Source organism: Patulibacter minatonensis DSM 18081 (genome assembly GCF_000519325.1).
GTDB lineage: Bacteria > Actinomycetota > Thermoleophilia > Solirubrobacterales > Solirubrobacteraceae > Patulibacter > Patulibacter minatonensis.
Map to the genome: position 1 here is coordinate 457,805 of NZ_KI912613.1, position 93,218 is coordinate 551,022.

Annotated in this window: 79 protein-coding genes and 1 pseudogene; 37 read left to right on the forward strand and 43 right to left on the reverse strand. The window is 74.2% G+C overall.

Going from position 1 to position 93,218, the window contains the following annotated elements; translation table 11 throughout:
• The first annotated feature begins 425 nt into the window (after positions 1–425).
• Positions 426–1,025, forward strand: coding sequence for a hypothetical protein (locus PATMI_RS0102265; protein ID WP_157260574.1), 600 nt, complete (start codon positions 426–428; stop codon positions 1,023–1,025).
• Between the two features lie 145 nt (positions 1,026–1,170).
• Positions 1,171–3,183 (forward strand): glycosyltransferase, encoded by a 2,013-nt coding sequence (locus tag PATMI_RS33700; RefSeq protein WP_051470955.1) that lies wholly within the window; start codon positions 1,171–1,173, stop codon positions 3,181–3,183.
• Positions 3,184–3,193: 10 nt separating this feature from the next.
• On the opposite strand, the gene PATMI_RS0102275 is transcribed toward PATMI_RS33700, so the two are convergent.
• Together PATMI_RS0102275 and PATMI_RS26740 are read right to left on the reverse strand one after the other, a co-directional pair.
• Positions 3,194–5,599, reverse strand: a complete 2,406-nt coding sequence (locus tag PATMI_RS0102275) for a hypothetical protein (RefSeq protein WP_026909691.1) — start codon at positions 5,597–5,599, stop codon at positions 3,194–3,196.
• Positions 5,600–5,602: 3 nt separating this feature from the next.
• The gene (locus PATMI_RS26740) at positions 5,603–6,781 is read right to left on the reverse strand and encodes a glycosyltransferase family 2 protein (protein ID WP_036726706.1); all 1,179 of its coding nucleotides are present in this window, start codon (positions 6,779–6,781) and stop codon (positions 5,603–5,605) included.
• A 165-nt stretch (positions 6,782–6,946) separates the two neighbouring features.
• On the opposite strand from PATMI_RS26740, the gene PATMI_RS38480 reads away from it, so the two are divergent.
• The gene (locus PATMI_RS38480) at positions 6,947–7,078 is read left to right on the forward strand and encodes a hypothetical protein (protein ID WP_281171291.1); all 132 of its coding nucleotides are present in this window, start codon (positions 6,947–6,949) and stop codon (positions 7,076–7,078) included.
• 12 nt (positions 7,079–7,090) lie between these two features.
• Here PATMI_RS38480 and PATMI_RS38660 read toward each other — a convergent pair whose 3' ends face one another.
• Positions 7,091–7,312: a hypothetical protein gene (locus PATMI_RS38660; RefSeq protein ID WP_342673035.1), complete on the reverse strand. Its 222-nt coding sequence runs from the start codon at positions 7,310–7,312 to the stop codon at positions 7,091–7,093.
• A 327-nt stretch (positions 7,313–7,639) separates the two neighbouring features.
• On the opposite strand from PATMI_RS38660, the gene PATMI_RS0102295 reads away from it, so the two are divergent.
• The 3 genes from PATMI_RS0102295 to PATMI_RS0102305 all read left to right on the forward strand — a co-directional run bounded on the left by PATMI_RS0102295 (position 7,640) and on the right by PATMI_RS0102305 (position 10,381).
• Positions 7,640–7,921 carry a hypothetical protein gene (locus tag PATMI_RS0102295; RefSeq protein ID WP_026909692.1) on the forward strand — a complete coding sequence of 94 codons (282 nt, stop codon included), beginning with the start codon at positions 7,640–7,642 and terminating at the stop codon, positions 7,919–7,921.
• Positions 7,922–7,936: 15 nt separating this feature from the next.
• Positions 7,937–9,760: a glutamine--fructose-6-phosphate transaminase (isomerizing) gene (gene glmS, locus PATMI_RS0102300; RefSeq protein WP_026909693.1), complete on the forward strand. Its 1,824-nt coding sequence runs from the start codon at positions 7,937–7,939 to the stop codon at positions 9,758–9,760.
• A gap of 66 nt (positions 9,761–9,826) precedes the next feature.
• Positions 9,827–10,381, forward strand: coding sequence for a hypothetical protein (locus PATMI_RS0102305; RefSeq protein ID WP_026909694.1), 555 nt, complete (start codon positions 9,827–9,829; stop codon positions 10,379–10,381).
• A 38-nt stretch (positions 10,382–10,419) separates the two neighbouring features.
• Here the strand turns inward: PATMI_RS0102305 and PATMI_RS0102310 are convergent, their stop codons facing one another.
• From PATMI_RS0102310 to PATMI_RS26750, 7 genes are all read right to left on the reverse strand, one after another.
• Positions 10,420–11,436 carry an NAD-dependent epimerase/dehydratase family protein gene (locus tag PATMI_RS0102310; protein ID WP_084269522.1) on the reverse strand — a complete coding sequence of 339 codons (1,017 nt, stop codon included), beginning with the start codon at positions 11,434–11,436 and terminating at the stop codon, positions 10,420–10,422.
• 81 nt (positions 11,437–11,517) lie between these two features.
• Positions 11,518–11,955, reverse strand: coding sequence for an SRPBCC family protein (locus PATMI_RS0102315; RefSeq protein ID WP_026909696.1), 438 nt, complete (start codon positions 11,953–11,955; stop codon positions 11,518–11,520).
• A 77-nt stretch (positions 11,956–12,032) separates the two neighbouring features.
• Entirely contained in the window at positions 12,033–12,773 is a 741-nt protein-coding gene (locus PATMI_RS0102320; RefSeq protein ID WP_211241683.1) for a sugar phosphate nucleotidyltransferase, read from the reverse strand.
• A gap of 107 nt (positions 12,774–12,880) precedes the next feature.
• Positions 12,881–13,909, reverse strand: coding sequence for a COX15/CtaA family protein (locus tag PATMI_RS0102325; protein ID WP_026909698.1), 1,029 nt, complete (start codon positions 13,907–13,909; stop codon positions 12,881–12,883).
• A gap of 68 nt (positions 13,910–13,977) precedes the next feature.
• Positions 13,978–15,054, reverse strand: coding sequence for an Ig-like domain-containing protein (locus PATMI_RS33705; RefSeq protein ID WP_026909699.1), 1,077 nt, complete (start codon positions 15,052–15,054; stop codon positions 13,978–13,980).
• Between the two features lie 663 nt (positions 15,055–15,717).
• Positions 15,718–16,275: a dTDP-4-dehydrorhamnose 3,5-epimerase gene (gene rfbC / locus PATMI_RS0102335; RefSeq protein WP_026909700.1), complete on the reverse strand. Its 558-nt coding sequence runs from the start codon at positions 16,273–16,275 to the stop codon at positions 15,718–15,720.
• 18 nt (positions 16,276–16,293) lie between these two features.
• Positions 16,294–17,454 (reverse strand): glycosyltransferase family 4 protein, encoded by a 1,161-nt coding sequence (locus tag PATMI_RS26750; protein WP_036725097.1) that lies wholly within the window; start codon positions 17,452–17,454, stop codon positions 16,294–16,296.
• A 188-nt stretch (positions 17,455–17,642) separates the two neighbouring features.
• On the opposite strand from PATMI_RS26750, the gene PATMI_RS0102345 reads away from it, so the two are divergent.
• From PATMI_RS0102345 to PATMI_RS0102370, 6 genes are all read left to right on the forward strand, one after another.
• Entirely contained in the window at positions 17,643–19,163 is a 1,521-nt protein-coding gene (locus PATMI_RS0102345; protein ID WP_026909701.1) for an oligosaccharide flippase family protein, read from the forward strand.
• Positions 19,160–20,077, forward strand: coding sequence for a glycosyltransferase family 2 protein (locus PATMI_RS37155; RefSeq protein WP_026909702.1), 918 nt, complete (start codon positions 19,160–19,162; stop codon positions 20,075–20,077). The genes PATMI_RS0102345 and PATMI_RS37155 overlap by 4 nt, the downstream gene beginning before the upstream one ends.
• 46 nt (positions 20,078–20,123) lie before the next feature.
• Positions 20,124–20,801, forward strand: a complete 678-nt coding sequence (locus tag PATMI_RS0102355) for a class I SAM-dependent methyltransferase (RefSeq protein WP_157260575.1) — start codon at positions 20,124–20,126, stop codon at positions 20,799–20,801.
• Between the two features lie 101 nt (positions 20,802–20,902).
• A complete protein-coding gene (gmd, locus tag PATMI_RS0102360) occupies positions 20,903–21,868 on the forward strand; it encodes a GDP-mannose 4,6-dehydratase (RefSeq protein WP_026909704.1) in 966 nt (321 codons plus the stop codon).
• Entirely contained in the window at positions 21,865–22,635 is a 771-nt protein-coding gene (locus PATMI_RS33715) for a class I SAM-dependent methyltransferase (protein ID WP_051470957.1), read from the forward strand. Before gmd ends, PATMI_RS33715 begins: the two co-directional genes overlap by 4 nt.
• A gap of 3 nt (positions 22,636–22,638) precedes the next feature.
• Positions 22,639–23,793, forward strand: a complete 1,155-nt coding sequence (locus PATMI_RS0102370) for a glycosyltransferase family 4 protein (RefSeq protein ID WP_026909705.1) — start codon at positions 22,639–22,641, stop codon at positions 23,791–23,793.
• A gap of 12 nt (positions 23,794–23,805) precedes the next feature.
• Here the strand turns inward: PATMI_RS0102370 and PATMI_RS0102375 are convergent, their stop codons facing one another.
• On the reverse strand, positions 23,806–24,945 hold the full coding sequence (locus tag PATMI_RS0102375; protein WP_026909706.1) for a glycosyltransferase family 4 protein: 1,140 nt from the start codon (positions 24,943–24,945) through the stop codon (positions 23,806–23,808).
• A 43-nt stretch (positions 24,946–24,988) separates the two neighbouring features.
• Positions 24,989–25,984 (reverse strand): GDP-mannose 4,6-dehydratase, encoded by a 996-nt coding sequence (locus PATMI_RS0102380; RefSeq protein WP_026909707.1) that lies wholly within the window; start codon positions 25,982–25,984, stop codon positions 24,989–24,991.
• A 282-nt stretch (positions 25,985–26,266) separates the two neighbouring features.
• Here PATMI_RS0102380 and PATMI_RS0102385 point away from each other — a divergent pair, with 282 nt between their 5' ends.
• From PATMI_RS0102385 to PATMI_RS0102395, 3 genes are all read left to right on the forward strand, one after another.
• Entirely contained in the window at positions 26,267–27,166 is a 900-nt protein-coding gene (locus PATMI_RS0102385) for a WecB/TagA/CpsF family glycosyltransferase (protein ID WP_026909708.1), read from the forward strand.
• Between the two features lie 10 nt (positions 27,167–27,176).
• Positions 27,177–28,466 (forward strand): nucleotide sugar dehydrogenase, encoded by a 1,290-nt coding sequence (locus PATMI_RS0102390; protein ID WP_026909709.1) that lies wholly within the window; start codon positions 27,177–27,179, stop codon positions 28,464–28,466.
• Between the two features lie 99 nt (positions 28,467–28,565).
• A complete protein-coding gene (locus PATMI_RS0102395) occupies positions 28,566–29,519 on the forward strand; it encodes an NAD-dependent epimerase/dehydratase family protein (RefSeq protein WP_026909710.1) in 954 nt (317 codons plus the stop codon).
• A 12-nt stretch (positions 29,520–29,531) separates the two neighbouring features.
• On the opposite strand, the gene PATMI_RS0102400 is transcribed toward PATMI_RS0102395, so the two are convergent.
• The 5 genes from PATMI_RS0102400 to PATMI_RS26765 form a co-directional block, all read right to left on the reverse strand.
• Positions 29,532–30,281, reverse strand: a complete 750-nt coding sequence (locus tag PATMI_RS0102400; RefSeq protein ID WP_036725101.1) for an FkbM family methyltransferase — start codon at positions 30,279–30,281, stop codon at positions 29,532–29,534.
• 88 nt (positions 30,282–30,369) lie between these two features.
• Positions 30,370–31,785, reverse strand: a complete 1,416-nt coding sequence (locus PATMI_RS0102405) for an FAD-binding oxidoreductase (protein ID WP_084269533.1) — start codon at positions 31,783–31,785, stop codon at positions 30,370–30,372.
• Between the two features lie 34 nt (positions 31,786–31,819).
• On the reverse strand, positions 31,820–32,860 hold the full coding sequence (gene galE / locus PATMI_RS0102410) for a UDP-glucose 4-epimerase GalE (protein WP_026909713.1): 1,041 nt from the start codon (positions 32,858–32,860) through the stop codon (positions 31,820–31,822).
• A gap of 59 nt (positions 32,861–32,919) precedes the next feature.
• Positions 32,920–34,041 (reverse strand): glycosyltransferase family 4 protein, encoded by a 1,122-nt coding sequence (locus tag PATMI_RS0102415; RefSeq protein WP_026909714.1) that lies wholly within the window; start codon positions 34,039–34,041, stop codon positions 32,920–32,922.
• Positions 34,042–34,054: 13 nt separating this feature from the next.
• Entirely contained in the window at positions 34,055–34,501 is a 447-nt protein-coding gene (locus PATMI_RS26765; RefSeq protein ID WP_026909715.1) for a DUF6314 family protein, read from the reverse strand.
• Between the two features lie 25 nt (positions 34,502–34,526).
• Between PATMI_RS26765 and PATMI_RS0102425 the strand changes: the two genes are divergently transcribed.
• From PATMI_RS0102425 to PATMI_RS0102450, 6 genes are all read left to right on the forward strand, one after another.
• Positions 34,527–36,233: a glycosyltransferase gene (locus tag PATMI_RS0102425; RefSeq protein WP_169738315.1), complete on the forward strand. Its 1,707-nt coding sequence runs from the start codon at positions 34,527–34,529 to the stop codon at positions 36,231–36,233.
• 74 nt (positions 36,234–36,307) lie between these two features.
• Positions 36,308–37,768 carry a glycosyltransferase gene (locus tag PATMI_RS26770; protein ID WP_245604063.1) on the forward strand — a complete coding sequence of 487 codons (1,461 nt, stop codon included), beginning with the start codon at positions 36,308–36,310 and terminating at the stop codon, positions 37,766–37,768.
• Between the two features lie 7 nt (positions 37,769–37,775).
• Positions 37,776–38,849 carry a glycosyltransferase family 4 protein gene (locus PATMI_RS33720; protein ID WP_026909717.1) on the forward strand — a complete coding sequence of 358 codons (1,074 nt, stop codon included), beginning with the start codon at positions 37,776–37,778 and terminating at the stop codon, positions 38,847–38,849.
• 156 nt (positions 38,850–39,005) lie between these two features.
• Positions 39,006–39,683: a hypothetical protein gene (locus tag PATMI_RS33725; RefSeq protein ID WP_157260577.1), complete on the forward strand. Its 678-nt coding sequence runs from the start codon at positions 39,006–39,008 to the stop codon at positions 39,681–39,683.
• Complete coding sequence (locus PATMI_RS0102445; RefSeq protein WP_026909718.1) at positions 39,673–42,012, forward strand: O-antigen ligase family protein; 2,340 nt, start codon at positions 39,673–39,675, stop codon at positions 42,010–42,012. The genes PATMI_RS33725 and PATMI_RS0102445 overlap by 11 nt, the downstream gene beginning before the upstream one ends.
• A gap of 47 nt (positions 42,013–42,059) precedes the next feature.
• On the forward strand, positions 42,060–43,646 hold the full coding sequence (locus PATMI_RS0102450; RefSeq protein WP_026909719.1) for a hypothetical protein: 1,587 nt from the start codon (positions 42,060–42,062) through the stop codon (positions 43,644–43,646).
• A gap of 158 nt (positions 43,647–43,804) precedes the next feature.
• Here PATMI_RS0102450 and PATMI_RS26785 read toward each other — a convergent pair whose 3' ends face one another.
• On the reverse strand, positions 43,805–44,992 hold the full coding sequence (locus tag PATMI_RS26785; RefSeq protein WP_051470959.1) for a glycosyltransferase: 1,188 nt from the start codon (positions 44,990–44,992) through the stop codon (positions 43,805–43,807).
• Positions 44,989–46,248 carry a glycosyltransferase family 4 protein gene (locus PATMI_RS0102460; RefSeq protein ID WP_026909720.1) on the reverse strand — a complete coding sequence of 420 codons (1,260 nt, stop codon included), beginning with the start codon at positions 46,246–46,248 and terminating at the stop codon, positions 44,989–44,991. Before PATMI_RS0102460 ends, PATMI_RS26785 begins: the two co-directional genes overlap by 4 nt.
• 113 nt (positions 46,249–46,361) lie before the next feature.
• On the opposite strand from PATMI_RS0102460, the gene PATMI_RS33730 reads away from it, so the two are divergent.
• Positions 46,362–47,534 carry a glycosyltransferase gene (locus PATMI_RS33730; protein WP_026909721.1) on the forward strand — a complete coding sequence of 391 codons (1,173 nt, stop codon included), beginning with the start codon at positions 46,362–46,364 and terminating at the stop codon, positions 47,532–47,534.
• Positions 47,535–47,646: 112 nt separating this feature from the next.
• On the forward strand, positions 47,647–48,570 hold the full coding sequence (locus PATMI_RS33735) for a glycosyltransferase family 4 protein (RefSeq protein ID WP_051470960.1): 924 nt from the start codon (positions 47,647–47,649) through the stop codon (positions 48,568–48,570).
• A gap of 478 nt (positions 48,571–49,048) precedes the next feature.
• On the opposite strand, the gene PATMI_RS0102475 is transcribed toward PATMI_RS33735, so the two are convergent.
• On the reverse strand, positions 49,049–49,495 hold the full coding sequence (locus tag PATMI_RS0102475) for a hypothetical protein (protein WP_026909722.1): 447 nt from the start codon (positions 49,493–49,495) through the stop codon (positions 49,049–49,051).
• Between the two features lie 430 nt (positions 49,496–49,925).
• Positions 49,926–50,207 (reverse strand): annotated as a pseudogene (locus PATMI_RS38750) (type IV toxin-antitoxin system AbiEi family antitoxin domain-containing protein); the annotation flags it as partial.
• A gap of 272 nt (positions 50,208–50,479) precedes the next feature.
• Here PATMI_RS38750 and PATMI_RS33740 point away from each other — a divergent pair.
• Entirely contained in the window at positions 50,480–51,121 is a 642-nt protein-coding gene (locus tag PATMI_RS33740) for a ComEA family DNA-binding protein (RefSeq protein WP_157260578.1), read from the forward strand.
• Positions 51,122–51,255: 134 nt separating this feature from the next.
• Here the strand turns inward: PATMI_RS33740 and PATMI_RS0102490 are convergent, their stop codons facing one another.
• Positions 51,256–52,827, reverse strand: coding sequence for an MFS transporter (locus PATMI_RS0102490; RefSeq protein WP_084269537.1), 1,572 nt, complete (start codon positions 52,825–52,827; stop codon positions 51,256–51,258).
• A gap of 78 nt (positions 52,828–52,905) precedes the next feature.
• Between PATMI_RS0102490 and PATMI_RS0102495 the strand changes: the two genes are divergently transcribed.
• Both PATMI_RS0102495 and PATMI_RS26805 read left to right on the forward strand, forming a co-directional pair.
• The gene (locus PATMI_RS0102495) at positions 52,906–53,955 is read left to right on the forward strand and encodes an Lrp/AsnC family transcriptional regulator (protein WP_026909726.1); all 1,050 of its coding nucleotides are present in this window, start codon (positions 52,906–52,908) and stop codon (positions 53,953–53,955) included.
• Positions 53,956–54,220: 265 nt separating this feature from the next.
• Positions 54,221–54,904 (forward strand): acetoacetate decarboxylase family protein, encoded by a 684-nt coding sequence (locus tag PATMI_RS26805; RefSeq protein ID WP_051470963.1) that lies wholly within the window; start codon positions 54,221–54,223, stop codon positions 54,902–54,904.
• Positions 54,905–55,061: 157 nt separating this feature from the next.
• On the opposite strand, the gene PATMI_RS0102505 is transcribed toward PATMI_RS26805, so the two are convergent.
• Both PATMI_RS0102505 and PATMI_RS0102510 read right to left on the reverse strand, forming a co-directional pair.
• Complete coding sequence (locus PATMI_RS0102505; RefSeq protein ID WP_026909727.1) at positions 55,062–56,966, reverse strand: choline/carnitine O-acyltransferase; 1,905 nt, start codon at positions 56,964–56,966, stop codon at positions 55,062–55,064.
• 62 nt (positions 56,967–57,028) lie between these two features.
• Positions 57,029–57,898 (reverse strand): HalD/BesD family halogenase, encoded by an 870-nt coding sequence (locus PATMI_RS0102510; RefSeq protein ID WP_026909728.1) that lies wholly within the window; start codon positions 57,896–57,898, stop codon positions 57,029–57,031.
• Between the two features lie 131 nt (positions 57,899–58,029).
• Here PATMI_RS0102510 and PATMI_RS0102515 point away from each other — a divergent pair, with 131 nt between their 5' ends.
• Positions 58,030–58,380: a hypothetical protein gene (locus tag PATMI_RS0102515; RefSeq protein WP_026909729.1), complete on the forward strand. Its 351-nt coding sequence runs from the start codon at positions 58,030–58,032 to the stop codon at positions 58,378–58,380.
• Between the two features lie 29 nt (positions 58,381–58,409).
• Here the strand turns inward: PATMI_RS0102515 and PATMI_RS26810 are convergent, their stop codons facing one another.
• Positions 58,410–59,318, reverse strand: coding sequence for an oxygenase MpaB family protein (locus PATMI_RS26810; protein WP_051470964.1), 909 nt, complete (start codon positions 59,316–59,318; stop codon positions 58,410–58,412).
• Positions 59,315–60,832 (reverse strand): flavin-containing monooxygenase, encoded by a 1,518-nt coding sequence (locus tag PATMI_RS26815; RefSeq protein WP_051470965.1) that lies wholly within the window; start codon positions 60,830–60,832, stop codon positions 59,315–59,317. Before PATMI_RS26815 ends, PATMI_RS26810 begins: the two co-directional genes overlap by 4 nt.
• 63 nt (positions 60,833–60,895) lie before the next feature.
• Here PATMI_RS26815 and PATMI_RS0102530 point away from each other — a divergent pair, with 63 nt between their 5' ends.
• Positions 60,896–61,513 (forward strand): TetR/AcrR family transcriptional regulator, encoded by a 618-nt coding sequence (locus PATMI_RS0102530; protein ID WP_026909731.1) that lies wholly within the window; start codon positions 60,896–60,898, stop codon positions 61,511–61,513.
• A gap of 46 nt (positions 61,514–61,559) precedes the next feature.
• Here the strand turns inward: PATMI_RS0102530 and PATMI_RS0102535 are convergent, their stop codons facing one another.
• From PATMI_RS0102535 to PATMI_RS26830, 11 genes are all read right to left on the reverse strand, one after another.
• Entirely contained in the window at positions 61,560–61,949 is a 390-nt protein-coding gene (locus PATMI_RS0102535; protein ID WP_026909732.1) for a hypothetical protein, read from the reverse strand.
• A gap of 59 nt (positions 61,950–62,008) precedes the next feature.
• Positions 62,009–63,130 (reverse strand): hypothetical protein, encoded by a 1,122-nt coding sequence (locus PATMI_RS0102540; protein WP_157260579.1) that lies wholly within the window; start codon positions 63,128–63,130, stop codon positions 62,009–62,011.
• A gap of 115 nt (positions 63,131–63,245) precedes the next feature.
• On the reverse strand, positions 63,246–64,145 hold the full coding sequence (locus tag PATMI_RS26820; protein WP_051470966.1) for a 5'-3' exonuclease: 900 nt from the start codon (positions 64,143–64,145) through the stop codon (positions 63,246–63,248).
• A gap of 110 nt (positions 64,146–64,255) precedes the next feature.
• Positions 64,256–65,008 carry an HD domain-containing protein gene (locus tag PATMI_RS0102550; RefSeq protein ID WP_026909734.1) on the reverse strand — a complete coding sequence of 251 codons (753 nt, stop codon included), beginning with the start codon at positions 65,006–65,008 and terminating at the stop codon, positions 64,256–64,258.
• A gap of 349 nt (positions 65,009–65,357) precedes the next feature.
• Positions 65,358–67,025: a phosphoenolpyruvate--protein phosphotransferase gene (gene ptsP, locus PATMI_RS0102555; protein ID WP_026909735.1), complete on the reverse strand. Its 1,668-nt coding sequence runs from the start codon at positions 67,023–67,025 to the stop codon at positions 65,358–65,360.
• A 241-nt stretch (positions 67,026–67,266) separates the two neighbouring features.
• Positions 67,267–67,545, reverse strand: coding sequence for an HPr family phosphocarrier protein (locus PATMI_RS0102560; RefSeq protein WP_026909736.1), 279 nt, complete (start codon positions 67,543–67,545; stop codon positions 67,267–67,269).
• Positions 67,546–67,598: 53 nt separating this feature from the next.
• Positions 67,599–69,140 carry a PTS fructose transporter subunit IIC gene (locus PATMI_RS38085; RefSeq protein WP_026909737.1) on the reverse strand — a complete coding sequence of 514 codons (1,542 nt, stop codon included), beginning with the start codon at positions 69,138–69,140 and terminating at the stop codon, positions 67,599–67,601.
• Positions 69,140–69,589, reverse strand: coding sequence for a PTS sugar transporter subunit IIA (locus PATMI_RS0102570; RefSeq protein ID WP_026909738.1), 450 nt, complete (start codon positions 69,587–69,589; stop codon positions 69,140–69,142). Before PATMI_RS0102570 ends, PATMI_RS38085 begins: the two co-directional genes overlap by 1 nt.
• Positions 69,586–70,656, reverse strand: a complete 1,071-nt coding sequence (locus PATMI_RS26825; protein ID WP_051470967.1) for a 1-phosphofructokinase family hexose kinase — start codon at positions 70,654–70,656, stop codon at positions 69,586–69,588. The genes PATMI_RS0102570 and PATMI_RS26825 overlap by 4 nt, the downstream gene beginning before the upstream one ends.
• Positions 70,653–71,414 (reverse strand): DeoR/GlpR family DNA-binding transcription regulator, encoded by a 762-nt coding sequence (locus PATMI_RS0102580; protein ID WP_026909739.1) that lies wholly within the window; start codon positions 71,412–71,414, stop codon positions 70,653–70,655. Before PATMI_RS0102580 ends, PATMI_RS26825 begins: the two co-directional genes overlap by 4 nt.
• 187 nt (positions 71,415–71,601) lie before the next feature.
• Positions 71,602–72,774, reverse strand: a complete 1,173-nt coding sequence (locus tag PATMI_RS26830) for a hypothetical protein (protein WP_157260580.1) — start codon at positions 72,772–72,774, stop codon at positions 71,602–71,604.
• A gap of 144 nt (positions 72,775–72,918) precedes the next feature.
• Between PATMI_RS26830 and PATMI_RS0102590 the strand changes: the two genes are divergently transcribed.
• On the forward strand, positions 72,919–73,269 hold the full coding sequence (locus PATMI_RS0102590; protein WP_026909740.1) for a VOC family protein: 351 nt from the start codon (positions 72,919–72,921) through the stop codon (positions 73,267–73,269).
• 67 nt (positions 73,270–73,336) lie between these two features.
• On the opposite strand, the gene PATMI_RS0102595 is transcribed toward PATMI_RS0102590, so the two are convergent.
• The 3 genes from PATMI_RS0102595 to PATMI_RS36365 form a co-directional block, all read right to left on the reverse strand.
• The gene (locus PATMI_RS0102595) at positions 73,337–74,908 is read right to left on the reverse strand and encodes an LCP family protein (RefSeq protein ID WP_026909741.1); all 1,572 of its coding nucleotides are present in this window, start codon (positions 74,906–74,908) and stop codon (positions 73,337–73,339) included.
• Between the two features lie 132 nt (positions 74,909–75,040).
• Positions 75,041–76,093, reverse strand: coding sequence for a glycosyltransferase family 2 protein (locus PATMI_RS0102600; RefSeq protein WP_026909742.1), 1,053 nt, complete (start codon positions 76,091–76,093; stop codon positions 75,041–75,043).
• Positions 76,090–77,187, reverse strand: a complete 1,098-nt coding sequence (locus tag PATMI_RS36365; protein WP_169738316.1) for a glycosyltransferase family 4 protein — start codon at positions 77,185–77,187, stop codon at positions 76,090–76,092. Before PATMI_RS36365 ends, PATMI_RS0102600 begins: the two co-directional genes overlap by 4 nt.
• Before the next feature lie 49 nt (positions 77,188–77,236).
• Here PATMI_RS36365 and PATMI_RS26840 point away from each other — a divergent pair, with 49 nt between their 5' ends.
• Both PATMI_RS26840 and PATMI_RS0102620 read left to right on the forward strand, forming a co-directional pair.
• Positions 77,237–78,067, forward strand: coding sequence for a WecB/TagA/CpsF family glycosyltransferase (locus tag PATMI_RS26840; protein WP_084269549.1), 831 nt, complete (start codon positions 77,237–77,239; stop codon positions 78,065–78,067).
• Between the two features lie 111 nt (positions 78,068–78,178).
• Positions 78,179–79,135, forward strand: coding sequence for a DUF389 domain-containing protein (locus PATMI_RS0102620; protein ID WP_026909743.1), 957 nt, complete (start codon positions 78,179–78,181; stop codon positions 79,133–79,135).
• A 389-nt stretch (positions 79,136–79,524) separates the two neighbouring features.
• Here the strand turns inward: PATMI_RS0102620 and PATMI_RS0102625 are convergent, their stop codons facing one another.
• Positions 79,525–81,807, reverse strand: coding sequence for a hypothetical protein (locus PATMI_RS0102625; RefSeq protein ID WP_026909744.1), 2,283 nt, complete (start codon positions 81,805–81,807; stop codon positions 79,525–79,527).
• A gap of 87 nt (positions 81,808–81,894) precedes the next feature.
• Here PATMI_RS0102625 and PATMI_RS0102630 point away from each other — a divergent pair, with 87 nt between their 5' ends.
• A complete protein-coding gene (locus tag PATMI_RS0102630; protein ID WP_157260582.1) occupies positions 81,895–82,407 on the forward strand; it encodes a DUF4878 domain-containing protein in 513 nt (170 codons plus the stop codon).
• Between the two features lie 79 nt (positions 82,408–82,486).
• On the opposite strand, the gene PATMI_RS26845 is transcribed toward PATMI_RS0102630, so the two are convergent.
• Both PATMI_RS26845 and PATMI_RS0102640 read right to left on the reverse strand, forming a co-directional pair.
• Positions 82,487–85,459 carry an ABC transporter substrate-binding protein gene (locus tag PATMI_RS26845; RefSeq protein ID WP_084269551.1) on the reverse strand — a complete coding sequence of 991 codons (2,973 nt, stop codon included), beginning with the start codon at positions 85,457–85,459 and terminating at the stop codon, positions 82,487–82,489.
• 11 nt (positions 85,460–85,470) lie between these two features.
• Positions 85,471–87,855: a hypothetical protein gene (locus PATMI_RS0102640; RefSeq protein WP_026909746.1), complete on the reverse strand. Its 2,385-nt coding sequence runs from the start codon at positions 87,853–87,855 to the stop codon at positions 85,471–85,473.
• Between the two features lie 435 nt (positions 87,856–88,290).
• Between PATMI_RS0102640 and PATMI_RS0102645 the strand changes: the two genes are divergently transcribed.
• From PATMI_RS0102645 to PATMI_RS37165, 5 genes are all read left to right on the forward strand, one after another.
• Positions 88,291–89,034: an MlaE family ABC transporter permease gene (locus PATMI_RS0102645; RefSeq protein WP_026909747.1), complete on the forward strand. Its 744-nt coding sequence runs from the start codon at positions 88,291–88,293 to the stop codon at positions 89,032–89,034.
• The gene (locus tag PATMI_RS0102650; RefSeq protein WP_245604064.1) at positions 89,031–89,948 is read left to right on the forward strand and encodes an MlaE family ABC transporter permease; all 918 of its coding nucleotides are present in this window, start codon (positions 89,031–89,033) and stop codon (positions 89,946–89,948) included. The genes PATMI_RS0102645 and PATMI_RS0102650 overlap by 4 nt, the downstream gene beginning before the upstream one ends.
• Positions 89,945–91,222 carry an MlaD family protein gene (locus PATMI_RS38485; RefSeq protein WP_026909749.1) on the forward strand — a complete coding sequence of 426 codons (1,278 nt, stop codon included), beginning with the start codon at positions 89,945–89,947 and terminating at the stop codon, positions 91,220–91,222. The genes PATMI_RS0102650 and PATMI_RS38485 overlap by 4 nt, the downstream gene beginning before the upstream one ends.
• Positions 91,219–92,466, forward strand: a complete 1,248-nt coding sequence (locus PATMI_RS37160) for an MlaD family protein (RefSeq protein WP_026909750.1) — start codon at positions 91,219–91,221, stop codon at positions 92,464–92,466. The genes PATMI_RS38485 and PATMI_RS37160 overlap by 4 nt, the downstream gene beginning before the upstream one ends.
• On the forward strand, positions 92,466–93,218 hold a 753-nt coding region (locus tag PATMI_RS37165; RefSeq protein ID WP_026909751.1), incomplete at its 3' end, for a hypothetical protein. The genes PATMI_RS37160 and PATMI_RS37165, both read left to right, overlap by 1 nt.

Consider the following 93,218-nt stretch of genomic DNA (forward strand, 5'->3'; position numbering starts at 1 on the left):
GGCTCGCGCGCGGCGGTCGACCGCGCCACGGTCCTGGCCTTCGTCCACCACACGGAGCGGGCCGCGGCGGCGCTCGTGGGCACGCGGGCGGACCGCCTCCCGGCGGCGGTGCGCCGCCGGTGCTCGAGGGACGGCATCGCGACGCTGGACCCGGTCGACCTCGACGGGTGAGGGGGCGTCCCTGAAGGGATCGGCTTGAGAGACGCTCTCGGCTTGAGAGACGCTCTCGGCTTGAGAGACGCTCTCCGTCCTCACCCGCGGTACGCGTCGGTGTGCGGGGCGCCGGCGAGCGCCGGGGGTTTGCAGAGACGCGTTCTGCAGCTCCGAGACTGCAGAGGCCTACGAACTGATCGGGCGCAACGGATACCGTCGTGGCCGGTCCCACGTCCCACGGGTCGCAGTTCCCCGAACCAGGAGTTCCCCACATGCGTCACACACGCGAGCGCGGCGACGCTGAGGCAGATCAGGTCGGCAAGCAGACTTCGATCGTGATCGGTCGTCGTGCACCGTGGGTGGCCCTGACCGTTGTGGTCGCGGTCGCCGTGGCGGTCGTGTTGCTGGTCAGTGGGGATCGTGAGCATCGGTTCGATCTGCCGAATGGCTCGAAGTTCGACAGTCGGATGCCCCGGTCGGTGACGGTCTCCGTCGTGGACGACCACACCGTCCGGGTGACGTTCGGGTCTGACCAGATCACCACGAAGGCCCCCAGGATCGAGGACGCGTTGTTGTCGGTCAGTGTTCTCCGGACCTGCAACTCGGAGGCATCCAACACGGGGTTTGCGGGGCTTACCAGGAAGTGGGGCATCAACGCGACCAGCCCGGCGGATCGCCCGATCGACGTGATCGAACAGAACGACGGTCGAGTCAGGAGATTCAGTGAGGCACGTCCGACCTCGACGAAGAAGGGTTCCCACGTCGACTTGAAGTTCAAGAGGCCTCTTGCCGGCAAGGTGTGCGCGAACGTCGTGACGCTCGTCGGTGGCGCGAAGAATCTCGCTCACGACACGGTCGAGGGGTCGCTCTGAGACCGACACTGCTCCAGTGGCGCTGTTCTCGCCCCACCGCACAACAGCGCGCCGGTCGAGCCGGCCGCCTCGTGTCGTCCGGTCGGCGACCGCCACCACTCCGCCACGGACCGCCCGCGCGCCGTTCACGGGAGAATGAGGGGCGATGGCCGCGCCGCTGTACCTCCGCCACCTCCGCCGGCTCCTGACCGGGCTGCCGCGCCGTGCGGCCCTGACGGTGCAGCACCTCGGGTGGGCCGAGCTTGGGCGGCGGGTCGCGACCGCGCCCGTCCGCCTGCTGCCGGGCAGTGCCGTAGGCGGGGTCGGCGACGCCAGCGGACCCGCCCGCGCCTGGTACAAGCGCCACGGCCGGCCGGTCGCGATCGTCATCCCGTCGTACGGCTCGCCGGACCTCGTCGCGACCGCGGTGAAGAGCGTCCGGAAGACCACCGACGCTGCCAAGGTCCGGATCGTCGTGACCGACGACGGCTCCGCGCCCGAGCACGTCACGGCACTGGAGGCGCTGGCGAAGGAGCAGGGCTTCGAGGTCGTCCTCGGCGCCGAGCAGGCCGGGTTCGCGGCGAACTGCAACCGCGGCCTGCGGACGGTCCGTCGCGACGAGGACGCCGTCCTCCTGAACTCCGACGTCGTCGCCCAGCGTGGCTGGCTCGCGGCGCTGCAGTACGCGGCGCACCGGCGCGACTACGACCTCGTGGGCTCGCGGCTGCTCTACCCCGACACGTCGATCCAGCACGGCGGCGTCCTGCGCAACCGCGACCAGCCGCAGTGGTTCGACCACCGGTTCCGGTTCCAGGCGGCCGACTTCCCGCCCGCCAACGTCGAGGGCCCGACGCTCGCCGCGACCGGTGCGGCGCTCTACGTCACCCGCGGCGCGCTCGACGAGCTGGGCGAGCTCGACGAGGGCTTCGGCATGGCCTACGAGGACGTCGACTACGCCCTGCGCGCCTGGGCGCACGGCCTGCGGGTCGGCTACGCGCCGGCGTCGGTCCTGATCCACCACGAGAGCAAGACCCGCGGAACCGTCCAGGGCGACCGCGAGATCGCCTCGCAGCAGCGCTTCTGGGACCGCTGGGGCGACCGCCTGGACCACCGGCCCGTCCGCGCGGAGGACGGCGGCCTGCGCGTGATCTACGTGACGCAGGACACCGGCATCGGCGGCGGCCACCGCGTGATCTTCACGCACCTCAACGGCCTGCTCGCGAAGGGCCACCACCCCGAGCTCTGGACCCTCGACGAGGACGGCGGCCCCGACTGGTTCGACCTCGACGTCCCCGTCCGCCAGTTCGCGAGCTACGCGGAGCTCGCCCACGAGCTCGGGCCGATCGACGCGATCAAGGTCGCCACCTGGTGGGAGACCTCGTCCTGGGTGTGGGAGGCCTCGGTGCTCCACGGCATCCCCGTCTACCTCGTGCAGGACGTCGAGAGCTCGTACTACGCCTCGCCGAACGACCACGCGAAGGTGCACGCCAGCTACCGCCCGGAGTTCGCGTACCTCGCCGGGTCGATCTGGGTGGCCGAGGAGCTCAAGAAGCTCGGCGTCGCCGACCCGCTCCCGTTCACCCCGGGCCTCGACGTCGACACCTACAAGACCCTCCCCGGCGTCACGCGCACCGACGGCACGATCCTCTCGACGGCCCGCTCCAACCCGCTGAAGGACTTCCCGCTGACCCGGGAGGCCTACGGTCGCCTGCCGGACCCCAAGCCGCACCTGACGCTCTTCGGCTCCGAGCCCGAGCTCGCCGAGGGCCTGGGCGACGCGGTGACGTTCCTGAAATTCCCCTCCGACGAGGAGGTGAACGTCCTCCTCAACGAGACGAGCGTCCTCGTGCAGACCTCGAAGCACGAGGGCTTCTGCCTCCCGCCGCTCGAGGCCATGGCCGCCGGCGCCGCCGTCGTCTGCACGGACTCCAACGGCAACCGGGACTTCTGCGTCGACGGCGAGAACTGCCTGATGCCGGGCCGCGACCCGCAGGACGTCGCCGACGCGCTCCGGCGCCTGCTCACCGACGCCGACCTCCGCGCCCGCCTGATCGCCGCGGGCCACGAGACCGCGGCGAGCTACGCGTGGCCGAGGAAGATCGACGCGCTCGAGGCGTTCTACACCGAGCTGGCCGACACCCGCGCGGATTCGAGCGCGGCGCGCACGCCGGCGGGGTAGCCGCGCACTCCTACCAGCGCCCGTACCAGTCGACCGAGACCCGGCCGCCGGTGCACCGCAGGTCCTTCGCCGCGACGAGCTTCGGGGCGCTCTCCACCGGCTCGAACCACACCCGGCCGACCGCCCCGGCCGACCGCGCGCTGCCGGGTGCGATGCCGGAGCCCGGCCACGTGACCCGGAGGGTGCGTGCCCCGGCCTGCAGCTCGACGCCGTCCTCGCCGGTCGCCCGCTCGGGCTGGACGAACTGGTTCGTCGCGCCGCGGCCCACGGCGGCGACCGGGCGGCCGTCGACGCTGATCGTCATCCGGCGGTTGAACGTCCCCTCGACCCACACGCGGTAGCGCCCGGTGGCCGGGACCGCGACGGGCTGGTCGGCGTGCCCGGCCCCGCGCAGGTCGAAGACGATGCCGTCGGGCTGGCGCGGGATCCAGAACTTTGGCTGCGTGGTCAGGCGGACGGCCACGGACGGCGCGCGGACGAGCGCGAACGCCGTCGGACCGAGCTCCCGGATCGTCCGGCAGGACACCGTGCCGGCGGCGTCGTCCTGTGCGGCGGCGGCGGTCCAGACGGCGGGGACGCGCGTCGTGGTGCGGCGGAACAGCTGGTAGTGCGCGGTCGTCCGCACGAGGCGGAAGCTCGGCGACGGCCACGCGGAGACCGGACCGCGACGCACGACGATCCACCCGAACCGCGCGAGGTCGGCCGGGGAGATCGTGTCCTCCGGCGGGGTCTGGACGGCGGTCAGCGGCGCGCCCTCGGCGTCGTGGAGCGGCACGTCGGCGAACGAGGTCTCGCCCAGCACCTGCGGCCGGTCGCGCTCGAACGCGACCTTCGCGAACTCGTCGAACTCGGAGACCAGGACGCGGTCGCGGTCGCCGGTCACCGCCGCGAGGTCGCGCAACTCGTCGAAGCGCTCCGTCGGGCTCAGGCGGACGCCGCGGTAGGCGGAGCCGGCGGTGACGAGCACGATCGCGACGAGGGCGAGCGCCCCGAGGCCGCCCGCGATCCGCAGCCGCCGGTCGCCATCCGACGCCAGCGCGGCGACGCCGGTCGCCGCGACCGCCCAGAACGCCATCGCGGCGATGGCCAGCGCCTTGCCGCCCGCCCACGGCGAGCCGATCCGGACGATGTAGGCGGCGGTCACCGCCGAGGCCACCCCGACGACGACGAAGACCCAGGCACGACGCCGGACCGCGTGCGCGAGGGTCCCGAGGACGAGCACCCCGACGAGCACCGCGGTCAGCTTGCTGATCCCCGGGTGGCCGAACTCGCCGAGCAGCCGGAAGTCCGGGGTGTCCCAGCCCGCCAGCGACCGCCACCACGGCAGCGCCCCGGGCAGGTTCCCGAGCTCCTGCTTGGCGGTGAGGACGGAGCCCGCGACGCCCGAGACCTCGACCGCGGCGAGGATCGCCGGGATCGCCACGAGGACCGCGACGCCGGCGGTCACCGCCGCGCCCTTCCACACCCCGCGGTCGACGACGCCGCGGACGACGAGCACGAGGAGCGTCAGCGCGACGAGGCCGCCGAACGCGAGCAGCAGCGGCCCGAGCCCGGGCCCGACGACCCCGATCCCGGCGGCGACCGCCAGGCCGGTCGGGATCCCCGCTCGGACGTCGCCGTTCAGCAGGGGCTTCCACGCCCAGGCGGCGGTCGCGGCGACCACGAGGAAGATCGCCGCGCCCCCGGCCTCCTTGATGCTGCCCTGCAGCGCGAACGCGGCGGTCAGCGGCGCGGCGCCGGCGGCGAACGCCACGAGCGCCGTCCACCGCCCGCGGACGAGGCCGCTCTGCACGGCCAATCCGGCGGCCCCGATGCCGCCGACCGCGAGCAGCACGGCCTGGAACGGCTGGAACGTCTGCAGCGACCACGCGCCCAGCCACTGCGTCGGGTAGCCGAGGGCGAGGACGGCACCGGCGGGGTAGCCGTCCTCGAAGTACTGGTGCATAAGGCGCGACACCGACGACGGCTCCAGCCCGTGCGTCGTCGCGCCGATCTCCGGCAGCAGGGTCGCACCGACCATCTGGAAGCCGCCGTCGCCGAGGCTGCCGTAGCCGCCGAAGACCGCGTGCCCCGTGAGGACGAACGGGAGCGCCGCCAGCGTGGAGGCCGCCAGCGCGCCGAGGATGAGCGGGACCTCGCCCGGTTCCGGGCGGACCGGACGCCACGACGTGCGTCTCAGGGCGAGGACGAGGCCGGCGACGGTCAGGAGGATCGCGCCGACCCCCACGGTCTTCGCGACCAGGGGAGCGACGGTGCCGAGGGACGCCCACGCGACGTACGCGCAGAAGCCGGCGGCGAGCCGGAGGGACAGGCCCATCGGCCGGCCGGCGAGTCGGGCGACGAGCTCCCCGAACCCCAGCGCGACCAGCGCCAGGACGGCCGGGAACACCGCCCAGGCGAGCACGACCGTGGCCAAGCGTCAGCTCCGGCGCAGGCCGATGATGGAGAGCAGGAAGCTCGAGAAGAAGATCTGGACGCCGATGACGATCGCCGTGACGCAGGAGATCGCGAGGTTGATCTGGCTGAGCGCGCCGAAGTCGTCCATCGCCCAGCGGATGCCGACGACCGCGCCCGCGGCCACGCCGGCGAGGATCACGAGGCCGCCGATCAGCAGCCCGTGCTCGAGCCGGAAGCGACTGCGCATGCGGTCGAACCACGGGTCGACGTCGCCCATGAAGTACATCCCGTAGGCGTGGGCGCAGAGGCCGAGCGACACGATCTGCGTGCCGATGATCGTCAGGAGCGACCCGCCCATCAGGGTGTGGACGCTCCAGTCGCGCCCGAGCGCGTTGACGCCGAAGAGCACCATCGCCATGACGAGCAGCCCGACCGACGCCATGAAGAGCCCGGGGAGGAGGAACAGGTGCGTCGGGCTGTGGGCGAGCAGGAACCGGAGGTGCCGCCAGCCGTCGCGCCAGGTCGAGAGCTTCGACTCGCCGCCGCGCGGGTGGTACTCGATGTCGAACTCGCTGATCACGAGGTTCGCCTTGCTCGCCCGGATCACCATCTCGGACGCGAACTCCATGCCCGGGGTGCGGAGGTCCATCGCGGGCAGGGCACCGCGGCGGACGGCCCGCATGCCGCAGTGCGCGTCGCGGATTCCGGTGCGGAAGAGCAGGTTGAGGAACCCCGACAGCAGCGGGTTGCCGACGTACTGGTGCAGCCACGGCATCGCGCCGGGCCGGATGTTGTTCATCCGGTTGCCCATCACGAGGTCCGCGCCGGCGTCGAGCTCGCGCACGAAGTTCGGGATCTCGTGGAAGTCGTACGTCAGGTCGGCATCGCCCATGACGATGTACTTGCCGGTCGCCGCCGAGAAGCCGCCCATGTAGGCGGCGCCGTAGCCGCGGGCGGGGACGTGGACGACGCGCGCGCCAGCGTCCTTCGCGAGCTCGGCTGAGCGGTCCGTCGAGTTGTTGTCCGCGACGACGACCTCGCCCTCGATCTCCGCGTCGCTGATCGCCTGCCGCGCCTGGGTGACGACGGCGACGATGTTCTCCTCCTCGTTGAGGCACGGGATGACGACCGAGACGAGTGGGCCGTGGTCCGGGTCCGTCGAGGGGGAGTGTGGGGTGTCCGGGGTGAAGGTGGTGCGCATCACGACCCGGCGGACCGGGGAGAGGGGCGGACCGCGGAGGGCACGGTCCGGGACGGCTCGTCCACGCTTCGCGGGGCGCGACGACGGGGACCTCTCAGAGGGTAGGGCACGTTCTTCGAAACACGCCGGGCGTCCGAAAGGAGCGGGGTGCGTACGATCGGCCACATGGCCATTGCGTCGACGGCGTCCGATCTGATCACCGGCGTCTGCATGGCCATCGTGATCGGCATGGCCGGGGTGCTCGTCTTCCGGGCCACGCGCACTCGTTCGGAGGACGAAGACCCCGAGCAGCACTAGGGTTGTATGGCGTCAGCAGGCACGGCGCGCCGGTCGTGCACCGCGCTCGCCCGGGTCGACACCGATGCACGACGACATCGCCGCGGCGAGCGCCGCTCCGCGTCCCGCGGCGACCTCGACCACCCCTCCGTGCGCCGCAAGGCATGTGCGAAGGCTCACACGACGGACCCCCTCGTCCAGGCGGATCGCTGCGCCGCCGGCGTCGAGCCACACCAGATCGAGCGCGAAGCGCATGCCGATCGTGTGCACCGAGCGGACCGGGAGCCAGAGCCCCTCGAGGTCACCCAGGCCGTCGCGACCGAGCAGCCCGCGGCCCCGGGCGCTGTGCGTCGTCGCCGACGCGATCGACCAGCCCGGCGGCCACCACGCCGGCGTCGCCCGCCCTGCTCGCCGAAGCACCATGTGGCGATGCTCGCACCGTCCGACGGACTCGCCGGAGCCCGGTCGATGTCGACGCGAAATCACGACGCCGGGAACACGATTGCGCCAGGTTCTCCACGATCCTGCCCGATTTCGGGCACAACGGTTGCGTTCGGGCGCCGTGTCCGTCACGATGCCCCGGTGACCGCCCCCCGGCCGTCCGCGTCGTTCGTCGAGCTGCGGAGTCATCTCGCGGGGACCACGTCGCTCAGCCCGTCCGAGGCCGAGCGCGTGATCCACGAGGTGCTCGCGTACTTCGACGAGGACGTCCCGGGGTTCGTGCGGCGCCGGCACGGGGAGCTGCAGTCCCGGGGGATCCGCAACGACGAGTCGTTCGCACGGATCTCCCAGGAGCTCGCGGGCCGGCGGTTCAGTCCACCTGCGTTGTCGCTCCGGCAGCTGCGCAGGATCGTCTACACGTAGGAGGAAGCCCCCGACATGTGCGGAATCGTTGGCTACGTCGGATCCCGTGACGGGGTCCCCATCGTCCTCGAGGGCCTGCAGCGCCTGGAGTACCGGGGGTACGACTCGGGCGGCATCGCCGTCGCCGGCGCCAGCGCGCTGCGCGTCCACAAGGCCAAGGGCCGCATCGCGGACCTCAAGTCGTCGCTGCCCAAGCGCATCAAGGGCTCGCCGGCGATCGGCCACACCCGCTGGGCGACCCACGGTGCGCCGACGGACGTCAACGCCCATCCGCACGTCGACTTCAGCGAGCGCTTCGCCGTCGTCCACAACGGGATCATCGAGAACGCGCCGCAGATCAAGGCCCGCCTCGAGGCCGACGGCATCACCCCGGTCTCCGAGACGGACACCGAGCTCGTCGCGCACCTGATCGGCCAGGCCGCCGCGGACCACGAGGACCCGGTCGAGGCCCTGCGCTCCGCGCTCTCGCACGTCGAGGGCGCCTACGGGCTCGCCGTCGTCGACGCCCAGCACCCGGACCGCATCATGGTCGCCCGCCTGGGCAGCCCGATCGTCCTCGGCCTCGGTGACCGCGAGATGTACGTCGCCTCCGACGTCGGCGCGATCGTCCGCCACACGAAGCAGGTCGTCCACCTCGAGGACGGCGAGATCGCGCTGCTCGAGGCCGACGGCTTCACGACGTCCACGCTCGACGCCCGCCCCGTCCAGAAGATCTCCGAGCGCGTCGACTTCGACGCCGAGGACTTCGACATGGGCGAGCACCAGCACTTCCTCCGCAAGGAGATCGGCGAGCAGCCCGAGGCCGTCGAGCGGACGATCTCCGGCCGCCTCGACGAGCGCTTCTCGACGATCAAGCTCGGGGGCCTGAACCTGCACCCGAACGAGCTGCGGTCCTTCAAGCGCGTCTACATCCTCGGCTGCGGCTCCGCGTACTACTCCGGTGAGGTCGGCGCGCAGCTGATCGAGGAGCTCGCCCGCATCCCCGCCACGGCCGAGGCCGCGTCGGAGTTCCGGTACCGCAACCCGGTGATCGACCCCGACGGCCTCTACATCGCGGTCAGCCAGTCCGGCGAGACGGCCGACACCCTGGCCGCCGTCGAGGAGCTGACCCGCAAGGGCGCCCGCGTGCTCGGCGTCGTCAACCAGGTCGGCTCGGCGATCGCCCGCGCCACCGACGGCGGCATCTACATCCACGCCGGCCCGGAGGTCTCGGTCGCCTCCAGCAAGAGCTTCACGTCGACGTGCGTGGCGTTCGCGATGCTCGCCGTGCACCTCGGGCGGATCCGCGACCTCTCCCCCGCCGACGGCGACCGCCTGATCACCGCGTTGCGCGAGCTGCCCGCGAAGATCGCCGCGGTCCTCGAGCAGGAGGAGAAGATCATCGAGGCCGCGGGCTGGCTCTCGCAGTTCGAGAACGCGATGTTCATCGGCCGCGTGCGCGGCTGGCCGATCGCGCGCGAGGCGGCGCAGAAGATCAAGGAGGTCGCCTACATGCACGCGGAGGCGTACCAGTCGGCCGAGCTCAAGCACGGCCCGCTCGCCCTGATCGACGCGCAGATGCCCGTCGTCGCGGTCGTGCCCGACGACGAGCTGCACGAGAAGCAGCGGTCGACCCTGCACGAGATCCGCGCCCGGAGCGGCCCGATCCTCGCGATCTCGCACCACGAGCTGCCGACCGAGCTGGCCGAGCGCACGATCGTCGTGCCGCGCACGGAGCCCGAGCTCGAGCCGATCCTGCTGAACATCCCGCTGCAGCTCCTCGCCTACCACGCCGCCAAGGCGCTGGACCGCGACATCGACAAGCCGCGGAACCTCGCCAAGAGCGTCACGGTCGAGTAACCGGGCGATACGGGACGGACACCGTCCCGTCACCGGGGCGATCGGGCGAGCCGCGATGCTCGCTCGGTGCGCACCGTTCCCTCCCCCACCGGCGCCCCGACGGCCCGCAGGACCGCCGTCGCCGTCGGCCCGGCGGCCCCGACCGGCCGCCGTCCGCGCACCGCGCGCCCCTCGTTCTCGGCCCTGACCGCGACCCGGCCGTCGGCACCGGACGACCACTCCCGACGCTCTTCGCGGGACGACCGCCCCCGGAGCGCCCCCGGTGGCGACCGTCCGCGACGGGCCGCGGCCCCGAAGGGCCCCGCTCCGCGCCGCACCCACGTGGCCGAGCACCAGCGCTCGGCGCTCGGGGACATCACCGCGGGCCTCGCCGCGTTCACCGTCGTCTGCGTCGCGCTCGCCCTCCTCGCGCTGCCGTCCGTCCCGACCGGGGTCGCCGTCGCCGCCGGCGTCGTGGTTTCCGGCGCCCTCGGCTGGGTGGCCGTGGCGCTCTGGGCCCGCTGGGCGATCGCCGACGGCGCGCCGGAGCAGGCCGCCCGTCGCCGTGCGGTGGCGGCGCTCGTCGTGGCGCACGGGCTGGCCGCGGTGCCCGTGACGCTCGCCGTGCTGCTGGCCGGCTGAGCTCCTCTGAGCGCCGTCGACCCGCCGCGTGGCGGCCGTCAGACCGGCAACGCGTCCAGGTGCGCGCGGTACCAGGCGAGGGTGCGGGCGATACCCTCGTCGAGGTCGACCTGCGGCGACCACCCGGTCCGTCCGGCCAGCTTCGTGGAGTCGACGAACTGCCGGTCGATCTCCCCCGACGGCGTGCCGGAGCCGCGGACGTCGGGCTGCAGGTCGTGGCCGGAGACGCGGACGACCGCGTCGATCACGGAGCGCACGCTGTGCGGCCGCCCGCCACCGGCGTTGAACGCCTCGCCACGGGCCTTCGTCGTGCCCGGTGCCGCGCCCTCGTCGGCGTCGAGCGCATCGCAGATCGCGAGGTACGCGTCGGCGGCGTCCTCGACGTAAAGGAAGTCGCGCTCGGGGGAGCCGTCGGACCGGATCACCGGCGCGCGGCCGCGGAGGACCGCGGCGATCGCCTCGGGCAGCAGCCGGGAGCGGTTGAGGTCGCCGCCGCCGTAGATGTTCGCCAGCCGCGTGACGGCCACCGGGACGCCGTAGGTGTGCCAGTAGGACCGGGCGATCAGGTCGGTCGCGGCCTTCGAGACGTCGTACGGGAACGTCGGCTGCAGCGCGAACTCCTCGCGGTAGGGCAGTTCGTCGTGCGCACCGTAGGCCTTGTCGGACGCGGCGACGACGACCCGCCGGACGTCCTGGGTGCGGCATGCGTCCATGAGGAGCCAGGTGCCGCGGATGTTCGCCTCGAACGTCGGGACCGGCGAGCGGTTCGCGGTGCCGACGATCGTCTGCGCGGCGAGGTGGAAGACGGTGTCGCACTCGTGCTCGCCGATCACGCGCTCGAGCAGGCCGGGCGTCAGGAGATCACCACGGACGACGGTGCAGCGGGCCTCGAGGCCGTCGAGCGCGAGCATCGACGCGGGGACCTCGTCACGCCGGAGCACCGTGACGGCGGCGCCGCGGTCCAGGAGCGCGCGCACCAGCCAGGCGCCGAGCATCCCGTACGCGCCGGTGACGAACACGGACCGGCCGCGCATGGACTTCCCGAAGCTCTCCATCGCGGGCCATCCTTCCAGACCGGCCCGCCCGCGCTCGTCGCGGTGCACCCCGGGGCCCCGGCCACCGTCGGGCGCCGTCGTTCAGCCGTTCTCGAGCCGTTCGCGGAGGTCCTCGTCCATGCCCCGCGCGAGCGCCTTCACGGCGAGTGCGCCGATCGGGGTCGAGAGCTTGTTCAGGCCCGTGTAGGTGAAGTCCGAGTCGTACTCGACGAACGTGCCCCCGTCCCGGTCCGAGAGCCGGTACGTGTCGGCGCCGGTCAGCTTGGGGTGCTTGACCTCGAAGCGCAGGGACGCGTCGGCCTCGACCTCGGCGGTCGCGTAGTCGACGACGATGTCGTCGAGGATCCCGCGCTCGTTCGTGACCAGGAAGCGGGCCCCGACCTCACCGGGCGTCCCGCCCACGAGCTCGACGGTGTCGACGATCGACATCCACGACGTGGCGTTGCGGAGGTCGGCGAGGAACGCGAACACCTCGGACCGGGGACGGGCGATCTGGACGGAGAACGACGCGGTCGGCATGCGTACCGCGTACCCGACGGTGGGTCGCGGAACCCGGCCGGCCCGGATCGGCGGGCGGCGCGGCCCTGCGGCGCGAGTCAGCGCGCGACGCCGGGCGCCACGACCCATGGTGCGGCGCCGGACTCCCACAGCTCGTTCAGCGCGCGGGCGTCCTTGTACGTGTCCATGCACGCCCAGAAGCCCTCGTGCCGGTGGCTGTGCAGCCGCCCGTCGGTGGCGAGGCGCTGCAAGGGCTCGCGCTCGAGGGTGCACTCGGCGTCGAGCACGTCGAAGACCTCGGGCTCCATCCGCATGAAGCCGCCGTTGATCCAGTGCGTGCTCCGCGGCTTCTCGCGGAACCCGGTGATCGCGTCGTCGTCGGCCAGCTCGACGATGCCGAACTGCAGCTCGGGACGGACGACGGTGAGCGTCACGGTGCGGCCGCCGGCGCGGTGCGTGGCCTCGAGCGCGTCGAGGCGGACGTCGGCGACGCCGTCGCCGTAGGTCAGGTGGAACGACGCGCCGTCCAGCCGGTCCTTCAGGCGGTGCAGCCTGCCGCCGGTCTCGGTGTCGACCCCGGTGTCGACGCACTCCACCGTGACGCCCTCGGGCCACGTGATCGCATCGACCGCGGCGCCGAGGAGCTCGGCCTGCCAGCCCGCGGCGAGCAGGAACCGCCGCGCGCCCTGGGCGGCGTAGAGCTCGACGATGTGCTGCACGATCGGGCGTCCGCCGATCTCGACGAGCGGCTTGGGGACCGTCTGTCCGGCGCCAAGCCGGGTGCCCCGGCCGCCGCAGAGGACGACGACCGGCAGGTTCTCGGGGTGCGCTTCGGCCACGACGCCAGTGTAGGGCGCACCCGTCGGCGGGCGGCCCGGGGCGTGGATGCCGGTCCGCCGGGCCCCGCGCCGGGACGCCCGGCGGGGTCGACGACTCGAGCGGTCGGTCAGTCCGCGGCGACCGGCGACGACGCGCCGGTGCCGGCGAGGTGCCGCTTGGCGGGGCCCGCGATCAGCCACGCCCAGACGACGGAGGTCCAGGTCAGCGTCGCGAGGGTCACGTGGACCCAGACGAGCCCGCCCGGCAGCTCCAGGCCGTACTGGATCAGCCCGAGCATCCCCTGCACGGCGACGAGCATGCCCGAGAGCGTCAGGGCGAGCGTGAGGCGCTCGCCGGCCTTCCGCCACTTGGCGACGGCCCACGCGACGATGATCCCGATGCCGAAGATCGCGGCGATCGCCCCGTGGCGCTGGACGATCCACTCCAGCGTGCCGGTCCCGTGGACGTCGAAGCGCTTGACGACGTCGTTGGTCGCCGACCCGCCCGAGTTGGGGCCCGCGGCGGTGGCCAGCGTGCCGGCCCACAGCGCGAGCGCGCCGATCGGCAGCAGCGCGAACACCACCCTGGCGGTCAGGACGTCCTTCGCGAGGTTCTTCCGCGGCGCCTTCGTGCCGATGCCGGAGCGCCAGGTGAGGATCGCGGCCGGGACGACGAGCAGCAGCAGCGACACCATGTAGTGCGCGCTGATCCAGATCCAGTCGAGGTCGTAGAGGACGCTCATGCCGCCGATGACGGCCTGCGCGAACACGCCGCCGAGCAGCCCGACCGACAGCCACAGCAGGTCGCGGCGGTAGACGGCGAGCGTCAGGGCGCTGAAGATCGCGAAGAGCGCGGTCGCGCTGACGGCGAAGGTCAGCATCCGGTTGCCGAACTCGATGAAGGTCGGCGCGTGGGCCTGGGTCGGCAGCACCCGGGTGTCGCACTTCGGCCAGTTCGAGCAGCCGAGGCCGGATCCGGTGACGCGCACGAGGGCGCCGCTGAGCATGATCCCGACGTTGGCGATCAGCGCCAGGCGGGCGGCGAGCAGCATCCGTTCGGGGCTGCTCGTCCACCGGCGCCGGAGGAACTGCGCGCGACGCGGACCGGGGTCGGGCGCGGTACCGGGGTCGGGCGCGGGAGCGACGGGGGTGGCCATCGCCCCACAGGATGCCGGATCGCGCGCCGGGACGACCCGCTCGGACGGGTGTCCCGACGGCGGGCCGGTCAGCGGATCCGGATGCTCCGGACCGGGGACGATCCGGTCGCGTAGGGGTAGTCGCCGGACTTCCGGGCGCGGGCGCGCATCTGGAAGCGCGCCGGACCGGCGTTGCGGAACCGGTACGTCGCGGAGAACTTCCCGCTCTTCTTGGCGCGGACGTTGCGGAAGGTGATCCACTTCCCGCCGGGGTTCCGGGCCTGCAGCTCGACGACCTTGCCGCCGCCGGGGACGGGCCGCCCGCGCAGCAGACCGGTCAACCGCACCGCCTGGCCCTTCCGGGCGGCCTTGCGGCTGAGGCTCAGGCGCACGCCCGCGCTGACGTTGAGCTGCAGCGACTTGCTGACGACGGGCTGGGGGTCGCGGACGCGACGCCGGTAGCTGAGGGTGATCTTCCGCGAGCTGCTGCCCTTGGGGATCTTCCAGCGGAAGCGTCCCTCGGAGTTGGTCTGGAGCGACTCGCGCTCGAACGGCGGCGAATTGCGCGACGACCGGGTGATCGTGACCCGGACGGCGGCGTCCTTGATCGGCTGCCCGGCTGCCGTCGTCAGCTGCCCGCGAAGCACGGGCTGCTGGTCGTACCGGATGCTCCGCGTCGGGGACTCGCGCCCCTCCCAGCTCGCCTTCAGCACCGCGTCGGAGCTGGCGGGCGACCCGTTCTCAGGGCCGGGGTCGGCCGGCGCCGCGGGCGGGGTCCTGCTCAGCGTCTTCGTCACCGGCCCGTAGGCGGTCGTCTGGTTGCCGGCGGCGTCCTCGACCACCACGCGCACCGTGTGCGCCCCTTCGGGCAGGTCGGCGGTGGAGATCGTCTGCACCCCACCGACCGTGGACGGGCAGGGCTTGGGCGAGAGGAACGTCCGCTCGGTCCCGGCCCACGCGCGACAGGGAGCCGGCGCCATGTTGATCCAGCTCCGGATCGTCCCGTCGACCTCGACCCCGAGCCGGTACACCCCGCCCCCGACATCGGTCGCGCCGACGGAGATCGCCGCCGACCCGGCCCAGAGGTCCCCGGTGACAGCGTCGCCGGAGACGGAGGTGATGGCGGGAGCGTCGCGATCGTCGAGGGTGAAGGTGGCGCGACTCACCGAGAACCGGGCTCCGCCGCCAGTGCTCGGGTCGTGACAACCAAGATTGACGGTCGGGCTAGGCGAACAACTCGCGATCGCCTTCACCCAAGCGGCGTTGCCGGGGTTGGCAACGATGACCGACGGCCCAAACGATCCGGTGGCCCTATGTCTGTCGTCGTAGGTCGGATCGAACTGCGTTGAGTTCTGCAGTCCCACATCACCGAACGGTTGATCGTCACCGTTCCCGCGCGCGAATCCAGACCACACCACGGTGTAGCTCGCGATTTTCGTACCGGTTGGAGCGTTGAATACCCACTCCACCCAAGAAGGCGCAGGCTGCGGACTGCCAGCGCCCAGATGGCCAACGATCCCTCCGCCCGTCGGACAGTCGTCGGCCATTGTGTTTCCGCCGACGGAAGTCTGGATCGTGCGTGGCGACCATCCGGCAGCGTCATCATGGGTCGCAGCCGGGCTCCCGTCCGGGGCCTGGCACGTCCAGACGTCATAGGTGGCCGCCGACGCACTGCTCGCGAACGCGGCCGAGCCGACGAGCACTGCGGCAACGACCGCGGCCCGGCCGATGATGGGGGTCATCTGTTCATCTCCCTGGGTTGGCATCGCAAGGAAGACCTGCGAGCGGGACGGGGTTCGCCCCCCGGATCTCAGGAAGACGCGCAGTACCTAGTACACGAACGGCAACGCGCCAGCAACTTCTTCGAGCGTCGGTCCGGTGGCGTCGCGTTGGGAGACCTGGATCTCGTCGGCCGTGAGCGGCCACTGCACCGCGACCTGTGGGTCGTCGTAGGCGATCCCGCGCTCGACGTCTGCGGAGTAGTAGCCGGTCTGCTTGTAGAGCACGTCCGCGATCTCGCTCTTGACGCAGAACCCGTGCGCGAACCCGACGGGGACGTAGAGCGCGTGCATGTTCTCGTCGGTCAGGTCGAAGCCCTCCCACTGCGCGTAGGTCGGAGACCCCTTCCGCAGATCGACGATCACGTCCCAGATGTGGCCGCGGCCGCAGCGCACGAGCTTCGCGCACCCCGCCCCGATCTGGAAGTGCAGACCACGCAGCACCCCGAACGACGACCGCGAGTGGTTGTCCTGGATCCACCGATCCTCGATCCCGACCTCCAAAAGCGAGCTCTCCCGGAACGTCTCCGCGAAGAACCCCCGATCGTCAGGGAACACCCGCGGCACCACCAGCTTGGCCCCGGGCAGGGACGTGTCTCGGACTTGCACGCCCGGGAGGGTACGAGGTCAGCCGAGGAGCCAGTCGCGAAGGACCGCGTCCATCCGTCCGCCGACGGCGGACCAGTCGTACCGCTCGGCCACAAGCGTGCGGCCACGTTCAGCGAGCGAGATGGCTGCGGGCCGGTCGTTGAGGAGGTCGACGACCGCGCGTGCAAAAGCAGGGGCATCCGCGGCCACGAGGAGATGTTCCCCGTGGGTCACTTCGATGCCTTCCGCACCCACGGGCGTCGCCACGAGCGGACGGCCGGCTGCCAACGCCTCGAGCACCTTCAGCTTCGTTCCGCCGCCGGAGAGGAGCGGGGCGACCGCGACTTCCGCGCGGGCGAGCACCGGCTCGAGCGCCGGAACGCGCCCGGTCACGTCGACGCCCTCGAGTGTGCCGAGCGCCTCGACCTCCGGTGGCGCTCCGCCCCCGACCAGTTGGAGCGTCGCGTCCGGGCGGCGGACCCTGACGAGCGGCAGGACCTCCCTGGCCATCCAGATGGCCGCCTGTGCGTTCGGCGGGTAGCTCATCGTGCCCGTGAACACGAGACGCCCCGTCAACTCGGCGTCATGTCGCACACCGGCGAGCCGCGCGGTCTCGGTCCCGTTCGGCACTACGCCAGAAGGAATCCCCCACCGCTCCTCGATGCGCTCGGCGTCGTCGCGTGAACAGGCGATGGCACGGGACAGCCGCGGAGCGTGGGCAGCGACCTCGCGTTCCGCGAGCCACGACTCACGTCGTGCCAGAACCCTTGCGACCCGGTGGTGCTCGGTCCCTGCGCGGCGACGATGGAGATCACCCGTGAGGTTCTGGAACACGAGCCCGATCGGGACGGTGTCCGGCACCATCCGCGCCCAGCGGACGGCCCAGTCGTGCTCGATGAGCACCGCGTCCCAGAACTCGGCGAACACGTCATCGAGCGTTGGGGCGAGTTCTGTTCGGTATACCTCGGCCTGCCACGACGCCCAGGAGCGTGTGAGCATCGCCCAGCCGACCGCCGGCGTGGCGAGCGTCGCCTCCATCGCCTCGCGTCCGCGCGAGGCGGGCCGCCGTACCGACCGGAGCGTTATGCCCGCTTCACGGAGCACGGCCCCTCGCTCGATCTTCGCGGGCGACGCGGGAGCCACGAGCGTGATCGGCCATCCCCGTGCACCGAGCTCGCGAAGCACGTGGAAGAGCCGCACCTCGCCACCGTTCCCTGTGGGGTCGGGGTGTTCCGGTGACAGGTAGAGGATCCGCGAAAGCGCCACGAGGGTGCGAGCGTTGCACGAGCGGTAGGCGTCACATCGCCCGACCCCCTGCGTCACATCGCCCGACCCCCTGCCGTAGGCGGCTGCGGCCTTCCCCTTTCCAGGTCTGGCACCCTGATGCGGTGCCCGCTCACGAGACGCCGGCCTCGCTGCCCGGCACGCCGGCGACGGAGCACGCCCTGGCCGCGCCGAACGCGGGGGCGCGGGCCGCGTCGGGTGGGTTGGTGCGGATCGTTCTCCAGGGCGTCTCCCTGCTGCTCGCGCTGGTCTCGACGGCAGTCATCACCCGGCACCTCGGCGCCACGGGCTTCGGGCAGTACGCGACGATCCTCGCCCTGACGACCCTGATCTCCGGGGTCACGGACTTCGGGCTCGCGAACGTCGGGGTCGGCGAGTGGCTCGTTCGCGACGCTCCCGGTCGCCGGACCCTGCTGGGAGACCTCCTGACCGCACGCGTCCTCGTCGTCGCGGTCGCTTCGATCTCGGCGCTGACGTACACCGTTGTCGCGGGGTACGACGGCACCGTCGTGACCGGGACGGCGATCGCCGTGTCGGCCGTGGCCGTCAACGCCTGCAGCTCCGTGTTGACCGTGCCGCTAATGGTCCAACTGCGTTGGGTGGCGATCGGCTTGGTCGAGGTCGCGGTGACGATCACGCAGGTGGCGATCCAGGTGCCCCTCGTGCTCGGTGGGTCAGGCGTGCTCCCGCTCGCTGCGGCGCTTGTCCCTGCAGCGATCACCGGAGCCGTCCTGACAGCACTCTTGGTCCGCGGTGACCTGCTGCGCCCAAGCGCGTCCGTCCGTGGCGCTTTCACGATTCTTCGACAGTCTGTGGCGTTCGGTGCGGCGAGCGCGACGAGCGTGGTGTACCTGCGTACGACAATGCTGATCGTCCCGCTCGCCGTATCGGCAGAGGCCACGGGGCACTTCGCGGTCGGCTTCCGCGCCGTCGAGTCGCTCACGATCGTCCCCCTGCTCCTCACCGGGGCGCTGTTCCCGGTCCTCACCCACGCCGCCGCCCACGACCGTGAGCGGCTGACCGGAGGGTTCGACGCGCTTTGGCGGTCCAGCGCCACGGTCGGCGCGTTCGTCGCGTCGTGCGTCATCGGTCTCGCCCCCCTGGCCGTCCTGGCAATCGGGGGAAGCTCGAACGCCGTCTCCGAACGTGCCCTCGTGGTCCTCTGCGTCGGGCTCGCCACGCTGTTCATGAGCGCTGCAAGCATGTGGATGCTGCTCGCCGAGCGGGCATATCGCGACGTGCTCCGCATCAACGCCGTCGCGCTGCCGCTCAACATCGCGCTCACGACGGTCGCGGTGCTCTGGCTAGGGGTGGAGTGGGCCGGCCTCGGACTCGTCGGGTGCGAGGTCCTGATCGCCACCGCCGCGAACCGCGCGGTCTGCCGCAGGCTCGAAGTTCGGTCGCTGGGACACGGTGGGCACGGTCTCCGTGTCCTCGTCGTCGTCCTGCTCGGCGCGACCGCGTTCTTCGGGCTCCAAGACGCCCCGCTGGTGCCGCGGGTCCTCGCGCCCCCGTTGGGAGCCGCTTTCCTCCTCGTCGCGCTCCGGACGATCCCGGACCCGCTGCGCGACATGGTGGTCGGGCGCTTCCGCGAGCGGCGTCCGAGGACCAGAGGAGGATCGTGACGTTGTCCGGAAGCCCACCGTCGGTCACCATCGGCATCCCGACGTTCAGACGACCGCAGCTCGTGGTCCGGGCCGTACGGTCCGCGCTCGCGCAGGTGCACACGAACGTCGAGGTCCTGGTCGCCGACGACGCGTCGGGGGACGAGACGGTGGAGGTGCTCGGAAGGATCGCGGCGGATGACCAGCGGCTCCGAGTCCATCGCCACGACGCGAACGTCGGCCACGCCGCGAACTACCGGTGGACGCTGGAGCACGCGACCGGTGAGTTCTTTATGTGGCTCTCCGACGACGATCATCTCGACCCGGGGTACGTCGCCGCATGCCTTGCGGTCCACGACCGGTTCCCGGGGACGTCCCTCGTGACCGGCAACACCGTCCACACGGGCGCCGGACGATCGTTTACCGAGCCCCCGACGGAGCTCCTTAGCGACCGCCCGGGAGCTCGGGTGCTCGCGTTCTACGCCGGCGTCGACCACAACAGCGGGCTCTTCGGCGTCGGCCGCACCTCACTCCTTCGACGGCACCGGTTCGACGACGTCTTCGGCGGGGATTGGTCGTTCGTCGCGGGCATCGCCGCCGCGGGCGTCATCCGGTGCGCACCCGATGCCGTGTTGCACCGATCCCTCGAGGGGCTGTCTTCCGACGCCCGGAGCCTCGCGCGGCAGGAGTTCTCGCTCCGGGGGTTGACGCAACGGTGGCCCCACGTCGCGCTCGCGGCTCGGATACGGCACGAGATCGCCGCCGGCAACGACTCCTACTCCAAGCTCGGTCCGTCCTGGCGACGCGCGGCCCTGGGTCGTCTGGCGCGATGCCTCATCCTCACGCGGTTCGTCGTGTTGGCCCTCCCGGTCAGGGTCGTCGGCTCGTTCCTGCACCGCGGTGGCGTGAGGAGCCGCCGCGGCTGCGGCGAATAGGCTCCCTGGAGTGACGCGCAGTTCCGGAACCCGCCCCTCGTCGACCGTGGAGCCGACGGGCGCGTCCGCGATGCCAGAGGGTTTGCGGGGACGGCGCACCAGCGGCTACGAGTCGGGACGCCCCGATGTCCTCGCCCATGTGCCGGACAGCGCCGGCACGGTCCTCGACATCGGGTGTTCCACCGGTTTGCTCGGCGCAGCCCTCGTCGCGCGGCAGGGGGCACGTGTCACAGGCGTGGAGCCCGTCTCGGAGTACGCCGCGGAGGCTCGCCAGCGGCTCGCCGCCGTTCACGCGATGACCGCCGAGCAGTACGTCGCCACGGGCTCGACCGACATGTTCGACTGCCTCATCGCCGCGGACGTGCTCGAGCACCTGGTGGACCCCTGGACGACGCTCCGCGACGCGTGCCGACAGGTGCGTCCGGGCGGGACCGTCGTCGTGAGCGTTCCCAACATCCTGTTCTGGAAGAACCTGGTCCGCGTGATCCGCGAGCGTCGCTGGCCTCGCGACCCGGAGCTCATGTTCGACGCCACCCATCTCCGCTGGTTCTCGCCCGACGACGCCGTCCAGCTCGTGGCCGGGGCCGGCCTCGAGGTCGTCGCGGTGGAGCCGCGTTACTGGGCCGACGGCTGGCGGCTGGCGGTCTATCGACGGCTCGCACGCACCGGACTCGGTCCGTTTCTCGGCGTCCAGACGATCGTGCGTGGTCGGAAGGTCGCGTAGCTGCGCGAGCCCGCTCCTGCTGCGCGCACCGCGGGAGGTGAGCGTCCGCGGACCACCGACGGCCGCGCTCATGTCGGGCCGGGTCCCTTAGGGTTCCGCGCATGCCGAAGCGCGCCCTCATCACCGGAATCACCGGCCAGGACGGCTCCTACCTCGCCGAGCTGTTGCTCGAGCAGGGGTACGAGGTGCACGGCATGGTCCGCCGGGCGTCGACGGAGAAGTTCGACCGCATCGAGCACCTTCGCGACAAGGTCACGCTGCACCAGGGCGACCTGCTGGACCAGCGGTCGCTGGTCGACACCATCCGCGCGTCGAACCCGGACGAGATCTACAACCTCGCGGCGATGAGCTTCGTCGGCCTGTCGTGGGTCCAGCCGACGCTGACCGCCGACTTCACGGGCGTCGGCGTCACGCGGGTGCTCGAGGCGATGCGCGAGGCCGCCCCGGAGGCCCGTTTCTACCAGGCGTCCTCGTCGGAGATGTTCGGCAAGGTCCGCGAGGTCCCGCAGAACGAGGACACCCCGCTCTACCCGCGCTCGCCGTACGGCGTCGCGAAGGTCTACGGCCACTTCATCACGGTCAACTACCGCGAGTCCTACGACCTGCACGCCACGTCGGGCATCCTCTTCAACCACGAGTCCCCCCGCCGCGGCCTCGAGTTCGTGACCCGCAAGATCACCTGGCACGCCGCCGCGATCAAGCACGGCCTGCGCGACAAGCTCGCGCTGGGCAACCTCGACGCCAAGCGCGACTGGGGCTACGCCAAGGACTACGTCCAGGCGATGTGGCTGATGCTGCAGCAGGACGTCGCGGAGGACTTCGTCATCGCGACGGGCGAGACCCACACCGTCCGCGAGTGCGTGCAGGTCGCGTTCGACGAGGCCGGCCTGGGCGATTTCGAGCCCTACGTCGAGATCGATCCGCAGTTCGTCAGGCCCGCCGAGGTCGACCTCCTGATCGGCGACCCGAAGAAGGCCAAGGACGTCCTCGGATGGGTGCCCGAGACGTCCTTCGAGGAACTCATCCGCCTCATGACCCGCGCCGACCTCGAGCTGCTCTCCAAGTGACGCGCCGCGGCCTCAAGCCGCGCATCGGGGCGTGGCTCGCGGACGTCTTCGCGCGAACAGAGGAAGAGAATCGTCGAGTCATCCTCGAGGTAATGGAGCGGCGTCCGGGAGCAACTCTCGTCGACCTGGGCTGCGGTGACGGTCAGTTCACGACGCGGGTCGCATCGGCGATCAGTGCCGGACGCACGGTCGGCGTCGATTTCTACGGACCTTGGATTGACGAGGCGCGTGCCCGAGGGGTCGACGTGAAGGTCGCCGACATGTCGACGGGGCTCCCGTTCGACGACGACTCCGTCGAGGTGATTCATTCGAACCAGGTGATCGAACATCTCGCGAAAACGGATCTTTTCCTCCAAGAGATTCAGCGTGTGCTGCGCCCGGACGGCTATGCGGTGGTCTCGACGAACAACCTCGCAAGCTGGCACAACGTTGCCTCGTTGATTGCCGGGTACCAGCCGTCCCCCGCCCACGTGTCTGACTACACGGTCACCGGCAACCGGCTGAACGCAGCATTCGACGGCTACGTCCAGGAGCAGGCAGGCCAACAACACCTGCGGATCTTCACCGGCGTCGGACTCGAGGACCTCGCGAAGTTCCACGGGTTGACGGTCCAGGAAAGCCGCACGGCCGGGTTCTACCCGTTCTCTCCGCGAGTGGCCCGCCGCCTCGCCCGAATGGATCGGAGGCACGGCGCGTTCCTCGTGCAACGCTTCGGCAAGGGTGTCGCTGCGAACCGCACCGCGCCGAAGGGGATCGTCGAGAACTGACGCATGCGCATCTGCATCGTCTACGACTGCCTCTTCCCCTGGACCGTCGGTGGTGCCGAGCGCTGGTACCGGAACCTCGCCGAGCGGCTCGCCGCCGAGGGGCACGAGGTCACCTATCTGACGCTCACGCAGTGGGACGAGGGGGATGCGCCGCAGCTCGAGGGCGTCGACGTGGTGCCCGTCGGGCCGCGGATGGAGCTCTACGTCGGCGATCGGCGGAAGATCGGGCCGCCGCTCCGGTTCGGTCTCGGGGTGTTCCTGCACCTGCTGCGGCGAGGCCGGCGGTACGACGTCGTCCACACCGCGTCGTTCCCGTACTTCTCGCTGCTCGCCGCGGCCGTGACGCGGCCGGTCGGGCGGTTCCGGATCACGTGCGACTGGCACGAGGTGTGGAGCCGGGAGTACTGGCTCGGATACCTCGGCGGTGCTGCGGGACGGATCGGGTGGATCGTCCAGCGGGTGTGCGCGCTCGTGCCCCAGACCGCCTACGCCTTCAGCCGGCTGCACGCCGGGCGCCTGCGCGAGCTCGGGCTCCGCGGGAACGTCACGGTGCTCACGGGCGAGTATGCCGGGAGCCTCGAGGCTCCGCCGGCCGATCCGGCCACCACGCCGCCGACCGTCGTCTACGCCGGCCGGATGATCCCGGAGAAGCGGGTCCCGCTCGTCGTCGACGCGATCGCCGCCGCGCGCGAGCAGGTGCCCGATCTGCGGGGCCGGATCTTCGGCGCGGGACCCGAGGCCGACCTCGTCCGGGCGCGCATCGCCGAGCTCGGGCTGGAGGGCGTCGTCGAGCTGCCCGGGTTCGTCGCGCCCGAGGTCGTCGACGAGGCGATGCGGACCGCGACCTGCATCGTGCAGCCGTCGTCGCGCGAGGGCTACGGGATGGTCGTCGTCGAGGCCTCGGCGCACGGTGCGCCCGCCGTCGTGGTGGCCGGCGAGGACAACGCCGCCGTCGAGCTCGTCGACGAGGGCGTCAACGGCTTCGTGGCACCCGAGGCGACCGGCGCGTCGATCGCCACGGCCGTCGTCGCCTGCCACGAACAGGGCGACGAGCTGCGGGCGTCGACCCGCGAGTGGTTCGTCGAGAACGCCGACCGGCTCTCGCTCGCCGGCTCGCTGCGGACCGTCGCCGCGGGCTACGTCGGCGCCCGTCGCTGACCGGCTCCCCGGTCAGCCCAGCGCCAGCTCGTACGTCCGCGTCGTCTCCGCCGCGGCCCGCTCCCACGAGAACGTCGCGGCGCGCTCCAGGCCACGGGCCCGCAGCTGCCCGCGGAGCTCCTCGTCGCCCGTCAGGCGCAGGATCGCCTCGCGGATCGACGCAGCATCGGACGGGTCGAAGAGGAGTGCTGCCTCGCCCGCGACCTCCGGCAGCGACGCGCGGTCCGAGCAGGCTCCCGGGACGCCGCGGGCCATCGCCTCGAGCACCGGCAGCCCGAAGCCCTCGTAGAACGACGGGAAGACGTGGGCGACGGCCAGGCCCCACAGTCCCTCGACGTCGGCCCCCGACAGCCAACCAGGGAACCGGACGTCGTCGGTGACGTTCCGGGCGGCGGCGTGCAGGCGCAGCGCCGGCTCGTGCTCGGTCGCGTAGCCGGGGACCACGAGCAGCGGACGACGTTCCGACGGGATCCCGGCGAGCGCGTCGATCAGGCCCTCGACATTCTTGTGCGGGCGCTTGGCGGCCATGCTCAGCAGCACCGGTCGCTCACCGAGGCCCAGGCTGCGACGCAGCGCGACCTCGGCCGTCGCGATCGACGGGTCCGGCAGGGTCGTCGCGAGGTGCACGACGTCGATCCGGTCCGCGGGCGTGCCGATGTGCGCCGCGACGTCGTCCTTCGTGGACTGCGAGTCCGCGATCACCCGCACCGACGCGCGGACCGCCGCCGGTACCAGCACGCGCATCCCCAGTCCCCGCAGCCCGAAGTGCGCCTCGGGGGCGACGGCGTAGTGCAGGTCGTGGACCGTCGTGACCCTCGGTGGCCCGCCCACGAGCCGGCCCGGCCCGGTCGACGCCAGGCTGTGGACGAGATCGGCGCCCGCCTCCGACGCGATCCGCGGGACGTGCCGCTGCTCGCCCCAGACCCACTGCCTCCGGTCGCGAGCGTCGACGGGAGCGACGACGGTGCCGTCGATCGCGTTCCACGGCGCGTCGCGGTCGGCGGCCGCGACCTCGTTGACGATCGACGTCACGCGGAGGCCCGGCGTGGCGGCCAGGCGCGGCAGCAGCTCGCGAGCGTAGACCTCCATACCGCCGGTCTCACCGGGAACGAGGAACACGAGGTTCAGGGCGACGTGGACCGGCCGTGACACGCGGCGGATGGTCGCAGGCCGGACGACCGGCTCAGGGCCCGCCCTACCCCTCCCCCCGCAGCCGGTCCACGTCCGTCGCCACCATCTGGGCGACGAGGCTCTCGAACGAGTGGTCCGGCGTCCAGTTGAGGACCTGGCGGGCCTTCGTCGGGTCGCCGACCGGGGGCCACTGCTCGGGAGGGCGGACGAAGCGCGGGTCGACGACGACGCGGTCGCGGATCCGGCCGTCGCGGGTGGGGACGAGGCGCTCGACGCCGGCGGCGAGGAACGCGGTGTCGACGAGGTCGCCGACGGTGTGCGGGATGCCCGAGGCGAAGACGTAGTCGTCGGCGACGGGGTGCCGGAGGGCGAGGACCATGCCGGCGACGATGTCCTGGGCGTGCGACCAGTCGCGGACCGCGGCGAGGTCCCCGAGGGTCAGCTCGTCGGCCTGGCCGGCGGCGATCGCCGCGACACCGGCGGTGACCTTGCGCGGGAGGAACCGCTCGGGCCGGCGCGGCGACTCGTGGTTGAAGGTCACCGCCGAGACCAGGTGCCGGTCCTGGTGCTCGCGCAGGGTGCGGACCAGGCCGTGTGCCGCGAGCTTCGCCACGCCGTAGGGGCTGCGCGGCCGGGTCGGCGCGTGCTCCCCCTGGGGCGACACGCCGGAGTCGCCGAAGATCTCGCTCGAGCTGGCGACCAGGACGCGGACGTCGTCCATCGTCGCGGTCTCCGCGAGGATCGCGGCGGTCCCGGTGACCACGGCGCGCGTGACCTCCGTGGGGTCCTTCCAGGAGTCGGGCACGAACGTCGGGGCGGCCAGGTGGTAGACCTCGTCCGGCCGGGCGGCGGCCACCGTCCTGCGCAGGCCCTCGGGGTCGAGCAGGTCGGCGGCGGCGAGCTCGACGTGCCCCTCCAGGTGCCCGAGGCCCGCGGCCTGCAGGGCGCCGTCGGTGCGCCGGACCGTCCCGATGACCTCGTCGCCGCCGGCCAGGAGCTGCTCCGCGAGGTAGCCCCCGTCCTGGCCCGTCACACCGGTGATCAGGACGCGGCGCGTCATGTGGTCCCCTGGTCCGGCCGGCAGCGCATCGGCGCCCAGTCTATGAGCCCCCATCCGTCGGGGATCGGCGGGCCCGGGACGATCGCCCGCGACGGCCGCGCACCCGGTCGCGCATGGCCGCGTCCCCCGATGGGTAGTCCCTGCACGCGGACGTGCGGCACACGGATCGGAAACCCGGACCGATAGGGTTTTGACCGACCGCGCAACTTCTGTAAGCACCACGGGTTTCACCCCGCGAGCGCCAGAAGCGGACGATCCCCGTCCTCACGGCCCACCCACACCATGCACAACCACGGGAACCCGGTCTCCAACGCGGACGTCCTCCGGTCGCTGGCGACCCCGCCGCCGCAGGTCGAGGTCGTCGGGATCCCGATGGCGCTGACGACCTACGAGCGCACCCTCTCCTGGATGGACGCGATGGTCGCCTCCCGCCGGCAAGGCTACGTCTGCGTCGCCGCGACCCACACGGTGATGGCCTGCCACGAGGACGAGGAGCTCCGCGCCGCCGTGCTCGGCAGCTCGCTGACGGTCCCCGACGGCCAGCCGCTGGTCTGGGCGATGAACCTGCTGGGCCACGAGCAGCCCAACCGCGTGTACGGCCCGACGCTGATGGAGCGCCACTGCGAGCACGCCGCCCGCAACGGCACCCGCGTCTACCTCTACGGCGGCCGCGACCGCGACGCGCTGGACACCCTGGCGCGCAACCTGCTCCGGCGCTTCCCCGGCCTGACGATCGTCGGGGGCTGGTCACCGCCCTTCCGCACGCTCACGGCCGCCGAGGAGGAGGACATCGTCGAGGAGATCAACCGCTCCGGCGCCGATGTCGTCTGGGTCGGGATCGGCGTGCCGAAGCAGGAGAAGTGGATGGCCGCGATGCGCCCCCGGCTCGAGGCCCCGGTCCTCGTCGGCGTCGGCGCCGCCTTCGACTTCCACGCCGGCCTCGTGCCCCAGGCCCCGGCCCGTGTGCAGTCCCTCGGGCTCGAGTGGCTCTTCCGGCTGATCCAGGAGCCCCGCCGTCTGTGGCGGCGCTACGCGCGCTACAACCCCCTCTTCGTCCTCCGGTTCGGGGGACAGCTCCTCCGCCAGCGCTCGTCCGGCCAGTCGGTCGCGCCGGTGCTGCTCGAGGGGCCTCCGCCGCGCCGCCGCCCCCTGCGGCGCAGGTCGGTTCCCGCCGGTCGATAGCCTTCCCTCGGTGGATCTGGACGTCGCAGTCGTCGGTATCGGTCGCGTAGGGCTCCCGCTGGCGCTCGCGTTCGCCGACAGTGGTCTCCGGACCATCGGGATCGACGCCAAGGAGGAGATCGTCTCGGCCGTCCAGGACGGCCGCATGCCGTTCGACGAGCCGGGTGCCGAGGAGATCCTGGGACGCGTCCAGGCGAACGGCACGCTCGAGGTCTCCGGCAGCGTCGCCGAGGCCGCGCGGGCGCGCCACATCGTCCTGACGCTCGGGACCCCGTCGTTCTCGCACATCGAGATCGACGTCGGCCAGATCCGCAGCGTGCTGGACGACCTCCTCCCGCACCTGCGCGAGGGCCACTGCATCGTCCTGCGCTCGACGATCGCCCCGGGGACGACCGAGTTCGTCGCCGGCTACCTCGAGATGCACCGCGGGTTCACCGTCGGGACGGACCTCTTCGTCGCGCACGTCCCCGAGCGGATCGCCGCCTCCCGGTTCTTCGCCGAGATCTCCACGCTGCCGTGCATCGTCGGCGGCGTCGGGGAGCGCTCGGGCGAGGTCGCGGCCGAGCCGTTCGCCGCGCTCGGCGCCCGCGTCGTGCACACGACCCCGGTCGAGGCCGAGCTCGCGAAGATCTGGACCAACATCCTGCGGTACACGATGTTCGCGCTGCCCAACCGGCTGATGATGGAGTGCGAGCAGTACGGCGCCAACGTCTTCGAGGTCATCGACCTCATCAACCGGGACTACCCGCGCGGCGGGATGAAGCTGCCCGGGATGACCGCCGGCACCTGTCTGCGGAAGGACTTCACGTTCTCCGAGGAGCGCTCGCCGGCGCCGGGGATGCTGCTGGCGGTCTCGCGCGTCAACGAGTCCGTACCGCTGTTCCTGCTGGACGGCGTCAAGCGTCGGCTGCCGGGTGGCAAGCTCCGCGGGCGCAAGGTCGCCGTCCTCGGCCTGGCGTTCAAGGGCGACACCGACGACGAGCGCGACTCCCTGAGCTTCAAGCTCATGCGCCTCCTGGAGCGCGAGCTCGCCCTCGTCGCCGCGCACGACCCGCACAGCCCCTCGTCGACGCTGACGCTGGCCGAAGCCGTCGCCGACGCCGACGCGATCGTCCTGGCGACGAACCACAGCGCGTGGAAGGACCCGGCCGTGCTCCGCCGGATCGCCGACCTCGCGTCCGACGGCGCCGTCCTGGCGGACCCGTGGAACTGCTTCGGGCAGGACGCGGTCTTCGGCGAGGCCGAGACGCTCGCCGGCCAGGTCGAGCGGCCCGAGGCGCCGGCGCCGACCGTCGCCTGACGACGGCCCCGGCCCGCCGGCCCCGCACGCGCCGGGCCGGACGACTCGTCACCCGACCGCCACGACCGCCGGGCCGGGCGCCGGATAGCCTCCGGCCCAATGTCTCGCGTTCTCGTCACCGGCGGTGCCGGCACCATCGGCGCCGCCGTCGTCCGTCGTCTCCTCCGCGATCCCCGCTTCGAGGTCCGGGTGTCCGACCAGCGCGACGCGCCGGACTGGATGCGCGAGGGCTGCGAGATCCACCGCGGCGACCTGCGCGACCGCGACGAGGCCAAGCGCGCGCTCGTCGGCTGCTCCCACGTCATCCACCTGGCCGCGATCGTCGGCGGGATCGGCAACTTCCACAAGCTGCCCTACACGCTGACCGACGTGAACTCGTCGCTCTACAACAGCGTCATGGGCGCCGCCGTCGAGATCGGCGTCGACCGGTTCACGTACGTGTCGAGCTCGATGGTGTTCGAGAACACCACGACGTTCCCGACCGCCGAGTCCGACGTCGACAAGGTCCCCGCGCCGACGTCGGCCTACGGCTTCTCGAAGCTGACCGGCGAGGTCCAGATCAAGGCCGCGCACGCCGAGCACGACCTGCGGTACACGATCGTCCGCCCGTTCAACGCCTACGGCCCCGGCGAGATGCCCGAGGACGAGCCCGGCATCGCGCACATGGTCCCCGACGTCATCAAGAAGGTCCTGGCGCTGCCCCAGGGCGCGCCGCTGCCGATCTTCGGCAAGGGCGACCAGACCCGCACGCTGACCCACGTGCAGGACATCGCCGACGGCATCGTCACCGCGACCGGCCACGACGCCGGCCTGAACGAGGACTTCAACATCTCCGCCGGCGACGAGCGCACGATCGCCGACGTCTGCCGCGTCATCTGGGAGCAGTGCGGCCGCACCGACGAGCTCGTCTTCGAGCACCTCCCGACGTTCGACGTCGACGTCCAGCGCCGCTGGCCCGACGTGTCGAAGGCCAAGCGCCTCCTGGACTGGGAGTCGCAGATCCCGCTCGACAAGGGCGTCGCGGACACCGTCGCCTGGTTGAGGACGGTCTGAGCCGTCGCCCGCCTACGGGTGGGCGACGAAGAACCAGATCATCTCGGTGAAGAGTGCCTGGAACTCATCGCGAGACAACGGGCCGTTGCCGTCGATGTCGAAGAGGCGGTAGCCGACCTCGCCGATCAGGAAGTCGTGGATGTCGGACGACGTCGCGCCGAAGTGCTCGCTGCCGCCGACGCCGTGCTCGAACGCGATCGTCGGCCGGTCGCGCAGGAGGAGCTCCTTCGCGCCCTTCAGCACGCCGAGCTCGCCGCCCTCGACGTCGATCTTCACGAACGACACGCGGCGGTCGGGGTCGACGACGTCGTCGAGGCGCTCCACGGCGACCTCGATCGTCTCCTTGTCGTCGCCGCCGTGCCCGCGGTCCCGCAGGCCGCTGAGCTCCGGGCTCTGCCGGACGTGCGTGAACAACGCGGAACCGGCCTCGTCGGACACGGCTGCCTCGCGGACCTCGACGCCCGGGAAGCGCTCGCGGAGGATCTGCGCCTGCGCCGGGAGGGGCTCGAACGCCAGGTGCGTGCCCTGCGGGGCGTACCGGACGATGTCCTGCAGGACGGTGCCGGTGTGGGCGCCGACGTCGACGCAGTTCGCGTCGACCGCCAGCCCGTGGGCGAGCAGCAATCCGAGGTTGACGTTGTCCTGGTTGTTGCGACGCGCGTGGCGGCTGACCAGCCGGTAGCCCCTGCGCAGGTGGTCTCCGACCCCCAGGCGGTCGGAGACCGTGGAGATGCGTTCGATCGTGCTGCCGGCGAGCGCCATGTCGGGCCAACGGTATCGGGGGCGCCCCGGGCGGGATGCACGCCGCGGCGCCACGTCCCCGCCACGGCGGATCCTGGTCGGCGGCGCCTCAGATCGCCTTGCCCGGGTTCATCGTCCCCGCCGGGTCCCAGGCGTCCTTGATCGCGCGGCCGAGGCCGCGGGCGTCGCCAAGCTCGGCGTCGAGGTGGGCCGTCTTCAGCAGGCCGACGCCGTGCTCGCCGGAGACCGTGCCGCCGAGCTCGAGGGCCAGGGCGACGATCGCGTCGAAGGCCGCCCGGGCGCGGAGGACGGCGTCGGCGTCGCGGTGGTCGTAGACGACGGTCGGGTGCATGTTGCCGTCGCCGGCGTGACCGAAGGTGCCGATCAGCACGTCGCGATCGACGGCGATCCGCTCGACGCCCGCGAGGAGCGCGGGGACCTGCGGCAGTGGGACGGCGACGTCGTCGAGGAGGGTGGTGCCCTTGCGCTCGAGCGCCGGGTAGGCGAGCTGCCGGGCGACGGTGATCGCGCGTCCCTCGGCCTCGTCGTCGGAGACGACCGAGAGCGTGGCCCCGGCGGCGTCGCAGAGCTCCTGGATCAGCTCGATCTCGCGCAGCCCCGCGTCCGCCCCGGCGTCGGACCGGGCGAACAGCACCGCGTGGACGTCGTCCTCGTAGCCGAGCGGCTCGAGCTCCTGCACCGCCTGCAGGGTCGTGCGGTCGAGCAGCTCGAGCATCGACGGCCGGACCCGGCGGACGATCGCGGCGACGGCCTCCCCGGCGTCGACGAGCGACGAGAACGTCGCGGCCAGCGTCGACGACCGCGGCGGAGCGGGGAGCAGGCGGACGGTCGCCTCGGTGACGATGCCGAGCGTTCCCTCCGAGCCGCAGATGAGGCCCGCGAGGTCGTAGCCCGCGACCCCCTTGCGGGTGCGGTGGCCGACGCGCACGGCCCGGCCGTCGGCGAGCACGACCTCGCACGAGAGCAGCGCGTCGCGCGTGACGCCGTACTTCACGCAGCAGAGACCACCAGCGTTGGTGGCGATGTTGCCGCCGATCGTCGAGAACTCGCGGCTGGCCGGGTCCGGGGCGTACCAGAGGCCCTCGGCCGCCGCGGCCGTGCCGAGGACCGCGTTGACGACGCCCGGCTGGACCGTGGCGGTGAGGCCGGCGGCGTCGAGCTCGACGATCCGGTCCATCCGCTCGAGGCTGACGACGACGCACCCGTCGATCGCGTTGGCGCCGCCGCTGAGGCCCGAGCCGGCACCGCGCGGGACGACCGGGACCCCGTGGGCCGCCGCCGCGCGGACCGCGACCTGCACCTCGGCCGTCGTCGTCGGGCGGACGAGCGCGGCGGGCATGCCGGCGGCCAGCAGGCCCGGCGCGGCCTGGTCGCGGCGGTAGGCCTCCAGCACGTCCGGGTCGGCGACCACGTCTCCCGCGCCGGCGAGGCCGGCGAGCAGCGTGGCCGACGGCGACCGCTGCCCCGGGAGCGCCGGACCGGGAGTCGTGTCCTCGGAGGCCATGGGGCCGAGCGTACGCCCCCGGCCCGGCGGGCCCTCAGCCCTGTGCGCGCCGGGCGTCCTGCGCCGCCTCGCGCTCGGCGGTGCCCGGGGCGTTCCAGGCCTCCCACGCGCCCTCGACCATCGCGCGGAGGTCGAGGCCGGGCTTCCAGCCGAAGTCCTCCTCGATGCGCCGGGCGGACCCGACGATCTTCGCCGGGTCGCCCGCGCGCCGGGGGGCGACGTCGTAGCCGAGGGCCTCCTCGCCGACGACGGAGAGGATCGTCTCGATGATCTGCCGGACGGAGACGCCCTCCCCGCGGCCCACGTTGTAGGCGGCGGCGAGCTCCGTGCCCTCGTCGAGCTGCACCGCCGCGCGCAGGTGCGCCTCGGCCAGGTCGACGACGTGGACGTAGTCGCGGACGCAGGAGCCGTCGGGCGTCGGGTAGTCGTCGCCGAAGACCTTCGGCCGCGCGCCGCGGGACAGCGCCCGGAAGACGAGCGGGAACAGGTTGTAGGGGCTGTGGTCGACGAGCGCGAGGACGCCGCCGTCGCCGGTGTCACGGACCGGGCCGGAGCCGACGACGTTGAAGTACCGCAGCGACGTGTGCTTGAGCTCGGGGCGTGCGACGGCCTGGTCGCGGATCAGCCACTCGCCGATGAGCTTCGACTCGCCGTACGGGCTCTCGGGCCGCTTCGGGGCGTCCTCGGCGACGATCTCGCCCTCCATCGTGCCGTAGGTCGCCGAGCTCGACGAGAACACGAGGCGGTCGACCCCGCGCGCCGCCATCTGCTCGAGGAGGACCCGGGTGCCTTCGACGTTGACGCGGTAGTAGTCGAGCGGCACGCGCGGCGACTCCCCGGCGTACTTCAGGCCACCGAGGTGGACCACGCCCTCGACCGGCTGCGCGTCCAGGGCGCGGGCGACGTCGGCGGGATCCTCGAGCTTCCCCTCGTGGAGGGTCACGCCCGCGGGGACGAACTCGCGGAAGCCCGACGACAGGTCGTCGAGGACGACGACCTCGCGGTCCGCGGCCAGGAACGCCTGGACGATGTGGGAGCCGATGTATCCGGCACCGCCGGTGAGGAGCCACGCCATGCGCCGCAGTCTAGGCGGGGAGCCTGGGGGCTTCCTGTGCTGGTCGGCGCCGCCCGCGGTCAGGCGCCGGTCGCGGCGGCGTAGAGCGCCCGGAGCCGGTCGGCGACGATCGCGGGGTCCGTCGTCCCGCGGGCGTGGTCGCGCTGCCGCGCACCGGCGGCGGCGTCGCCGGCCAACCGGTCCCAAGCGGCGGCGAGGGCCTGCGCGTCCCCCGGCGGGACGCGTGCGTCGTCGGGGACGAGCTCGCGGAGCGCCCCGACGTCGGAGGCGACGACCGGCAGGCCCCGCAGCATCGCCTCCGCCGCGGCGAGCCCGAACGTCTCGTGGGCCAGCGAGGGCACGAGCTCGACCGCCGCCCGTGCCCGCAGGGCGTCGAGCCCGGCGCGGTCCAGGCGGCCGGCGAACGTCACGTGCGGCAGGTCGGCCGCGGCGGCCCGCAGCTCGTCCTCCAGCGGCCCGGTGTTCGCGACCACGAGCGGGCGCCCGGTGATCCGCGCCGCGGCGATCGCCGTCGCGGTGCCCTTCTCCGGCGCCAGTCGGCCCGCCACGACCGCCGGGCCGGACGGGTCCGGATCCACGGGCGGCCCGGCCTGCACCGGGTGGGGCACGACGTGGGTGCGGTCCTCCGGCAGGCCGGCGCCGAGGTCGTGGAGCCGGCGGAGCGCCGCGACGCTCGGCACCGCGATCGCCTCGGCCCCCGCGACGAGCGGCCGTCGCTGCAGCGCGAGCCCGGCGGCGTAGACCGCGCCCTCCGCCCGACCGCCGCGGCACCGGTGCCGGAGCCCGGGACGGGTGTCCCCCGCGTGGCACAGGGAGCAGTCCTCCCCGTCGCGGACGCACGTCCCGACCGCGCAGACGAGACGGTAGTTGTGGAGCTGCAGCACGACCCGCGCGCCGCCGGCCCGTGCCGCCCGGAGCGCGCGGGCGCCGAACGTCGGGTGCACGTTGTGGGCGTGGACGATGCGGGCCCCGGTGCGGCGGACCTCCCGCACGACCTCGTCGGGGTCCAGGCCCCCGCGGAGCAGGCCGGCCGCCGCACGGGCGCCGGAGATCGCGGTCGAGTCGCGCTCCAGGAGCGCCGTCTCCTCGCCCAGGACGTCCTCGGTCAGGCGGCGCAGCGCGGCGATCGCGGGCTCCTCCCCGCCGAGCGTGCGGTAGCGGTGGTGCAGGTGGAGGATCACCGCGGCACGCGTCTCACCGCGTGTACCGTGTGAGGATCGTGTGGTCCTTCGTCGGGCCGGTCACGCGCCACGAGACGACCATCAGGCCCTCGTGCTCGACCCGGACCCACCCGGCGTAGTGGTCCTCGCCGCACGGGTGGTCGACCGGGCACGAGCCGCCGCGCAGGTCGAGCGGGTGGAACGGGCGGCCGTCGTCGAAGCGGACCTCCCACGGCGCCGGGCCCGACCGCGCCGGGACGATCGCCATCGTGCGGGTGGCGCTGCCCTCGAACGTCCCGAGCCGGAGCGTGCCCCGCTCGACCCACGAGAGCCCCTGGTCCTGCAGGAGGAACGTGGCCGTGCCGGTGAAGCGCCCGTCCTCGCGGGCACGACCGTCGTGGACCTGACGATCGATCTGCCAGACCCCGGGGAGGAACGTCCGTGGATCGGCCACCGCGACGGTGGGGGCGGGCGCGCGCATCCTCCTGAGCGTACGCTGGCGGGCCGTGGAACGACTGAGCGTCACGGTCGCGATCCCCACCACGGGTCGCCCGGACTCCCTGGACGTGGCGCTCCGGTCGGTGCTGCCGCAGGCGCAGGAGCTGGGCGCCACGGTCCTCGTCGTCGACGACGGGCCGTCCGAGGCGACCCGGGCCGTCGCCGCGGCGCACGGCGTCCGCTGCCTGACCCATCCCCGCCGGCGCGGCCTGAACGCGTCGCGCAACGCCGCGATCGACGCGACCGACGCGGACCTCGTCTGCCTGCTCGACGACGACGTGGCGGTCGACGACGGGTGGTTGCGGGCCCTGGTGGACGCCGCCACGACCGACCCGGAGGTGGGTGCGCTCGGCGGCCCGGTGCGGCTCGACCTGGAGGGCCGGCCCGACACCGCCGCCGAGCGCCGGATGCCCGCGATCAGCCGGCTGGTGCTCGACCCCGACGTCGACCAGGACACCGACCGGCTGTGGGGCGCCAACCTGGCCGTCCGCCGCACCGCCGTCGAGCGGATCGGACCGTTCGACCCGACGCACACGATGAGCAGCGGCGACGAGGAGGAGTGGCTGCGTCGTCTCCGCGGGGCCGGCGGGCGGATCCGCTACGTCGCTGCCGCCGGGGTCCGCCACCGCCGCACGGGCGACGACGCCGGCACCGCGGCCCTTTCCCGCGCCCAATACCACCGCGGTCGCGCCACCCGGCTGGCCGACCAGCGCGCCGGGCGCGCCCCCGGGATCGCCGGCGAGCTGCGGACCGTGGCCGCCAACCTCCTGGGCCTCGCCCGCCACCGCGACGCGCCGCACCGGTGGACGACCGCCCACGCCGCGGGACGCCTGCGGGAGGCGCTGCTCGGCTACGCCCCGCCGCCGGCCCCCGACGGGCCGTGGACCCCGGGGATCGAGGACGCGTTCGCCGGCACGAGCGGCCACGTGGCCGGCCGACGCGCCGCGGTGCTGCGCACCCACGACCGCTGGCTGGACCTGCGCCTGCGTGCGGCCCGCACCGACCGGGCGCTCGAGCGGCTCGCGGCGAGCACCCCGCGCCGCCGGATCCTCGTCGTGGTCCCCGCGCGGCCGAAGAACGCGGCGATCGTCGACGCGCTGCGGGAGCACCTGCGCTCCGACCGCCACGACGTCGAGCTGCGGATCGAGGACCCGGCCGGCCGGGCGCGGTTCGCCGTCGTCGAGCAGGCCGCCGCGGGTGCCCCGGACGCCGACTGGCTCCTGATCGTCGACGACGACGTCGCGCTGCCCGGCGGCCGCGTCCCGTGGATCGACCGTTTCGTCGGGCTCCTCGACGCCGCGGGCCTGGACCTCGCGCAGCCGGCGCACCGCAGGCACGGGCACGCCGCGTGGGAGGTCACCCGCCGGGTGCCCGGCGCCGTCTGGCGCGAGACGACGTTCGTCGAGATCGGCCCGGTGACCGCGATCTCGCGGCGCGCCGCCGACGTCCTCCTGCCGTTCCCGGACGGGACCGGGATGGGCTGGGGCCTCGACGCGCACTGGGCCGCCGTCGCAGCCGACCAGGGCTGGCGGCTGGGCGTCGTCGACGCCCTGCCCGTCGACCACACGCTCGCACCCGCCGGCTCGGGCTACGACCCGGAAGGGGCGCGCGCCGCCGCCGGCGCGCTGCTCGAGGACCGCCCGTGGATCCCCCGCTGGGAGGTCCGCACGGTCGCGCGGCACGACGCCGTGCCGCCACCGCGCGCCACGCGCTGAGCACCCGACGTTCACGCCGCGGCCACCCGGCCGTCACGGACCCGCGGCCCGGCGTCTCGTAGGCTCCCCGGGACGTGTCCGCCGTCCCCTCCCCCACGACGCGCGACCCCGAGCGCCCGCTGCGGGTGTGCGTGGTGGCCGAGTTCTACCCGCGGGCCGACGACCCGGTCCTCGGCGTCTGGGCCCATCGCCAGGCGGTCGCGGCCCGCGACGCCGGGGTCGACGTGCGGGTCCTCGTGCTCCACCGTCCCGTCCCCCCGCGGGCGACGCGCAGACGCGACCTCCTCCGCGTCCTGCGTCGCATGCGCGCGCAACCGAAGGAGACGGTCCTCGACGGCATCCCGGTCTCCTACGTGCGGTTCCACAGCCCGCCGCGGGGCCGCTCGTACGGCAGCTGGGGCCGCTGGGCCGCCCGCCCGCTGCGCCGCGCGATGCGTCGGCTGCACCGCGAGTGGGCGTTCGACGTCGTCCACGCCCACAACGCCGTCCCGGCGGGGGACGCGGTCCGCCGGGCCTGCGCGACGGGGCGCCTCGCCGACGTGCCGGTGATCGTCTCCGTGCACGGCGGGGACGTCTACTTCACGGCCGGCCGGTCCCCCGAGGGCGAGCGGGCGGTGCGGGACTCGTTCGGGGCGGCCGCGCTCGTCCTCGCCAACAGCGCCGGCACGGCCGACCGCTGCCACGACCTCGGCGCGGAGCGCACCCGGGTCGTCCGGCTCGGCACCGACCTCCCCGACCCCGACGCCGTCGAGCGCTGGCACCGTGGCCGCACGTGGACCGCCCCGACCCGCGAGGTCGGTCCGGTCGGCGAGGAGGTCGCCCCGCGACGCGCCCGCGGCCGCTGGGGGCACGGCCCGGTCCTGCGGCCCGTCGACGTGATCGTCCCCGAGCCGCGCCTCGTCACTGTCGCGCACGTCGTCCCCCGCAAGCGCCACGAGGACGTCGTCCGCGCGCTGTGGGTGCTCCGCGACCGCCATCCCGGCGCCCGGTACCGCGTGATCGGGGACGGCCCGGAGCGCCCGGCGCTCGCCCGGCTGGCCGCGGAGCTCGGCGTCGACGACCGGATCGAGTGGCGCGGGCAGCTCCCGCACGAGGAGGCGATGGAGACCGCCCGCGAGGCCGACCTCTTCGTGATGCCGTCCGTCGACGAGGCGTTCGGGGTCGCGTACGTCGAGGCGATGGCGTCGGCGATGCCGGTGGTCGCGGCGCTGGGCGAGCCCGGTCCGCAGGAGATCTCGGCGGTCGGCGACGGGATCGTGCTCGTGCCCCCCGGCGACGTCGCCGCGCTGGCGCGGGCGCTCGACGCGCTGCTCAGCGACCCCTCCCGGCGGCGGGTGCTCGGCCTGGCCGCGCGCCGCACGGTCGCCGAGTCGTTCACGTGGGAGCGCTGCGGCCGCCAGACCCTCCGTGCCTACCGCGGCGTCGTCGACGGCGGGCAGTCGGACCTCGCCATCGGCCGTCCCGGGGGCCGTCCCGCCGCGGCGTCCCGGTACGGCACGACGACGACCCCCGCCGGGGACCCGCAGGGGCGATGATCCGACCGTGGCCCCGCGCTCCGACCGCCCCATCCTGATCGTCACGTCGCGCGTCCCGCCGGAGCGCGTCGGGGCGCTGCGGGCCCTGGCCGAGCTCACGCCGGTCGAGGTCGCGATCTTCGAGGGTCGCGACCACCACTTCACCGGCTCGGTCACGGACACCGGCGTCCCCACGCACCGCGTCGGGCAGACGGGGATCCTCCGGCTCGCCGGCGCGCGCGACCGGTGGCGGACCGTCGTGGCCGGGACCGCGGGCCGGATCGCGCTCCCGTCGGCGTGGCGCGGCGCGCGGATGGCGGGCACGCCGTTCGTGCTGTGGAGCGCGATGTGGCACGAGCCGTCGACGCCGTCGTTCGTCGTCGCCCGCCCGCTCCTGCGCCGCATCGTCCGCGACGCCGACGCGATCGCGACCTACGGCGCCCACGTCTCCGCGCACGTCCGGGCGCTCGGCGGACGGCGCGTCCACGTCGCGCCGCAGGCCGTCGATCCGTCGGTCTGGGTGGACCCGCCGGCGACGCCGCGCCCGGCCGACAGCCCGTTCCGGATCACCTACGTCGGCCGCGACGCGCCGGGCAAGGGCCTCGAGATCCTGCTCGTCGCGTGGCGGCAGACGAACCTCTTCGAGGCCGTCGGCGCGGAGCTGACGCTGCTCGGGCCCGAGTCGGCGTCCGACGCGGGGCTCCCGGGCGTCCGGGCGCACGGCCCCGTCCCGCCGCACGAGGTCCGCGAGTGGCTGGACCGCAGCGACGTCCTGTGCGTGCCGTCCGAGCGCACCGCGTCGTTCGTCGAGCCGTGGGGCCTCGTCTGCAACGAGGCCCTGCACCGCGGGGTCCCGGTCGTCGCCACGGACGCCGTCGGCGCCGCCGCGGGCGGCCTCGTCCGCGACGGCCGCAACGGCCGCGTCGTCCCCGCGTCGCACCCGCTCGAGCTCGCCCGCGCGCTCACCGGCCTGGCGATCGACCCGGGGACCGCGCGCGCCCTGGGCGACGCCGGACGCCGAGACGTGCGACCGTTCACCTTCGACGCCTGGGCCGCGGGCATGCTCGCCGCCGTCCGGGACGCCGAGCGCCACGCCGCCTGACCCCGGCCCGTCCGCGAAGACCCGCGAACCTCGCGGGAACCGCGGAGGGACCGCATCGTTTCGTGCCGAAGGGGGTTGGTAGCGTTGAAGCAGCTGACCGTCCACGCCACCGTGTACGGCGTGCCGCCCACCCCGCGCCCCCGACACGGAGCCCTCGTGCGCAATCGCCTCAGCCTGATCCCCCTCCTCCTGACTCTGGTGACCGTCGCCTTCGCGGGCGCGCCCGCCGTGGCCGGGGCCGCGTCGGACAAGGCGATCTACACCGACTGCACCGACGGCACGCTGGACGGGACGTACACCACCGCCCAGCTGCAGAAGGCGCTGCGGGAGCTCGAGGCGAACACCTCCGAGTACGCCGAGTGCTCCGACGCGATCTACGGCTACCTGCAGAACCAGGCCAGCGGCAAGGGCGGCGGCTCGTCGAGCTCCTCCGGCGGCTCCTCGTCCTCGACCGGCGGCGGTACCGGCACCACCAGCGGGTCCGGCGGCGCGCAGGGGACCACCACGACCCCCTCCGGCGGGACCTCGACCACCGGGTCGTCGTCCGGTGCCCCCGCGCTCACCAAGCGTGAGACGGACGCCCGCGACGCCGACGCCACCGAGAAGGCCGCCGCGGTCGCCGCGGCCACCGCCTCCGCCGACAAGAAGGCCGGCAAGCAGGCCGAGGAGCTCAAGAACACGGGCGTCCCCGCCGCCGCGCTGCAGTACGGCGGAGCGTCCGACACCTCGCTGCCCACCCCGCTGCTCATGACCCTCGTCGCCTGCGTCCTGGCCGCGTGCGTGGCGGGCGCCGCCACGGGCGTGCAGGCGGTCCGCCGACGTCGTGGCCGCTGATCCCGCGACGGTCGCGGGCGGGACGGCGCGTGTCGCCGCCCCGCCCGGGGCCGCGACGGGGCTGCGCGGCCGCCTGACCGCCGTCGCCCGGGGCGACACGCCGTGGGTCGTCCTGATCGCGGCCCTCCTCGTCTGGGTCGCGACGAAGGCGAAGACCGGCGACAACCTCGCCGTCACCACGCCGCCGCTCCTGGCGATCACCGTGATCAGCGGCCTGATCGCCGTCGCCAGCGCGCTGTGGGCGCCCCGCGGGTCCCGCAACTGGGGCGCGGGGACCCTGCTGGCCGCGCTCGCGGTCGTCGTCGTCACCGGCCTGTCGATCACCTGGTCGGTCTCGCCGGAGTCGTCGTGGTTCGAGGCCAACCGCACCTTCGCCTACGTCGCCGTGATGGTCGGCGGCGCCGCGGCCGCGCGGCTCTCGCCCGGTCGCTGGCAGGCGCCGCTGGGCGGCGTGCTGCTCGGCAGCACCCTGATCTGCGCCCTGGGCCTCTGCTACAAGGTCTTCCCGCAGGACCTGCCGACGGAGCTCGTCTTCGCGCGCCTGCAGGACCCGCTCGGCTACTGGAACGCCGTCGGCGCGCTCGCCGCGTTCGCGCTCGTCCTCGCGCTCTGGCTCGGTACCCGCCGCGACGGCTACCGGCCGCTCAACGCGCTCGCCTACCCGATCGCCGGCCTGATGGTGATCACGCTGCTGCTCACCTACTCGCGCGGTGGCCTGGCCGCGGCGGCGGTCGGGATCGCGCTGTGGCTCGCACTCTCCCCCCGCCGCCTGCACAGCCTGCTCGTGCTGGCCGTCGGGCTCCTCGGCGGCGGCTTCGTGGCGATCTGGGCGTTCGCGAAGGCGGACCTCTCGACGGACAAGGTCGTCCTGGTGTCCCGCGAGGCCGCGGGCACCGAGTTCGGCGTCCTCCTCGTCGCCGCCCTCGTGTTCCTCCTGGTCGTCGGGCTGGTCATCGAGTTCGCGACGGTCTTCGCCGGCGTCGGCACGCTCGAGCGCCGTCGCCTGGGGACGACGATCCTCGTCGCCGTCGCGCTGATCCCGCTCGCCGGGTTCGGCCTGCTGGCCACCAGCGAGCGGGGCCTCACGGGCAGCATCTCCCACGCGTACGACCAGATCACCGACCCGCCGGTCGCGCTGCCCGCCGGCGACCCGTCGCGCCTGACCGCCGTGCAGTCGACGCGATCGAACTACTGGCGCCAGGCGTTCCGGCTCTTCGACCAGCAGCAGCTCCGCGGCGTCGGCGCCGGCGGCTTCTCGGCCGTCCAGTCGCGGGCGCGCCGGAACGACGGTGCGGTCGCCCGCCATGCCCACGGCTGGATCCCGCAGACGATGGCCGACATGGGGCTCCTCGGGATGCTCACGCAGCTCGCCCTCGCCGTGGCGTTCCTCGTCGCAGCCGCCCGCGCGGTCGGCCTCCGTGGTCCGCTGAGGACGGGCGCCCGGACCCCGGAGCGGGACGGCATCGCCGCCGCGATCGGCGTGGTCGCCGCGTTCGCGGTCACGTCGGTCGCGGACTGGAACTGGTTCGTCCCCGCCGTCGCGCTGCCGATGATGCTGCTCGCCGGCTGGGTCGTCGGACGCGGGGCCGAGGCCGCCTTCGCGGGCGGTGGGCTGGGCGAGCGCGCGAAGCTCCGCCTGCTCTCCCCGCGGGTCGGCGTGGCCACGGCAGCGCTGCTCGTCACGTTGATCGGCGCGTTCTCGCTGCTGCAGCCGTGGCGCGCGGACCGTGCGAACGACGAAGCGCTGAACACGCTCGCGGACGCCGCCGGCCAGACCGGCCCCCGCCGGACCGCGCTGCTCGCGGAGGCCCGTCGCGAGGCGGAGCACGCCACCGACCTCGACCCGCTGTCGACGAACGCGATCCGCACCCGGGCGAGCGAGCGCGTGGCGTCGGGCGACATCGACGGCGCCCGCGCCTACTACCAGCAGATCGTGGACCGGGAGCCCTCGGCGCCCGGGTCCTGGGAGCTCCTGGCGACGTTCGAGCTGCGGACCGCCGAGCGGCCCCGCGCGGCGCTGAAGGCCGCCGGCATCGCCCTGAAGATGGCGCCGACCCTGCGCACCGCGGGCGAGGTCGCGATCCTGGCCACCCGCCAGATCGCGGCGAAGATCCAGATCCGCGACCAGGAACGCGCCGCGAAGAAGGCCGCCAGGAACGCGAAGACCGCCGCGGGGCGCAAGGACACCGCGGTCTCGACGACCGCCGCAGCGCCGAGCGGCACGACCGCCACCCAGCAGCCCGGGGCGGTCGCCCCGACGGCGCCCGCCGCGCCCACCACCGCCACGTCCGCCGCCCCCGCGGCCACGACCTCCACCACCGCGCCGTGAGATCACGACCGCGACTCCCCCGCTCCCCAAGGGTTAGGACTGCACACATGCGCCGCCTGCTCACGCTCACCGCCCTCCTGGTGCTCGGCCTCCCGGCCGCCGCCGCGTCCGCCGACAGCAAACTGGAGTCGATGTTCCAGGACGACCCGCGGATCCTCAGCAAGGACGCCAAGACCCGCGACTCGACGCTCGACGAGATCAAGGCGCTGGGCGGCACCCGGATCCGCGTCACCGCGTTCTGGAACCGCATCGCCCCGAACGCCCAGGGCGACGACAAGCCGACCGACTTCGACGGCAGCAACCCCGACGCGTACTTCCAGTCGCAGTGGGCCGTCCTCGACGAGGTCATCAAGGGCGCCGCGAAGCGCGGCCTGCAGGTCAACCTCAACCCGTCGGCGCCGGGTCCCAAGTGGGCGATGTCCGGGTTCTTCGAGGACCGCCTGAACCCGGTCACGAACCCCAGCCCGGTCGAGTACGCGGGCTTCGTCGCCGCGCTCGGCAAGCGCTACAGCGGCACGTACACGCCCCCGGGCGGCACCGAGGCCCTGCCCCGCGTGAACTACTGGTCGATCTGGAACGAGCCGAACCAGGGCGCCTGGCTCGCCCCGCAGTGGGTCGGCACCGGGGCCGCCGCCGTCCCGGCCGCGCCGCAGCGCTACCGCGTCCTCGTCGCCGGCGCCTGGGCGGCGCTGAACGCCACGGGCCACACGACCCAGACCGACACGGTCCTGATCGGCGACACCGCGCCGAAGGCCCGGGCCACCGTCTCGAGCGTCGCGTCCCCGATGAGCCCGATCCGGTTCATCGAGCGGCTCTACTGCCTCGACGACGACCTGCAGATCCTCAAGGGCGCCGACGCGAAGGCCCAGGACTGCGCGGAGACCCCGGATCCGGCCGGCTTCGTCGCCGCGAACCCCGCGCTGTTCCAGATGACCGGCTACGCGCACCACCCGTACGAGCTGCTCGCGAGCCCGACCACGCCTCCGGGTGACCCGAAGCAGAGCGTCACGACCTCGAACCTCGGGCTCCTGACGGACCAGCTCGACCGGATCATGGCCCGCTACAAGGTCGACCGGAAGCCGATCCCGCTGTACCTGACCGAGTACGGGTACCAGACGAACCCGCCGGACAAGTCGGCCGTGTCCCTCGGCCAGCAGGCCGCGTTCCTCAACCAGGGCGAGTACATCGCGTGGAAGAACTCCCGCGTGCGCACGCTGTCGCAGTTCCTGCTCGTCGACGACGCGCCGATCCCCGGGACCGACAAGGTCGACAAGTGGGCCTCGTCGTTCCAGTCCGGCCTCCGGTACGGCCCGGAGTCCGGCAAGGAGGGCAAGGCCAAGCCGTCGCTCGACTCCTACCGCGTCGCGTTCTTCCTGCCGCAGCGCAAGGTCCCGAAGACGCGCAAGCTGAAGCTCTGGGCACACGTCCGCCCCGGCACCGGCGCCAAGAAGGTCACCCTGCAGGTCCGCGGGAAGACCGGCGCCTACAAGAACTCGCGCACCCTGACGACGAACACGTCGGGCTTCCTGAGCACCTCGGTCAAGGTCCGCGCGGGCAGCAAGGCCGCGCGCCTGGCCTGGAAGAGCGGCACCAAGACGTACTACAGCCGCGGCGTCTCCTACAAGATCAGGTGATCGGGGCGGAGTGGGGTCATCGGTGGTCGGTCTCCGATCACCGATGACCCCGCGACGGCCGACCCTCCGGGGACGCGGTCGCCGGTGGTCGGCATGCGACCATCCGTGACCTCACCCCCTGCGGGGGGGCGATCTCGCCCCCCGGCGCCCCCACCCCGCTACGGCGCCAGGCGCGTGAGCTCGGGCGCCGGCGCGCCGCTCACCACGAGCGACTCGTCGAGCGGACCGAAGCTGCGGCCCGCGACGACGCGGTGCAGCAGGGTCTCGTACTGCGTCGTCACCGCGTCCCACGAGTAGGCCTTCGCCCGCTCGCGGGAGGCGTCCTTCAGCCGCGCGACGCGCTCGGGGTCCAGCAGCAGCTCCTCGAGCGCCCGCGCCAGCGCCGGGGCGCCCTCCGCGCCCGAGAAGGTCGCGCCGGCCGCGCCGATCGTCTCCACGTTCGGCGCGTGGTCGTTGACCAGCACCGCGGCGCCGGCGGCCATCGCCTCGAGGATCACCGGGTGCGTGCCGCCGACCTCGGTCGGGACCGCCGTCAGGTACGCGTGCTTCTGGAGCTCCCAGTAGCCCCGCCCGAAGACGTAGCCCGGGAAGACGACGCGCGGGTCGGCACCCCGGTGCACGGACTGGATGAACTCGTCGGCGTACGGTGCGCCGCCGACGATCACGAGCTTCTTGCCCCTCGTCACCGAGTACGGGATCCGCGAGAACGCGTCCACGAGCATGTGGGGGTTGTTCTCGGGCTCCAGCCGGCCGACGAAGAGGACGTACTCGCCGGGGGTCAGGCCGAGCCGTTCGAGGGTGTCGATCGTCTCGTAGCCCGGGTCCTCGACACCGTAGGGGATGACCTCGATCCGCTGGCCGTAGCGCTCGTCGAAGATGTCGGCGACGGCGTCGGAGTCGGTCAGCGCGACGTCGGCCCAGCGCGGGGCGTTGCGCTCCGCGAACCGGAGGTACGACTTGGCGGCTGCCGGCCACTTCGAGCGGTCGGAGTCGAGGCCGTCGACGTTGATGACGGTCGGCACGCCGGCCTTGCGCGTGATGCGCGTCAGCGGGCTGTTGCCGGCGATGAAGAACAGCGCGACGTCCGGCTGCAGGCGCCGCACGCAGTGCTCGGCCGACAGGTACGTGTGGACGAAGGTGTCCAGGTACTTGTTGCGGATCGTCGGCAGGTGCACGAGCTTCGCCCCGACGTGCTCGTGGAGCTCGCGGTCGACGACGTGTGGACGGCAGTAGACCGTGACCTGGTGACCGCGCTCGACGAACCGGGCGGCGAGGTGCTCCGCCGCGGTCTCGAAGCCGGAGTAGGCGGCCGGGATGCCGCGGGTGCCGAGGATCGCGATCTTCATGGACTGGCGGGCGTCGCTGCGGGATCGACCGGCTTTTCCGACGGGCGTGCTGCCCCGCCGTCGCCCCCGGCCCGCGGCCCCTCGTCCGGGTCTCCGGATCCGGTGGGCGGACCGTTCCTGCGCGCGTGCTCGACGGCGAGCGTATAGGCCTCGACGTGGCGGCGGGCCGCGATCGTCCAACTGCGGTCCCCCGCGACGCGCCGTCCGGCCACGGCCAGGGCGTCGAGCCGGCGCGGATCCGCGATCAGCGCCTGCAGGACGTCGGCGAGCGCGGTCGGATCCCGGGGCGGGACGTACGCGGCGGCGTCCTGGCACGTCTCGGTCAGCCCCGGCGACCGCGCGACGACGACCGGCAGCCCGCGCGCCATCGCCTCCAGCGGGGTCAGGCCGACGCCCTCGTGGAGCGCCGGATGGACGAGCGCCAGCGCACCGTCCATCAGCGACAGCAGCGCCTCGCGGTCGGGGGCGTCGACACGGCGCTCGACGGCCACCGACGAGGACGGGCCGTCCGCGACCGGTCCCGTGGCAGCGGCGCGCTCCCGGACGTCCCGCTCCGGCGCGCGGACGCGGCCGGCGAGCACGAGGTCCGGTGCCGCGGCGCCCAGGCGGTCGCGCAGCAGCGCGTGGGCGGCCCGCAGCGTCGGCAGGTCCTTCCGGGGCTCGTCGTCGCCGACGTAGAGCAGGTACGGGCGGTCCAGCGGGACGGAGGGCGCGCGGACGGTCTCCCCGTGCCGGATCTCCCGTGCGCGCCACTGCCCCGGCCCGTGCGGCGCCACCACGATCCGGTCGACCGGCACGCCCCAGCGCTCGCGGACGTCGTGCGCGGTCGTCCGCGAGACCGCGACCACGGCGTCGGCGGCGAGCGCCGCCGCGCGGTGGGTGCGGGAGGCCCACTTCGCGAACCGCGGGTCGAAGTGCTCGGGCAGCAGCTCGAACGCGAGGTCGTGGACGGTGATCACCTGCGCGATGCCGGCCGTCGCGCGCCGCGTCCGGAACGTGGCCGGGAGCGGGTGGTGCACGACGTCCGCGCCGTGGTGCGCGGCCAGGCGGGGCAGCGCGACGTCGAGCCACCACCGGTCGCGCAGGAGGTTCCGCGCGGACCGCCAGCCGCCGCCGCCCGGCGCGGGCCGTCCCTCGTCGGCGACGGGCACGACCGTGACGTTGAGCTCGTCCAGCCCGGCGAGGAGCCGCTCCACGTACGTGGCGGTGCCGGACGCGCCGCGCCGCGCGTAGCTCGTGTCGAGGAGGACCTTCACGGGCGCCGAGCCTACCGCCGGTGGCGCGTCGGGACCGCATCCGTCGCCGGTCGGCACCACGACGGGACCGCATCCGCCACGGGCGCCCCTCCGGCGCACTAGCCTTCCGGTCGATGCCGTCGCTTCTGGTGGTGCACGCGGTGAACCAGCCCGGCGGCGCCGAGCTCGCCCTGCTGCGTGCCGCGCCGCTGCTCCAGGAACGCGGCTGGCGGATCACCATGACCGGCCCGACGGGCCGCAGGCCGTCCGAGGCCCCGGACGGGGTCGTCTGGCGCCAGCAGGCCGTGGGCGGCCTTGGGCGGGGCCGGGGAGCGGCCGCGCTGCTGGCCTACGGCACCTTCCGCAGCCTGGCCGCCCAGCACGACGTCGCGTACCTCAACGGCACCGTCCCCGCCCGGCTGCTGCCCGCGCTCGGGAGCGGCGCGCTCGCCGGCGCCGCCGTCCGCGGCCTGCGGTTCCGGGCCCCCGCCGACGCCGCGGCCGGCGCGCCGGTGGACGTCCGGACGATCGTCCACGTCCACGACATGGTCGAGCGCGTGCCGCGCTTCTGGGGCGCCGCGGACGCGCTCCTCGCCGACTCGCAGGCGTGCGCGACCCCGGTCGCCCGGGCGCTGCACCGCGAGGTCTCCGTGACGGGGTGCCCGGTCGACCTCGACCCGCCGCAGGTCACGCCGCCGTGGACGCCGGACGGCCGGCCGATCGTCGCGTTCGTCGGGCGCGTCGAGCCGCGGAAGGGGCCCCTGGACCTCATCACCGCGGCGGAGGCCGTGCGCGTCGCGGTCCCGGACGCCCGGGTCGTGGTCGTCGGCGACGACACCTACGACGCCGACCCGCGGTACGCGCGGATGGTCGACCGTCGCGCCGACGTCGCCCGCGTCGAGCGGTGGCCGTGGCAGGCCGGCGGCCCGGGGCTGCTGCGCCACGTCGACGTCCTGGTGGTCCCGTCGGACCGGGAGCCGTTCGGGACGATCGCCGCCGAGGCCCTCGCCGTCGGCGTGCCCGTCGTGGCGGGCGCCGTGGACGGGCTGGTCGAGGTCGTCCGGGACGGCGTCACCGGCCGGCTCGTGCCGCCCCACGACCCCCTGAGCCTCGCCCACGGGATCATCTGGGCGCTCCAGAACGGCCCGCTGCTGCGCGACGACTGCCGCGAGTCGGCGCGCCGCTGGTCGCTCGAGGCGGTGACCGACCGCATCGAGGCCGCGCTGACCGGGCGGGTCGTCGCCCCCGTCCCGGCGGTCGATCCCGCCGACCGCGCGCGCCACGCCGCGGGCGACGGTCCCGCGTGATCCGCAGGTCCGACACGTCGCCGGCCGGAGCCGGGCGGGTGCCCGCGCGCAGGTCCGGAGGCCGACGCTCACGTCCGGCCGTCGCGAGCGGGACGCCGCGGGGGCACCGCGGATGAAGGTCCTCCTCGACGTCCGGGGCGCCGGCGACGTCCGCGGCATCGGTCGGTACGTGCGGTGCCTGCTCGACGGTCTGCGCGCGACGGCCGGACCGGACGACGAGGTCGCGGAGGTCCAGGGCGGGCGCGGGCGCTCCGACGCCGGGGTCTTCCACAGCCCGTGGCTCGACGGCGCCCTGCTGCGCGCGGGTCGCCCCCAGGTCATCACGCTCCACGACGTGGTGCCGCTGAAGCGCCGCCGCGAATACCTCCGCACGGGCTTCCGGTTCCGCCTGCGCTACCTCGCGGTCCAGCACGCCGACCGCGTGATCGTCCCGACCCAGGCGGTCGCCGACGACGTCACGACGCACCTCGACATCCCCGAGGACCGGATCCGCGTCGTCCACGAGGCCGCCGCACCGCACCTCGGGCCGGCCGACCCGGCCGCCGTCGCCGCCGTGCGCGAGCGCCTGGACCTGCCGGAGGACTTCGTCGTCTGGGTCGGCGGCATGCGGCATCCGGACCCGCGCAAGCGCCTGCCCGAGCTGGCCGCCGCGCCGCGCGAGCTGCCCCTCGTCCTCGTCGGCCCCGCCGGCCCGTGGGCGAACGACCTGCCCGACGTCCAGCTGACCGGCGAGGTCTCCGACGACGACCTCTGCGCGATCTACTCCGCCGCCCGGGCCCTCGTCCTGCCCTCCGACGACGAGGGCTTCGGCCTGACGCCCGTCGAGGCCCTCCGCTGCGGCTGCCCGGTCGCCTGCTCCGACGTCCCGGCCCTGCGCGAGGTCCTGGGCGACCGCGCCGCGTTCGCGCCCCACGACGACGTCGCCGCCCTCCTCGCCGCCGCCGAGGCCCTGGCCCGCCCGGCCCCCGCCGCGCCGCCGTGGACGTGGGAGGACGCCGGCCGGGCGACCTGGGACGTCTACCGCGAGCTGGTCTGAGTCGCCGGGCGGGGCCAGGCCACGGCTCGGCCGGGGCGGGCTTCGGTGGTCACGGATGGTCGGGGGGCGACCAGAACTGACCCCGAGATCGGAGATCGCGGCGTGCGACTAGGAGTCGAGGTCACGGATGGTCGGAAGGCGACCGTGATTGACCTCCAGACCGGTCGCCCGCGCGCGGTGAGCGGCCGAGGTCACGGTTGGTCGGAGGGCGACCATCGACGCCCCCGACCCCGGTGACCGGCACGCGCGGCGACGGCCGAGGTCACGAATGGTCGGAGGCCGACCATCGACGCCCCCGACCCCGGTGACCGGCGCGCGCTCCCGGGGGGCGAGGTCACGAATGGTCGGAGGCCGACCATCGACGCCCCCGACCCCGGTGACCGGCGCGCGCTCCCGGGGGGCCGAGGTCACGGATGGTCGAAGAGCGACCGGCCGTGACCACCACGGCCAGTCCCAGTGCCACCGGTCGGCGACGTTCTCACGCCGCGATGCCCGGACGGGTCAGGAGCTCGACGCGCTGTGCGCGGATCGCGTGCAGCTGTCTCCGGAGCCGCTCAGGGTCGCGCAGCTGGTGGCTCGTGACGCGGACCGTCAGCCACCCCATCGCGGAGGTCTCGGCGTCGCGGTCGGCGTCGTCGCTCTGCGTGACCGACCCCCGATGGCCTCCAACGTCGGCCTCGGCCGCCAGCATCAACGGCGGACAAGCGTGGTCGAAGCGGTACCGGTTGCCGCTCGGTGAGGTGATCTCGAGCTCCTGCACCCAGGGGCCGAAGCCCAGACCGTGCTCGATGAACCGGGCGAGGTCACCGGCGAGCGGACTCTCCGCGCGGGACGTGAGCGCCAGGTCCGGGTCCGCAGCCTTCAGGTGGGACCAGCCGCGGTGGCGGGGGACGTGCTCGGCCAGACGCTCGAGGTCGGTGGGCACAAGAGGCGCTGGTACTGAGCCTCGCGCAGGAGCGACCGCAGCTCACGGACGTCGACCGTCGGGGCGACCTCGAGCAGCGAGCGTGCGACCGACACCGCGGGGAGTCCGCCCGCGAGACCCCGGCCTCCGGCCGCGAGCCCGGCCAGCCGATGGCCCCTGATGCCGGGGGCTCGGCACCGTGCTCGCCCGCCGATCGTCGTGACGTGGACCACCGGCGCGCGTCTCGGCGTGAGCTCGTGCAGCTCGAGAACGGTCCAGTGGCTGAGGCGGACATCCGGGTCCATGCGCTCGATCCCGCGATCCGCCGGAGGACCGGCGAAGCCGCCGCCGAGGTGCCGGTCGGCCCCGGCGGCCAGCAACGCCGCGATCGCCCGGCCGCGAGCGCTCGGCTGCGGCACCAGGCAGTAGCGCCCCAGAACACACGGAAGAGCCGGCCGCCACGGACGCGCCGCGCGATCGCGGCGTCGCTCAGCCCGACGGCCCGCAACTGCCGACGTGAGATGACGCCGTGCTGGCGCCCGGCGATCGCCGCGATCCACCGGTCGATGGTCTCCCGATCCGACACGACAGGAGCCTCCCGGACCCACCTTCGACAGCGCCACCCACCAACGGTGTCGACATCGCACCGACTTCGAGACGTCTCCTGTTCATGTCGCTGCGTGGCCATGCGTCGCCGGCGGGAGGCGGTCGTCCGTGGTCGCATACCGACCATCCCCGGCCGCGCCCCGGCGCCGCACCGTCGCCCCGGTCACCACTGGTCGGATACCGACCATCCCTGCCCCCACACCCGCACGTCACGGTCGCGGCGGTCGTCCGTGGTCGCATACCGACCATCCGCGGCCGCACCCTCGCCCCGCCCCGCGACGCCACCCCGCGCCGCACCGTCTCTCCGCCCCGGACCGCGACGACCACCACCCCCTTCACCCCACCGCCGAACGGCCCGGACCCGTCGCGTGCGCCAGGCGGGCGGCCTACCATCGGTGGATGAGTGGCTCTCCCGCCGAGCAGGTGAGCACCCGCTGGCTCTGGTGGACGGCGATCTTCGCCGGCGGGGTCGCGCCGCTCGTCGCCGGTCTGAAGGCGCGCGAGCGGCGGTGGATCACCTGGGGTGCGGTGACGCTCGCGGTGCAGGGCGTGGGGCTCGCGCTCGGGGCCGGCTCGGACGACGACCACACGACGACGATCGAGAACGTCGGTATCGCGCTGTACTCCGCGGGATGGCTCTCCGGGTTGACGTTCGTCGGGGCCTTCCGGGACCGCTACCGCCACCGGATGGTCGCCGCGGGCAAGGTGGAGGAGCGGGACGCCCTGCACGCCGGCCGGACGATGGAGCGCGAGCGCGCCCGGCGGCTCGCCCGCGAGGACCCCGCCGAGGCGCTCCGGCGCGGCGTCGGCCGACCCGACCTCCCCGACGCCGACCACGGCTGGGTCGTCGACGTCAACCACGCGCCGGTGGAGGTCCTCGAGACCCTGCCCGGCGTCGACCACGACCTCGCGCGCCGGATCGTCGCGGCGCGCACGTCGATCGGCCCGGTGTCGTCCGTCGACGACCTCGGCCTGATGCTGGACCTCGACGCGCGGACCGTCGAGCGGCTGCGCGCGACGGCGGTGGCGGTCGATATCTGACCTCCGGCGGGCCGGGACGCCCGCCGGAGGGTGGCGGACGACGGAGCGCCCGCCCCCGCGACGACGGTCGAGGTCCCAGGATCCGGACCCGTCGTCGCCCGGCGCTCGGGCCGCCGCGGCCTCGATCCCAGCGCTCAGGCGGCCGCGGTCTCCGTCCCCGCGGCGGGCGCCGTCTCGGCCGACGGCTCGCGCAGGAGCACCGAGACGAGCAGCGCCCCGACGATCCCGATGATGCCCGCGACGAGCATCACCGTCGCGAGGCCCGAGCCGACCGCGTGGTGGATCGCGTCGTCGAGCGCGCCGCGGGCCTCCGCCGGCGCGCCGCGGAGCACGCCCTGCGCACCGCCGCCGGTGACCGCGTCGGCCGCGCGCTCGCCCGGGGTGCCCGTGAGGAGATCCCCGATCCGGGAGCTGAAGACGCTGCCGAGGACCGCGATGCCGATCGCCAGGCCGAGCTGCCGGCCGGTGTTGATCGCGCCCGCCGCCATGCCGCCGCGCTCCTGGGGGACCGCGCCCATCGCGGTCGAGACGAGCATCGGGCTCATCAGGCCGACGCCGAGTCCGATCGCCGCCATGCCGGGGAGCACCGCGGGCCAGTCCGAGCCGCCGCCCAGGCCGGTCATCAGGAGGTCGCCGATGCCGATCAGGAGCAGCCCGGCCGCGATGATCCACCGCGGCGAGAGTGCGTGCAGCTTGCCGCCGATCGCGCCGGAGACGAAGAACGCCAGGCCGCTGAGCGGGAGGGTCACGAGGCCGGCGGAGATCGCGCCGAGCCCGAGGACCGTCTGCAGCCAGATCGACAGGCAGACCAGCGAGCCGAACGCCGACAGCGACAGGATCAGCGCCGCCAGCAGGATGCCGAGGAACGACGGCCGCTTGAGCAGGCTCAGGTCGAACAGGGGCTGCTTCGACCGCAGCTCGACGACGACGAAGGCGATCAGCCCGACCACGGCGAGCGCGAGCATCGCGATCGTCTGGGTGGAGGTCCAGCCCTCGTCGGTGACGCGGACGAGGGCGAAGGTCAGGGCGCCCGCTGCGACGGTGAACGCGCCGCCGCCGGCCCAGTCGATCTTCGGGCGGTGCTCGAGCTTCGACTCCTTGAGCGACCGCCGGGCCATCACGACGGTGGCGATGCCGATCGGGATGTTCACGAAGAACACCCAGCGCCAGGAGAGCCCCTGGGTGAGGAGGCCGCCGGCGATCGGGCCGGCCGCGGCGGCCGCACCGGCGGTCGCACCCCAGATCCCGAACGCGACGCCGCGGTCGCGGCCCGCGTAGGCGGTGTTCAGGAGCACGAGGGTGGTCGCGAACATCGCCGCGGCGCCGACGCCCTGGACGGCGCGGGCGGCGATCAGGGTGCCTTCGCCGGGCGCCAGCCCGCAGGCTAGCGAGGCGACGACGAAGACGACGAGTCCGACGAGGTAGGTGCGCTTGCGGCCGACGATGTCAGCGATCGACCCGACGAGCAGGAGCAGCGCGGCGAGCGCCAGCGCGTAGACGTCGACGACCCACTGCAGGCCCGCGAACGAGGCCTTCAGGTCGATCGCCATGTCGGGCAGCGCGACGTTCACGATCGTCACGTCGACGAGCAGCATGAAGGTGCCCAGGCAGACCGCGACCAGCGGCGCCCAGTGCCCCGGCGGGTGGGCGGGGGCGGCCGCGGGGTCGCCCGCGCCCGCCGGCGGGGTGGTGGAGGAGGTGGACATGGGGCGTATCGTGGACCTTCGGAGCATCCGCACCGAGCGGACCGCGTGAAGACGCGGGAATCCTCCACCGACTCCCTCGTGCCCGCGGAAACCATCACGATCGACCGCCTGGACCGCAAGCTCGTCCACGCCCTGTTCCACGACGGGCGGGCGTCGTTCCGGCGGCTCGCCGACGCGCTGGGCTCCTCGGAGCAGACGGTCGCGCGCCGGTACCGCCGGCTGCGCGAGGCCGGGATCGTCCGGGTCGTGGTCGTCCCCGACCCGCGCCGCTACCCGGAGAACATGTTCCTCCGGATCCGCGTGCAGCCCGGGGCGACGGTCGCGGTGGCGCGGGCGATGGCCGCACGCTCGGACGTCTCGTGGGTGACGGTCTCGAGCGGTGCGTCCGAGGTCACGTGCGCGCTCCGCTCGGCGTCCCCGGACGCCCGCGACGCCCTGCTGCTCCAGGGCCTCCCACGCGCCGGGCAGGTCACCGACGTCCGCACGTCGACGCTCCTGCACGTCTACGCCGAGACCGAGGACGACGAGTGGCAGGGCCTGCCGGACGGCCTGACCGAGAAGGAGCGGGCCGCGCTCGGGCCCGGCACCGCGCGGATGCGGGCGGCGTCGTCATCGGATCGAAGCGGACGGACGAGAGACGCGACGGACGCGCCGGTGGGCCCGGAGGACGACGCGCTGCTGGAGGCGCTGGCCCGCGACGGCCGCGCGACGTGGGCGGCGCTCGCCGGCCGGACCGGGCGGTCCGAGAGCCAGGTCGCCCGGCGCCTGGAGGCGTTGCTCGAGGCCGGTGCCGTCTTCGTCGACGTCGAGATCGCGCCGAAGCTGCTCGGCTTCCGCACCTGGGCGATGCTCTGGATCTCCGCCGCCCCGTCCGCCCTCGAACGCGTGGGCCTCGAGATCGCCGCGCACCCCGAGTGCGCCTTCGCGGCCGCGACCACCGGCCCGACGAACCTCGTCGCGTCCGTCCTCTGCCGCGACAACGACGACCTCTACCGCTACATGACCCGCCGCATCGGCACGATCGACGGCGTCCGCGACGTCGAGGTCGTCCCCTCGATGCGCGTCGTCAAGCAGCAGGGCTCCCTGATGGACGGAGACCGACTGCCGGACCCGTTGGCCGAGAGGTGAGGGCCGCGACGCCGGGGGCGGGTGGCGGGCGCAGCCGGCTCGGGGTGCCCGGGTCGCGTTGCGTTCCCGATTCGGTACGTGGGAGGGACCTCATCGGCAACGCATGGCCGGCGCGGTCGGAACCGGGCGCCGGGTCGCGTCGCGTTCCCGATGTGGCACCCAGGAGGGACGTGATCGGGAACGCGCGGCCTGCGCGGCCCGGCCGGCGGTGCGTCGGACCACGCCCTGGCTGGCCAGCCAGTCAGCCACCGTCTACGATGACGCGATGAGCATCGCCGCCGCGTCCACCGTCGACGTCGCGTCCCGCGTCGCCTACCCGCCCGAGCCGTGGCAGCTCGGCGGGAGCATGCTGATGACGCTGTGGCGGGTGCCGGCGGCGGACGTCCGTCGCGAGGCCGGGCCGTACGTGCCCGAGGGCGTCCGGCTCGCCACCGCCGGTCGGCACGCGCTGCTGTTCACCGCGTTCGTCCGCTACACGCCCGGCAGCGTGCTGTCGTACGACGAGCTGCTCATCGCCGCCCCTGGCACCCGCGGCGTGAAGCCCGTCGCCGTGATCCCGCACATCTGGGTCGACAGCCCCGCGTCGAAGGCCGGCGGCCGCGAGCTGTGGGGGATCCCCAAGGGCCTCGCGGAGTTCGAGCAGTCCTGGGACGGCCCGATCGTCGCCCGCGCCGCGGTCGACGGCACCGAGCTGGCGTCCGTCCGCGCCGCGCAGGGTCTGCGGGTGCCCGGTTGGCGGCGCCTGCCGATGCCGACGGCCCAGCGCCTGGACGGGCACGACGCGTTCGCCGACGTCCAGTCGCTCGGCCGCCTGCACCTCGGCTCCGCGGCGTGGTCGTTCCCGGACGACTCGCCGCTGGCGTTCATCGGGCGCGGGCGGCCGCTCGTCACGTCCGTCCTGCGCCAGATGACGATCCGCTTCGGCCCGTCGACGCGCACGCCGTCCTGACCGCGCAGGGCCGGACGCCGGGCGCCGGGCCGGCGCCACGGTCATCGATGGTCGCCCGCCGACCATCCATGACCACCGAACATCCACGACCACCCGCCGGCCACGCACCGCCGACGACGCCCGCCGCCCCCGCCCGCTCGCCGCGACCGGCGCGGCCCTACCCCTCCCCCGCCAGCAGCGTCTCGAGCTCCGCGACGACCGCGGGCAGCTCCGCCGCGAAGGTCTCCATCTCGGCGGCGACCGTCCGCGGGGTGCTGAGGAACAGGCGGAAGCGGTCCGGCAGGAGCGCGTAGGCCACGCCGATGCAGCGCTCGCTGGTGGAGCCGAAGCCCCAGAAGCGGATGTTCGTCGACGGGACCGCGCTGGTGCTCAGGAAGTCGTCGCGCATGATCCGCCAGCCCGGGGACTCGAACAGCGCGAACGGCTCGGTCGTCCCGAGCTCCGCCCCGCGTCGCCCCTGCAGCATCTGGAGCTCCCAGAGGTGCTGCTCGGGTGCTGCACCGGCCTGGCACTCGCGGGCGCGGGCGACGTGGGCGGCGGCCGCGGCGCGGAGGGCGTCGCGGCGCGTGGCGGACGAGGCCGCGGGGTCCTCCATCGCGTCGGCGAACGCGACGACCTCGGGCGTGACGACGCGCATCGCCTCCGTCCGCCCGTGGCGGAACGTGCGGGTCGCGATCGACTCGTACGTCGCGCCCGTGTGGCCCTTCGCGCGGCGATGGGCCAGCTGGAACGCCATCTGGGCGAAGGCGTCGGGCGAGACCTTCAGGCGCTTGGCGCGCTCGCTGTCGAAGTCGAGGACGACGGCCGTCGTGGCGGTCGCCGCACCGTAGGCGGCGAACGCGTCGCGGGCGTCGTCGACGTCGGCCCGCAGCGCGTCGTCGAGGACGAACGTCAGCGGCGCGACCGCGGGCGACCCCTGCGACCGGGCGCCCGACGCCTCGGCGTGCTCGGCGCCGGTGCGGTCGAGCACGGCGTCGAGCATCGCGATCACCGTCGTGCCGTCCAGCCGGCAGTGCTCGCCGTTGTACCCGGCGGTGCCGTCGGGGTAGACGACGAACGAGACCGACTTGTCGAACCACCGGTTGGTGCTGTCGCCGTGCAGCAGGCCGTCGCCGGCGGCCACCGGGTCGGCGGGCTGCTCGTGCTCGAGGCAGACGCAGAAGAGCGCCGTCTCGACCGCGTCGAGGGTCGCCGCGTTCTGCGGGTCCAGGCCGAGCAGGCGGTCGCGGCTCGCCGCCCACGCCGCGCGGGCCTTCGTCGTCAGCGGACCGACCGAAGGCCCCGGGCGATCGGCTCGCGCGCCGGCCCAGGCCGTCGCTCCTGCGTCACGTGTCCCACCCGAGGCCGCGTCGCCCGGGTCGCCCGCCGTCTCCCCGGCCACGCCGCGCACGTCCGCGGTGGCCGCCGCCACGACCGCCCGCAGGCCGTCCTCCAGCTCGTCGAGCGCGTGCGGGTGCCCGTCGGGGCCGACGACGTCGAGGCGGAAGGCCCGCCCGCGGTGCAGGACGATCACGTGCCGCTCGCGGGACGGCCCGGGCCAGGCGTCGGTGTAGGGCGTGCGGGCGGTGTCCTGCGGGTCGCCAGGGATTCGGCAGGCCGAGAAGAGGAAGTGGTGCTGGTCCATCGACAGGGGCGTGCCGCGCTGGACCGCCGGCGGTAAGGCCTCCTCGTCGATCGCGAGCTTGTAGGCGAGGGCGCCCGCCGTCAGCGCCGCCGCGCGCTCGACCTGTCCGAGCCCGTCGTCCTCGAAGAGGAAGAAGAAGTTGGCGTTCAGGGCGATCCGGTCGCGGCGCCCGAGGTAGCGCTGGTCCCAGAACGCGTCGAGCCAGCTGTCGACCCCGGGGGACGCGTCGTAGCGCTCGAGCGCGTCCTGCAGCGGCCCGGCGCCGGCGGCGAACGCCTCGGCCGCTGCGGTGGTCTCGGCGAGCTCCTCGGCGGTCAGCAGCGGCGCGCACCAGGCGAGCAGGCGGTCGCAGCTCTCCCGCACCGTGGGCAGCGGCACGCGCGGGAGCAGGTCCTCGTTCCCGAAGGTGCGGGCGGAGAGGGCGTGGTCGGTCGGCAACGGGGGCTCCGGGGGTCGGGAGGGCAGGGACGGGGCGGTGCGACGGAGTGATCGCAGCCCGGTCAGTCGAGCAGGCCGTCGATCCGGACCGCCCGGGCCGCAGCGGCCTCGTGGACGGGGGTCGTCCGGCCGAACAGCTGCCGGGTCCGCTCGAGGCTCCCGACGACGCCGGGCCGCTCGCTGTAGGCGAAGATCGCCGAGTGCCGTGCGCCGGCACCCTCGACCGCGGTGACGCGGTGCAGGGCGTAGCGACCGGCGAACAGCTGGAGGTCCCCCGGGCGCAACGTCAGGCGACGGATCAGGTGCTCGCCGTCGCCGTCCAGGACCGCCCGCACGTCGGCGAACCGCTCGTCGGCGGCCGAGCGGATCCCGGGGCAGTACTCGAAGATCCCGCCGGCCTCCGGAGCGCGGGTGAGCATGCTGACCGTGACGTCGTTCGTGTCGAAGTGCCACGGGTGGGAGCGGCCCGGGTCGACGACGTTCACGCAGAGCCCTGAGAGCGGGTCCCGGAGCTCGTGGACTGCGGGGAGCCCGACGCACGCGGCCACGAAGCGCTGGAAGTCCGGGCCCCGGTAGAGGCGCTGGAGGAGGTACCGAGGGGGCAGGAGGTCACGCGCGACGAAGGCGTTGCCCCGCTCGACGGCCACGCACGCCGGGTGGTCTCCGGGCAGCGTCGGATCCGGTGCCGTGTTGTAGACGTTGACGGTCTGGACGGCGTAGTGCGCAAGCGGCGCGACCTCGTCGCTCTCGTCGCGGAGGACGTCGCGCAGCTCGGGGCGGACGAAGTCGCGCAGGACGCTGCACCCTGTCGTCCGGAGCTCTCGGCGGACCCGGGCGACGACGGCCCGAAGCTCCGGGCCGTCGGGCTCCGCGAGGGGGTAGCGGTCCGCGTCGACCACGTCGTCTGTCGTCCGGGCGTCCACGACCTCCATCGGTTGCGTGACCGTATCGGCCCGCGGCCCGCAGCGTGTCGACCGTCACGCACGCTGTCCACCCGTTCGGGGGTGCACCCGGTCGGCACCGTGCCGTAGAACTGGCGGCCCGTCCCCGCCAGGAGCATCCGATGTCCCGCCTCCCCGTCACCGTCTGGCCGTTCGGCACCGCAGCCGCGGCCGACGCCCACCACCAGTTCGTCAACGAGCGCGACGTCCGCGTCGCCGCCGTCGGCACGGCCGTCGGGTTCCTCCCGATGCTCGCCGCGGCGATGCTCTGGTCCCTCCCCGCCAGCGGGATCTGCGTCGCCGCGGCGTTCGTCGGCATCTGCGTCGTCGGGATCTGGAGCGTCAAGCACGCCGAGGAGCCGAGCCCCGCCGTCTCGGCCGACCGATCGCTCGGACTGACCCGGGCGTTCTGGGTCACGGAGCTCGTCCTGGGTCTCTTGCTGTGCGCCGCTGTGGTGGTCGGGGCGACGTAGCCCGTGCACCTCAGAGCGGCGGCGACCGCCTAGAACCGCACCCCTGCGCGCTGGTCCGCGACGAGTGCGCGCGGCTGCCGGCGGAGCGCGGAGGGCAGCGCGGGCCACGCGGTGCGGATCCCGGTCGCCAGCACCTGCAGGGTTAGGCGGTCCGCGGCGGTCGTGCGGATGCCGAGGAGCTCCTGCGCGCGCGGCGGCAGGGTCACGCGGCCGATCCACGGCGCCACGCGGGCGACGGCGGGGCGCGCGCCGGCCCACAGCGCCTTCGGCACCACCGGCCACGGGGACGGGACGTGCGCCATCGTCCGCACGCCGTAGCGCGCGACCGGGGTCGCCTCCAGCACGTCGTCGAGCATCTCGTCCCAGTACCGCTTGAACGCCGCGTGGGTGCGCGGCACCGGCCGCAGGCTCATGCCGTAGCGCGCCCACCAGGTGATCGACTCGCGGTACATGCGCTCCTCGGCCTGGGGTGAGATCGGCGTCCCCAGCAGTCGCTGGGTCGCGAGCTGCCCCTCGAAGAACGTGGCGTGCGCCCAGAAGTAGGCCTCGGGGTCGAGCGCGCGGTAGCGCCGGCCGTGGACGTCGGTGCCCTTGATCCCCTTGTGGAAGTCGCGGACCTCGTGGCCCGTGCCCCGCGACGGCTCGTCGTAGACCACACCGACGATCGGCCCGGCCGAGCGGATGATCCGGCCGAGCGGGTTCGCGAAGAAGTCCGACTGGTCCACCAGGGCCTGCGAGATCACCGGGTGCATGTTCTGCAGGACGCCGGCGCGCTCCGCGAGCAGCACCCCGCGCGCGTCCCCGAAGTACCGCCACGTCAGCGACTCCGGCCCGAGCGGCAGGCCCAGGACGGCGACCTCGTCGCGGTCCATGCCGCGCTCTGTGGTCGACGCGATCCGTGCCGGGGCGACGGACGTCGCGGACTCCGTGGTGCTCATCGGGCGCTCCCGGCCCGGGCCGTGCGGCCGTCGGCGGCATCCGCGGCCGGCCGCTCGAGGAACACGTACTCCTCGGGCCTCAGCCGCCGGACCTTCGCCGCGTACTCGCGCATGAAGCCCGGCCAGTTCGTCGTCACCCGGCCGTCCTCCACGCGGTACCAGCTGGCGCAGCGGGTCCAGATCGAGTCCTGCAGCCGCTCCTGCGTCTGCGCGTCGGACACCGCCATCACGGTCGGGTCGACGTCGAGCGCGTCGGCGCCCTCGCGGTCCAGGCGTCGGAGCGCGTCGACCACGTAGCCGGTCTGCGCCTCGATCATCTCGACGATCGACCCGACCCCGAGGTTCGTGTTCGGGCCGTAGAGCAGGAACAGGTTCGGGAAGCTCGCGACCGTGATGCCGTGGTGCGCGCGCGGCGCGTCGCCCCAGAGCTCCGTGAGCTCGCGGCCCCCGAGCCCGTGGATCCGCATCGGCGCCACGAACCGGGTCTGGAAGCCGGTGCCCCAGATCACGACGTCCGCGGGACGGAGCCGGCCGTCGCCGGTGACGACGCCGTCCTCGGTCAGGTGGTCGACGTCGTCGACGACGAGGTCGACGTTCTCGCGCCCCAGCGCGGGCAGGTAGTGGCTGGAGAACAACATCCGCTTGCAGCCGAGCGGGTAGTCCGGCCGCGTCTTCTCGCGCAGCTCGCGGTCGGGGGTCTGCAGCCGCATGAAGGCGAGCGAGAACCGCTCGACGGCCGCGCGCGCCGGCGGTGCCACCGTGAACGCCGCGATCAGGCCCTCGAGGAGCAGCCGGCCACCCTCGCGGCGGACCGTCTGGACCCCGGGCACGCGCTCGACGACCTCCCGCACCACGCGCGGGTACGGGGCGTTCGTGCGCGGCAGCATGTAGGGCGCCGACCGCTGGTAGACGTCGACGTGCGCGGCCTCGTCGGCCACCGGGGGGACGAACTGCACCGCGCTGGCCCCGGTGCCGATGACCGCGACCCGCCGGCCGTGGAGCGGCTCGTCGTGGTCCCACTCGGCGGAGTGGAACATCGCCCCGGCGAAGCGGTCGGCCCCGGGGATCGCCGGCGTCGCGGGCCGGGTCAGCTGCCCGCAGGCGGGGATCAGGACGTCGGCCTCGAAGGTGGCGCCGTCGTCCGCGGCGAGCGTCCAGGCGCACGTCGCCGCGTCCCACCGCGCCTCGGTGATCTCGGTGCCGAAGCGGACGTCGTCCAGCACCCCGTGCTCACGCGCGACCGTGCGCAGGTACTCGTGCACCTCGGCCTGGGGCGAGCACGGCCGCGACCAGTCGCGGCGCTGGGCGAACGAGAACGAGTAGACGTACGACGGCACGTCGCACGCGGCGCCGGGATAGGTGTTGCGTGCCCAGACGCCGCCGACGTCGTCGCCGCGCTCGAACAGGGTGATGTCCTCGTGGCCGGCGCGGCGCAGGGCGATCGCCGCCCCGATGCCGCTGAAGCCGGTCCCCACGATCGCGATGCGCCGGCGGGTCGGGGCGGAGCTCTTCATGCTCGCTATGCTGATGCGAGCATCTGCTCGCATTCAAGTCGCGTTTCCCCATGTTCTAGGTCAATGGCCACGAACCGCCGTCGCAAGCCGCAACAGGAGCGTTCCCGGCAGACCGTCGAGCGGATCGTCGACGCCGCCGCTCGCGTTCTCGAGCGCGAGGGCGACCGCGCGGCGACGACGAACCGGATCGCGGAGGAGGCCGGCGTCAGCCCCGGGAGCCTCTACCAGTACTTCGAGGACCGCGACGACCTCCTGCTCGCGGTGACCCGGCGGTTCGTCGCCGACTTCGAGGACCGCGTCGTCCCGGCGCTGCGCGTGGCGGCCCGCGAGGACGTCGTCACGGGGATCGTCACCGTGGTCGGCGCGACCCTGGACGCGATGGAGGACCGGGCGCCGCTCCTGCGGGCGCTGATGGCCCGCGTCCCCGGCGACCGGCAGGAGGAGGTCACCCGCGCGCTCCGCGCCCGCGTCACCGACTTCGTGTTCACGTCGACCGCCCGCCACCGCCCGGACCTCTCGGCGACGGAGCTCGAGCGGATCACGTGGATGCTCGTCGAGCTCGCCCAGACCCTGCCGCTCCGCTACGTGCTGGACCGCCCGCCGATCCCCCGCGAGGTCTTCGTCGAGGACACGGTGCGGCTGCTCGCCACCCACGCGATGGGGACGACGCCGGGGACCTGACCGACGTGGCGGGACACCCCGGGGCGCGCCCCGGGCGGGGCCCGACCTACGGCAGCGTGAGGTTCTCGAAGAAGAGCGACTTGCCCTTGCCGGGGGCGACGAACGCGAACTCGAACTCCCCGTGCGCCCGCGGGATCGCGTGCACGCGCAGCTCGATCCGGCGCCGCGTCGAGGGGTTGCGGACCGTCACCCGGTAGCGGGCCTCGACCGCGGGGACGAGCTCCCGGCCGGCGTTCAGGTCCCGGACGAACGCCGCGTAGGTCGCCCGGGCGAACGCGCAGCTCGTGGTGCGGCTCGCGTGCATGCGGTACGTGCCGGAGCTCGTGGGACCGCAGTCGACCGGGCGGGAGGTCGCCGCGGACGCCGACCCCGGCCCCGCGGCGGCGGCCAGACCCGTGACGAGCGCGAGGGCGACGGGGATCCGGCGGGCGGGCATCGGGGCACCGTAGCCGCCGCGGTGCCGCCGGTCGTGCCGGGCGGACGGATCGCGATGCCTCACGCGCCGCCGTGGAGCTCGAAGCGGACCTCGACCGGACCGCGGGTCGCGACGACCGGCAGGACGGGGCTGCACCCCGGGCACGGCCGGGTGACCGAGACCGCGAAGCCGCGGACCGACGGCCGGAGGGTGCCGGCGAGCTCGCGACGCGCGGTGGCGGCGGCCAGCGTCCGAGCCGTGCCGCAGGTGGCGCCCGCCACGGTGACGTCGTCCACCGCGACGGAGAACGTCGTCCCGCCGGTGGTGCGCTGCGCCCGCAGCCCGGCGCTCGAGCACGCGACGAGGACCGAGGCCGGGAGCGGCCCGAGGTCGGCGGTCCGGGCCGCGCCGCCGTGGGTCCACGACGCCACGGTGCCCGCGAGCGCCAGCGACGACGGGGCGATCTCGTCGCCCCCGCTGTCGCGGATCGTGCGCCGGCCCGTCGCGGAGAAGCTCGCGACGGCCGTCGTCGCGCCGGCGGGCAGCGCCGTGTACGGATCCTCGCCGTACCCGTCGGAGACGCCGCCCGGTGCGAACACGCCCGCCGCGCGCCCACCGGCGTCGACGACGACCGAGGCCGGGGTCGGGAGCGCGTTCTTCTCGTCCCCGGCGCGGAACCGCCAGAAGCGGTACGCCCGTCCGGTGGTGGCGTCGAGGACCCGCCAGTCGGCCTCGAAGTAGTCGCCGAGGACGTTGCCGCCGCCCTGCTTCAGCAGCACGAACGTCCCGGCCGAGGGCCCGATCCCGACGCTGTCGCCGTAGCCGAGCGACGCGCCGACGTCGGCGACGCGGTGCACCCGCCCGCGGGTGCCGGAGCACGCGAAGTACCGGCGCCGGCGGAACGGTCCGTCCTCCGAGCGCTGGGTGTACCGCACGCCGACGAGGCGGATCCGCGGGTTCGCGGGGACGAGGTCCTTGCCGTGCAGGGCGCCGCAGCGCGACGGGGCGGACGGGCCGGCGGCGGACGCCGGGGCGGGTGCGAGGACGCCGAGGGCGCCGCCGGCGAGCGCCAGCCCGAGGGCCGTGCGGCGGAGCGGTCCGCCCGTCGGGCGCCGGAGCGGATCCGACGCGCCGCGGCGGGCGGGGCCGGGCGCGACGCGGCGGGCCGGACCGGGAGCTGGACGTGCCGATCGTGAGCGCATCGGCGCAGCGTAGTCCGTGCGCGACCCCTCGGCGAACGCCGTCACCCGGACCGTGGCGTCCTGCGGCGGGCGCGGCCCGGGCGGCGGGAACCGTCGGACGGCCCAGGGGTCCTCGTCAGACCGCCCGGAGGTCCTTCGCCAGCCGCGCCATGCCGAGGGCCTCGGCCGCGTCGGCGCCGGCGGCCGCGTCGGTCGTGCCGTCGGGGACCGCGTCGACCTCGGCGTGCTGCAGCAGCGCGACGGCGCGGTCGCGCCGGGCGTCGGCGGCGTGGTCGCGCAGCTTCTCCGCCAGGCGCGGGGTGAGGCCGTCGCCGTGGCGAGGCACCTCGGCGGGCTCGCCGTCGGGGCCCTCCGCGCCGGCGGCACGCAGGACGCCCTCGAGGTCGCCGTGAGCCGCGAGCAGGCGCGCGGCGGTCTTCGCGCCGATCCCCGGTGCACCCGGGATCCCGTCGGAGGGGTCGCCGCGCAGGGCGATCAGGTCGGTCACCTGGTCCGGCCGGACGCCGAGGGCCTCCTCGACCCCGGCGACGTCGACCGTCACGAGGCCCGGTCCGCGACCGGCCGGACGCCGGACGACGACGTGCTCGTCGACGCAGGCCATGAGGTCGCGGTCGGCGGTGACGATCACGCTGTCGCCGCCGTGGGCGGAGCGGGTCTTCGCGAGCGTCGCCATGACGTCGTCGGCCTCGAGCTTCCCACCGTCCCGGATCGCCCAGCCGAACGCCGCGAGGAAGTCCTGCGCCTGGTCCCAGCGACGGCGGAGCGCGTCGGGCATCGGGTCGCGGTGCGCGTGGTACGCGGGCAGCAACGCGGTGCGGTGGGTGGCCTCCTCGGCACCGAACGCGCAGCAGACCGCGGCCGGCCGGTGCTCCTCGATCTCGGCGAGGATCGTCCGCGCGGTGCCGAGCAGCGCGCCGATCGGCTCCCCGTCGGCCCCCTTGATGCTCGACGGCAGCGCGAAGTGCGCGCGGTAGAGGAGCCACGGGACGTCGAACAGGAGCAGGGGGCCGGACACGGGACGAGGGTATCCCGGTGACCGCCTGGACCGGGGCCGGCGCCGCCGCGGGCGGGCCGTCGGGGCGGGGCGCCGCATGCCGGCGGTCGGCGCCGGACACCGGGGCCGGCCTACTCGTCGAAGGGCGCGATCCTGACGAGTGGACCGAAGCCGCGGCGGTGCAGCCAGGCGGCGCGACCGCCAGGGACCGCGGCGGCCTCGGCCGGCCAGCACGTCCCGAGCGCGCGCTTGAACCCCAGGCGCGGGTGGCGGCGGAGCACCTCCGCCATGAACGCGGGGTCGGTCTGGTGCACGCGGGCGCCGACGACGTCCATCAGCGCGCCGGCCGACACGAAGCCCGCAGGGTCGGCGAGGTCCTCGTTCGCGCCCGCGGTGATGTGCCCGGCGATCGCGGCGCCGACGAGCGCCGCCCGCTCGGGTGCCGCGCCGTGCTCGGCCGCGAAGCGCTCCGCCCGCTCGCCGCCGACGACCGCGAAGCACCGGCCCGGCGTCGGGTGCTCGAGGTGCAGGTCGTGGAGGATGCTCGACACGAACCCGAGCTCCTCGTCGACCGCCGCGCCGTCGAGGTGGGCCAGGACCAGGCCGAACACGTAGGTGCGACACGAGTGCTGCAGCACGTGCGGGCTCAGGACCTCGCGCGCCTCGGCCTCCGCGTCCTTCGCGAGCTGCGAGTCGGGCCAGCGGAGCGCCTCGAGATCGATGCCGCCCGAGCCCCGCAGCCCGAGCGCGACGCGGAGCCGCCCGGCGGTGTGCGACGCGCTGAGCCGGAGCAGCGGGCCGAGCAGCTGCCGCCGCTGCCGCGGGCTGAGCGTCCCCCCGGTCCGCGTCGCCCACTCCCAGTCCATGCTCGCCGGTCGGCCCATGCGGGGATCCAATCGGACGGCGGCTCAGGTGACGAGGGGCCGGACGGCCATCGTTGGACCGGTTCGTGCCAAGGAGCGCGGCGGTCGGCGTGGGGCGGTCGGGTTCAGGTTGGGGAGCGCGGGGCGGTCGGCGTCAGTTCAGGGGTCCGCGTCGGGATGGGCCGCCGAGGCGGCCGGCGTCGGGGCGGGTGGCCGGCGTTCGGCGGGTGGCGGGGACCGGGGGTCACAACTAGTCGGATACCGACCGTCAACGACCCCGACCCCGACCCGACCGACCGACCCTCGAGGTCCACGGTCACATCCGATCGGATACCGACCATCAACGACCTCGACCCGCCACGACGGCCGCTCAGCCCGCCGCTGCGACCGCCGCCCGGCCCGCGGCCGCGTCGGCCGCTGCCAGCGCCGTCGCCGCCAGGGCGCGGCACTCGTCGAGGGTCCGGATCGCGAGGGCGGCGCGGACGTCGGCGACGCTGCCCGACGCCATCGAGAGGCTCGTGACGCCGAGGCCGACGAGGACCGGGGCGAGCAGGGGGTCGCCGGCGGCCTCACCGCAGACGCCGACCGGGGTGTCCTGCGCCGCGCCGGCCGCGCCGACCATCTGGATCAGCCGCAACAGCGCGGGCTGCCACGGGTCGAGGAGGCCGGCGAGCTCCGACTGCAGGCGGTCGGCGGCGAAGGTGTACTGCGAGAGGTCGTTCGTCCCGATCGAGACGAAGTCGCAGGCGGACACGAGCGCGTCGGCGGCGAGCGCCGCGGCGGGCACCTCGACCATCGTGCCGACCGTCCGCAGGCCGTGGGCCTTCGCGTCGGCCGCGAACCGCGCGGCCTCCCCGGCGGTGGCGATCATCGGCGCCATCACCCAGACGTCGGCCGCGCCGCCGTCGGCCTCCACCGCGGTGACGGCCGCCGCGATCGCGCGGAGCTGGTCGTCGAGGAGGTCGGGGTGGCGCCACGAGGTGCGCCAGCCGCGGACCCCGAGCGCGGGGTTCGGCTCGTCCGGGTCGGTGAGGAACGGCAGCGGCTTGTCGGCGCCGGCGTCGAGCGTGCGGACGACGACCTTCCGTCCCCCGAACGCGGCGAAGATCTCGCGGTAGGCCTTCGTCTGCTCGTCGAACGTCGGCGCGGTCGCGCGGTCGAGGTAGAGCAGCTCCGTGCGCAGCAGGCCGACGCCCTCGACGTCGCCCGCGGCCGCGGTCGCCGGGTCCTCCCCCGCGCCCAGGTTGACGAGGAGCTTCACCGGATGGCCGTCCTTCGTGCGGCCGGGACCGGAGTGGGCGGCGGCCAGGGCGCGGCGGGCGGCGAAGGCCTCGCGGCGGGTCGCCACGACGTCGTCCTGCGGGTCGATCAGCAGCGTGCCGTCGGCGCCGTCGACGAGGACGGCCGTCCCGTCGGTCAGGCTCTCGGACGCGCGGCAGCCGACGATCGCGGGGATGCCGAGCGACTTGGCGATGATCGCCGTGTGGCTCGTCGCGCCGCCCGCGGCGGTGACGATGCCCAGGACCGCGCCGGTGTCGAGGGTCGCGGTGTCGGCGGGGGTCAGGTCCTCGGCGACGAGCACGTAGGGATGCCCGGGGTCGGGCAGGCCGGGGAGCGGCACGCCGAGGAGGGTGGAGACCACGCGGTCGCGGACCCCGTCGAGGTCGGCGGCGCGCTCGGCGAGGTAGCCCCCGGCGGCCTCGAGCTGCGCGCGGAAGCCCGCCAGCGCGGTCGACACGGCGTGCACGCCGGCGTTGCCCTCGGTCACGAGCGCGGCCGCGCGGTCGGCGAGGACGAAGTCGCGGGCCATCATCGCCTGCGCGTCGAGGATCTGGGCGGCCTCGTCGCGGCCGTGCTCCCGGGCGGCGGCGGCGCGGGCATCGAGTGCGTCGCCCGCCGCGGACAGGGCCTCGCGGACCCTCGTGGCCTCGGCCGTGACGTCGTCCGGGGCGGGGAGGTCGGCCGGGACGGCGGCGGGCAGGCCGAGCCGGGCGACCGGGCCGACGGCGACGCCGGCGCACACGCCGACGCCTCGCATGGCCGCGTCGGCGTGCGCGACGGCGTCCGGTGCTGTTCCCGAAGGGCCGGCGGTGGCCGCGACGCCGGTCGTGTCGGCGCCCGTGGTCGTTCCGACGCCCGGGGACGCTCCGGCGCCCGCGGACGTCCCGGCGGCCCCGGACGCTCCGGCGCCCGCCGCCGCGGCGGGCGCGGCGGACGACGCGGACGACGCGGCGTCCGCGCCCGTGGCGCGGCGCGAGGAGGTCGAGGCCGCCATGGTCCTAGTCCTCCTCGCTCGCGACGATCGCCGCGAGCTCGTCGAGGACGGCGTCGGCCTGGTCGCCCTCGGCGGTCAGCGTGACCTCGTCGCCGTGGCCGGCGCCGAGCGCGATGACGGAGAGGATCGAGCGAGCGTCGGCGGGCTCGCCGCCACCGGAGGCGATGGTGACCGAGGCGGCCGAGCCGCCGCTGACGGCCTTGCCGGCCGCGGCGACGAGCAGCGAGGCGGGGCGGGCGTGGAGGCCGACGGAGGAGCCGACGGCGATGGTGCGCTGGGGCATGGTGTGGATCCTGGGCTGGGGTGGAGGAGGGCGGGTGCGAACCGGGCCGGGCCTCAGCCCTGGACCGCGGTCGTGAGGGTGGTGGGCGCCGCGCCGGCCGAGGACGTCGCCGTGGCGGCGGGTGCGCGGCGCACCGTCTTGGCGAACGAGACGCAGACGGCGGATACGACGGTGCCGGCGACGATCGACAGGAGCCAGAGTCCGGGGCTGCCGACCAGGGCGATGATCCAGATGCCGCCGTGCGGGGCCGGGGAGCTGGCGTTCAGCGCCATCGACAGGGCACCGGCGGTGGCGCTGCCGGCCATCAGCGACGGGATGACGCGGAGCGGGTCGGCGGCGGCGAACGGGATCGCACCCTCGGTGATGAACGAGGCGCCGAGCAGCCAGGCGGCCTTGCCGGCCTCGCGCTCCTCCGTCGTCCAGAGCTTCTTCGCGACCACCGTTGAGAGGGCCAGCGCCAGCGGCGGGGTCATGCCGGCCGCGATGATCGCCCCCATGACCTCCTGGTTGCCCGTCGGGCCCGCCAGCGTGAGCGCCCCGAACGAGTAGGCGACCTTGTTGACCGGGCCGCCCATGTCGAAGGCCATCATCAGGCCGAGGACGCCGCCGAGGATCCAGGCGCTGGAGCCGTTGAGGTCCTCCAGCCAGCCGTTGATCGAGCCCATCAGGGACGCGACCGGCGATCCGACGACCGCGATCATCACGACGCCCACGATCAATGTGGAGACCAGCGGCGTGACGACGGTGGGCATGATCCCCCGGACGTTCTTGTGCACCGGGACCCGGTTGATGGCGAGCACGATCGCGCCGGCCAGGAGGCCCGCGATGATGCCGCCGAGGAAGCCGGCCTTCACGGAGTCGGCCAGCAGACCGCCGATGAGCCCCGGGGCGAGGCCCTGGCGGTCGGCCATGCCGTACGCGATGAACCCGGCGAGGACCGGGACGATCAACGTGAACCCGAGGTTCCCGATCTTGAAGAGCACGCCGGCGATCCCGACCTGACCCCAGATGTCGGAGAGGTCTGCGATCGGCTTGTAGGTCTGCCCGTCGAAGGCGCCGCCGTTGACCTTGGTGGCGATCTCCGGCCCGCCGATGAGGAAGGCGATCGCGATCAGCAGTCCACTGGCCGCGACGAACGGGATCATGTAGCTGACGCCCGTCATCAGCCACTGACGCAGCATCGCGCCCTTGCCGGGCTTGTAGCCCGGGGCGACGACCGAGGACATCGCCGGGTTCGCCTGGAGCTTCCCCGTCGTGTCGAGCTTCGCGGCGGGGTCCTCGGCCGGCTTCGCGTCGACCGCGGCCTGCGCCTCGGCGAGCATGCCCGCGGCGTCGTTGATGCCGCGCTTGACGGGGCCCTCGACGATCGGCAGGTGCGCGAAGCGCTCGCGGCCCTTGACGCCGATGTCGGCGGCGAGGATCGCGACGTCGGCCTGCGCGAGCTCCTCGGCCGACAGCGGGGTCGACCCGGCGGAGCCCTGGGTCTCGACCGTGATCTCGTGGCCGGCCGCCTTGGCCGCGACCTCGAGCGACTCGGCCGCCATGTACGTGTGCGCGATGCCCGTGGGGCACGCGGTGACCGCGACGATGCGCATCAGGCACCGACTCCCTCGTTGATGATGGTGGCTGCGGCCGCGGCGTCGGGGGCTCCGCGCAGGCCGTCCTTGAACTCGGCGTGGATGAGCTTGCGCGCCAGGGCGCCGAGGATCTTCATGTGGTCCGCGCCGGCCCCGTCGGGGGCGGCGATCAGGAAGATCAGGGTGGCGGGGCCGTCCTCGGCCCCGAAGTCGACGCCGTCGGCACTGCGGCCGAAGGCGACGCTCGCCTCCGCGACGTGCGCGGAGCGGGCGTGCGGGATGCCGATGCCGCCGTCCAGGCCGGTCGCCATCTGCTCCTCGCGGGCGCGGACGTCGGCGAGGAACCCGTCGCGATCGGTGACCCGGCCGGAGGCGGCGAGCCGCTCGGCGAGGATCGCGGTGGCACGGGCGCGGTCGATGCCGGCGGGGAGCTCGAGCTCGACGAGGTCGGCGGTGGTGATGGTCATCGGACGGGTCCTTCGGTGGTGTTGACGGTGGTGGTGCGCGGCGCGGGTGCGCCCGGCGCGGAGGAGGGGCGGGCCGCGGGGCCGGGGAGCTCGGCAGGCTCGTCGAGGCGCCGCCCGGCGTCCGGGTGGCCGTGGACGCGGACGCCCTCGGGGTGCAGGTCGGCCGGCCGCGGCATGCGGCTGCCGGGCAGGGACGCGGCGCCGGCGCCCCAGGCGAGGGCCGTGGCGAGCGCGGTGGCCGCGGCGTCCGGCGCCGGCGCGCCGGTCGTCGCGGCCTGCGTGGCGGCGAGGTAGCCGGCGAGCATCGCGTCGCCCGCGCCGACGGAGCTGGCGGGGACGATCGGGGGCGGCTCCCCGTGGCGGGCGTCGTCCTCGTCGACGAGCACCGCGCCGTCCGGGCCGGCGCTGGCGAGCACCGTGCGCGGCCCCCGCAGGCGGAGCGCGCGGGCCCCGTCGACGAGGTCGCCGACGGTGACGACCGACCGACCGAGGACCTCGGCCAGCTCGTGGACGTTGGGCTTGACCAGGTCCGGCTCAGCCCCCAGGGCGCGGTCGAACGCGCGGCCGCTGCTGTCGAGCGCGACGCGGGCGCCGAGCGCCTGGAGCGGGGCGATCAGCCCGGCGTAGAAGTCGTCGGCGAGCCCCTTGGGGAGGCTGCCGGCGAGGACCACCCAGTCCGCGTCGGCGGCCGCGGCGAGGATGGCGTCGCGGAACGCGGCGACCTCGTCGGGCGTCAGCACCGGCCCCTGGGCGTTGACCTTCGTCAGGGTGCCGTCGGGCTCGACGATGCCGATGTTCGAGCGGGTGGACCCGACGATCGGGACCGCGACCGGCTCGACGCCCGCGTCGCCCGCGAGGAGCGCGAGGAGGTCGGCACCGGCGCTGCCGCCCAGCGGCATGACGGCCCGGCTGGACACGCCGCCCGCGGCGAGGGCGCGCGAGACGTTCAGGCCCTTGCCGCCGGCGTCGTGGCGCTCGGCGGTCGCGCGGTGGACGTCGCCGCGGCGCAGGTCGTCGACGTGCAGCGCGACGTCGAGGCTGGGGTTCGGGGTGACCGTGACGATCATGCGCGCTCCACCCGCGGGCCGGCGGCGGCGAGCTCGGTCGCCGTGGCGGCGTCGAGCCCCTGGTCGGAGATCAGGACGTCGACGTCGGAGACGTCGCCGAAGCGGGCGAACTGGTCGTCGCCGACCTTCGTGTGGTCGGCGAGCAGGACGACGTGGCGACCGGCCTGGATCATCGCCCGCTTGACCGCGGCCTCGTCGGGGTCGGGCGTCGTCAGCCCGCGGGCGTTCGAGACGCCGTTGGTGCCGACGAACGCGACGTCGACGAGGAGCCCGCGGAGCTGCGAGATCGCCCAGTCGCCGACCGCCGCCATCGTCCGGCTGCGCACGCGGCCGCCGAGCAGCAGGAGGTTGACGTTGGGGCGGGCGGCGAGCGTCGTGGCGATCGCGATCGAGTCGGTGACGACGGTCAGCTCGCGGTCGGTCGGCAGGAGCTCCGCCAGGCGCGAGGTCGTGGAGCCGGCGTCGAGGATCACGGTCGCGGCGTCGCGGAGCTCCTCGAGGGCGCGGCGGGCGATCCGCTCCTTCTCGTCCTGCCGGACGGCGTCGCGCGTGGCGAGCGCCGGCTCGAACCGCAGGCGGTCGACCGGGATGGCGCCGCCGTGGACGCGCCGCAGCAGACCGTGGCGCTCGAGCGCGGTGAGGTCGCGCCGGATCGTCTCGGCCGTGACCCCGAGGTCGGCGGCCAGCGCGGCGACCTCCGCCCGCCCCTGGGCGCGGGCCTGTTCCACGATGCGCTGCTGTCGTTCTTCTGCGTACATGTTGCCTTGAGCCCGTTTGCCTGTGTTTTGATTTGTATCGCAGATCATCGTGTGGCGTCAAGCACACGATGCGCCGAACAACGACAAAACCCGCCGAAGCGGGCAGAAAGCGGACATGAACGGGCATCGCACACCCGAGGCTGGGGCCCGGCGGGCCGCGGTCGGGAGACCGCGGCGCGCCGGAGGATCACCAGGTGCGGTAGACCCGGACCGTCCTCCCGGGGTTCCGGGCGCTGTCGTGCGAGGTCACCGAGATCCGGAACCGGCCGTGTCCGAGACCGGCCGCGAGGCGGACGCTCGCGATGCCCGCGAACCGCTTGCTGACCTGCAGCGCGCGGACGCGTCGGTACGAGACGGCGGTGCGCCCGGCGCGGCGCGTCGCGACGCGCTTCGAGATGAAGATCTGCATCTTTGCGGGCTCGGAGACGCGCCACCGAAGCTGCCGGGGCGTGGCCGACAGCTTCGAGACGACCGGCGGCGTGGTGTCGACGGGGCGCGGCGGGACGACCGCGGCGGGCGCGACCGGGACGACGGGCACGGGCGGGGCGGGCACCGGGGGTTCGACGGGCACGGGCACGGGCACGGGCGCCGGGACGGGCTTCGCCGAGGCGCGCTGCAGCACGTTGATCCATCCGCCGTCCTGACCGCCGTCCTCCGGCGCCACGGGCGGGGCGGAGGAGTACCAGTCGTACCCGATGAAGACGATCGTGCCCTTGCCGTAGGGCACGGTGAAGACGGCATTGCTCGTGCCGTCGGTAGACCGGTAGACCGGCACGGCGCCGGCGGGCAACGTGTCGGTGGTCGCCGGTTCGGTGTCGTCCTGGTACTCGATCGTCGGCGCAGCACCGGCGAACGGGCTGTCCGCCGCCTGCGGGACGAGGTCCCACGAATCGTTGTCGCGCTCCTCGTCGAGCGACCAGCCGAACACGCCGTTGAGGAACGAGCCGTCGTCGGGCGCACCGTCGATGTAGTCGTCGAACACCACGAGGCGCCCTCCGCCGGCGACGTACTCGCGGACCGCCGCGCGGGCGTCGTCGTCGAGATCGGGGTTCAGGGAGTCCTCCTCCTGCTCCGGCATCGCGAAGACGTCCTTGCCGGCCAGCGCCGCGCGGATGCCCGGTCCGTCCGTGGCGGTGAAGCGCGTGACGGTGTCGCCGAAGGACTCGTAGGTCGCGCGGACGTTGTAGCCCTCGTGCTCTCCGTCCTCGAGGACGTCGCTCGTGTCGATGTAGTCGGGGTTGTCGAAGAGCGCCACGCTCGCCGCGTGCGCGGCCGAGGGGACGAGGAAGAAGGCGGTCGTCGCCAGGCCGACGGCGAGGCGACGTCGGCGGACTCGACGGGATGTTGGTGCTGTGGGCATGTGGAGGTGGACTCCTGCGACGCGGGGCCGCTGTTGGGGACGCACCGACCGTATCCGGCGGCTCACGCCGTACACCGACATTTCGTCAAGATCACCCCGAAGATCACCCCGGGGTGGGTGCCCGGAGTCGGGTACGGGCGGGCGATGACGCTCTCCCGCGCCGTGCCGATCCTCACCGTCGGCGACCTCCGCGCCGCCGTCGCCTGCTATCGCGCCGTCCTCGGCGTCGACGTGCTGATGGACCACGGATGGATCGTGACCCTCGGCTCCGCGGGCGGCGGCGCGCAATTCAGCCTGATGGAGGCCGACGAGACCGCGCCGGTCACCCCGACCGCGTCGCTGCAGGTCGACGACGTCGACCGGGCCCACGGGGAGGCCGTGCGGGCGGGCCTGCAGATCGTGCACCCCCTGACCGACGAGCCCTGGGGCGTACGGCGGTTCTTCCTCCGCGACGCGTCGGGCAACGTCGTCAACGTGCTCGCACACGCGGCGTAGCCGCCGACCCGTCCGAGGCGGTCGGCCGCGGTCGCCGGCGAGGGGCGCGCCGGCAGGGCCGCCCCGGCTACGGCGCGCCGGTCGTCCCGGACGTCGCCGGGGCCCCGACCGCAGCCGGGTCCGGCGTCGTCGGCGTGGGGCTCGACGTCGTGCCCGCCGCCGCCCCGGAGGACGCGCTGCGCCGGGCGAAGGTCCGCGCCAGGGCGTACATCTCGCGCGGGGTCAGGTCGTCGCCGAGGGTGTTGCTGATCCAGTAGGTGGCGCCCGGGCTCTGCCAGAACAGGCGACGGATGCGCCCGCCGTCGTACTGGACCTTCCACGTGCGACCCGCGAGCCGGACGGTGCCGGAGGCGAGCTTCAGGATCGGCGGGTCCTTCCACGTCGTGCCCTCGACGCCGTAGTACTCGCCGGCGTCCTGCGTCTGCACGACGATGCGGTACGCGGGCCACTTCGGACGGCGCTTCTTGTCGAGGATCTCGTAGCCGCGGGACGCCTCGGACTCGTAGACGCCCGCGCTCAGGCGGGCGGTCGGTGCCCAGATCGGCAGGCCCGAGGTCTGCGAGCCGACGAGCGACGCGACCTGCTCAGCGCCCGGCTTGTCGGCGATCATCGTGGGCGGGAGCGCCGTGGTCGGGCGCCGCTTCCGGCGCTTCGCGCTCGACGACCCGGATCTCGACGCCCCGGCCTTCGCGGTCGACCCCGACGACGACGGCTTCGCCTTCTTCTCCTTCGGCGGATCCATGAACTGCCGCCGGGCCCGGGCGAGCGCCTCGGGGGTGGTGGCGACGCCGCCGTCGGCCGTGAACGTCGTCGCGAGCTTGACCCGCTTGGTGGGCTTGCCGGCGACGCCGACGAGGAGCTTCGCGATCCGCAGGAACTGCCGGTTCCCCTGGATCGTCGACTGCACGAACGGCTCGATCGCCCCGAGCAGCCCGCCGGTGAGGGCGTCCTGCGCGTCGACCTGGGTCCGCATGTCGGCGAGGAAGTTCGCCTGCCGCGCCTCGCGCGTGATGTCGCTGTCGGCGTGCCGGAAGCGGACGTACGCGAGCGCGTCCTGCCCGCAGAGCAGCTGGTACCCGGCGGGCTGGTCGATCTGGGCGTACCCGGCGCCGGGGGCGACGAGGTATTTGCGGTCGACGTCCGTGTAGATGCAGCCGAGCTCGTTGACGGCCTTCGAGAACGCGTCGAAGCGGATCGCGACGACGCCGTTGATCCGGAACGGGTCCTGCGGGGTGCCGAGGAGGCTCGTGCGGATCGTCTTCGTCAGCACCTTCGGCCCGTTGCCGAGCGCCCACGCGGCGTTGAGCTTCTGCGGCGCGGTGCCGTACCCGACGATCGGGACCTCGAGGTCGCGCGGCAGCGACAGCATCGTCGTGGCGTTAGCCTCCGGGTCCAGGCGGACGAGCATCATCGTGTCCGACCGGCTCGGCGTGCCCTTGCCGTCGGCGTACCGGTGGTCGAGGCCGGTCAGGAGCAGCGTCTGCGGGCTGCCCGGGTTCGCCGTCGGATCGGTCTCGGGTGCGTCGGCCGTCGGGAACGGCTTCGGCTTCGGGACCTTGCTGACCCCGATCTCCGCCGTGGCCGCGACCGCGCCGCCGCTGAGCACCACGACGAGCAGCCCCGAGAGCGTCAGACGCATCGCGAGGCGTCGTCCCGGACGCGGGATCGGTGATCGCGGGAACGCCTCCACGACGTGGTATTGGAGCACGAAGGCCGGATCCCTCGTCGCAGTGGCGCGCCGACGCTCCCGGCGCCGGCGCGCCGCCGCTCGTCAGGCGGACGGCTGCGGGGTCGCCCCCGGCGTGCCGCCCGGGGCGTCCTGCACCGGCGGCGGGGGCCCGGGCGGCAGCATCCCGAACGGCGGTCCACCGGACCGGCCGCCCGAGGCGAGACGACCGCGGCGTGCGGCCCGCCGACGCGACTGCACCCACTTCCGGCGCCGGCGCGCCGCGGGGAGCTGCCGCGCGACGTCGACGTAGGCCCGCAGCAGGAACCGCTCGCGAAGGACGGCCCAGCCGAGCGCCAGGATCTCGTAGCCGACGATCGACGGGGCGTTCCGGGCGAAGCCGCCGGGCGTCTCGTTCTTGATGACCATCAGCAGCCGGTTGCGGAACTGCAGCCGGCGGTGCGCCTCGTCGACGAGGTTGCGGGTCGACGGGCTGTAGAAGCGCTTGTGCCAGGCGACCGCGCGCGGCTCGTAGCGGGCCTCCCACCCGAGCAGCTGCGCGCGCCACGCGAGGTCCGCGTCGGTCGCCCAGAGGCCCATGTCCTCGTCGAGGACCTCGAGCCCGATGGCGCACTCCTCGAGGCACTCGCGGCGGTACAGGACGCACGCGCCGTCGCCGCCGAAGACCGGCCCCGCGCGGGTGTAGCGCTCGGGAGACTCGCCGTGGCCGACCAGCCCGTTCTTGCGCCGGCGGTCGATCGTCATGCCGGCGGCGTCGAGCTCGTCCAGGCGCTTCTCGGGCTCCATGCCCGTCGCGCGCATCAGGCGCGGGACGACGGATCCGAGCGTCGGGCTGAAGAGGTGTGGTCGCAGCGCCTCGAGGAACCCGGGCTCCAGGACGCAGTCGGCGTTGCACCAGAGGATCCAGTCGCCACCGCACGCCGCGAGGCCCGCGTTCATCGCCGCGGCGTACCCGCGGCGACGCGTCAGCCGCAGGCGACGGGCGCCGTGCTGCTCGGTCAGCTCCGGCGTCGCGTCCGTGCACGCGTTGTCGATGACGACGACCTCGTCGGCCCCCTGCGCGCACGCAGCGGGCAGCGACCACTTCAGGAGCGGCGCCTCGTTGACGGAGAGGATCAGGATCGTGACGCGGCTCACGAGAGCACGAAACGGTAGACGGCGGCCGTCTCTTCGGCGGCGCGGTCCCACGAGAAGCCGCTCGCGCGCGTGCGCCCGGCGGGGCCGTACGCGGCGCCGCGGTCGACCACGTCGTGCAGTCCGCGGGCGAGGTCCTCGACGTCCAGGGGGTCGAACAGGGCGGACGCGCCGCCGGCCGTCTCGCGCAGCGAGGGGATGTCGCTGCAGGCCACGGGGATGCCGCGGACCATCGCCTCGAGGACGACGAGCCCGAAGCCCTCGAACAGCGACGGGTGGACCAGCGCGGTGGCGCCGCGCAGCAGCGCGTCGAGCTCGGCGTCGGGCAGGTACCCCGGCAGCTCCGCGCCCCGCGCCCGGAGTCCGTGGGCCAAGCGGCCCTCCGGCGTGTCGGCGGGATGGGTGCCGCCGGCCCCGACGATCACGAGCCGGTGGGGCAGGCCCGAGAGCCGCCACGCGTCGGCCAGGCGCTCGAGGTTCTTCTTCGCGCGGAGGTCGCCGATCGCCAGGAGGTACGGGCGGTCCGGGTCCTCCCCGGGTGCCCCCGCCGCGGCGGACCGCCCCGCCACGGAGACCGGGACCGCCGGATCGACCGCAGCGGTCGTCGCCTCCGTCGTGAGCGGCAACGACGGCCCGTTGGGGACGACGTGGACGCGCCCGGGGTCGGCGCCGTAGCGCTCCAGGACGTCGTCGGCGGTGGCCCGCGAGACGCAGATCACGGCCTCCGCGGACAGCACCGCGCGGCGGGTGAACGTCCGGTACTTCCAGCCGGTCCGCGGGGCGAAGTCGTCGGGGTGGGTCTCGAACGCCAGGTCGTGGACCGTCACGACGCCCGGGCAGGGACGGACGAGCGGCAGGAAGCAGTTCGGCGCGTGGAGGAGGTCCGGTCGTCCGGCGCCGCGCGCCCAGAGCCTGGCGGGCCAGCCGACCTGCTCCCACGCGATCTCGGGCAGCCGCCCGCCCCCGGCGTACGGCACGACGCGGACGTCGTCCCGCCGGGCGAGGGCCCCGAGGAGGTCTGCGGCGTATCGCCCCCAGCCGCGGAGGTCGGCCCGGAACGCGTCGCGGGCGTCGAATGCGGCGCGGAGCGTCACCACGGAAGGATCCCACGTCACGGCGCGAACGCGTCTAGCATGGCCTTTCCGCATGGCTGAGTCCTCCACCACCACGCCGGAGCCCGCAGGCTCCGTGCGCATGTTCGACATCGACATCGAGCTCGACACGCCGGGCGCGATGCTCGACCGGATCACGTCGTGGGTCTCGGACTACCGCCGGGCGCCGCGCCCGGAGCGCCACACGCGGCGGGTGATGTACGCGAACGCGCACGTGCTCAACCAGACCCACATGGTCCCCGAGCTGCGGCGCATCCTGCGCACGTCGGACCTCGTGTACTGCGACGGCTACGGCGTCCGGCTCGCCGCGCGCCTGCTGGACGTCGAGAGCCCGCACCGGATGACGGGCGCGGACTGGATCTGGGACCTCGCCGCGCTCTGCGAGGAGCGCGACCTCTCCCTGTACCTCCTGGGCTCCGACCACGGCATCGCCGCCCGCGCCAGCGAGCAGCTGCGGGTCAAGCACCCGGGCCTCCGGATCGTCGGCACCCACCACGGGTACTTCGACCCCGACTCGCCGCACGGCGAGCGCGTGCTGGAGGACATCGAGGCGACGACCCCCGACATCGTCCTGATCGGCATGGGCAGCCCGAAGCAGGAGCTGTGGGCCGACGCCGTCGCCGATCGCTCGCCGTCGCCGGTCCTGTGGACCGTCGGAGCGCTCTTCGACTACGTCTCCGGCCAGGTCCCCCGCGCCCCGTCGTGGCTCGCCGACAACGGCTGGGAGTGGATCTTCCGCCTCGCCGTGGAGCCCCGTCGCATGTGGAAGCGGTACCTGCTCGGCAACCCGGCCTTCCTGGTCCGCGTCGCCGACGAGGGCCAGCGCCGCAGCGCCGCGGCGCGCGCGGCCTCGGCGTCCTCGTAAGGACGGGATCGCGGTCGCGTCGTCGGGGCGGGGTCACGGCCGCGTCGTCGGGCCGGGTCCGCCGTCGCGTCGGAGGGACGGGATCGCCGACCCGGTCGCTACCGTCGACGCGTGCTCCACCTCCGCATCGTGAGCGAGCCCACGCGCACGGAGGCCGTCGCGGAGCTCCTGGAGCGCGACGACGCCACGACGAACGTCGTCGTCCTGGCCGGGGCGTGCCGGCAGCCCGCCGGCGACCTGGTGCTCTGCGACGTCGCCAACGAGGACGCCAGCCTGCTGCTGGCCGACCTGCGGGCGCTCGGCGTGACGGAGGACGGGGCGATCGCCGTGGAGCGCGTCGAGCTCGCGGACTCCCCGGCGGCGCGGCGGGCGACGAAGGACGCGCCGGGCGAGGAGTCCGACGCGGTGGTCTGGGAGGCGGTGCAGGCCCGAAGCCGCGAGGAGTCGCGCGTCTCGTGGTCGTACGTGACGTTCATGGCCCTCGCCGCTGCGATCGCGCTCTCGGGACTGATGACCGACAGCGCGATCCTGATCGTGGGCGCGATGGTCGTCTCCCCGGACTTCGGGCCGCTCGCGGGGCTCTGCGTCGCGGTCGACGCCCGCCGCGGGTCCGAGGCCCGGGCGGCGCTGATCACCACCGCCGTCGGACTGGTGATCGCGATCGGCGTGGCGGCGGCGCTCGCGGAGCTGATCGTGCAGCTCGACCTGACCCCCGACGCGTTCGACTTCGACCGTGGCCTGTCGTCGATCATCTCCCGCCCCGATGCCTTCACGGTGATCACGGCGCTGGCCGCGGGCGCCGCCGGGATGCTGTCGCTCCTGACCGCGAAGTCCGGGGCGCTGGTCGGCGTCCTGATCTCGGTGACGACGATCCCCGCGTCGGCACAGATCGGCCTGGCCGCCGCGTTCCGCGAGTGGGACTCGGCCGGTGGCGCCGCGGTGCAGCTCGCGTCGAACGTCGTCCTGGTCGTCCTCGCCGGCAGCGCGACGCTCCTCGTCGTCCGGGCGTCGTACGCGAGACGGCGTCGTCGGCACCAGGCGGGACGGGCGGCGCGGCCGTCGGAGTGACCCGGGGTGGGGCCGGCCGGGTCCGTCCGCCGCACGCGGTCGAGACCACCGGTCCCGGTCCGGCGGTCAACGCTGGTCGCTCACCGACCACCCTCGACCGCGGTCCCACCGGCCGGACGCCCAGCCCCGGTCCCGAGGTCACCGATGGTCGCCCACCGACCGGGAATGACCGCGGCCCCGCCGACCGGCGGCCCGGCCCAGGTCCCGAGGTCAAAGATGGTCGCCCACCGACCGGGAATGACCGCGGCCCCGCCGACCGGCGGCCCAGCCCAGGTCCCGAGGTCACCGATGGTCGCCCACCAACCGGAGATGACCTCGACACCGCCGACCCACCGACCACCGTGGACCGCGGCCCCGCCGACCGGCCACCCGACCCGTCCCGCGTCCTCCTAGAACCCCTTCTCGCGGGACGGGTTCCCGGTGATGTGGAGCAGGTTGCGCCGCGCGGCCTCGCCGTAGGGCTCCGGGTGCGGCTCGACCAGGCGGTCCGAGGCCGTGCGCGGGACCTTCCGGTCCTCGGCGGGCGGGAGCTGCATCCGCCACACGCCGAACTGGTCGTTCTGGAGGATCGGCCGGCCCACCGCCCACCGCGGGGGCGGCACGGGCTTCCCGGTCTCCATGTCGAGCTTCAGGCCGAGCACGTAGTCGGCCCGCTTCCCGAGCGGCGCGACGGAGTAGGTCGTGGTGCTCGAGACGGGGTCGGTCGTCGCGACCGGATGGTCCTTCGCGAGGAACAGCGTGGCCCACAGCTGGGTCCCGGTGGCCGGGATGTCGATGAGCACGGAGCGACCCTTCGGGATCTGCGGGCTCCAGCGGACGACGTCGAACAGCTGCGGCGTCACGTTCGGATTCGTGTCGACGACCTGGTCCTTCGACGCCGAGTACGCGGGCGCGCCCCAGGCCAGCAGCAGGACGCCGCCGAGCGCCGCGGGGACGACCCGGCGCGCGGACCAGCGGGGCGCCGGTCCGGCCGGGGGCGCCGCAGCGGCGGTCGCCGCCGGTGCTGGGGCGTCCACGGCGGGGTCGGCCGACGCCGCTGCGGACCCGGGCGAGGCCGGCCCGCGGTCGTCGGCCGCGACGCCCTCCGCCGACGTCCCGGCCGCCGCGCCCCCGCGCGCCCCCGCCACCAGCGCGACGAGCCCGCCGAGGGCCAGCGGCAGCAGGATCAGCGCGGTGAACGTGACGTGCTTGTAGTCGACGTACTCGGCGGTCCCGCGGCCGCGCAGGATCACGTCGAGGACGAGGAGCAGCGCGGCGAGCGCGAGCCAGGCGATGCCCGCGCGCCGGCCGGTCCGCCAGAGCGTGAGCACGGCGATCGCCGCCATCGCGACGGGGACGATCCAGGCGTTGTTCGCGAGTCCGTACGCGGCGCCGTGCGGGGGGAAGACGTTGATGTCGCCCTGCCAGAACGGCGTGTCGCCGAGGAACTGGGTGAGCACCCCGGCGAGCTTCGCCAGCGCGCCCGCCACCGAGATGCCGAAGAAGAGCACGACCAGCGGCCAGAAGCGCCGCAGCCGGCGCCGGACCCCGGCGGGGATCCGCGGACGTTTGCGGGCACCGACGGCGATCGCCGCGATCACGAGCACCGCGTAGGGCAGCGTCGTCGGGTACGCGATCAGCGAGAGGACGAGGAAGAGGATCGTCAGCGCGCCGGCGCGGGGATCGTCCTCGGTCAGCCAGACCCAGGCGAGCGCCAGCGCGGGCAGCATCAGCGCCGCCCCGTAGAGCTGGTTGTAGTACGGGTGCAGCGCGCTGTAGAGCACGGACGCGGAGCCGCCGACGAGCAGCGCGACGAGCCCGGCACCCCACCCCGGCAGGCGGTGCGCGGCGGCGGCGAACAGGCCGGCCCCGAGCGCCGCCCCGGCCGTCAGGAGCGCCACGAACGGGGCGAACATCTCGATCGGGCCGGAGCGCCCGACCTCGATCGCGGCACCGAACGGGTGGAAGATCGGGATGCGCCCGCTCCATGCGGCGGGGATCTTGTCGAGCGCGGTCTGCGTGTGGACGCCGAGCGGGTAGGCCTCCTGCAGGTACCAGGCGACGCCGATCACCTGGTGGGCGTCGGGGTTCGTCCCCGGCACCGTCAGGTAGCCCGCGTGGACGAGCGGCAGCAGGGTCAGCAGCGCTGCGCCGCCGGCCCCGACGAGGATCGCCAGGCTCGCCGGCCAGTCCGCCTTCGGGACCTGCGCGCGGCCTGCGCGGAACGTCCAGACGCAGAGCGCGAGCGAGAGCAGCAGGAAGACGATCGTCGCCACGGGCGGCCGGAGGGCGCAGAGCGCGAGCACCGTCAGTCCGAGCGTGCTGCCGGCCAGGCCGAACGGCAGGATCAGGACGGGCCACCAGCGCCCGAGGCGACGCGGGGTCAGCAGGCGCGCCAGCGCGAGACCGGGCACGAAGAGCACGAAGCCGGCCGCCCCGACCGCCCGCACCGTCTGCTCGACGAGGTTGACGCTCCACTGCGGGTTCTCGAGCTTCGCGGCGAACACGGCCGCGAGAGCCAGCGTCGCGAGCAACAGGAGCCCGGTGGCGAGCCAGGAGGTCGCGGCACGGTCGGGACCGTACGCCGGCTCCGCGGCCGCCGCGGAGGTCGCGGGCGGCGTCGTGTCCACGCCACCGCCGGGCTCCTCGTGGAGCTCCGGCGGGGCCGGGGCGATCGGGTCGGCGCGCTGCACCCGACGCAGCGTACGCAACGGACCGTGGCCGCGAGGAACCGGGCGGACCGTAATCCCCATCGGTATTCAGGTAAATTGCGCGGCCTCATGCTGCGCTCCGCCCGCACCTTCGCCCCTCCAGCAGTGGCGCTCGCCCTCGTCCTCGCCGGATGCGGGGGTGGGGACGACGACCAGAAGACGGTCGCCGCCGACGTCCCGGGCACGACCGCCGCGGCCCCGGCTACCGACGCGAAGGCCGTGAAGGCCCAGCGGTCGGCCCCCGGCGGCGTCGTCGAGCGCTACATCGCGGCGTTCACGAAGGGCGACGGCAGGACCGTGTGCGAGCTCTACACGGCGTCGTACCGCGCGAAGGTGGCGCAGGCCTCCAAGGACACCTGCGCGAAGGGCATCGACGTCGCCTACCAGTCCGGGGGCGGGTCCGACCAGTTCCAACAGTCCCTCAACGGGCTGAAGGTCGCGTCGGCCACCGAGAAGGGCGACGACGCCCTCGTCACGCTCGTCTCCACCGGCGGCGCCGGTGGCGCCACCAGGACCGGGCTGACGATGCGCCTGCGCAAGGAGCGCGGCGCGTGGCGGATCGCCCAGCCCCACACGAAGTAGGGAGCGCCTCCGCGGCACCCGGCCGTCGGGGCGCGCAGCCACGGGCCGCGTCGCCCGACGCGGACCGCGACTGCACGCCCTACGGCGCCTTCACCCCGCCGGTCCCCGGGATCGGCGTGCCGCCGGGCGGTCCGGGTCGGCTGCCGTCGCGGCCGACCAGCGGCGTCTGCGCGGCACCGAGGACCGGACCGCCGGGAACCCTCGCCCCGTAGACGGCGCCCTCGAGCGGCGACCACGAGCCTCCCGGGAAGTACTTGCCGGTGACCGCGGTCGCACCCGTGATCCCCGTCCCCTCCGGGATCAGGTTCTCGGGCAGGAACTGCGGCTGCACGATCGTGAAGAAGGGCGCGCCCCGGGTCCGGGCGTTCCGGAGCCACGGACCGGTGATCGCGTCGGTGAACGCGCGGGGCCGGTCCAGGCGGGCTCGGACGTCCTTCGGGTCCGAGCCGTCCCGGAACGCCTCGTTCAGCGCGAGCCCGGCGGTGTACCCCTGGAGCCCGGCGATCGACGGGCGCTCGCCGGAGAACAGGAGGGGCAGCACGGTCGCGTACGCCTCGCCGTCCTTCGAGTTGATCCGGACCGCGCCCGGCGAGCTGATCGTGCCCTGGAGCCCGGCCGCGCCGCTGTCGATGATCAGGCGCTCGTCGAAGAGGTCGCCGGAGGTCAGCACCTGCGACGTCGTCTTCTCCCCGAGGCCGGCGAGCAGCGTCGAGAGGCGGTCGCGGTCGCCGCTGATGACCGACGAGACGACGCGGTCCGAGCGGGTCGCCCGCCGGAACGCGGCCTGGTCGGGGTCCGTGACGACGTCGATCGCGACGCCGGTCCCCCGCAGGCCCTCCCGGATCCCGGCGAGGAGGTCGTCGTAGCCGACGGCGTTCCCGGCGCGGATCACGCTGAGCCGGCGGGGGGCGTCCGTCCGGACCCGGAAACCCTGGTCCTTCACGTACTGCCCGAGCGCGAGGCCCTCGTCGCGCGGGTCCGGCGCGAGGCGGTACGTGGACCGGCCGCCCGCGATCGGGGCGTCGGGGTCGGCGACGACGGTCGGCAGGTCGCCCGCGGCACGGATCGCCCCCCCGGCGCCGGCGCCGCACGGGGCCGCCAGGACGACGGCGCCCTCGGACCGGGCGTCGCGGACGACCGCGGCGGCGCGGTCGGCGGAGCCCTGGTCGTCGACGGTCCGCAGGACGAGCTTGCGGTGGCCGTCGAGGCCACCCGACGCGTTCAACCGGCCGACGCCGAGCGCCACGCCCTGTGCCTGCGCGCGGCAGCGTCGGGCGTCGACGCCCGAGAGGTCGGCCGTCTGGATCGCCAGGCGCGGCTTCGGGCCGCCCGTGGTGGTGTCGCCGACCTGGAGCGCGACCGGGGTGGCCGGCTGTTGCCCCCCGACCTTCGTGTACGCGAACCACGTCCCGGCGGCGGGCAGCCGGACATCGGCGCTCCACGCGTCGCGCGGCCCCTTGCGGAGGGTCGCGCGGACCGTGCCCTGCGAGCAGGCGCACCGGAGCTCGACGTCGATGGACCGGACGCGGCCCTCGGCCGGCCCCTCGTTCAGCGCGGTCGGCTCGACGACGACGCGGTTCTGCCCGGGCTGGGCCGGCGCGACGGTGACGCGCAGCAGGTCGCCACCACCCGCCGCGGTGGCCAGCGCGGGACCGCCGAGGATGTTCCCGCGCTGCGAGGCGACGGGCTGCCCCTGTCCGGGCACGAGCCCGGCGAGGATCGCCGCGGCCGCGACGACGAGGAGCGCGAGGCCGGCCTCGACGCGCAGGAGCAGCCGCGACCGGGTGGGCAGCGCGGTGCCGACGTCGACCCCGCGAAGCCGCCGCCAGGTCAGGCCGCCCAGGAGGACGGCGGCGGCCGCGAGGACGATCTTCACGATCAGGAGACGCCCGTAGTCGCTCCAGCGCAGGAAGTACCAGCCGTCGACCTCGCGCAACGCGGCGATCGTGCCGGTCACCGCCAGGACGCCGGTCGCCGCGACGGCCGCGGGCGCGTAGGCCTTGAAGGCGCGCACCCGGTCGCCGCCGAGCAGGACGAGCGCGACGAGGCCGCCGAGCCAGACGCCCGCCGACAGGCCGTGCAGGGCGCCGACGACCATCGGGAACACCGTCGAGCCGCGACCACCCTGGACGTGCCCGTCGATGCCGTAGCCGATCAGGCCGATCACCCCGGCGGTCAGCAGCAGGACGTCCGCTCGCGGGAGGTCCCCGCCGCGGCGGCGCCACGCCGCGACGCGGAGGGCGGGGAGGCCGATCAGGGCGATCAGGACGAGGCGGGCGAGCGCGACCCGCCCGTTGGCGTTGCCGGTGAGCAGGGCGAGCGACGGGTCGCCGATGCCGGCGGTCGCGAGCACCGCCACCGCCTCGGCGGCCCCGAACAGGGCAAGCGCCAGGGCGATCGCGGAGAGCCGGCGCCAGCGGGTGTCGGCGGCGAGCCGGGCGGCGGCCGTCGGGACGTGGCCGGCGCGGGCCTCGAGGCGCCGCAGCAGCGCGCCGCCGAGGAGCACGGCGACGCCGAGGATGCCGAGCCAGCGGACGATCGTCGCGAAGGCGCCGTCGGACGCGGAGTCCTCGTCGCCGCGGCCGCCGGTCGCGGTCGACCCGGGGCCGGCGAGGCGCTCGGCGCCGGGCGGCGGCGCGCCCTTCGCGCCGTCGACGCCGAAGCGGAACGAGCCGCTGGTCGTGTGGCCGTCGGAGCCGAGGGCGACCCAGCGCACCTCGTAGACGGCGGAGGAGAGCTTCGGGAGCTTCAGCCGGAGGCCCGAGGACCCCGCGAGCTGCGGGGTCGCCCGGACGACGCGGCCCTCCGGGGCCGAGCCGATGCGGCGCACCTCGATCGACGACCCGCGCGGGATGACGTCCTCCGTCATGGCGAGACGGATCTCGCTCGGGACGGTCTGCGTCGCGAGCCCGCCCAGGGGGGAGGACTGCACCAGCGAGGGATGGGCCGCAGCTGCGGCCGGGAAGATCAGGAGGAGCGCCAGCACGGCAGCGGCCGCGGTGGAGATCCACCGCGGCCGCTGTGCGCGACGCCCACGAACGGGCGTGGGCATCGTCGGGGGCGCTAGAAGCGCACCTTCACCGCGCGCTTGACCGTCGTCTTCCCGACCTTGCCGGAGACCGTGACGGTGTAGCTGGTCCTTGCCTTCAGCTTGGCCTTGCCGCGCTTCAGGGTCCACGAGCCGGTCTTGTTCAGCTTCAGCGACTTCGCCTTCGCCGTCGCGACCGTCTTCCTGCCGGCCTTCACCACGATCTTCACCTTCGTGAAGCTCGCGTTCTGGGCCTTGACCTTGACCTTCGCGGACGTCTTCGTCCGCAGCGTCTTCAGCGCCTTCTTCAGCGACGCGGCGCTGAGGGCGGGCTTCTTCGCCGACTTCGGCGTGTCGGCCGGGACCTCGGGCAGCGGCGCCTGACCCTTCGGCGAGATGCCCTTCGGGGTCACCCACACCATCGAGTGCGGCTTGTAGAACCCGCCGTCCTTCGTGCCGGGCCAGTCGCGACGGTTGAAGTTGATGCCCAGGGCACCCGTCTTCTCGTCGCGGAAGTCCTCGTCGTAGGACAGCTTGCCGTCCTTGTCGATGTTCACCAGGTAGTACCGGTGGTCACCGTCGACGCCCGTGCGGGAGACGAAGTAGTCCGAGAACACCAGACGCGTCGGAGCGCCCGAGGCCGTGTAGCTGTGGTTGTCGAGCGCCGCCCAGTGGGGACCACCGGTCGTCGGGTCGTTGACCTTCAGCGTCGAGATCTGCGTCGGGCAGTCCGCGACCTTCTGGCCCTGCGCGAGCTTGTACACCGCGCGCTGCGCCGACAGGTCGACCTTGCCGTCACCGTCGGTGTCGATGCCCTTGGTCAGGTCGCACGCGACCTTGCCGTCCTGCGCCGACTTGATCAGGTCCTGGATGTCCAGGTCGTAGAGCTCCTTCGTGGCACCCTGGTCGAAGTAGTTGTCCGACCCGGGGTTGCGGCCCTGGACCGCCCGGAAGAACCACTTGTTGTCCCGCGACACCTGGTGCCACGCACCACCGGCGCAGTCGCCGGGCTGGTCGAGGAACTTCGAGACGTCGTCCTTCGTGTTCAGGTTCGACAGGCCGTCGTCCCAGACCTGGATCCACTTGTCCGACGCGTCGCCCTTGAGCTTCGTCACGTCCGGGGTGAAGAACACGCCACCGCCGCACATCGAGCCGGCGAAGACGCCCTTGGACTCCAGCGTGTTGGGGTAGTCCTTCGTGGTCGGCCAGGTCTTGGCGTTCTCCATGATCCCGTAGTTCTCGTGCGCCCGCTGGGCCGGCTCGCGCCACCCCTTCGGGACGTGCGCGACCGACGTCAGGCGCGGGGCGCCCGGGTTGGAGGTGTCCCACGAGCGGATCGTCGGACGGAACGCGTACTTGTCCAGCGTCTTGACCGGGTCGAGCACGATCTCGCGCGGCTCGGCGTAGTCGGACGTGATCATCGTCTTCAGGTCCTGGCGGATCTGGATGCCGTGCGGGTTGGCGCACGTGCCCAGCGGCCGGGCCTCCTGCGTGGAGCACGGCTCCGGGACGCCGCCGGCGTTCTTGCCGGCGCCGCCCGCGGCCAGGACGTTGCCGCCCGGCGTGACGGACTCGACGACGAGGCCCTTCTCCTTGTCGGGCTTGAAGACCGCGATCGCGCCCGGCGAGCCGCCGAAGTTCGCGACCGGGCCACCCATGTACGTCCCGATGAAGCGGCCGTCACCGACCGCGTCGTACGCGTCCGGGATCGAGTAGCCGACGCCCGTGAGCGGGATCTGGTTGGTCAGCTTGATGTTCGGGATGTCGTCGACGTTCAGCACGTGCGTGGTCGACGCGAACAGGGCGCCGGCGATGATCGGGTCGCCGTCCTCCCACTCGTACTGCATGTGGTGCGGCTCGTTCTCCACGCCCCACGGCAGCGGCAGCTGCACGAAGTTGACGACCTTGCCGTAGTCGTCGTTCTCGGAGCCGTCGGTGTTGTACTTGCGCACGTCGACGACCTGGAAGCCGTCGAGCCCGGGGAGGAACTGCGGCCCGAGCAGCTCGAGCAGGCCCTGCGGGTTGATCGTCGCGTTGTTGACGAGCTTCGAGATCACGTCGGCGTTGACGTCGGCGGCGTTCTGCTTGCCCGACCACACGACGTTGTACTCCGGCTTCGCCCGCGGATCCGGGAACGCCTTCCGGGCGGCGTCCTTCTGTGCGTTGGTGGCGCCCGGCTTGACGGCGATCGCGTAGAGGTCGCGGTACTTCTGCTGCGCGGCCTTCCAGGCGGCCTCGGCCTTGTCGCGCTTCTCGATCGCGCCGGGGATCGTGTTGTTGTCGACCGACCCGATCTTCGTCGCCCGCGACAACGTGTTGGCCAGGAACTCCGCCGAGATCGGCGTGTCCGACGGACCGGCCGACGCCGACCGGGTCGAGGTGATCGCGAGCACCGCACTGAGCGCCGCGACGGCGGCCACGAGGGCCGCGAGGCTTCGGCGTCCCCGTGGGAACGCCCTCCAAATCGCTTGCATCTGGTCCTTGGGGGTCAGCGCCGGATGAGGCGCGTCGGTCGTGAGAGACGGTCGTCGAAGGCCCGGCCGGACCGAAAGCTGATTCATGGATCAACTTCCAGCCTTTTGGACGCTTGTCGGACTCGGATCGCTATTATGCACATTCCATACCGGGTTTACGCTTTTCGTTTACCCGGCACTCAGGGAGACCCCGATGGCGCGCTGACGCGCCGTCAGGTCGCCGCGGAAGACCCCTTGAACGCCACGCCCACCACCGAATCGGTTCCCGCGCCCGCCCCCGCGTCGCGCGTACCGGACCGCCGGGAGCCCACGGCCTCCCGCCCAGGCCCCGGGGCCCGCGTGCTCGCCGGCGCGGCCGACCGACTACGCCGCTGGGGCGGCATGGTCGCGCTGTTCGGCGCGGTGCTCCGTGCGCTCGCGACGCCCCCGTTCGCGTGGCGCCGCGAGTTCGTGATCGCCTGCATCGAGCTCCTGCGCTCGTCGTTCTGGCCGATCGCGATCTCCGTCGCGGTCTTCGGGTTCTCCGGCCCGGGGCTCCAGGCCGGCAACTTCCTCGAGGCGTTCGGCTCGACCGACCGCTCCGGCGGCTTCATGGTCGTCGCGATCGTCCGCGAGTTCGGGACCTTCGTGACCGCCGCGGTGGTGGCCGGGATCGTCGGCACGATGCTCACCGCCGAGCTCGGCACGCGCCGCGTCCGCGGGGAGATCGACGCCCTCGAGAGCCTCGGGGTCGATCCCGTCGCGGCGATCGTCGCCCCCCGCACCCTCGCGCTCGTCGTGATGCTGATGGTGCTCGACGTCTTCGCGCTCGTCTTCGGCGTCGCCGGCGGCTACGTGGCCTCGGTCGGCGTCCTCGACGGCACCACCGGGGCGTTCGTCTCGTCGTTCATGGCCAACGCGACGTTCCTCGACCTGCTGGGCAGCGTCGTCAAGGTCGGCATCTTCGGCCTCCTGATCGGGATCATCAGCTCCTGGTACGGCCTGCACGCCAGCGGCGGCGCCCACGGGGTCGGCCGGGCCGTCAACCGGGCGGTCGTCGGCTCGCTGATGGCGATCTTCGTCGTCAACCTCGTCTACACCCAGTGGTTCCTCGCCACGTTCCCGGAGGTCAACGTCCTCCGATGAGCGCGACCGAGCAGCCCCCGCGGGACCGCATCGACAGCTCCGTGCCGCGGGCCGGGTACCCGGGCGGACCGGGCGAGGCCGGCAACGCGACCCGACGCCGTCGCGGGCTCGGCGTCAGCCTCGACGAGACCGTCGACGCGACGAAGGTCCGCGGGTTCTTCCCGCTGATGGGCGAGCTGACGACCTTCGGCGGCGAGCTCGTCCGCGAGATCCCGCGCGTCCGCAGGCTCGGCGCCGAGACCGTCCGCCAGGCCGCGCTGATCGCGTCGGGCTCGGTCCTCGTGATCATGGCCGCGGCGTTCTTCGCGGGCGGCTCGTGCGGGCTGGAGTCGACCGCACTTGCGCGCGCGTTCGGCTTCGACCCGATCGCCGGCGGCTTCTCCGCGTGGTGCAGCCTGCGCGAGGTCGTCCCGTTCGTCTTCGGCTACATCCTGGCCGCGAAGGTCGGCTGCGGGATCGTCGCGGAGCTGGGCGCCATGCGGGTCTCGGACGAGGTCGACGCCCTCGAGGCCATGGGCACCCGGTCGCTCGCGTACCTCGCCGTCACCCGGCTGGTCGCCTGCTTCGTCGTCCTGCCGATCGCGTACCTGCTCGCGCTCGCGAGCTCGTTCGTCGCCGCCTACCTGATGTCGGTCGTCCGCTTCGGCGACGTCTCCCCCGGCACCTGGAAGCTCTTCTTCCTCTCGTTCCAGGACGAGTGGGACGTCCTCTTCTCCGTCATCAAGGGCATGGTGATCAGCGCGTGGGTCGTCCTCGTCGCGCTGTTCTACGGCTCGCGCGTCCGGGGCGGACCGGTCGAGGTCGGGATCGCGACCGCCCGCTCGATGGCCGTCTCGGTCGTCGGCGTCACCACCATCTCGATGCTCGGCACGCTGGTCTTCTGGGGCGCCAACAGCAGGATCCCGATCGGATGAGCGGCCGGTCACCCCAGCGCGTCCGGGCGACCGCCGGCGGCCTCGTCGCCGTGGTGGTCGTCGGCGGCCTCGTCGTGCTCCGCCCGTGGGAGGACGACGACGGCCCGCGCATCACGGCGATCTTCGACGCCGTCCCCGGCCTGGTCGAGGGCGCGCAGGTCCAGCGCGGCGGCGTCGACGTCGGCACGGTCGAGAAGATCGGCCTCGACGGCGACCGCCCCCGCGTCGTCGTGCGCCTGAACGGCGGCGAGCGCCTGCACCGCGGCGCGAGCGCCGACCTGCGCATGGTCTCCCTCAGCGGCCAGCTCAACCGCGTGATCGCGCTCACCGACGGCAAGGGTCCGGAGCTCGCCGACGGCGCGACGCTCGGGCTCGCCCGCACCGAGCAGCCGGTCGAGATCGAGCAGGTCCTGAGCACGCTGGACCCCGCCACCCGACGGGCCGTCCGCCGCGTGGCCGCCGGGACCGCGGCGTCGGTCGACGGCCGCGGCGAGGCCCTGGCGGGCACGCTCCGCCGCGCCCGCTCCGCCCTCGACGCGACGAGCGCCACGGTCGGGGACCTCACCGCCGACGGCACCGCCCTGCGCCGCGTGGTCTCCTCGACCGCCCAGGTGACCTCGGCCCTGGCCGCCGCGCCCGGCACCACCGGCACCGCGGTCGACCGCCTCGCCGCGGTGCTCGGGGACACCGCCGCCGAGCAGGAGGCGCTCGGCCGCAGCCTCCAGGCACTCCCCGCGTCGCTGCGTGCCCCCCGCGGGACGCTCGACCGCCTGCGGGCCCAGGTCCCCCGCCTGCGCGCCACCGTCCGCGACGCCGCGCCGGCGATCCGGTCCGTCCGCGCGATCGCCCCCGAGGCCCGGACGACGCTCGTCGCCGCGCGGCCCGCGCTCGGGCAGTTCCGGCAACTCGTCGTCGCCGCCCCGGGTCAGCTCCGGCGCGTGAAGCCGCTCGTCGACGAGGCCACGCCGCTGGCCCGGAAGCTGACCCCGGCGCTCGACCAGGCGAACCCGATGCTCGACGAGGCGCGGGTCCGGCTGCCGGACTTCTTCTCGTTCTTCGCCAACTGGGCGGACTTCACGAGCGTCTACGACCGCAACGGCCACGGCGCCCGCGTCGGCATCGTGCTGCCGCCCACCCCGAACCGGACCGCGTCGCCGGACGGGCAGGACGCCGGCAGCCTCGCGCGGCCCTTCCTGCGCCCGCCGGGGTCGCTCCAGGACACGCCCTGGACGACGTTCCAGCAGTCGTTCCTCTCGAAGTCGGTGAGCCCGTGAGCACGCCCCGCACCCACCGTCGCCGGCCCGCCGTCCCGCTCGCCGGGCTGGTCGTCCTCGTGGTCGCGCTCGCCGTGGCCGCCGCCGGGGTCCTCGGCGTCCGCGCGCTCGTCCGGGGCGACGACGGGCAGCAGGTCGTCGCCGAGTTCTCCGACGCCCGCGGGCTCGTGGTCGACGCGGACGTCCTGATCGCCGGCGCCAAGGCCGGCCGGATCTCCGCGATCGACCTGACGAGCGCCGGCACCGCGCGCGTGACGATGCGGCTCCACGACGGCCTGGAGCCGCCCCGCGCCGACGCGCAGGCCGCGATCCGCCCCGCCGACCTGCTCGGCGACGTCGTCCTCGACCTCTCCCCCGGCTCGGCCCCCGGGCCGCTCCGCGGGCCGGTCCCGATCTCCCGCACGGTCAACGCCCCCCGCCTCGAGCAGGCGCTCGAGACGTTCGACCAGCCCGTGCGCGACGGCCTGCGCGCGATCTTCGTCGAGGGCGGCCGGGGACTCGCCGGGCGCGGCGGCGACCTGGCCCGGACGCTCGTCGCGCTCCGGCCCGCCGTCACCGCGACCGACGGCGTCCTGCGCGAGCTCGACAGCCAGCAGGCGGCCCTGAAGTCCGTCGTCGGCTCGGCCGGGACCGCGGTGCACGACCTCGCGTCGACCTCCTCGGAGGGCCAGCGCGCGCTCGTCGGCCTGCAGCGCCGGCTGTCGACGGTCGCCGCGGAGCGCGCCCCGCTCCGGGCGGGCATCGGGGCGCTGCCGGACACGCTGGCGAAGGTCCGGAGCACCACCGGCGCCCTCAGCGGCACGGTCGACCGGGTCGTCCCGCTGGCGGACGAGCTCGGCGAGCTCGCGCCGGGGCTGACGACGGCCGCGCAGCGCGCCCGGCCGTTCCTCCGCCAGACCGCCCGGGCCTCCGGCGACCTGCGTCCGACGCTCGTCGCCCTGCGACGCGCGCTGACGACCGGCCGCGGCACGTTCACGTCGCTGACGGCCGGCCTGAACGGCCTGCAAGCGACCGCCCCGAGCCTCGACGCCACCGCGTCCGCGTTCGAGGACGCGGGCCCCGCGATCTCCAAGGGCTTCTTCGTGAACTTCGCCGACCAGGGCGCCGAGCCCGGCCGTCAGCCGCTCGACGTCACCGCCGACCCCGCCCGCAACTACTGGCGCGGCGCAGCGGTCTTCTCGTGCGAGGCGTTCGGCGTCCCGATCGAGCCGGGCTGCATGACCAAGGCGTTCGGAGCTCCGTGATGGCCCGCTTCCGCCGTCGTCCCGCGCACGCGAAGGACCACCGTCGCCGCGACGCCGTGCTCGGCGCCGCGCTGCTCGGGCTCGTCCTCGTCGCGGCCTGGCTGTCGACCGTCGCCATCGACGGCGGCCCCTTGTCGGACCCCTACACCGTCCGGATCGCCGTGCCCGAGGGCGCGCCGCTCCTGAAGGACGGCGACGACGTCCGCATCGCCGGCGAGCGCGCCGGGACCGTCCGCGGCGCCCGCGAGATCGGCGCCGACGACGTCGCGGCCGCCACGGGTGACAGCAGCACCGACGGCGTCCGCGGCACGCTCGTGACGATCGACCTGGACCACGGCCCGATCGGCCGGGACGCGCAGGCCACCGTGCGGCTGCGCGGCGTCGCCGGCGCCGTCTACGTCGACCTGCGGCCGGGCGACGCGTCCCGCCCCCTCGCGGACGGGGGTCTGGTCCGCGGGCCCGCGTCCGCCGCCACCCAGCTCAGCGACGTCGCCGCGCTGTTCGACCGCTCGACCCAGAAGGCGGTCCGCAGCACCGCCGAGGGCGTCGGCGGCGGCCTGAACGGCCGGGGCGACCACCTCAACCACCTCGTCGCGGCCCTGCCCGACACGTTGCAGCGCGCCACGCCGCTGGCCCGTGCCGCGTCCCCGTCGCCCGGCGCCCTGCGGACGCTCGTCGGCGACGCGTCACCGGTGCTGCGCGCCCTGCACGCCGACGGCGACCTGGCCGGGACCCCGCCGGCGCTCCGGCGC

Bases quoted from the DNA above. Each gene is read 5' to 3' on its own strand.
- PATMI_RS0102265 (WP_157260574.1), top strand. From the start codon at position 426: ATGCGTCACACACGCGAGCGCGGCGACGCTGAGGCAGATCAGGTCGGC.
- PATMI_RS33700 (WP_051470955.1), top strand. From the start codon at position 1,171: ATGGCCGCGCCGCTGTACCTCCGCCACCTCCGCCGGCTCCTGACCGGG.
- PATMI_RS26740 (WP_036726706.1), bottom strand. From the start codon at position 6,781: ATGCGCACCACCTTCACCCCGGACACCCCACACTCCCCCTCGACGGAC.
- PATMI_RS38480 (WP_281171291.1), top strand. From the start codon at position 6,947: ATGGCCATTGCGTCGACGGCGTCCGATCTGATCACCGGCGTCTGCATG.
- PATMI_RS38660 (WP_342673035.1), bottom strand. From the start codon at position 7,312: ATGCGCTTCGCGCTCGATCTGGTGTGGCTCGACGCCGGCGGCGCAGCG.
- glmS (WP_026909693.1), top strand. From the start codon at position 7,937: ATGTGCGGAATCGTTGGCTACGTCGGATCCCGTGACGGGGTCCCCATC.
- PATMI_RS0102310 (WP_084269522.1), bottom strand. From the start codon at position 11,436: ATGGAGAGCTTCGGGAAGTCCATGCGCGGCCGGTCCGTGTTCGTCACC.
- PATMI_RS0102315 (WP_026909696.1), bottom strand. From the start codon at position 11,955: ATGCCGACCGCGTCGTTCTCCGTCCAGATCGCCCGTCCCCGGTCCGAG.
- PATMI_RS0102325 (WP_026909698.1), bottom strand. From the start codon at position 13,909: ATGGCCACCCCCGTCGCTCCCGCGCCCGACCCCGGTACCGCGCCCGAC.
- gmd (WP_026909704.1), top strand. From the start codon at position 20,903: ATGCCGAAGCGCGCCCTCATCACCGGAATCACCGGCCAGGACGGCTCC.
- PATMI_RS0102370 (WP_026909705.1), top strand. From the start codon at position 22,639: ATGCGCATCTGCATCGTCTACGACTGCCTCTTCCCCTGGACCGTCGGT.
- PATMI_RS0102380 (WP_026909707.1), bottom strand. From the start codon at position 25,984: ATGACGCGCCGCGTCCTGATCACCGGTGTGACGGGCCAGGACGGGGGC.
- PATMI_RS0102385 (WP_026909708.1), top strand. From the start codon at position 26,267: ATGCACAACCACGGGAACCCGGTCTCCAACGCGGACGTCCTCCGGTCG.
- PATMI_RS0102395 (WP_026909710.1), top strand. From the start codon at position 28,566: ATGTCTCGCGTTCTCGTCACCGGCGGTGCCGGCACCATCGGCGCCGCC.
- PATMI_RS0102400 (WP_036725101.1), bottom strand. From the start codon at position 30,281: ATGGCGCTCGCCGGCAGCACGATCGAACGCATCTCCACGGTCTCCGAC.
- PATMI_RS0102405 (WP_084269533.1), bottom strand. From the start codon at position 31,785: ATGGCCTCCGAGGACACGACTCCCGGTCCGGCGCTCCCGGGGCAGCGG.
- galE (WP_026909713.1), bottom strand. From the start codon at position 32,860: ATGGCGTGGCTCCTCACCGGCGGTGCCGGATACATCGGCTCCCACATC.
- PATMI_RS26765 (WP_026909715.1), bottom strand. From the start codon at position 34,501: ATGCGCGCGCCCGCCCCCACCGTCGCGGTGGCCGATCCACGGACGTTC.
- PATMI_RS0102450 (WP_026909719.1), top strand. From the start codon at position 42,060: ATGCGCCGCCTGCTCACGCTCACCGCCCTCCTGGTGCTCGGCCTCCCG.
- PATMI_RS26785 (WP_051470959.1), bottom strand. From the start codon at position 44,992: ATGAAGATCGCGATCCTCGGCACCCGCGGCATCCCGGCCGCCTACTCC.
- PATMI_RS33730 (WP_026909721.1), top strand. From the start codon at position 46,362: ATGCCGTCGCTTCTGGTGGTGCACGCGGTGAACCAGCCCGGCGGCGCC.
- PATMI_RS33735 (WP_051470960.1), top strand. From the start codon at position 47,647: ATGAAGGTCCTCCTCGACGTCCGGGGCGCCGGCGACGTCCGCGGCATC.
- PATMI_RS33740 (WP_157260578.1), top strand. From the start codon at position 50,480: ATGAGTGGCTCTCCCGCCGAGCAGGTGAGCACCCGCTGGCTCTGGTGG.
- PATMI_RS0102490 (WP_084269537.1), bottom strand. From the start codon at position 52,827: ATGTCCACCTCCTCCACCACCCCGCCGGCGGGCGCGGGCGACCCCGCG.
- PATMI_RS26805 (WP_051470963.1), top strand. From the start codon at position 54,221: ATGAGCATCGCCGCCGCGTCCACCGTCGACGTCGCGTCCCGCGTCGCC.
- PATMI_RS0102510 (WP_026909728.1), bottom strand. From the start codon at position 57,898: ATGGAGGTCGTGGACGCCCGGACGACAGACGACGTGGTCGACGCGGAC.
- PATMI_RS0102515 (WP_026909729.1), top strand. From the start codon at position 58,030: ATGTCCCGCCTCCCCGTCACCGTCTGGCCGTTCGGCACCGCAGCCGCG.
- PATMI_RS26810 (WP_051470964.1), bottom strand. From the start codon at position 59,318: ATGAGCACCACGGAGTCCGCGACGTCCGTCGCCCCGGCACGGATCGCG.
- PATMI_RS26815 (WP_051470965.1), bottom strand. From the start codon at position 60,832: ATGAAGAGCTCCGCCCCGACCCGCCGGCGCATCGCGATCGTGGGGACC.
- PATMI_RS0102530 (WP_026909731.1), top strand. From the start codon at position 60,896: ATGGCCACGAACCGCCGTCGCAAGCCGCAACAGGAGCGTTCCCGGCAG.
- PATMI_RS0102535 (WP_026909732.1), bottom strand. From the start codon at position 61,949: ATGCCCGCCCGCCGGATCCCCGTCGCCCTCGCGCTCGTCACGGGTCTG.
- PATMI_RS0102540 (WP_157260579.1), bottom strand. From the start codon at position 63,130: ATGCGCTCACGATCGGCACGTCCAGCTCCCGGTCCGGCCCGCCGCGTC.
- PATMI_RS0102550 (WP_026909734.1), bottom strand. From the start codon at position 65,008: ATGGGCCGACCGGCGAGCATGGACTGGGAGTGGGCGACGCGGACCGGG.
- ptsP (WP_026909735.1), bottom strand. From the start codon at position 67,025: ATGCGAGGCGTCGGCGTGTGCGCCGGCGTCGCCGTCGGCCCGGTCGCC.
- PATMI_RS0102560 (WP_026909736.1), bottom strand. From the start codon at position 67,545: ATGCCCCAGCGCACCATCGCCGTCGGCTCCTCCGTCGGCCTCCACGCC.
- PATMI_RS38085 (WP_026909737.1), bottom strand. From the start codon at position 69,140: ATGCGCATCGTCGCGGTCACCGCGTGCCCCACGGGCATCGCGCACACG.
- PATMI_RS0102570 (WP_026909738.1), bottom strand. From the start codon at position 69,589: ATGACCATCACCACCGCCGACCTCGTCGAGCTCGAGCTCCCCGCCGGC.
- PATMI_RS26825 (WP_051470967.1), bottom strand. From the start codon at position 70,656: ATGATCGTCACGGTCACCCCGAACCCCAGCCTCGACGTCGCGCTGCAC.
- PATMI_RS0102580 (WP_026909739.1), bottom strand. From the start codon at position 71,414: ATGTACGCAGAAGAACGACAGCAGCGCATCGTGGAACAGGCCCGCGCC.
- PATMI_RS26830 (WP_157260580.1), bottom strand. From the start codon at position 72,774: ATGCCCACAGCACCAACATCCCGTCGAGTCCGCCGACGTCGCCTCGCC.
- PATMI_RS0102590 (WP_026909740.1), top strand. From the start codon at position 72,919: ATGACGCTCTCCCGCGCCGTGCCGATCCTCACCGTCGGCGACCTCCGC.
- PATMI_RS0102595 (WP_026909741.1), bottom strand. From the start codon at position 74,908: ATGCGTCTGACGCTCTCGGGGCTGCTCGTCGTGGTGCTCAGCGGCGGC.
- PATMI_RS26840 (WP_084269549.1), top strand. From the start codon at position 77,237: ATGGCTGAGTCCTCCACCACCACGCCGGAGCCCGCAGGCTCCGTGCGC.
- PATMI_RS0102630 (WP_157260582.1), top strand. From the start codon at position 81,895: ATGCTGCGCTCCGCCCGCACCTTCGCCCCTCCAGCAGTGGCGCTCGCC.
- PATMI_RS26845 (WP_084269551.1), bottom strand. From the start codon at position 85,459: ATGCCCACGCCCGTTCGTGGGCGTCGCGCACAGCGGCCGCGGTGGATC.
- PATMI_RS0102645 (WP_026909747.1), top strand. From the start codon at position 88,291: ATGGTCGCGCTGTTCGGCGCGGTGCTCCGTGCGCTCGCGACGCCCCCG.
- PATMI_RS0102650 (WP_245604064.1), top strand. From the start codon at position 89,031: ATGAGCGCGACCGAGCAGCCCCCGCGGGACCGCATCGACAGCTCCGTG.
- PATMI_RS38485 (WP_026909749.1), top strand. From the start codon at position 89,945: ATGAGCGGCCGGTCACCCCAGCGCGTCCGGGCGACCGCCGGCGGCCTC.